Origin of the sequence: Pseudomonas sp. p50(2008), from assembly GCF_015351605.1 — a bacterium.
GTDB lineage: Bacteria > Pseudomonadota > Gammaproteobacteria > Pseudomonadales > Pseudomonadaceae > Aquipseudomonas.
In genome coordinates this window covers 288,358-400,348 of the sequence record NZ_JACMYF010000001.1, presented here as the reverse complement: position 1 = coordinate 400,348, position 111,991 = coordinate 288,358, and the positions used below count along the sequence as shown (strand labels likewise).

General features: G+C 58.2%; 111 protein-coding genes, 9 tRNA genes and 3 pseudogenes (2 of these 123 running past the window's edge). 72 read left to right on the top strand and 51 right to left on the bottom strand.

Going from position 1 to position 111,991, the window contains the following annotated elements; genetic code table 11:
• Nucleotides 1–878, bottom strand: the 5' portion of a protein-coding gene (locus H7698_RS01855) for an HlyD family secretion protein (protein ID WP_162439738.1). Its footprint begins 172 nt before the window's first position; the window shows 878 of its 1,050 coding nt (coding positions 1–878); the start codon lies at nucleotides 876–878; its stop codon lies off the left edge, out of view.
• Nucleotides 879–1,098: 220 nt separating this feature from the next.
• On the opposite strand from H7698_RS01855, the gene gltX reads away from it, so the two are divergent.
• The 10 genes from gltX to H7698_RS01805 all read left to right on the top strand — a co-directional run bounded on the left by gltX (nucleotide 1,099) and on the right by H7698_RS01805 (nucleotide 7,183).
• A complete protein-coding gene (gene gltX / locus H7698_RS01850) occupies nucleotides 1,099–2,580 on the top strand; it encodes a glutamate--tRNA ligase (RefSeq protein WP_162439737.1) in 1,482 nt (493 codons plus the stop codon).
• Nucleotides 2,581–2,895: 315 nt separating this feature from the next.
• A tRNA-Ala gene (locus H7698_RS01845) sits at nucleotides 2,896–2,971 on the top strand.
• Between the two features lie 79 nt (nucleotides 2,972–3,050).
• Nucleotides 3,051–3,126: transfer RNA gene (locus H7698_RS01840), tRNA-Glu, on the top strand.
• 53 nt (nucleotides 3,127–3,179) lie between these two features.
• A tRNA-Ala gene (locus tag H7698_RS01835) sits at nucleotides 3,180–3,255 on the top strand.
• A gap of 80 nt (nucleotides 3,256–3,335) precedes the next feature.
• Nucleotides 3,336–3,411, top strand: a tRNA-Glu gene (locus tag H7698_RS01830).
• A 183-nt stretch (nucleotides 3,412–3,594) separates the two neighbouring features.
• Nucleotides 3,595–4,134 carry a TetR/AcrR family transcriptional regulator gene (locus H7698_RS01825; RefSeq protein ID WP_162439736.1) on the top strand — a complete coding sequence of 180 codons (540 nt, stop codon included), beginning with the start codon at nucleotides 3,595–3,597 and terminating at the stop codon, nucleotides 4,132–4,134.
• 31 nt (nucleotides 4,135–4,165) lie between these two features.
• Nucleotides 4,166–4,999: an alpha/beta fold hydrolase gene (locus tag H7698_RS01820; RefSeq protein WP_162439735.1), complete on the top strand. Its 834-nt coding sequence runs from the start codon at nucleotides 4,166–4,168 to the stop codon at nucleotides 4,997–4,999.
• Between the two features lie 47 nt (nucleotides 5,000–5,046).
• Nucleotides 5,047–5,502 (top strand): acyl-CoA thioesterase, encoded by a 456-nt coding sequence (locus H7698_RS01815; RefSeq protein ID WP_194690384.1) that lies wholly within the window; start codon nucleotides 5,047–5,049, stop codon nucleotides 5,500–5,502.
• A 153-nt stretch (nucleotides 5,503–5,655) separates the two neighbouring features.
• A complete protein-coding gene (locus tag H7698_RS01810; protein WP_162439733.1) occupies nucleotides 5,656–6,615 on the top strand; it encodes a tRNA dihydrouridine synthase in 960 nt (319 codons plus the stop codon).
• A 121-nt stretch (nucleotides 6,616–6,736) separates the two neighbouring features.
• Nucleotides 6,737–7,183, top strand: coding sequence for an Hsp20 family protein (locus tag H7698_RS01805; protein ID WP_162439732.1), 447 nt, complete (start codon nucleotides 6,737–6,739; stop codon nucleotides 7,181–7,183).
• A 54-nt stretch (nucleotides 7,184–7,237) separates the two neighbouring features.
• Here H7698_RS01805 and H7698_RS01800 read toward each other — a convergent pair whose 3' ends face one another.
• Nucleotides 7,238–10,516 carry a PAS domain S-box protein gene (locus tag H7698_RS01800; protein ID WP_194690383.1) on the bottom strand — a complete coding sequence of 1,093 codons (3,279 nt, stop codon included), beginning with the start codon at nucleotides 10,514–10,516 and terminating at the stop codon, nucleotides 7,238–7,240.
• Between the two features lie 65 nt (nucleotides 10,517–10,581).
• On the bottom strand, nucleotides 10,582–11,472 hold the full coding sequence (locus H7698_RS01795) for a LysR family transcriptional regulator (protein ID WP_162439724.1): 891 nt from the start codon (nucleotides 11,470–11,472) through the stop codon (nucleotides 10,582–10,584).
• A 140-nt stretch (nucleotides 11,473–11,612) separates the two neighbouring features.
• Here H7698_RS01795 and leuC point away from each other — a divergent pair, with 140 nt between their 5' ends.
• The 26 genes from leuC (at nucleotide 11,613) to H7698_RS01665 (ending at nucleotide 41,235) form a co-directional block, all read left to right on the top strand.
• Nucleotides 11,613–13,031, top strand: coding sequence for a 3-isopropylmalate dehydratase large subunit (leuC, locus tag H7698_RS01790; protein WP_194690382.1), 1,419 nt, complete (start codon nucleotides 11,613–11,615; stop codon nucleotides 13,029–13,031).
• A 10-nt stretch (nucleotides 13,032–13,041) separates the two neighbouring features.
• Nucleotides 13,042–13,686, top strand: a complete 645-nt coding sequence (gene leuD, locus H7698_RS01785) for a 3-isopropylmalate dehydratase small subunit (RefSeq protein WP_162439722.1) — start codon at nucleotides 13,042–13,044, stop codon at nucleotides 13,684–13,686.
• 145 nt (nucleotides 13,687–13,831) lie between these two features.
• On the top strand, nucleotides 13,832–14,596 hold the full coding sequence (locus tag H7698_RS01780) for a class I SAM-dependent methyltransferase (protein ID WP_162439721.1): 765 nt from the start codon (nucleotides 13,832–13,834) through the stop codon (nucleotides 14,594–14,596).
• A gap of 80 nt (nucleotides 14,597–14,676) precedes the next feature.
• A complete protein-coding gene (gene leuB, locus H7698_RS01775; RefSeq protein WP_194690381.1) occupies nucleotides 14,677–15,759 on the top strand; it encodes a 3-isopropylmalate dehydrogenase in 1,083 nt (360 codons plus the stop codon).
• A gap of 69 nt (nucleotides 15,760–15,828) precedes the next feature.
• A complete protein-coding gene (gene asd / locus H7698_RS01770) occupies nucleotides 15,829–16,941 on the top strand; it encodes an aspartate-semialdehyde dehydrogenase (RefSeq protein ID WP_162439719.1) in 1,113 nt (370 codons plus the stop codon).
• A 261-nt stretch (nucleotides 16,942–17,202) separates the two neighbouring features.
• On the top strand, nucleotides 17,203–18,213 hold the full coding sequence (locus H7698_RS01765) for an aspartate-semialdehyde dehydrogenase (protein ID WP_194690380.1): 1,011 nt from the start codon (nucleotides 17,203–17,205) through the stop codon (nucleotides 18,211–18,213).
• A gap of 208 nt (nucleotides 18,214–18,421) precedes the next feature.
• A complete protein-coding gene (locus H7698_RS01760; protein WP_194690379.1) occupies nucleotides 18,422–21,085 on the top strand; it encodes a FimV family protein in 2,664 nt (887 codons plus the stop codon).
• A gap of 305 nt (nucleotides 21,086–21,390) precedes the next feature.
• Nucleotides 21,391–22,215 carry a tRNA pseudouridine(38-40) synthase TruA gene (gene truA / locus H7698_RS01755; RefSeq protein ID WP_194690765.1) on the top strand — a complete coding sequence of 275 codons (825 nt, stop codon included), beginning with the start codon at nucleotides 21,391–21,393 and terminating at the stop codon, nucleotides 22,213–22,215.
• Nucleotides 22,216–22,278: 63 nt separating this feature from the next.
• Complete coding sequence (locus H7698_RS01750; RefSeq protein WP_162437754.1) at nucleotides 22,279–22,905, top strand: phosphoribosylanthranilate isomerase; 627 nt, start codon at nucleotides 22,279–22,281, stop codon at nucleotides 22,903–22,905.
• A 177-nt stretch (nucleotides 22,906–23,082) separates the two neighbouring features.
• Nucleotides 23,083–24,003 carry an acetyl-CoA carboxylase, carboxyltransferase subunit beta gene (gene accD / locus H7698_RS01745; protein WP_162437753.1) on the top strand — a complete coding sequence of 307 codons (921 nt, stop codon included), beginning with the start codon at nucleotides 23,083–23,085 and terminating at the stop codon, nucleotides 24,001–24,003.
• Entirely contained in the window at nucleotides 24,000–25,307 is a 1,308-nt protein-coding gene (folC, locus tag H7698_RS01740; protein WP_194690378.1) for a bifunctional tetrahydrofolate synthase/dihydrofolate synthase, read from the top strand. Before accD ends, folC begins: the two co-directional genes overlap by 4 nt.
• Complete coding sequence (locus H7698_RS01735; RefSeq protein WP_162437751.1) at nucleotides 25,291–25,956, top strand: SPOR domain-containing protein; 666 nt, start codon at nucleotides 25,291–25,293, stop codon at nucleotides 25,954–25,956. Before folC ends, H7698_RS01735 begins: the two co-directional genes overlap by 17 nt.
• Nucleotides 25,957–26,230: 274 nt before the next feature.
• Nucleotides 26,231–26,791 carry a CvpA family protein gene (locus tag H7698_RS01730; RefSeq protein ID WP_162437750.1) on the top strand — a complete coding sequence of 187 codons (561 nt, stop codon included), beginning with the start codon at nucleotides 26,231–26,233 and terminating at the stop codon, nucleotides 26,789–26,791.
• A 41-nt stretch (nucleotides 26,792–26,832) separates the two neighbouring features.
• Nucleotides 26,833–28,338 carry an amidophosphoribosyltransferase gene (gene purF / locus H7698_RS01725; protein ID WP_162437749.1) on the top strand — a complete coding sequence of 502 codons (1,506 nt, stop codon included), beginning with the start codon at nucleotides 26,833–26,835 and terminating at the stop codon, nucleotides 28,336–28,338.
• A 64-nt stretch (nucleotides 28,339–28,402) separates the two neighbouring features.
• Nucleotides 28,403–29,614 (top strand): O-succinylhomoserine sulfhydrylase, encoded by a 1,212-nt coding sequence (locus H7698_RS01720; RefSeq protein WP_194690377.1) that lies wholly within the window; start codon nucleotides 28,403–28,405, stop codon nucleotides 29,612–29,614.
• Nucleotides 29,611–30,387, top strand: a complete 777-nt coding sequence (locus H7698_RS01715; RefSeq protein ID WP_162437747.1) for an SDR family oxidoreductase — start codon at nucleotides 29,611–29,613, stop codon at nucleotides 30,385–30,387. Before H7698_RS01720 ends, H7698_RS01715 begins: the two co-directional genes overlap by 4 nt.
• Nucleotides 30,388–30,614: 227 nt before the next feature.
• A tRNA-Val gene (locus H7698_RS01710) sits at nucleotides 30,615–30,690 on the top strand.
• 55 nt (nucleotides 30,691–30,745) lie between these two features.
• A tRNA-Asp gene (locus H7698_RS01705) sits at nucleotides 30,746–30,822 on the top strand.
• A gap of 92 nt (nucleotides 30,823–30,914) precedes the next feature.
• A tRNA-Asp gene (locus tag H7698_RS01700) sits at nucleotides 30,915–30,991 on the top strand.
• A 250-nt stretch (nucleotides 30,992–31,241) separates the two neighbouring features.
• Nucleotides 31,242–31,751 carry a sigma-70 family RNA polymerase sigma factor gene (locus H7698_RS01695; protein ID WP_194690376.1) on the top strand — a complete coding sequence of 170 codons (510 nt, stop codon included), beginning with the start codon at nucleotides 31,242–31,244 and terminating at the stop codon, nucleotides 31,749–31,751.
• The gene (locus H7698_RS01690) at nucleotides 31,748–32,698 is read left to right on the top strand and encodes a FecR domain-containing protein (protein ID WP_194690375.1); all 951 of its coding nucleotides are present in this window, start codon (nucleotides 31,748–31,750) and stop codon (nucleotides 32,696–32,698) included. The genes H7698_RS01695 and H7698_RS01690 overlap by 4 nt, the downstream gene beginning before the upstream one ends.
• 67 nt (nucleotides 32,699–32,765) lie before the next feature.
• On the top strand, nucleotides 32,766–35,189 hold the full coding sequence (locus H7698_RS01685; RefSeq protein ID WP_194690374.1) for a TonB-dependent receptor: 2,424 nt from the start codon (nucleotides 32,766–32,768) through the stop codon (nucleotides 35,187–35,189).
• Nucleotides 35,190–35,660: 471 nt separating this feature from the next.
• Entirely contained in the window at nucleotides 35,661–38,492 is a 2,832-nt protein-coding gene (locus tag H7698_RS01680; RefSeq protein WP_194690373.1) for a xanthine dehydrogenase family protein molybdopterin-binding subunit, read from the top strand.
• Nucleotides 38,485–39,024: a (2Fe-2S)-binding protein gene (locus H7698_RS01675; protein ID WP_162437742.1), complete on the top strand. Its 540-nt coding sequence runs from the start codon at nucleotides 38,485–38,487 to the stop codon at nucleotides 39,022–39,024. Before H7698_RS01680 ends, H7698_RS01675 begins: the two co-directional genes overlap by 8 nt.
• A gap of 2 nt (nucleotides 39,025–39,026) precedes the next feature.
• Nucleotides 39,027–40,262, top strand: a complete 1,236-nt coding sequence (locus tag H7698_RS01670) for a c-type cytochrome (RefSeq protein WP_194690372.1) — start codon at nucleotides 39,027–39,029, stop codon at nucleotides 40,260–40,262.
• Between the two features lies 1 nt (nucleotide 40,263).
• Nucleotides 40,264–41,235, top strand: a complete 972-nt coding sequence (locus H7698_RS01665) for an XdhC family protein (RefSeq protein WP_194690371.1) — start codon at nucleotides 40,264–40,266, stop codon at nucleotides 41,233–41,235.
• A gap of 57 nt (nucleotides 41,236–41,292) precedes the next feature.
• Here H7698_RS01665 and H7698_RS01660 read toward each other — a convergent pair whose 3' ends face one another.
• The gene (locus H7698_RS01660; RefSeq protein WP_194690370.1) at nucleotides 41,293–42,576 is read right to left on the bottom strand and encodes an NAD(P)/FAD-dependent oxidoreductase; all 1,284 of its coding nucleotides are present in this window, start codon (nucleotides 42,574–42,576) and stop codon (nucleotides 41,293–41,295) included.
• A 185-nt stretch (nucleotides 42,577–42,761) separates the two neighbouring features.
• On the opposite strand from H7698_RS01660, the gene H7698_RS01655 reads away from it, so the two are divergent.
• Nucleotides 42,762–42,838 (top strand) — tRNA-Val (locus H7698_RS01655).
• A 190-nt stretch (nucleotides 42,839–43,028) separates the two neighbouring features.
• Here H7698_RS01655 and H7698_RS01650 read toward each other — a convergent pair.
• Nucleotides 43,029–43,409 (bottom strand): hypothetical protein, encoded by a 381-nt coding sequence (locus H7698_RS01650; RefSeq protein ID WP_162437738.1) that lies wholly within the window; start codon nucleotides 43,407–43,409, stop codon nucleotides 43,029–43,031.
• A 333-nt stretch (nucleotides 43,410–43,742) separates the two neighbouring features.
• On the opposite strand from H7698_RS01650, the gene H7698_RS01645 reads away from it, so the two are divergent.
• Nucleotides 43,743–44,180, top strand: coding sequence for a GNAT family N-acetyltransferase (locus H7698_RS01645; protein WP_194690369.1), 438 nt, complete (start codon nucleotides 43,743–43,745; stop codon nucleotides 44,178–44,180).
• A 58-nt stretch (nucleotides 44,181–44,238) separates the two neighbouring features.
• On the opposite strand, the gene H7698_RS01640 is transcribed toward H7698_RS01645, so the two are convergent.
• The 4 genes from H7698_RS01640 to H7698_RS01630 form a co-directional block, all read right to left on the bottom strand.
• Nucleotides 44,239–44,817 carry a hypothetical protein gene (locus H7698_RS01640; protein ID WP_194690368.1) on the bottom strand — a complete coding sequence of 193 codons (579 nt, stop codon included), beginning with the start codon at nucleotides 44,815–44,817 and terminating at the stop codon, nucleotides 44,239–44,241.
• A gap of 126 nt (nucleotides 44,818–44,943) precedes the next feature.
• Nucleotides 44,944–45,198: a hypothetical protein gene (locus H7698_RS01635; RefSeq protein WP_194690764.1), complete on the bottom strand. Its 255-nt coding sequence runs from the start codon at nucleotides 45,196–45,198 to the stop codon at nucleotides 44,944–44,946.
• Between the two features lie 52 nt (nucleotides 45,199–45,250).
• On the bottom strand, nucleotides 45,251–45,460 hold the full coding sequence (locus tag H7698_RS31285) for a hypothetical protein (RefSeq protein WP_162437735.1): 210 nt from the start codon (nucleotides 45,458–45,460) through the stop codon (nucleotides 45,251–45,253).
• Between the two features lie 50 nt (nucleotides 45,461–45,510).
• Nucleotides 45,511–46,263, bottom strand: coding sequence for a carbonic anhydrase (locus H7698_RS01630; protein WP_194690367.1), 753 nt, complete (start codon nucleotides 46,261–46,263; stop codon nucleotides 45,511–45,513).
• 241 nt (nucleotides 46,264–46,504) lie between these two features.
• On the opposite strand from H7698_RS01630, the gene H7698_RS01625 reads away from it, so the two are divergent.
• Nucleotides 46,505–46,960: a DUF2214 family protein gene (locus tag H7698_RS01625; protein WP_194690366.1), complete on the top strand. Its 456-nt coding sequence runs from the start codon at nucleotides 46,505–46,507 to the stop codon at nucleotides 46,958–46,960.
• A gap of 89 nt (nucleotides 46,961–47,049) precedes the next feature.
• Here H7698_RS01625 and csrA read toward each other — a convergent pair whose 3' ends face one another.
• Nucleotides 47,050–47,241: a carbon storage regulator CsrA gene (gene csrA / locus H7698_RS01620; protein ID WP_045057924.1), complete on the bottom strand. Its 192-nt coding sequence runs from the start codon at nucleotides 47,239–47,241 to the stop codon at nucleotides 47,050–47,052.
• Nucleotides 47,242–47,491: 250 nt separating this feature from the next.
• Between csrA and H7698_RS01615 the strand changes: the two genes are divergently transcribed.
• Complete coding sequence (locus tag H7698_RS01615; protein ID WP_162437732.1) at nucleotides 47,492–47,857, top strand: SPOR domain-containing protein; 366 nt, start codon at nucleotides 47,492–47,494, stop codon at nucleotides 47,855–47,857.
• A gap of 242 nt (nucleotides 47,858–48,099) precedes the next feature.
• Here the strand turns inward: H7698_RS01615 and H7698_RS01610 are convergent, their stop codons facing one another.
• The 3 genes from H7698_RS01610 to H7698_RS01600 all read right to left on the bottom strand — a co-directional run bounded on the left by H7698_RS01610 (nucleotide 48,100) and on the right by H7698_RS01600 (nucleotide 50,289).
• Nucleotides 48,100–48,789 carry an endonuclease gene (locus H7698_RS01610; protein ID WP_162437731.1) on the bottom strand — a complete coding sequence of 230 codons (690 nt, stop codon included), beginning with the start codon at nucleotides 48,787–48,789 and terminating at the stop codon, nucleotides 48,100–48,102.
• A 4-nt stretch (nucleotides 48,790–48,793) separates the two neighbouring features.
• On the bottom strand, nucleotides 48,794–49,063 hold the full coding sequence (locus H7698_RS01605; protein ID WP_162437730.1) for a DUF1654 domain-containing protein: 270 nt from the start codon (nucleotides 49,061–49,063) through the stop codon (nucleotides 48,794–48,796).
• Nucleotides 49,064–49,200: 137 nt separating this feature from the next.
• Nucleotides 49,201–50,289 (bottom strand): asparaginase, encoded by a 1,089-nt coding sequence (locus H7698_RS01600; RefSeq protein WP_194690365.1) that lies wholly within the window; start codon nucleotides 50,287–50,289, stop codon nucleotides 49,201–49,203.
• Between the two features lie 359 nt (nucleotides 50,290–50,648).
• Between H7698_RS01600 and H7698_RS01595 the strand changes: the two genes are divergently transcribed.
• The 8 genes from H7698_RS01595 to H7698_RS01560 all read left to right on the top strand — a co-directional run bounded on the left by H7698_RS01595 (nucleotide 50,649) and on the right by H7698_RS01560 (nucleotide 58,271).
• A complete protein-coding gene (locus tag H7698_RS01595) occupies nucleotides 50,649–51,095 on the top strand; it encodes a hypothetical protein (protein ID WP_194690364.1) in 447 nt (148 codons plus the stop codon).
• Nucleotides 51,096–51,291: 196 nt separating this feature from the next.
• Nucleotides 51,292–52,248, top strand: coding sequence for a sugar ABC transporter substrate-binding protein (locus H7698_RS01590; RefSeq protein ID WP_162437727.1), 957 nt, complete (start codon nucleotides 51,292–51,294; stop codon nucleotides 52,246–52,248).
• Between the two features lie 55 nt (nucleotides 52,249–52,303).
• The gene (locus H7698_RS01585; RefSeq protein WP_194690363.1) at nucleotides 52,304–53,857 is read left to right on the top strand and encodes a sugar ABC transporter ATP-binding protein; all 1,554 of its coding nucleotides are present in this window, start codon (nucleotides 52,304–52,306) and stop codon (nucleotides 53,855–53,857) included.
• Entirely contained in the window at nucleotides 53,854–54,831 is a 978-nt protein-coding gene (locus tag H7698_RS01580; RefSeq protein ID WP_162437725.1) for an ABC transporter permease, read from the top strand. Before H7698_RS01585 ends, H7698_RS01580 begins: the two co-directional genes overlap by 4 nt.
• Nucleotides 54,832–54,834: 3 nt before the next feature.
• On the top strand, nucleotides 54,835–55,854 hold the full coding sequence (locus H7698_RS01575; RefSeq protein WP_162437724.1) for a LacI family DNA-binding transcriptional regulator: 1,020 nt from the start codon (nucleotides 54,835–54,837) through the stop codon (nucleotides 55,852–55,854).
• A gap of 24 nt (nucleotides 55,855–55,878) precedes the next feature.
• The gene (gene rbsK, locus H7698_RS01570; protein WP_194690362.1) at nucleotides 55,879–56,796 is read left to right on the top strand and encodes a ribokinase; all 918 of its coding nucleotides are present in this window, start codon (nucleotides 55,879–55,881) and stop codon (nucleotides 56,794–56,796) included.
• A complete protein-coding gene (gene rbsD / locus H7698_RS01565; protein WP_194690361.1) occupies nucleotides 56,793–57,197 on the top strand; it encodes a D-ribose pyranase in 405 nt (134 codons plus the stop codon). Before rbsK ends, rbsD begins: the two co-directional genes overlap by 4 nt.
• Before the next feature lie 45 nt (nucleotides 57,198–57,242).
• Nucleotides 57,243–58,271 carry a nucleoside hydrolase gene (locus H7698_RS01560; RefSeq protein WP_194690360.1) on the top strand — a complete coding sequence of 343 codons (1,029 nt, stop codon included), beginning with the start codon at nucleotides 57,243–57,245 and terminating at the stop codon, nucleotides 58,269–58,271.
• 31 nt (nucleotides 58,272–58,302) lie between these two features.
• On the opposite strand, the gene H7698_RS01555 is transcribed toward H7698_RS01560, so the two are convergent.
• Entirely contained in the window at nucleotides 58,303–58,515 is a 213-nt protein-coding gene (locus tag H7698_RS01555) for a hypothetical protein (RefSeq protein WP_162437720.1), read from the bottom strand.
• Between the two features lie 132 nt (nucleotides 58,516–58,647).
• Between H7698_RS01555 and H7698_RS01550 the strand changes: the two genes are divergently transcribed.
• Together H7698_RS01550 and H7698_RS01545 are read left to right on the top strand one after the other, a co-directional pair.
• Entirely contained in the window at nucleotides 58,648–58,953 is a 306-nt protein-coding gene (locus H7698_RS01550; RefSeq protein ID WP_162437719.1) for a hypothetical protein, read from the top strand.
• 165 nt (nucleotides 58,954–59,118) lie between these two features.
• Nucleotides 59,119–59,439, top strand: a complete 321-nt coding sequence (locus H7698_RS01545; RefSeq protein WP_162437718.1) for an I78 family peptidase inhibitor — start codon at nucleotides 59,119–59,121, stop codon at nucleotides 59,437–59,439.
• A 72-nt stretch (nucleotides 59,440–59,511) separates the two neighbouring features.
• Here the strand turns inward: H7698_RS01545 and H7698_RS01540 are convergent, their stop codons facing one another.
• Nucleotides 59,512–59,724, bottom strand: a complete 213-nt coding sequence (locus H7698_RS01540) for a cold-shock protein (protein WP_003179963.1) — start codon at nucleotides 59,722–59,724, stop codon at nucleotides 59,512–59,514.
• A gap of 292 nt (nucleotides 59,725–60,016) precedes the next feature.
• Nucleotides 60,017–60,319, bottom strand: coding sequence for a hypothetical protein (locus tag H7698_RS01535; protein WP_162437717.1), 303 nt, complete (start codon nucleotides 60,317–60,319; stop codon nucleotides 60,017–60,019).
• Nucleotides 60,320–60,693: 374 nt separating this feature from the next.
• On the opposite strand from H7698_RS01535, the gene thrS reads away from it, so the two are divergent.
• The 14 genes and pseudogenes from thrS (at nucleotide 60,694) to H7698_RS01470 (ending at nucleotide 72,725) form a co-directional block, all read left to right on the top strand.
• Nucleotides 60,694–62,616: a threonine--tRNA ligase gene (gene thrS / locus H7698_RS01530; protein WP_194690359.1), complete on the top strand. Its 1,923-nt coding sequence runs from the start codon at nucleotides 60,694–60,696 to the stop codon at nucleotides 62,614–62,616.
• Nucleotides 62,616–63,167, top strand: a complete 552-nt coding sequence (infC, locus tag H7698_RS01525; protein ID WP_176469887.1) for a translation initiation factor IF-3 — start codon at nucleotides 62,616–62,618, stop codon at nucleotides 63,165–63,167. The genes thrS and infC overlap by 1 nt, the downstream gene beginning before the upstream one ends.
• Nucleotides 63,168–63,227: 60 nt before the next feature.
• Nucleotides 63,228–63,422, top strand: a complete 195-nt coding sequence (gene rpmI, locus H7698_RS01520; RefSeq protein ID WP_008145659.1) for a 50S ribosomal protein L35 — start codon at nucleotides 63,228–63,230, stop codon at nucleotides 63,420–63,422.
• Between the two features lie 27 nt (nucleotides 63,423–63,449).
• Nucleotides 63,450–63,806 carry a 50S ribosomal protein L20 gene (rplT, locus tag H7698_RS01515; RefSeq protein WP_007905879.1) on the top strand — a complete coding sequence of 119 codons (357 nt, stop codon included), beginning with the start codon at nucleotides 63,450–63,452 and terminating at the stop codon, nucleotides 63,804–63,806.
• A gap of 109 nt (nucleotides 63,807–63,915) precedes the next feature.
• Entirely contained in the window at nucleotides 63,916–64,932 is a 1,017-nt protein-coding gene (pheS, locus tag H7698_RS01510; RefSeq protein WP_007905876.1) for a phenylalanine--tRNA ligase subunit alpha, read from the top strand.
• Nucleotides 64,933–64,958: 26 nt separating this feature from the next.
• Nucleotides 64,959–67,340, top strand: coding sequence for a phenylalanine--tRNA ligase subunit beta (gene pheT, locus H7698_RS01505; protein WP_194690358.1), 2,382 nt, complete (start codon nucleotides 64,959–64,961; stop codon nucleotides 67,338–67,340).
• Nucleotides 67,341–67,343: 3 nt separating this feature from the next.
• Nucleotides 67,344–67,646, top strand: a complete 303-nt coding sequence (ihfA, locus tag H7698_RS01500) for an integration host factor subunit alpha (RefSeq protein WP_002553164.1) — start codon at nucleotides 67,344–67,346, stop codon at nucleotides 67,644–67,646.
• Entirely contained in the window at nucleotides 67,627–67,983 is a 357-nt protein-coding gene (locus H7698_RS01495; RefSeq protein ID WP_093218077.1) for a MerR family transcriptional regulator, read from the top strand. The genes ihfA and H7698_RS01495 overlap by 20 nt, the downstream gene beginning before the upstream one ends.
• A gap of 88 nt (nucleotides 67,984–68,071) precedes the next feature.
• Nucleotides 68,072–68,148, top strand: a tRNA-Pro gene (locus H7698_RS01490).
• Between the two features lie 501 nt (nucleotides 68,149–68,649).
• Entirely contained in the window at nucleotides 68,650–68,970 is a 321-nt protein-coding gene (gene tnpB, locus H7698_RS31800; protein ID WP_442966265.1) for an IS66 family insertion sequence element accessory protein TnpB, read from the top strand.
• Nucleotides 68,922–70,409: pseudogene (gene tnpC / locus H7698_RS01480) on the top strand (IS66 family transposase); the annotation flags it as partial. The gene tnpB and the pseudogene tnpC, both read left to right, overlap by 49 nt.
• A gap of 16 nt (nucleotides 70,410–70,425) precedes the next feature.
• Nucleotides 70,426–70,518, top strand: coding sequence for a hypothetical protein (locus tag H7698_RS31795; protein ID WP_412072140.1), 93 nt, complete (start codon nucleotides 70,426–70,428; stop codon nucleotides 70,516–70,518).
• Between the two features lie 16 nt (nucleotides 70,519–70,534).
• Nucleotides 70,535–70,903: pseudogene (locus tag H7698_RS01475) on the top strand (transposase); the annotation flags it as partial.
• 631 nt (nucleotides 70,904–71,534) lie between these two features.
• Nucleotides 71,535–72,725 carry an NnrS family protein gene (locus H7698_RS01470; RefSeq protein ID WP_150580283.1) on the top strand — a complete coding sequence of 397 codons (1,191 nt, stop codon included), beginning with the start codon at nucleotides 71,535–71,537 and terminating at the stop codon, nucleotides 72,723–72,725.
• Nucleotides 72,726–72,959: 234 nt separating this feature from the next.
• Here H7698_RS01470 and H7698_RS01465 read toward each other — a convergent pair whose 3' ends face one another.
• The 10 genes from H7698_RS01465 to H7698_RS01425 all read right to left on the bottom strand — a co-directional run bounded on the left by H7698_RS01465 (nucleotide 72,960) and on the right by H7698_RS01425 (nucleotide 82,114).
• Nucleotides 72,960–73,667, bottom strand: coding sequence for a succinate dehydrogenase iron-sulfur subunit (locus H7698_RS01465; protein ID WP_150580282.1), 708 nt, complete (start codon nucleotides 73,665–73,667; stop codon nucleotides 72,960–72,962).
• A 27-nt stretch (nucleotides 73,668–73,694) separates the two neighbouring features.
• Nucleotides 73,695–75,725: a nitric oxide reductase activation protein NorD gene (locus tag H7698_RS01460; protein WP_150580281.1), complete on the bottom strand. Its 2,031-nt coding sequence runs from the start codon at nucleotides 75,723–75,725 to the stop codon at nucleotides 73,695–73,697.
• Nucleotides 75,725–76,534 (bottom strand): CbbQ/NirQ/NorQ/GpvN family protein, encoded by an 810-nt coding sequence (locus tag H7698_RS01455; protein WP_150580314.1) that lies wholly within the window; start codon nucleotides 76,532–76,534, stop codon nucleotides 75,725–75,727. The genes H7698_RS01460 and H7698_RS01455 overlap by 1 nt, the downstream gene beginning before the upstream one ends.
• 11 nt (nucleotides 76,535–76,545) lie before the next feature.
• On the bottom strand, nucleotides 76,546–77,922 hold the full coding sequence (locus H7698_RS01450; RefSeq protein ID WP_150580280.1) for a cbb3-type cytochrome c oxidase subunit I: 1,377 nt from the start codon (nucleotides 77,920–77,922) through the stop codon (nucleotides 76,546–76,548).
• Nucleotides 77,923–77,980: 58 nt separating this feature from the next.
• Nucleotides 77,981–78,850 (bottom strand): c-type cytochrome, encoded by an 870-nt coding sequence (locus H7698_RS01445; RefSeq protein ID WP_150580279.1) that lies wholly within the window; start codon nucleotides 78,848–78,850, stop codon nucleotides 77,981–77,983.
• 257 nt (nucleotides 78,851–79,107) lie between these two features.
• On the bottom strand, nucleotides 79,108–79,332 hold the full coding sequence (locus H7698_RS31700) for a cupin domain-containing protein (RefSeq protein WP_323055222.1): 225 nt from the start codon (nucleotides 79,330–79,332) through the stop codon (nucleotides 79,108–79,110).
• A 1,178-nt stretch (nucleotides 79,333–80,510) separates the two neighbouring features.
• Nucleotides 80,511–80,732 carry a hypothetical protein gene (locus H7698_RS01440; RefSeq protein WP_150580277.1) on the bottom strand — a complete coding sequence of 74 codons (222 nt, stop codon included), beginning with the start codon at nucleotides 80,730–80,732 and terminating at the stop codon, nucleotides 80,511–80,513.
• Between the two features lie 98 nt (nucleotides 80,733–80,830).
• Nucleotides 80,831–81,061, bottom strand: coding sequence for a hypothetical protein (locus H7698_RS01435; protein ID WP_412072138.1), 231 nt, complete (start codon nucleotides 81,059–81,061; stop codon nucleotides 80,831–80,833).
• Nucleotides 81,062–81,063: 2 nt separating this feature from the next.
• Nucleotides 81,064–81,354 (bottom strand): hypothetical protein, encoded by a 291-nt coding sequence (locus tag H7698_RS01430; protein ID WP_150580276.1) that lies wholly within the window; start codon nucleotides 81,352–81,354, stop codon nucleotides 81,064–81,066.
• Between the two features lie 142 nt (nucleotides 81,355–81,496).
• Nucleotides 81,497–82,114, bottom strand: coding sequence for a sugar O-acetyltransferase (locus H7698_RS01425; RefSeq protein WP_224787693.1), 618 nt, complete (start codon nucleotides 82,112–82,114; stop codon nucleotides 81,497–81,499).
• Nucleotides 82,115–82,609: 495 nt separating this feature from the next.
• Here H7698_RS01425 and H7698_RS01420 point away from each other — a divergent pair.
• A pseudogene (locus H7698_RS01420) lies at nucleotides 82,610–83,101 on the top strand (transposase); the annotation flags it as partial.
• A 579-nt stretch (nucleotides 83,102–83,680) separates the two neighbouring features.
• A complete protein-coding gene (locus H7698_RS01415) occupies nucleotides 83,681–85,129 on the top strand; it encodes a phospholipase effector Tle1 domain-containing protein (RefSeq protein WP_150580275.1) in 1,449 nt (482 codons plus the stop codon).
• Nucleotides 85,130–85,196: 67 nt separating this feature from the next.
• Here the strand turns inward: H7698_RS01415 and H7698_RS01410 are convergent, their stop codons facing one another.
• Entirely contained in the window at nucleotides 85,197–86,717 is a 1,521-nt protein-coding gene (locus H7698_RS01410; RefSeq protein WP_150580274.1) for a hypothetical protein, read from the bottom strand.
• 573 nt (nucleotides 86,718–87,290) lie between these two features.
• Nucleotides 87,291–89,015 carry a MobH family relaxase gene (gene mobH, locus H7698_RS01405; protein WP_150580273.1) on the bottom strand — a complete coding sequence of 575 codons (1,725 nt, stop codon included), beginning with the start codon at nucleotides 89,013–89,015 and terminating at the stop codon, nucleotides 87,291–87,293.
• A gap of 222 nt (nucleotides 89,016–89,237) precedes the next feature.
• Between mobH and H7698_RS01400 the strand changes: the two genes are divergently transcribed.
• Nucleotides 89,238–89,435, top strand: coding sequence for a DUF7740 domain-containing protein (locus tag H7698_RS01400; protein WP_007901093.1), 198 nt, complete (start codon nucleotides 89,238–89,240; stop codon nucleotides 89,433–89,435).
• A 132-nt stretch (nucleotides 89,436–89,567) separates the two neighbouring features.
• On the opposite strand, the gene H7698_RS01395 is transcribed toward H7698_RS01400, so the two are convergent.
• Together H7698_RS01395 and H7698_RS01390 are read right to left on the bottom strand one after the other, a co-directional pair.
• Entirely contained in the window at nucleotides 89,568–90,527 is a 960-nt protein-coding gene (locus H7698_RS01395; RefSeq protein WP_150580272.1) for an ArdC family protein, read from the bottom strand.
• Between the two features lie 130 nt (nucleotides 90,528–90,657).
• The gene (locus tag H7698_RS01390; RefSeq protein ID WP_150580271.1) at nucleotides 90,658–90,987 is read right to left on the bottom strand and encodes a hypothetical protein; all 330 of its coding nucleotides are present in this window, start codon (nucleotides 90,985–90,987) and stop codon (nucleotides 90,658–90,660) included.
• Nucleotides 90,988–91,442: 455 nt separating this feature from the next.
• On the opposite strand from H7698_RS01390, the gene H7698_RS01385 reads away from it, so the two are divergent.
• Nucleotides 91,443–91,808, top strand: coding sequence for a DUF3742 family protein (locus H7698_RS01385; protein WP_150580270.1), 366 nt, complete (start codon nucleotides 91,443–91,445; stop codon nucleotides 91,806–91,808).
• 8 nt (nucleotides 91,809–91,816) lie between these two features.
• On the opposite strand, the gene H7698_RS01380 is transcribed toward H7698_RS01385, so the two are convergent.
• The 5 genes from H7698_RS01380 to H7698_RS01360 all read right to left on the bottom strand — a co-directional run bounded on the left by H7698_RS01380 (nucleotide 91,817) and on the right by H7698_RS01360 (nucleotide 96,391).
• The gene (locus H7698_RS01380) at nucleotides 91,817–93,373 is read right to left on the bottom strand and encodes a conjugal transfer protein TraG N-terminal domain-containing protein (protein ID WP_150580269.1); all 1,557 of its coding nucleotides are present in this window, start codon (nucleotides 93,371–93,373) and stop codon (nucleotides 91,817–91,819) included.
• 10 nt (nucleotides 93,374–93,383) lie between these two features.
• Complete coding sequence (locus tag H7698_RS01375) at nucleotides 93,384–93,692, bottom strand: hypothetical protein (protein ID WP_150580268.1); 309 nt, start codon at nucleotides 93,690–93,692, stop codon at nucleotides 93,384–93,386.
• Nucleotides 93,693–93,695: 3 nt separating this feature from the next.
• A complete protein-coding gene (locus H7698_RS01370) occupies nucleotides 93,696–95,078 on the bottom strand; it encodes an integrating conjugative element protein (RefSeq protein WP_150580267.1) in 1,383 nt (460 codons plus the stop codon).
• A complete protein-coding gene (locus H7698_RS01365; protein ID WP_150580266.1) occupies nucleotides 95,075–96,031 on the bottom strand; it encodes a TIGR03756 family integrating conjugative element protein in 957 nt (318 codons plus the stop codon). Before H7698_RS01365 ends, H7698_RS01370 begins: the two co-directional genes overlap by 4 nt.
• Before the next feature lie 105 nt (nucleotides 96,032–96,136).
• Nucleotides 96,137–96,391 (bottom strand): helix-turn-helix domain-containing protein, encoded by a 255-nt coding sequence (locus tag H7698_RS01360; protein WP_096116161.1) that lies wholly within the window; start codon nucleotides 96,389–96,391, stop codon nucleotides 96,137–96,139.
• Between the two features lie 169 nt (nucleotides 96,392–96,560).
• Here H7698_RS01360 and H7698_RS01355 point away from each other — a divergent pair, with 169 nt between their 5' ends.
• From H7698_RS01355 to H7698_RS01345, 3 genes are all read left to right on the top strand, one after another.
• Complete coding sequence (locus H7698_RS01355) at nucleotides 96,561–96,818, top strand: LasR-specific antiactivator QslA (RefSeq protein ID WP_096116162.1); 258 nt, start codon at nucleotides 96,561–96,563, stop codon at nucleotides 96,816–96,818.
• 365 nt (nucleotides 96,819–97,183) lie between these two features.
• Nucleotides 97,184–97,432 (top strand): hypothetical protein, encoded by a 249-nt coding sequence (locus tag H7698_RS01350; protein ID WP_020300912.1) that lies wholly within the window; start codon nucleotides 97,184–97,186, stop codon nucleotides 97,430–97,432.
• Nucleotides 97,429–98,163, top strand: coding sequence for a zeta toxin family protein (locus H7698_RS01345; protein ID WP_150580265.1), 735 nt, complete (start codon nucleotides 97,429–97,431; stop codon nucleotides 98,161–98,163). The genes H7698_RS01350 and H7698_RS01345 overlap by 4 nt, the downstream gene beginning before the upstream one ends.
• Before the next feature lie 38 nt (nucleotides 98,164–98,201).
• Here H7698_RS01345 and H7698_RS01340 read toward each other — a convergent pair whose 3' ends face one another.
• The 9 genes from H7698_RS01340 to H7698_RS01300 are packed head-to-tail and all read right to left on the bottom strand — an operon-like array spanning nucleotide 98,202 to nucleotide 105,672.
• A complete protein-coding gene (locus H7698_RS01340) occupies nucleotides 98,202–100,955 on the bottom strand; it encodes a conjugative transfer ATPase (protein WP_150580264.1) in 2,754 nt (917 codons plus the stop codon).
• A complete protein-coding gene (locus tag H7698_RS01335; RefSeq protein WP_150580263.1) occupies nucleotides 100,955–101,371 on the bottom strand; it encodes a TIGR03751 family conjugal transfer lipoprotein in 417 nt (138 codons plus the stop codon). Before H7698_RS01335 ends, H7698_RS01340 begins: the two co-directional genes overlap by 1 nt.
• Nucleotides 101,334–102,854: a TIGR03752 family integrating conjugative element protein gene (locus H7698_RS01330; protein ID WP_194690356.1), complete on the bottom strand. Its 1,521-nt coding sequence runs from the start codon at nucleotides 102,852–102,854 to the stop codon at nucleotides 101,334–101,336. The genes H7698_RS01335 and H7698_RS01330 overlap by 38 nt, the downstream gene beginning before the upstream one ends.
• The gene (locus H7698_RS01325) at nucleotides 102,844–103,656 is read right to left on the bottom strand and encodes a TIGR03749 family integrating conjugative element protein (RefSeq protein WP_150580261.1); all 813 of its coding nucleotides are present in this window, start codon (nucleotides 103,654–103,656) and stop codon (nucleotides 102,844–102,846) included. The genes H7698_RS01330 and H7698_RS01325 overlap by 11 nt, the downstream gene beginning before the upstream one ends.
• Entirely contained in the window at nucleotides 103,653–104,294 is a 642-nt protein-coding gene (locus H7698_RS01320) for a PFL_4703 family integrating conjugative element protein (protein ID WP_020300906.1), read from the bottom strand. The genes H7698_RS01325 and H7698_RS01320 overlap by 4 nt, the downstream gene beginning before the upstream one ends.
• Complete coding sequence (locus H7698_RS01315; protein ID WP_020300905.1) at nucleotides 104,291–104,704, bottom strand: TIGR03750 family conjugal transfer protein; 414 nt, start codon at nucleotides 104,702–104,704, stop codon at nucleotides 104,291–104,293. The genes H7698_RS01320 and H7698_RS01315 overlap by 4 nt, the downstream gene beginning before the upstream one ends.
• 7 nt (nucleotides 104,705–104,711) lie before the next feature.
• Nucleotides 104,712–105,083: a TIGR03745 family integrating conjugative element membrane protein gene (locus tag H7698_RS01310; protein ID WP_020300904.1), complete on the bottom strand. Its 372-nt coding sequence runs from the start codon at nucleotides 105,081–105,083 to the stop codon at nucleotides 104,712–104,714.
• A 17-nt stretch (nucleotides 105,084–105,100) separates the two neighbouring features.
• Nucleotides 105,101–105,340 (bottom strand): TIGR03758 family integrating conjugative element protein, encoded by a 240-nt coding sequence (locus H7698_RS01305; RefSeq protein ID WP_020300903.1) that lies wholly within the window; start codon nucleotides 105,338–105,340, stop codon nucleotides 105,101–105,103.
• Nucleotides 105,337–105,672 (bottom strand): integrative conjugative element protein, RAQPRD family, encoded by a 336-nt coding sequence (locus H7698_RS01300; RefSeq protein ID WP_020300902.1) that lies wholly within the window; start codon nucleotides 105,670–105,672, stop codon nucleotides 105,337–105,339. The genes H7698_RS01305 and H7698_RS01300 overlap by 4 nt, the downstream gene beginning before the upstream one ends.
• A gap of 299 nt (nucleotides 105,673–105,971) precedes the next feature.
• On the opposite strand from H7698_RS01300, the gene H7698_RS01295 reads away from it, so the two are divergent.
• Nucleotides 105,972–106,553, top strand: coding sequence for a hypothetical protein (locus H7698_RS01295; RefSeq protein ID WP_020300901.1), 582 nt, complete (start codon nucleotides 105,972–105,974; stop codon nucleotides 106,551–106,553).
• A 20-nt stretch (nucleotides 106,554–106,573) separates the two neighbouring features.
• On the opposite strand, the gene H7698_RS01290 is transcribed toward H7698_RS01295, so the two are convergent.
• The 7 genes from H7698_RS01290 to pilL2 all read right to left on the bottom strand — a co-directional run.
• On the bottom strand, nucleotides 106,574–107,305 hold the full coding sequence (locus H7698_RS01290) for a TIGR03747 family integrating conjugative element membrane protein (protein WP_032903626.1): 732 nt from the start codon (nucleotides 107,303–107,305) through the stop codon (nucleotides 106,574–106,576).
• A gap of 90 nt (nucleotides 107,306–107,395) precedes the next feature.
• Nucleotides 107,396–109,501 carry a type IV conjugative transfer system coupling protein TraD gene (traD, locus tag H7698_RS01285; RefSeq protein ID WP_020300899.1) on the bottom strand — a complete coding sequence of 702 codons (2,106 nt, stop codon included), beginning with the start codon at nucleotides 109,499–109,501 and terminating at the stop codon, nucleotides 107,396–107,398.
• An 8-nt stretch (nucleotides 109,502–109,509) separates the two neighbouring features.
• Nucleotides 109,510–110,025 carry an integrating conjugative element protein gene (locus H7698_RS01280; protein ID WP_020300898.1) on the bottom strand — a complete coding sequence of 172 codons (516 nt, stop codon included), beginning with the start codon at nucleotides 110,023–110,025 and terminating at the stop codon, nucleotides 109,510–109,512.
• Entirely contained in the window at nucleotides 110,022–110,570 is a 549-nt protein-coding gene (locus tag H7698_RS01275) for a hypothetical protein (protein WP_020300897.1), read from the bottom strand. The genes H7698_RS01280 and H7698_RS01275 overlap by 4 nt, the downstream gene beginning before the upstream one ends.
• A complete protein-coding gene (locus H7698_RS01270) occupies nucleotides 110,552–111,271 on the bottom strand; it encodes a TIGR03759 family integrating conjugative element protein (RefSeq protein WP_032903628.1) in 720 nt (239 codons plus the stop codon). The genes H7698_RS01275 and H7698_RS01270 overlap by 19 nt, the downstream gene beginning before the upstream one ends.
• 9 nt (nucleotides 111,272–111,280) lie before the next feature.
• On the bottom strand, nucleotides 111,281–111,952 hold the full coding sequence (locus tag H7698_RS01265) for a hypothetical protein (RefSeq protein ID WP_020300895.1): 672 nt from the start codon (nucleotides 111,950–111,952) through the stop codon (nucleotides 111,281–111,283).
• Nucleotides 111,949–111,991: the 3' portion of a PFGI-1 class ICE element type IV pilus protein PilL2 gene (gene pilL2 / locus H7698_RS01260; RefSeq protein WP_020300894.1), read on the bottom strand. The gene runs 500 nt beyond the window's last position; 43 of the gene's 543 nt are visible here — the last part of the coding sequence; the start codon falls outside the window, past its right edge — the gene reads right to left on this strand; it ends in the stop codon at nucleotides 111,949–111,951. The genes H7698_RS01265 and pilL2 overlap by 4 nt, the downstream gene beginning before the upstream one ends.

Genomic DNA, 111,991 nt, shown 5'->3' with positions numbered 1-111,991 from the left:
TGTGCGCCCGAGGCGGCGAACAGGCTGTCGACCCGGGCTTCGATCGGGGTGTCGCTGTAGGCGTCGAACGTCAGTTCGGCTTTCTGGCCGGGCTGCATGTGCCCGATCTGGGTTTCCTTGAAGTTGGCCTGAATCCAGATGTCTTGATCCGGCACGATCGACAGCAGATAGGCGCCAGCCTGCACGTATTGGCCATTGCGCGCAGCGCGTTGGCCGATCAGGCCGCTGATGGGCGCGTGGATTTCGCTGCGAGTGAGGTTCAGTTCGGCCTGGGCCAGGTCGGTTTTGGCGTTGGCGATCATGGCGTCCAGGCGCTTGATTTCTGCGCTCAGGGCGTTGACTTGCTGGCGCTGACTTTGCGCATCCGCCTGGGCCTTGGTCACTTGCGAGCGCGCAATGTGATTGTCGGCGGAGAGGGTGGTGACCCGTTCTTCCGATACATAGCCGGGTTTGCGCAAGGTTTCGGCGCGGGATAAATCGATCTGCGAGCGGCTGAGGCTGGCCTGGCTGGAGGCGACCTGTGCGTCGCTGGCTGCGATCTGGCTGGCTTGTTGAGTGAGTTTGCTCTGGGCTTGCAGACGTTCGGCCTGGCGAGTGGCCAGGGTGGCATTGGCCCTATCGACGGCGAGGTGGAAATCATCGCCTTCAAGCTTGATCAGCAACTGGCCTTTCTCCACGTGCTGGTTGTCATGCACCAGCACCTCATCGATACGCGCCCCCAGCTGGCTCGAGACGCGGGTGATCTCGCCCTGCACATAGGCGTTGTCGGTGCTTTCGTAAAACCGCCCCTTGAAGAACCAATGGGCAAAGAAGCCCCCGGCGATCAACAGGACGATCAACAGGAAAATAAACAGGCGACGCTTGAGTTGGGCAGGCATGGGGCAGACTGTAGTCGAGAAATTGTAAGGAAAGTTATCAGCCGGTGAATCTCGCATACAGCCGATAAACGGTAAATGCCGTTGGCTGATATTTGGCCATTCACCGGGCAATCAGCACTTTGCAGGCGCAACCTTGGCTTAAATGCCCTGCTGACTGGAGCCGGGCCGCTGTCGCCTGTTACCATTCGCCCTTTGTTTTATCTTCATTTCGAGACTTGCCATGACCACCGTCCGCACTCGCATCGCGCCATCGCCTACCGGGGATCCCCACGTAGGTACCGCTTACATCGCTTTGTTCAACTATTGCTTTGCCAAGCAGCATGGCGGTGAGTTCATCCTGCGGATTGAAGACACCGATCAATTGCGTTCGACCCGCGAGTCCGAACAACAGATTTTCGACGCCCTGCGCTGGTTGGGTATCGACTGGAGCGAAGGTCCGGACGTGGGCGGCCCGCACGGTCCTTATCGTCAAAGCGAGCGTGGCGAGATCTATCAGAAGTATTGCCAGCAGCTGGTCGAAATGGGCCACGCGTTCCCGTGTTTCTGCACCGCCGAAGAACTGGACCAGATGCGCGCCGAGCAGATGGCGCGTGGCGAAACCCCGCGCTACGACGGCCGTGCGCTGCTGCTGTCTGCTGAGGAAGTCGCGCGCCGCCTGGCCGCTGGCGAACCTCATGTGATCCGCATGAAAGTGCCGAGTGAAGGCGTTTGCGTGGTTCCGGACATGCTGCGTGGCGACGTCGAGATCCCGTGGGATCGCATGGACATGCAAGTACTGATGAAGACCGACGGCCTGCCGACGTACTTCCTGGCCAACGTGGTCGATGACCACTTGATGGGCATCACCCACGTGCTGCGCGGTGAAGAGTGGCTGCCATCGGCGCCGAAACTGATCCTGCTTTACGAGTACTTCGGCTGGGAACAACCAGAGCTGTGCTACATGCCGCTGCTGCGTAACCCGGACAAGAGCAAGCTGTCCAAGCGCAAAAACCCGACCTCGGTGACGTTCTACGAGCGCATGGGCTTCATGCCGGAAGCGATGCTGAACTACCTGGGGCGCATGGGCTGGTCGATGCCGGACGAGCGCGAGAAGTTCTCGCTGCAGGAAATGGTCGACAACTTCGACCTGAAGCGCGTTTCCCTGGGCGGGCCGATTTTCGACATCGAGAAACTGTCCTGGCTCAACGGCCAGTGGTTGCGTGATCTGCCGGTGGAAGAGTTTGCTTCGCGCCTGCAGACCTGGGCACTGAATCCTGAATACATGATGAAGATCGCACCGCACGTACAGGGCCGGGTTGAAACGTTCAGCCAGGTCGCACCGCTGGCCGGCTTCTTCTTCGCTGGCGGCGTGAACCCGGATGCGAAGCTGTTTGAATCGAAGAAGCTGTCGAGCGATCAGGTGCGTCAGCTGATGCAGTTGATCCTGTGGAAGCTTGAGAGCCTGCGGCAGTGGGAGAAGGACAGCATCACCGCGACGATTCAGGCGGTGGTCGAATCCCTGGAACTGAAGCTGCGTGACGCCATGCCGCTGATGTTCGCCTCGATCACGGGCCAGGCCAGTTCGGTCTCGGTGCTGGATGCGATGGAGATTCTTGGGCCGGACCTGACTCGTTTCCGTCTGCGCCAGGCGATCGACTTGCTCGGTGGTGTGTCGAAGAAAGAAAACAAAGAGTGGGAAAAACTCTTGGGCAACATCGCCTGACCTACCTAATCCTTGACGCTCACCCGTCATTGATGACGTTCACCTGTAGCAGCTGCCGAAGGCTGCGTTGGGCTGCGAAGCAGTCCTTGATGGCCGCCACGTAATCTGCCTGAAAGGGCAAGGCGTCCGGTGGAGCGAGTGCTACGCACTCGAACGCAGCCTGCGGCAGCTGCTACAGGAACGGATACATCCCCGGATTTACGGGGGAAGGGCGGTAAGTGATTGTTATGTCGGCAAAAAACTTTGAAATATTTTAAAAATAAGTTTGACAGCCTTTCGATGCGCCATTAAGATTCGCCCCGTCCTCAGCGATGAGGGGCTATAGCTCAGCTGGGAGAGCGCTTGCATGGCATGCAAGAGGTCGACGGTTCGATCCCGTCTAGCTCCACCAATTTACACTTCAAGGTCTGGCCACACCGGCCTTGAAGCGATCAACACTCAGCGTTGATCTGTTGTATAGAAGGGTTTGCGTCCCCTTCGTCTAGTGGCCTAGGACACCGCCCTTTCACGGCGGTAACAGGGGTTCGAGTCCCCTAGGGGACGCCAGTTTTACAGAAGCGATGTTGCAAGATGTCGCTCCGCCGCGAGGCGAAAAATCCGGGGCTTTAGCTCAGCTGGGAGAGCGCCTGCATGGCATGCAGGAGGTCAGCGGTTCGATCCCGCTAAGCTCCACCAATTTTACAGTTCAAGGTCTGGCCACACCGGCCTTGAATCGATCAGCTCTCAGCACTGATCAGTTGTATAGAAGGTTTTGCGTCCCCTTCGTCTAGTGGCCTAGGACACCGCCCTTTCACGGCGGTAACAGGGGTTCGAGTCCCCTAGGGGACGCCACGATTACCCGCTCTGCGGGATTTTATAAGGGTCATTCAATTATTGAATGGCCCTTTTGTTTGTCTGGCGTTTGGCCAAACCCCCAATTTCTCTCACACTCTTCTTCAGACCAGCGGTCACATCCACGACTTGCGGAAAATTATTATGAGAATAATATTCTAGTCGTAATATTCGGAGGCAACGATGAACGATAAAAAAGCACAAACCCGCGAACGCATCCTCAAGGCCGCCAGCGCAGCGCTGATTCAGCGCGGCCCGGCCGAACCGAGCGTGGGCGAGGTGATGGGGGCTGCTGGCCTGACGGTTGGCGGCTTCTATGCGCACTTCGAAAGCAAGGACGCCATGATGCTGGAGGCGTTCAAACAGTTGCTCGGTCATCGTCGTGAGCTGATCGCCGATATGGATGACCAGCTGACCGGTGAAGAGCGGCGGGCGTTGGTCGCTGCGTTTTATCTGTCGCGCAAACACCGTGACTCTTCTGATTCCGCTTGCCCGATCCCGGCGTCTGTCGGCGAATTGGGGCGGCTGCCAGACGCATTTCGAGTCGCGCTGAATGAGCACGTGGAGATGATGGTCGCGCAGTTGGCGGCCAGCCCGGAAGAAACCGAAAAGGCCCTGGCCGACATGGCTTTGATGGTGGGTGGTTTGGCTCTGGCGCGGGCGCTGGGGCCGGGAGAGTTGTCTGATCGATTGCTGCGCGCCGCAAAATCAGCGGTGCAATGACCTGAAGGCGAACGCCTGGGGAGTGAGAGCGATGAACGCGTTAAAGTGGGTTCGTGGCGTTAATGGCACCTTGGGCTGGTTTGCACCGCAGTTGGTCGCAAGCAAAATGCGACTCGCATTCATGACCCCGCGCACGCGGCCACCGCGTGATTGGGAGTTGCCGTTGCTGGCAAACTCCGAGCGCATCACGTTGCGCTTCGGTCTCTCCGCACTGCGCTGGGGGCAGGGCCCGGCGGTCTTGCTGATGCACGGTTGGGAAGGGCGCCCCACGCAGTTCGCCAGTCTGATCACAGCACTTGTAGAGGCCGGTTATAGCGTGGTTGCGCTGGATGGCCCGGCACATGGTCGTTCTCCGGGTAGAGAGGCAAATGTCGTGCTCTTCGCCCGCGCCATGCTCGAAGCCGCCGCTGAGTTGCCACCGCTGCGCGCTGTCATCGGCCATTCCATGGGGGGCGCCAGTGCGATGCTCGCCGTGCAGTTGGGCCTGCGCACTGAAACCCTGGTAACCATTGCCGCCCCGGCACGAATTCTTGGGGTCCTGCGTGGTTTTGCTCGCTACGTGCGGCTGCCGCCCAAGGCGCGCTCGGCATTCATTCGTCAGGTCGAGAACGACGTCGGCATGCGCGCCACCACGCTGGATGTTGCGCACTATCAGCTCGACATGCCGGGCCTGATCGTCCATGCCGACGATGATGATTTTGTCCTGGCCAAAGAATCTCAGCTGATCCATGAAGCCTGGTTTGACAGTCGCCTGTTGCGTCTGGAGGCGGGCGGTCATCAGCGAGTGCTGGCCGATCCTCGGGTCATTGATGGCGTGTTATCACTGTTGGCCGGACGTAGCCTGCAATCGCGCCAATCCGCTTGAGCATCCGTTACACTGCCCCGGTCGAAAATTCTGACTGGGAGTGGGGCATGGGCTGGGATCGGGCAACGCCATTTATCATTGACCTGGAAGTGGGCGCCGAGGACATCGACGGGCTGGGGCACGCGAACAACGCGGTCTATGTGACCTGGCTCGAACGTTGCGCCTGGCGCCACTCCCAGCGTCTGGGCCTGGATCTGGTCGAGTATCGGCGTCTTGATCGGGCGATGGCCGTGGTGCGTCACGAGATCGATTACCTTGCGGCCGCCTATGAAGGCGACGAATTACAGTTGGCAACCTGGATTGTCGATTGGGACCAGCGCCTGAAAATGACCCGGCACTTTCAACTCAAGCGCCCCAGTGACAACACCACGTTGCTGAGGGCGCAAACCACGTTCGTCTGCATCGAGCTGTCCACCGGCAAGCCCAAGCGCATGCCGGCAGAGTTTATCGAGGGCTACGGGCCGGCGTTGTTGTCGCAAGAATTGAACACCACCCAAATCTAGTGTGGGAGTGAGCCTGCTCGCGATGCGGGCGGCGCGGTTTAGCCATTACACCGCGTCATCGTTTATCGCGAGCAGGCTCACTCGTACAAGGAATCTGCGATTCCCCGCGCAATCCAGTAAACTGCGGCACGTTTTTCGTCGAGTGTGTTTTTCATGCAAATTGCTTTGGCGCCCATGGAGGGGTTGGTCGACAACATCCTGCGGGACGTGCTGACTCGGGTGGGCGGTATCGATTGGTGCGTGACCGAATTCATCCGCATCAACGACCAGCTGCTCACGCCTGCCTATTACCACAAGTTCGGCCCTGAACTGCTGCACGGCGCCAAAACCGCTGCCGGCGTGCCCCTGCGCGTGCAGTTGCTGGGTTCCGACCCGGTTTGCCTGGCGGAAAACGCCGCGCTGGCCTGCGAACTGGGCTCCCAGGTAATCGACCTTAACTTCGGTTGCCCGGCCAAAACCGTGAACAAATCCCGCGGTGGCGCCGTTCTGCTCAAAGAGCCTGAGCTGCTGAACCAGATCGTTGAACATGTGCGCCGCGCGGTTCCGGCTCACATCCCGGTCACCGCCAAAATGCGCCTGGGTTTCGACAGTCCTGACGGCTCGCTGGTCTGCGCCACGGCGCTGGCCGAAGGCGGTGCGGCTCACATCGTCGTGCACGCACGAACCAAGACCGACGGTTACAAGCCACCCGCTCATTGGGAATGGATCCCGCGAGTGCAGGACGTGGTCAAGGTGCCCGTGTTCGCCAACGGCGATATCTGGAGCGTCGAAGACTGGCGTCGCTGCCGCGAAATCAGTGGCGTGGAAGACATCATGCTCGGTCGCGGCCTGGTGTCGCGTCCCGACCTGGCGCGTCAAATCGCTGCGGCGCGAGCCGGTAAAGACGTCGTCGAGATGACCTGGGCCGAACTGTTGCCGCTCATTCAAGACTTCTGGCTGCAAGCCAAGGCACAGATGACACCCCGCCAATCACCCGGCCGCCTGAAGCAATGGCTGGCGATGCTGACCCGCAACTACCCCGAAGCAGTTGAACTTTTCACCGTGCTGAGACGTGAAACCGAACTGGATCAGGTCTCGCGTTTATTGGGTTTGCAAGTTCGCGAAGCGGCCTGAAAAAATCTTCAAAAAACCTCTTGAAATGTAATCAGTGGTCCCTATCTAAGGGTTACGCGATGCCGAATTCGGGTCGCGGAGACATAGAACCTTGCTGATTATTTTCAGGAGATTTTGAATCATGAGTACTGCATTTTCCCTGGCGCCCCTGTTCCGTTCCTCGGTGGGTTTCGACCGTTTCAACGACCTGTTTGAAACCGCCTTGCGCAACGAACCAGGCAGCACCTACCCGCCTTACAATGTTGAAAAACACGGCGACGATCAATACCGCATCGTCGTAGCGGCAGCCGGTTTCCAGGAAGAAGACCTGGACCTGCAAGTCGAGAAGGGTGTGCTGACCATCAGTGGCGGCAAACGCGATGCAACCGAAGGCGTCACCTTCCTGCATCAAGGCATCGCCCAACGTGCGTTCAAGCTGTCGTTCCGCCTGGCGGACCACATCGAGATCAAAGCCGCCGACCTGCGTAATGGTCTGCTGAGCATTGACCTTCTGCGCGTCGTGCCGGAAGAGGCGAAAGCCAAGCGCATCCCTATCAACGGGACGCAGCAACCTGCTCTGCAGCATTGATTCAGAGCAATCAAGAAGGGCGCCAATGGCGCCCTTTTTTTGTCTGCCAGTAAATCAACGAAGGAGCTCCTGAAACTCCTCCACCGGCAACGGCCGACTGTGCAAATACCCCTGATAAAAATGACAGCCCAGCCCCTGCAAAAACTCCAATTGCTCCGCTGTCTCAACCCCTTCTGCAATCACCTTCAACTCCAGGCTTCGGGCCATGGCGACAATGGCGCGGATGATTTCGGCGTCGTTGGGGTCGGTGGTTGCGTCGCGGATGAATGACTGGTCGATTTTCAGGGTGTCGACCGGCAGGCGCTTGAGGTAGGTCAAGGAGGAGTAGCCGGTGCCAAAGTCATCCATCGCGAAGCTCACGCCGAGTTTTTTCAGGCGGCGCATTTTGTTGATGGTGTCTTCCAGGTTCTGGATGACGATGCCTTCGGTGATTTCCAGTTTCAGCAGTGAGCAGGGCAGCCCATGGCTGCTGAGGCTGTGTTCGATGCGCTCGACGAAGTCATTCTGGCGAAACTGTCGTGGGCTGATGTTCACGCACAGGCTGAAATCGAGCGGATCGATCAGACCCTGGGCCATCAATTGCTTAAAGGCGTCGCAGGCCTCGTCGACGATCCAGGCGCCGACCTCGAGAATCAGTCCGCTGTCTTCGAGCACCTTGATGAACTCGGTGGGCGATTGCGCGCCGAGTTCCGGGTGATTCCAGCGCACCAGCGCTTCCGCGCCGACGATGCGGTTATCCCTGGCGTCCACCTGGGGTTGGTAGTGCACGCGAAACTCGCCCCTTGAAAGTGCCAGGCGAAGGTCCGTTTCCATGCGCAGACGTTCGCTCGCGGCCTTCTGCATGGTGTTGTGGTACATCTGCGTGGTGTTGCGGCCTGAATCCTTGGCCCGATACAGCGCGATGTCCGCGCGTTTGAGCAGGTCGGTTGGCGTCGAGCCATGATCGGGAATCAAGGCGATACCGATACTCGGCGTCACTTGCAGGCGCTGACCGTCTAGGAACATCGGTTCCGACAGCAGTTCACGCAAGGTGTCCGCCAACTCGCGCACCTGGGCACTGACTTCGTTGCGCGAGCCTTCCAGGCCGCTCAGCAGCACGACAAATTCATCGCCGCCCAGGCGCGCGACCGTGTCTTCCATGCGCACGCTGGCTTCAAGGCGCGCGGTGATGATTTTCAGCACCGTATCGCCGACCGGATGGCCGAGCGAGTCGTTGATGTGCTTGAAGTGATCGAGATCGAGAAAGAGCAGCGCGCCTCGCAGGTTGTGGCGCTTGAGCAGGGCGATCTGTTGGCTGAGGCGATCCATCAGCAGTGCGCGGTTGGGCAAATTGGTCAGTGGATCGTGATAGGCCAGGTGACGGATCTGCGCTTCGGCGTTCTTCAGCAGACTGACGTCACGCGCGGTCAACAGCAGGCACGCGGTTTCGTTAAGGGTGATCGGTTCTACCGAAACTTCGACGGTCAGCAATTCGCCCCGTTTGTTGCGCCCGAGCATTTCCTGGTGGTGAACCCGGCCTTTGAGCTGTAACTCGGCCAGCAGCGAGGACCGTTGTTTTTCTTCGGCCCAAATGCCCACCTGGTACACCGTCCGCCCGATGACTTCATCGGCGCGGTAACCGGTGAGTCGGCAGAACCCGTCATTGACCTCCAGATAGCGTCCGGTGTCGCGCTCGGTGATGGTGATGGCGTCGGGGCTGGAGTGAAACGCCTTGGCGAACTTCTCTTCGCTGGCCTTGAGTGCCGCTTCGGAGCGCTGCTGTTGCGTGATGTCGCGCAGGTTGGTGACGATGCACGGCTGGTCGCCGACGCTGATCTGGCGACTGGAAATCACGCAGGTCAACGACTGCCCGTTCTTGTGTTGAACGTGGATCGCCACGTTGCTCAATCCCTGTTCACGGATGACCTGTTCGATCCGCTGCAGGCTTTTGGACGAGGCGTCCCACAGGCCGATTTCATCGGCGCTTCGACCGATCACATCGGCGGCGCTCCAGCCGAACGTCTGGGTAAAGCTGGAGTTGATTTCGATGAATTGGCCACTGTCCTGATGAGTGACACAAATCGGATCCGGGCTGACCTGGAACAGCGTGGCGAATTTTTCTTCCGAGGCAATCAACTGCTGTTCGCGCTCCACCTGTTCGGTGATATCCAGCAGGGTGCCAGCCATGCGCAATGGTGCGCCATTTTCATCGCGATAGAGGCGGGCGCGGCTCTCCAGATACCGCGAAGTGCCGTCCGCCAATTGCACTCGATAGGTCAGCTGATAATTGCCGGCGGGACCTTCGCGCAAGCTGCGGTAGGCGTCACGCATGGTGTCGCGCTCTTCACCGGGCACACCCTCGAAAAACTCGTCGAAGGATTCATGGACGGGTTTGGCTTCCATTCCGTGCAATTGCGCAGCGCGCGCCGAGCCGTAAAGCATGCCGCTGGGAATGTGCCAGTCCCAGGTGCCGAGTTGCGCAGAATCCAGCGCCAGGTCCAGACGCTCCTGACTGTCTTTCAGGGCATGCTCGGCGGCCTTGCGTTCAGTCGTGTCGAGGAAGGTGCTCAGCAGATACGGTTGGCCTTCGAGCTCGACCTTTTGTGCGCTGAGGATGCCGTCATGGATTTGCCCGTTGCTGGCACGAAACTGCACTTCCATGCTGACCAGCTCGCCTTTGGCCTTGGTGGCTTTGACCAGGTGCTCGCGATGTTCCGGGTGCACCCACAAGCCAAGCTCGAGGGTGGTGCGGCCAATGGCATCCTGCACAGGCCAGCCGAACAGGCTCTCGAAATACTGGTTGGCCTCGGTGATCAGGCCATCTTCCTGACGAGTCAGCAGCACCATGTTCGGGCACAGGTGAAACAGCGTTGCGAAGCGCTTCTCCGAGCTGGTCAGGGCTTGTTCGCGCTGGCGCTGATGGGTGATTTCGCGGATTACGCCGATCATGCGTGGGTGCCCATCCTTGTCTGGCAGCAGGCTGCCATTGATTTCGAGCCAATGCAGGCTGCCATCGGGCCAGCGAATACGGTGGTGCATCGCCTGTGCCAGCGGTGCGCCGGCGATCACTGCGTTAAAGGCGCGGACGGTCTTCGCCCGATCTTCTGGCGGCAGCAGGTCGAGGTATTCCAGATCGGCGGGCAATGGCGCGTGCGGGTCGAAGCCGAACAGCGCTTGAGTGCCCCGTGACCAGCTGATCTGCCCGCGCTCGATATCCCAATACCAGGCGCCCAGGCGTGCACCGTTAAGGGCGGCCAGCAATTGCGGTGCGCTTTCCCAGCTCTGCTCTGACTGTTTTGGGTCAAGCGCCTGAATACGCGGCATTGGCGGAATTCGGTCAACAGATTTCGGCATTGGCAAGCCTTAAGCTGAGTGGGCGTTAGGCGCAGGGTCTCGCGGCTCTATGGGCGTAGCACACGTTAGCCATGAGTCCCTGGCCGATCGATTTGTGCATCCAGCAAGGCCATAAAGGCCCGTGCCGCATTCGACAGCGTCCGTTCGGTGTGCACGATATAGCCTAGCTGGCGAGTGAGCTGTATGCCCGGCAAAGGTATACGCGCCACCTGATCATCGAGCATGGTGCGTGGCAATACACTCCAGGCCAGGCCAATCGAGACCATCATCTTGATGGTTTCCAGGTAATTGGTGCTCATGGCGATGTTTGGCGTCAGGCCCTGCGCTTCAAACAGACGCTGGACGATATGGTGGGTAAAGGTGTTGCCGCCGGGGAACACGGCCGGATGCAGGGCAATGTCCGCCAGGCTGACGGCACCGTTGCTGATGAGTGAATGTTCCGGTGCGACCACAAAGTCCAGCGGGTCGTCCCACACCGGTGTGGCCTTGACCAGCGAGTGGGGCTCTGGTGCGAGGGTGATGACCGCCAGTTCGGCACGACCGTGGAGGATTTCTTCGTAGGCTACTTCCGAATCGAGGAACTGAATATCCAGCGCGACCTGGGGGTAGCGTCGTGTGAACTCCCTTAATAAGGGCGGCAAACGGTGCAGGCCGATGTGGTGACTGGTCGCCAGGGTCAGGCGGCCCGTCACTTCGCCGGTCAGGTTGGTCAGGGCGCGGCGGGTATCGTCGAGCACATTGAGGATCTGATAAGCCCGCGGCAGCAGGGCGCGACCAGCCTCGGTCAAACCGACTTCACGGCCCAGGCGATCGAACAGGCGTACCTTCAATTGCTGCTCCAGACCGGCGATGCGTTTACTGATCGCAGGCTGGGTCAGGTGTAACCGTTCGCCTGCGCCAGAGAAGCTGCCGGTCTCGGCAATCGCGATAAAAGCATTGAGGTTGGCGAGGTCCATTGCAGTATTCCAGTTGGTAATCCAAAGCATAAAAAATATGAATTTGAGTTATTTAATGTAACCCCCTAGGATCGACCTCACAAGCCAAGGGGTTATTGAAAAAGCCCAGGGCATAGAAACAAGCTGATGAGGACCGTCTGATGGCCGGCAAAACGCTTTACGACAAGCTTTGGGATTCCCATGAAGTGAAACGGCGCGACGATGGGTCGTCGCTGATCTATATCGACCGCCACATCATCCATGAAGTGACTTCGCCCCAAGCTTTCGAAGGCCTGCGCCTGGCCGGGCGCAAGCCTTGGCGCGTCGACTCGATCATCGCCACCCCGGACCACAACGTGCCGACTACCCCGGATCGCAAGGGCGGGATCGAAGCAATCACCGACCAGGTCTCGCGTTTGCAGGTTCAGACCCTCGACGATTATTGCGACGAATATGGCATCACTGAATTCAAAATGAATGACGTGCGTCAGGGGATTGTTCACGTGATCGGCCCGGAGCAGGGCGCGACCTTGCCGGGCATGACTGTCGTCTGCGGCGACTCGCACACCTCGACCCACGGCGCGTTTGGCGCGTTGTCACACGGCATCGGCACTTCCGAGGTCGAGCATGTGTTCGCCACGCAGTGCCTGGTCGCCAAGAAAATGAAAAACATGTTGGTGTCCGTCGAAGGCCAATTGCCGTTCGGCGTCACCGCCAAGGACATCGTGCTCGCAGTGATCGGCAAGATCGGCACCGCTGGCGGTAATGGCCATGCCATCGAGTTCGCTGGCAGCGCCATTCGCGATCTGTCGATCGAAGGCCGCATGACCATCTGCAACATGTCCATCGAGGCCGGTGCTCGGGTAGGTCTGGTCGCTGCGGACGAAAAAACCGTGGAATACGTCAAAGGCCGTCCATTCGCCCCGAAAGGCGCGGAATGGGACATGGCGGTCGAAGCCTGGAAAGACCTGGTGTCCGACGCTGATGCCAAGTTCGATACCGTGGTTGAACTCGACGCGACCCAGATCAAGCCGCAAGTCAGTTGGGGCACCTCGCCAGAGATGGTCCTGGCCGTTGATCAGAACGTGCCGGACCCGGCCAGGGAAATGGACCTGGTCAAGCGCGGTTCCATCGAACGCGCTTTGAAATACATGGGTTTGAGTGCCAATCAGGCCATCACCGATATCCAGCTGGATCGCGTGTTCATTGGTTCGTGCACCAACTCGCGAATTGAAGACCTGCGCGCCGCGGCCGTCATCGCCAAGGGCCGCAAAGTCGCTTCGACCATCAAGCAAGCCATCGTCGTGCCGGGCTCGGGCCTGGTGAAGGCGCAGGCCGAGGCAGAAGGTCTGGACAAGATTTTCCTCGAAGCCGGTTTCGAGTGGCGTGAGCCGGGGTGCTCGATGTGCCTGGCGATGAACCCGGACCGTTTGGAGTCGGGCGAGCATTGCGCCTCGACTTCCAACCGCAACTTCGAAGGGCGTCAGGGCGCCGGTGGCCGTACGCACCTGGTGAGTCCGGCCATGGCCGCGGCGGCTGCCGTCAACGGTCGTTTCATCGACGTTCGCGAACTGATCTGAGGAACCGCACATGAGAGCTTTTACCCAACACACCGGTTTGGTCGCGCCATTGGACCGGGCCAACGTCGACACCGACCAGATCATTCCGAAGCAGTTTCTGAAGTCGATCAAGCGCACCGGTTTTGGTCCGAATCTGTTTGACGAGTGGCGCTATCTGGACGTGGGCTACGCCTACCAGGACAACTCCAAGCGTCCGCTGAACAAGGATTTCGTGCTCAACGCCGAGCGTTATCAGGGCGCCAGTGTGTTGCTGGCCCGTGAGAACTTCGGTTGTGGTTCCAGCCGTGAACACGCGCCGTGGGCCCTGGAAGAATACGGTTTCCGTAGCATCATCGCGCCGAGCTATGCCGACATCTTCTACAACAACAGTTTCAAGAACGGCTTGCTGCCGATCATCTTGAGTGACGCTGAGGTTGATGAGCTGTTCCAGCAGGTTGAAGCGAATCCTGGCTACGAGTTGACGGTCGACCTGCAAGCCCAGACCGTGACCCGGCCGGATGGCAAGGTCTACAGCTTTGAGCTGGATGAATTCCGCAAGCATTGCCTGGTGAATGGTCTGGACGACATCGGCCTGACCTTGCAGGACCACGAGGCGATTGCGACGTTTGAAGGCAAGCACCGGGCGAGTCAGCCTTGGTTGTTTCGTGACGCGTAAATTTGCGTAAGGCGTGATGACGCCATCGCCAGCAGGCTGGCTCCCACATTGGATTTGCGGGGTTCACAAAACCCTGTGGGAGCTGGCTTGCCAGCGATGAGGCCCGACCAGGCAACACAAGGCTTAAACCCAAAAGGAAATCCCCATGACCAGCACCGCCCACAGTCAGGTTGTACAAAAGCAATTCGGTGAACAGGCCTCCGCCTACTTGAGCAGCGCCGTACACGCTCAAGGCACCGAATTCGCGCTGCTACAGGCCGAACTGGCAGGGCAGGGCGATGCACGGGTGCTGGACGTGGGTTGCGGCGCCGGTCACGTGAGTTTTCACGTCGCCTCGCTGGTCAAGGACGTGGTGGCTTATGACCTGTCGCAGCAGATGCTCGACGTGGTGGCCGGTGCTGCTGCTGACCGGGGCTTGAGCAACGTGTCGACGGTCCTTGGCGCTGCGGAACGCCTGCCGTTCGCCGACGGTGAATTCGACTTCGTCTTCAGTCGCTACTCCGCGCACCACTGGAGCGATCTGGGGTTGGCGTTGCGCGAAGTCCGTCGGGTACTGAAGCCGGGTGGCGTGGCAGCGTTCATCGATGTGTTGTCACCAGGTAGCCCGCTGTTCGACACTTACCTGCAAAGCGTCGAAGTACTGCGCGACACCAGCCATGTGCGCGACTATTGCGCCGGTGAGTGGTTGCGTCAGGTCAGTGAGGCGGGGTTGCATACCCGCAGCACCACCCGTCAACGTCTGCGCCTGGAATACAACTCCTGGGTCGAACGCATGCGCACGCCACAGGTGATGCGCGCGGCGATCCGCGAGTTGCAGCAGTCGATGGGCAACGAAGTGCGCGAATATTTTGAGATTGAGGCCGATGGTTCGTTCAGTACCGATGTGCTGGTTCTGTTTGCAGAACGCTAAGCACTGAACGATAGCCGCCGGACGATAGAATTTTTCCGGGTGCGCCCAAGGGGTGCACCGACTGATGACATGAGGAAAGCATGAGCAAGCAGATTCTGATTCTCCCAGGTGACGGTATTGGCCCGGAAATCATGGCCGAAGCGGTCAAGGTGCTGGAGCTGGCTAACGACAAGTACAGCCTGGGCTTTGAATTCAGCCACGACGTGATCGGCGGCGCGGCCATCGACAAACACGGCGTGCCGCTGGCCGACGAAACCCTGGAGCGTGCCCGCGCGGCTGACGCTGTGTTGCTGGGCGCCGTGGGCGGCCCGAAATGGGACGCCATCGAGCGTGACATCCGTCCAGAGCGCGGTCTGCTGAAAATCCGTGCGCAATTAGGCCTGTTCGGCAACCTGCGTCCGGCGATCCTCTACCCGCAACTGGCTGACGCCTCCAGCTTGAAGCCGGAAATCGTTTCCGGTCTGGATATCCTGATCGTTCGCGAGCTGACCGGCGGCATCTACTTCGGCGCGCCACGCGGTACACGCACCCTGGAAAACGGCGAGCGTCAGTCTTACGACACGCTGCCTTACAGCGAAAGCGAAATCCGCCGTATCGCCCGTGTCGGTTTCGACATGGCCATGGTGCGCGGCAAGAAGCTGTGCTCGGTGGACAAGGCCAACGTGCTGGCGTCCAGCCAACTGTGGCGTGAAATCGTCGAAGAAGTGGCCAAGGATTACCCGCAAGTCGAACTGAGCCACATGTACGTCGACAACGCCGCGATGCAACTGGTGCGCGCACCCAAGCAGTTCGACGTGATCGTGACCGACAACCTGTTCGGCGACATCCTGTCTGACCAGGCTTCCATGTTGACCGGGTCCATTGGCATGCTGCCGTCGGCGTCCCTGGACACCAACAACAAGGGCATGTACGAGCCGTGCCACGGTTCGGCACCGGACATCGCAGGCAAAGGCATTGCCAACCCGTTGGCGACCATTTTGTCGGTGTCGATGATGCTGCGTTACAGCTTCAACCAACAGGCTGCCGCTGATGCCATCGAGCAAGCCGTGAGCCTGGTTCTGGATCAAGGCCTGCGTACCGGTGACATCTGGTCGACGGGTTGCACTAAGGTCGGTACGCAGGAAATGGGCGACGCAGTAGTCGCCGCGCTGCGGAATCTGTAATCTCTCGGGCCCGCTGCCACTTTCAACGTCGAAAGCAGCGGCCCACTTTTTAAAGAAGGTGTAGTTGCGATGAAACGTGTAGGTCTGATCGGTTGGCGCGGTATGGTCGGTTCCGTGCTCATGCAGCGGATGCTGGAAGAGCAGGATTTCGATCTTATTGAGCCGGTGTTTTTCACCACTTCCAATGTCGGTGGCCAAGGCCCGTCCGTGGGCAAGGATATTGCGCCGCTCAAGGACGCTTACAGCATTGAAGAGCTGAAGACCCTCGACGTGATCCTGACCTGCCAGGGTGGCGACTACACCAGCGAAGTCTTCCCGAAACTGCGCGAAGCTGGCTGGCAGGGTTACTGGATCGACGCCGCTTCAAGCCTGCGCATGCAGGATGACGCGGTGATCGTGCTGGACCCGGTAAACCGCAAGGTTATCGACCAGCAGCTCGATGCGGGCACCAAGAACTACATCGGCGGCAACTGCACCGTCAGCCTGATGTTGATGGGCCTTGGCGGTCTGTTCGAAGCCGGTCTGGTGGAGTGGATGAGCGCCATGACGTATCAGGCGGCCTCCGGTGGCGGCGCGCAGCACATGCGTGAGCTGATCAAGCAAATGGGTGTGACCCACGGCGCTGTCGCCGATCAACTGGCGGATCCTGCCAGCGCGATCCTCGACATCGACCGTCGTGTGGCCGAAGCCATGCGCAGCGACGCGTACCCGACCGAAAACTTCGGTGTTCCGTTGGCCGGCAGCCTGATCCCGTGGATCGACAAGGAACTGCCGAACGGTCAGAGCCGCGAAGAGTGGAAGGCTCAGGCCGAGACCAACAAGATACTGGGTCGTTTCAAGAACCCGATTCCGGTCGACGGTATCTGCGTGCGCATCGGCGCCATGCGTTGCCACAGCCAGGCGCTGACCATCAAGCTGAACAAAGACGTGCCGATTGCCGACATCGAAGGGCTGATCAGCCAGCACAACCCATGGGTCAAGCTGGTGCCGAACAACCGTGAGATGAGCATGCAGGAGCTGAGCCCGACAAAGGTCACCGGCACCTTGAATGTACCGGTTGGCCGTCTGCGCAAGCTGAACATGGGTTCGCAATTCGTCGGTGCCTTCACCGTCGGCGACCAGCTGTTGTGGGGCGCGGCCGAACCGCTGCGTCGCATGCTGCGGATTCTGCTTGAGCGTTGATCGATTGATGTAATGAAAGAACCCGTGCCTTGAAAGAGGTGCGGGTTTTTTTATGTCTGAAGTTTCCCGGTAGTCTTGTCTGGCCTCATCGCTGGCAAGCCAGCTCCCACAGGTTTCATGGTGTACCCGGTTTTGTGCTTGAAACCGTTCACTGTGGGAGCTGGCTTGCCAGCGATGGGGCCTTTACGGGCACCGTCGAATTGCCTGCATCCCCACCACCCGGTAAAGTGCCGCTCCCCCCGTTTCGCCAGAGGTAAAACCATGAGCCAGACCCTTGATATTGCCGTGATCGGCGCGACCGGTACTGTCGGCGAAACGCTTGTGCAGATTCTCGAAGAGCGCGACTTCCCGGTGGGCAACCTGCACCTGCTTGCCAGCAGCGAATCCGCCGGGCATTCGGTACCATTTCGCGGCAAGAACGTACGTGTGCGCGAAGTCGATGAGTTCGACTTCAGCAAGGTCCAGCTGGTGTTCTTCGCCGCCGGTCCCGCGGTCACCCTCAGCTTCGCCTCGCGCGCCACGGCGGCCGGCTGCTCGCTGATCGATCTGTCCGGCGCGTTGCCCGCCGACCAGGCGCCGCAAGTCGTGCCTGAGGCCAATGGCGATATCCTCGTCGGGATGAAAAAGCCTTTCCAGGTCAGCAGCCCAAGTCCTTCGGCCACCACCCTGGCCGTGCTGCTGGCGCCGTTGCTCAGCATCATCGACCTGCAACGTATCAATTTGACGGCGAGTCTGGCGGTATCAGCCCAGGGTCGTGAAGCCGTGACTGAACTGGCCCGGCAAACCGCCGAGCTGCTCAATGTGCGTCCGCTGGAGCCGACGTTCTTTGATCGGCAGATGGCGTTCAACCTCCTGGCTCAGGTCGGTAAGCCGGATGAACAGGGCCATACCTTGCTGGAAAAACGCCTGGTTCGCGAAGTGCGTCAGGTGTTGGCGCTGCCTTCGTTAAAGATTTCCGTTACGTGCATTCAAGCGCCGGTGTTTTTTGGCGATAGCTTTAGTGTGACCCTGCAGTCTTCGCGTGAAGTCGACCTGGCGAAAGTCAACGCGGCCCTCGAAGACGCGCCAGGCATCGAACTGGTAGAAGCTGGCGATTACCCGACAGCGGTGGGCGACGCGGTAGGGCAGGATGTGGTGTACGTCGGTCGGGTCCGCCGGGGAATCGACGACCCGTCGGAACTTAATGTCTGGCTGACGTCAGATAACGTACGCAAAGGTGCCGCGCTCAATGCTGTGCAGGTGGCTGAATTGTTGATAAAAGACCTAGCGTAAAAGATACTTGGCAACAATTTGTCGACTGAATCTGGCCGGGCGCTATGCTTGGCCGAAGTGCTGATCGCGAGTCACCCTTCGGGGCTTCGCGTGGCAAGAAAGAAAAGATCGCGCGCGACGACCCTTCGCCGCCGCGCGCAATGCCTTACGGCAGCGACTATCAACACCTTCTCGCTGGCCGAGGAATGTTCAAACAAAGGATGAGGCTATGGTTCAAGTTCGCAAACTGGTGTTAGCAATAGCGGCCGCCTCGGCGCTGTCCTCCGGTGTGGCGCATGCCCTCGGGCTCGGGGAGCTGACCCTGAAGTCGACGCTGAACCAGCCGCTGGTGGCGGAAATCGAGCTTCTTGATGTCAAGGAACTCACTGCTGCTGAAGTGGTGCCGAGCCTGGCCTCACCCGAAGATTTCGCCAAGGCCGGTGTCGACCGCCAGGCGTTTCTCAACGACCTGACCTTTACGCCGGTGCTCAACCCCGGCGGTAAAAGTATCCTGCGTGTGACATCCAGCAAGCCACTGTCCGAACCGATGGTGAAATTCCTGGTTCAGGTCATGTGGCCAAGCGGTCGGTTGATGCGCGATTACAGCGTGTTGCTCGATCCCTCCAAATTCTCGCCGCAGACCGCTGACGCGGCTGCTCAGCCTGCACCGACGCAAACTGTCGCTGCACCGGTCACCGGCGCGACCAAACCCGCCCAGTACACCACCACGCCGCGCGATACTTTGTGGGAAATCGCTGCGAAGGCGCGTAATGGCGGTTCGATTCAGCAGACCATGCTGGCCATCCAGGCACTGAACCCGGATGCCTTTATCGATGGCAACATCAACCGGTTGAAAACCGGTCAGGTGCTGCGTCTGCCGGATCAGGCGCAAAGCACCAATCTGCCGCAACCTAAAGCCATCGCCGAAGTCGCCGCACAGAACACCGCCTGGCGTCAGGGCCGTCGCTATGTACCCAAGGCGGGCGCTGGCCAGCAACAACTGGATGCCACTAACCGTCCTCGCGGTGACGGCGCGACCTCGCAAGCTCCCAAGGACAACTTGAGCCTGGTCTCGGCCGAGACGGGCAAGCCCGGTGCCAAAGGCGCTGCGGGCGATGCGAAGAAATTGAGCAACAAGCTGGCGGTGACCCAGGAAAGCCTCGACACGACCCGTCGTGACAACGCCGAACTGAAAAGCCGCATGACCGATCTGCAAAGTCAGCTGGACAAGCTGCAACGCCTGATTGAACTGAAGAACAACCAATTGGCCAAGTTGCAGGCTGAGGGCGCTGCAGACGCTCCGGTGGATGAGGCTGCCGCGCCCGCCATGTCGGCGGAACTGGCGTCCAGTCCGGCGGCTGCGACGCCTGCTGAAGCCGTGCCGACTGCACCGGTGACGCCAGCGCCGGAGGCGGCGGTACCCGAGGCCGCGCCGGCACCTGCCGAGAAGCCTGTCGAGCCGACGCCGGTTAAAACCACTGACGATCAGAAATTCAATGAGCTGCTGACCAATCCATGGTTGCTGGGCATGGTCGGCGGTGGTGCAGTCATCCTGCTGCTTCTGTTGCTGTTACTGGCCCGTCGGCGCAAAGCTCAACAGGAGGCTGAAAAGCATCTGCGCATGGCTCGCGCATTGTCCGAGGAGCAGGAATTCTCGGTCGATCACGATTTGCCGGAAAGCAGTTTCGAAGGCCTGGAAGTTCCGCCTGCAAGCGTGAAGCTCGCCACGGCGCCGGCTGTAGAGCCGACTCCAGCGCCTGTGCCTGTGCCTGCACCGGCGCCAGTGATCGCTCCGGTCATCGTAACGCCACCGATCGCAGCGCCGCTGATCTCGCCAGCCGCCGAGCACAATGATGATGTGTTGGGCCGGGCGCAGTCGCACATTGCTGCCGGTCGCCTGAATCAGGCCGCCGCGATACTGGAAGATGGCATCAAGCAGGAGCCGCAACGCAGTGATTTGCGCTTGAAGCTGATGGAAGTCTACGGGCAGCAGGGCGATCGCGATGCGTTCGTCGCCCAGGAGCGCAAGCTGATTGCCAACGGCGACAACTTCGCTCAGGTCGAGCAGTTGAAAAGCCGCTTCCCGGCCATGGCGCTCGTGGCGGCGGGTGGTATCGGCGCTGCGGCTATCGCAGCGCAAATGGATGCCCAGTACGTCAAGGACCTGATGCTGGACGAGCCAGAAGCGCCTGCGCCAGTGGTGCCGGCTGATGACAACTTTGATCATGACTTCGACTTGAGCCTGGATGATCTGGAAGCCGCTTCTCCGGCCGTCGTTTCTCCCGAAGCGGAGCCCGTGGAAGAGCTGGACGCATTCCCGTCTGACGATGACCTGAGCTTTGAGTCGGTGTTGCAGCAGCAGACTGACATCAAGGAAAACCTCGACGACCTGTCTGATTTTGATCTGGACATGGACCTCGGGGGTGAAGCTTCGCCAGCCACGTTGGCCGAAGATGATTTCCTGCTGAACCTGGACGACGATGCCAAGGATCTGCCGGTTGCCGAAGCGCCGACCGTCCCGGAAGTAGCACTGGACGATCTGGAGTTGCCGGCCGACTTCGACCTGTCGCTGGCGGACGAAATGGACGCCCCCGTCGCTGCCGACGATTTGTCCGCCAAGCCGGACGACTTCAGCGCGGAGCTCGACCGCCTGTCCCAGGACATCAGCGGGCCGACCTTTTCAGCGGAAGACGCCATGGCTTCCGCCGCTGACGAGCCTGAGTTCGACTTCCTTTCCGGTACCGACGAAGTGGCGACCAAACTCGATCTGGCCCAGGCCTACATCGACATGGGCGACAACGACGGTGCGCGGGACATCCTTAACGAGGTGGTGACCGAGGGTGATGACGGGCAGAAGAGCGAAGCAAAGGAGATGTTGTCGCGTCTGGCGTGAATGCTCGGTAAGTCGTAAAGAGAACGGCAGCCCATTGGGGCTGCCGTTTTTGTTTCTGCCGGGAGTGCGAGGGTGGTGGTGGGATGGTCATCGTCGGAATGCCGCCCAGACCAAGCCCGCTCCCACAGTGATTTGCGCTGTTCACAAAACCTGTGGGAGCGGGCTTGCCCGCGATGAGGCCCTGACATTCAACATCGTGTCGACAGTTGCACTGGCTTCCACGTCCCGCCGCCTTATAATGCCCGCCTTTGCGTACATCAGCAGGCTGTCACCCCTTGGCAAATATAGATAATCCTGCCGCCGAAATGGCGGCCGACGGCTTTTTCCGGATCGCGTTGGGCGTTGAATACAAAGGCTCGCGTTATCGCGGCTGGCAGCGTCAGGCCTCCGGCGTGCTCACCGTGCAGGAAACCCTGGAAAAGGCGTTGTCGAAAGTCGCCGACTCGCCTGTCTCGCTGCTCTGCGCCGGTCGCACTGACGCCGGCGTGCACGCATGCGGACAGGTGGTGCATTTCGACACGCAGGTCGAGCGCTCGATGAAAGCCTGGGTCATGGGGGCCAACATCAACTTGCCCCACGACATCAGTGTCAGCTGGGCCAAGGCCATGCCGGCGGATTTTCATGCGCGGTTCAAAGCCATTGCCCGGCGCTATCGCTACGTGATCTACAACGATCAGATCCGTCCGGCGCACTTGAACGATGAAATCACCTGGAACCACCGGCCCCTGGACGTCGACCGTATGGCCGAGGCGGCGCAGTATCTGGTGGGTACCCATGACTTCAGCGCTTTCCGCGCGGGTCAGTGCCAGGCCAAGTCGCCGATCAAGGAACTTCATCACCTGCGAGTCACTCGCCACGGCAAGATGATCGTGCTGGACATCCGTGCCAGCGCGTTCCTGCACCACATGGTGCGCAACATTGCCGGCGTGCTGATGACCATCGGTGCCGGCGAGCGCCCGGTGGAGTGGATGAAAGAGGTGCTGGAGAGCCGGATCCGTCGTTCTGGCGGGGTGACCGCGCATCCTTTCGGCTTGTATCTGGTGCAGGTTGAATACCGCGACGAGTTCGAATTGCCGCAGCGTTACATTGGCCCGCACTTCTTGACCGGTTTCACCGAACTTGACGGCTGACGCCCTCGAACGCATTTGTTACCATCCGGGACTTTCTCGGATTTGCCTTGGGGTTCTATCGACATGTCAGCCGTTCGCAGCAAGATTTGCGGGATTACCCGCATAGAAGATGCGTTGGCAGCGGTAGAGGCCGGGGCAGATGCGATCGGATTCGTCTTCTATGCAAAAAGCCCGCGTGCCGTGACGTTTCAGCAAGCGCGGGACATTATCAAGGCGCTGCCGCCGTTCGTGACCACCGTGGGATTGTTTGTCAACGCCAGCCGTTGCGAGTTGGGCGAACTGCTCGACGCCGTGCCGCTGGATCTGTTGCAGTTTCATGGTGATGAAACGGCGGCGGATTGTGAAGGCTGGCACCGTCCGTATATCAAGGCGCTGCGGGTCAAGGCCGGTGACGACATTGCGGCCGCTTGCGATGCCTTTCCGAGTGCCAGCGGTATCCTGCTGGATGCCTACGTCGAGGGCGTGCCTGGGGGAACCGGGGAAGCGTTCGACTGGTCTCTGATACCTCAAGGGTTGAGCAAACCGATCATTTTGGCGGGTGGCCTGACACCGGACAACGTTGCCGAAGCGATTGCGCGGGTCCGGCCTTACGCGGTCGACGTCAGTGGCGGGGTAGAGGCGAGCAAGGGAATCAAGGATCACGCAAAGGTTCAGGCGTTCATCAAGGCAGTACGCGGCACGTTGATGTGACGGCTGGCACACTGCCGCCGTCCACAGGCATGGCTGAGGGTTTTTGGGTGGTACGCAGGTCACGTTTGCTGATCCGGCCACCCAGTCGATCATCGCCGCACATATGAATTTAGCTCAAGGGCATACGCGGGGCTGCGAACCAAAGTGTTCGAGCCGCCGGTACTGGAGAAAGAAAGCATGAGCAACTGGTTAGTAGACAAACTGATCCCTTCGATCATGCGTTCCGAGGTCAAGAAGAGCTCGGTGCCTGAAGGTCTGTGGCACAAATGCCCGTCTTGCGAGGCTGTGCTGTATCGTCCGGAGCTGGAAAAGACCCTGGACGTTTGCCCCAAGTGCAATCACCACATGCGTATCGGCGCCCGCGCCCGTATCGACATTTTCCTCGACGCTGAAGGCCGTGCCGAACTGGGCGCCGAGCTGGAGCCCGTCGACCGTCTGAAATTCCGTGACGGCAAGAAGTACAAGGATCGCCTGACCGCCGCACAGAAAGCGACCGGCGAAAAAGATGCCCTGATCTCCATGAGCGGTACGCTGCTGGGCATGCCGGTCGTGGTGTCGGCTTTCGAATTCTCCTTCATGGGCGGTTCGATGGGTGCCATCGTCGGTGAGCGCTTTGTACGCGCTGCCAACTACGCACTGGAAAACAAATGCCCGATGATCTGCTTCGCGGCCTCCGGCGGCGCGCGGATGCAAGAAGCCTTGATCTCCCTGATGCAAATGGCCAAGACCTCCGCGGTGCTGGCGCGTCTGCGTGAAGAAGGCATTCCGTTCATCTCGGTACTGACTGACCCTGTCTACGGCGGTGTTTCCGCCAGTCTGGCGATGCTGGGCGATGTGATCGTCGGCGAACCGAAAGCTCTGATCGGCTTTGCCGGTCCGCGCGTCATCGAACAGACCGTGCGTGAAAAATTGCCGGAAGGCTTCCAGCGCAGCGAATTCCTGCTCGAACACGGCGCGATCGACATGATCATTCACCGTCAGGAGCTGCGTCCGCGTCTGGGCAACCTGCTGGCACAGATGATGGGCCTGCCGACGCCTAAGTTCGTTGCTGCACCTATCGAGCCAATCGTGGTTCCGCCGGTGCCTGCCAACATATGACCCAACGTACCCTTGGCGAGTGGCTCGCCTACCTTGAGCAGTTGCACCCTTCGGCCATCGACATGGGCCTGGAGCGCTCGCAACAGGTAGCGTCCCGCATGGGACTGGGCAAGCCGGCGCCTCGGGTGATTACGGTCACCGGCACCAACGGCAAGGGTTCTACCTGCGCATTCGTGGCTTCGTTGCTACGGTCGCAAGGCCTGAACGTCGGTGTCTACAATTCTCCGCACCTGCTGCGTTATAACGAGCGGGTGCAGGTCAACGGCGTTGAAGCAACCGACGCCGAACTGTGCGAAGCCTTTGCTGCAGTCGAGGCGGGCCGCGGCGACACTTCCCTGACGTACTTCGAAATGGGCACCCTGGCGGCGTTCTGGCTGTTTCAACAGGCCGGGCTTGACGCGGTGGTGCTGGAAGTCGGTCTGGGCGGGCGTCTGGATACAGTCAACGTGGTGGATGCCGACATGGCACTAGTCACCAGCATCGGCGTCGATCATGCCGACTATCTGGGTGATACCCGGGAATCCGTGGCGTACGAAAAAGCCGGTATCTTCCGCCAGGGCGCGCCTGCGCTTTGCGGCGATTTGAATCCTCCACAACCTTTGCTTGATAAGGCGCGCGAGCTGGCTTGTCCGTTTTTCCTGCGCGGGCGTGATTTTGATCTGGGTGTGACCGATCATCACTGGCAATGGCGCGGTGTCGACGCTCAAGGGCAGGTGATTGAGCTGCGTGATCTGCCATTGCTTGACCTGCCGATGGAAAACGCCGCGCTGGCGCTGCAGGCTTATCTGCTGATGGACCTGCCGTGGGTGGACGCACAGATTGTCGATGCCCTGAAGGCTACGCGGGTGGTAGGGCGTCTTGATCGCCGTCAGTTCGATTGGCAAGACAAGCGCCTGAACCTGTTGCTGGACGTGGGGCATAATCCTCATGCGGCCGAGTACCTGGCTCGTCGACTGGCCAGTCGGCCACCGGCAGGCAAGCGTCTGGCCGTGTTCGGATTGCTGGCGGACAAGGATCTCGATGGTGTTGTGGGCGAGTTGAATGCTAGTGTCCAGCACTGGGCGGTTGCGCCGCTAAATTCGCCCCGGTCACGGCCAGTTGCCGATTTGAACGGGGTGTTGCAGAACCTTGGCGCATCGGTAACGTCCTATGACAGCGTGGCTGCAGCCCTCGATGGGCAGTGTGCATTGGCCACGAGCGACGACGAGATTCTGTTGTTCGGATCATTTTATTGTGTCGCCGAGGCCCTTGAATGGTTGGCCCGGCGCTCCACGGAGGAAGCGGCAAATGGCATTGCTGGATAAAGCCTACAAACAGCGGATGGTCGGTGCCCTGGTTCTAGTGGCACTGGCGGTGATTTTCCTGCCGATGCTGTTTTCGCGTCAGGATGAACAACGCCAGGTGACCGTTGAGGCGCCCGCCGCACCGCAAGCACCTTCGATGCCGCAAGTGCAGGTCGAGCCCGTGGTCGTGCCCGAGCCGCAGACGCTTGCGCAAGAGCCGGTACCGAGCGATGAGGAAATCGCCCAGCAGGAAGAGCCTTCGATGCCTATCGCTCCGACTGCCCCTGTCGCGCCTGCACCTGCTGCCAAACCCGTCGCGCCGGCGCCTGTACCAGCGATGGCGGCCAAGCCAAGCACGCCGCCTGCCCAGCCAATCACCGCGGCCCCTGGCAAACCCGATACCACGCAAAGTCGCGTCGATGCCAATGGCCTGTCGGTCAGTTGGTCGGTGCAACTGGCCAGCCTGTCGAACCGTGCCAGCGCTGAAAGCCTGCAGAAATCCTTGCGCAGCCAAGGCTACAACGCCTACATCCGCACAGCGGACGGCAAGAACCGGGTATTCGTCGGGCCGCTCATTGAGCGCGCAGAAGCCGACCGTTTGCGCGACTTGCTAAGCCGCCAGCAGAACCTCAAGGGTTTTGTAGTGCGCTTCCAGCCCGAGCGCGGTTAAAACGCGCTTATCCCTGTAGCAACTGGCGCGGCCTGCGTCCGGCTGTGAAGCAGCCGTCAATCACGCTTGTACGGTGTGCCAGATAGACCCAATTGCCTGATTTTACGGCTGCTGCGCAGCCGGACGCAGGCTTCGCCAGCTGCTACAGGGGCGAGTGCGGTTTCGATAGTAGCTAAAACTATCACCCCGATTTGAAATGCACTGACAATCGCAGCTTACCGATCAGCATGGGCTCTGCTAAAATGCGCCGCCTTATCCGTCTGTAGGCTGCACTGTGCCATTTACCTGGGTTGATTGGGCGATCGTTGCAATAGTCGCCATCTCCGCATTGATCAGTCTGAGCCGCGGCTTCGTCAAAGAAGCATTATCGCTGGTGACCTGGATCATCGCAGGAGTCGTCGCCTGGATGTTCGGTGGTTCATTGTCCGAGTACCTCGCCGGATACATAGAAACGCCATCGGCTCGTGTAATCACGGGCTGTGCCATCATGTTTGTCGCCACGTTAATCGTAGGCGCAATGATCAATTATCTTATCGGCGAGTTGGTTCGCGTCACCGGGCTATCCGGGACCGACCGATTTCTCGGCATGGCCTTCGGCGCAGCGCGTGGCGTGTTGCTGGTGGTCGTGGCGGTCGGGCTGTTGAGCCTGGGGCCGGTACAGCAGGACGGGTGGTGGAAAGAATCACAGCTCGTGCCAAAGTTTCTATTGGTCGCAGACTGGTCCAAAAACCTGATTCTCGGGTGGAGCAGTCAGTGGCTTGCCAGCGGTATCAGCGTACCCGCTGAGATACCGTTCAAGGAGCACCTCTTGCCGACGGCCAAAACGCCTCAGTGAGTGTTGTTCAGTTCAGATCCATTAAGTAGGGGTTGCGTCGCATGTGTGGCATCGTCGGTATCGTCGGTAAGTCGAACGTCAATCAGGCGCTGTATGACGCGCTAACCGTGCTCCAGCACCGCGGCCAGGACGCTGCCGGTATCGTGACCAGCCATGACGGCCGGTTATTCCTGCGCAAGGATAATGGCCTGGTACGTGACGTGTTCCATCAGCGTCACATGCAGCGCCTCGTCGGGCACATGGGCATTGGCCATGTGCGTTACCCGACCGCAGGCAGCTCGACTTCGGCTGAAGCGCAACCGTTTTACGTCAACTCGCCTTACGGCATCACCCTGGCGCACAACGGTAACCTGACCAACGTTGAACAGCTGGCCAAGGAGATTTACGAATCTGACCTGCGCCACGTCAACACCAACTCTGATTCGGAAGTACTGCTGAACGTGTTCGCGCACGAGCTGGCCCAGCGCGGCAAGCTGCAGCCTACCGAAGAAGACGTATTTGCTGCCGTCACTGACGTGCACAACCGTTGCGTGGGTGGTTACGCGGTCGTTGCGATGGTGACCGGTTACGGTATCGTCGGTTTCCGCGACCCGCATGGCATCCGCCCGATTGTCTTCGGTCAGCGTCACACCGATGAAGGCGTCGAGTACATGATTGCCTCCGAGAGCGTCTCCCTGGACGTGCTCGGTTTCACCCTGATTCGCGACCTCGCGCCGGGCGAAGCGGTCTACATCACTGAAGACGGCAAGCTGCACACTCGTCAGTGCGCAAACAACCCGTCCCTGACTCCGTGCATCTTCGAACACGTGTACCTGGCGCGTCCGGACTCGATCATCGACGGCGTGTCGGTCTACAAGGCCCGTCTGCGTATGGGCGAGAAACTTGCCGAGAAGATCCTGCGCGAGCGTCCGGAACACGACATCGACGTGGTCATCCCGATCCCTGACACCAGCCGCACCGCAGCGCTCGAGCTGGCGAACCACTTGGGCGTCAAGTTCCGCGAAGGCTTCGTGAAGAACCGCTACATCGGCCGGACTTTCATCATGCCTGGCCAGGCTGCACGGAAAAAATCCGTACGCCAGAAGCTCAATGCCATCGAGCTGGAATTTCGCGGCAAGAACGTGATGCTGGTGGACGACTCGATCGTACGCGGCACCACGTGCAAGCAGATCATCCAGATGGCTCGCGAAGCGGGCGCCAAGAACGTTTACTTCTGTTCCGCGGCACCGGCCGTTCGCTACCCGAACGTCTACGGCATCGACATGCCGAGCGCTCACGAGCTGATCGCACACAACCGTTCGACCCAGGACGTGGCGGATCTGATCGGCGCTGACTGGCTGATCTATCAGGACCTGCCTGACTTGATCGAAGCAGTCGGTGGCGGCAAGATCAAGATCGAGAAGTTCGATTGCGCAGTGTTCGACGGCCAGTACGTTACCGGCGACGTCGACGAGGCTTACCTGAACAAGATCGAGCAGGCTCGCAATGATGCCTCCAAGGTCAAGACGCAGGCAGTCAGTGCGATCATTGATCTGTATAACAACTGAGTAACTACCGGCCCTGAGGGGCCGGTTTTGTATCTACTAAAAGAGCAAGGCAAGGAGTGACAGCATGAGTCAGGATTGGGATGCCGGTCGGCTGGACAGCGACCTCGACGGCGTAGCGTTCGATACCCTGGCCGTACGCGCCGGTCAGCACCGTACGCCAGAAGGCGAACACGGTGATCCGATGTTCTTTACTTCCAGTTACGTGTTCCGCACCGCTGCCGATGCGGCGGCGCGCTTTGCCGGGGAAGTCCCGGGCAACGTTTACTCGCGCTACACCAATCCGACCGTGCGTGCGTTCGAAGAGCGTATTGCCGCGCTGGAGAGCGCCGAGCAGGCCGTCGCCACCGCAACCGGCATGGCTGCGATCATGGCAGTGGTGATGAGCTTGTGCAGCGCCGGCGACCATGTGTTGGTGTCTCGCAGCGTGTTTGGCTCGACCATCAGCCTGTTCGAAAAGTACTTCAAGCGCTTCGGCATCGAAGTCGATTACGTTCCCTTGGCAGATTTGTCCGGTTGGGATGCGGCGATCAAGGCCAACACTAAACTGCTGTTCGTCGAGTCTCCGTCCAATCCGCTGGCCGAACTGGTGGACATCGCTGCGTTATCGGAAATCGCTCACGCCAAAGGCGCGATGCTGGTGGTCGACAACTGCTTCTGCACCCCGGCATTGCAGCAGCCATTGAAACTCGGCGCAGACATCGTCGTGCACTCGGCAACCAAGTTCATCGACGGCCAGGGTCGTTGCATGGGCGGTGTCGTGGCCGGACGCAGCGAGCAGATGAAGGAAGTGGTCGGCTTCTTGCGCACTGCAGGCCCAACCCTGAGTCCGTTCAACGCCTGGATCTTCCTCAAGGGTCTTGAAACCCTGAACCTGCGGATGAAGGCTCATTGTGCCAACGCCCAGCAACTGGCCGAGTGGCTGGAGCAGCAGGAAGGCATCGAGAAAGTCCATTACGCCGGCCTTAAAAGCCATCCTCAGCACGAACTGGCCCAGCGCCAGCAGAAGGGCTTTGGCGCGGTCGTGAGTTTCGAAGTCAAGGGTGGCAAAGAGGGCGCCTGGCGCTTTATCGATGCGACCCGCCTGATATCCATCACGGCTAACCTCGGTGACACCAAGACCACCATCACTCACCCAAGCACCACCTCCCACGGTCGTCTGGCGCCGCAGGAGCGGGAAGCAGCGGGTATTCGTGACAGCCTGATCCGCATCGCGGTCGGCCTCGAAGACGTGACAGACCTGCAAGCCGATCTGGCGCGCGGTCTGGCTGCACTGTGATCGAATTGTCGACGCCGGGTACTGGCACCAATGGCCGCGTCGCGATGGTCACGGGTGCTGCGCGGGGCATCGGTCTGGGGATATCGGCCTGGCTGGTCAGCGAAGGCTGGCAAGTCGTGCTGACCGACCTGGATCGGGTCCGCGGTTCGAAAGTGGCCAAGGTGCTGGGCGAAAACGCCTGGTTCATCGCCATGGACGTGTCCAACGAAGGTCAGGTGGCATTGGGTGTAGCCGAGGTGTTGGGACAGTTCGGCCGACTTGATGCGCTGGTGTGCAATGCGGCCATTGCCGATCCGCACAACATCACGCTGGAAAGCCTCGATCTGTCTTACTGGAATCGGGTGCTGGCGGTGAACCTCAGCGGGCCGATGCTGTTGGCAAAGCATTGCGCGCCTTACCTGCGAGCTCACAGCGGGGCTATCGTCAATCTGGCCTCGACCCGTGCCGGGCAGTCGGAACCTGACACTGAGGCGTACGCGGCGAGCAAGGGAGGGCTGTTGGCCCTGACTCATGCGCTGGCAATCAGCCTTGGGCCGGAGATTCGCGTCAATGCCGTCAGCCCGGGATGGATCGATACGCGTGATCCGTCTGCCCGTCGCGCCGAACCTCTTACCGATGCCGACCATGCCCAGCACCCGGCGGGCAGGGTAGGGACGGTCGAGGACGTGGCGGCGATGGTGGCATGGCTGCTGTCGCGCAATGCAGGGTTCGTCACGGGCCAGGAGTTCGTGGTGGATGGCGGGATGACCAAGAAGATGATTTACAGCGAGTGACAGGCTGAAGCATCGATGGTGGCTGTTCTTCTGTTATCTCGAGCAGGCTCACTCCCACAGGTGCAACGCAGACTATTGTGGGAGTGAGCCTGCTCGCGATGACGGTCTGGCTGTCACCACTGTCACCAGCCACCGACACGATTTTGTCTTTTTCAGAAAAACTTCAATCCTGCTATTGACTTAGGTTCGCTACCTGCGTAAATTTCGCGGCCTCGGAGATGCAAACCGGGTGATTAGCTCAGCTGGGAGAGCGTCTGCCTTACAAGCAGAATGTCGGCGGTTCGATCCCGTCATCACCCACCACTTCCGAGAGTCTTGCGAAAGCAAGATGGAAGCTTTTAAAAGCCTCCACCGACGCGCAGCGGTAGTTCAGTCGGTTAGAATACCGGCCTGTCACGCCGGGGGTCGCGGGTTCGAGTCCCGTCCGCTGCGCCATATTTCCGAAGCAGGTTTTACCTGGTTCGAGATTGATAAGCCTCGAAGCTTTCAGTCAGACGAGTTACTTGGATGCAAGTCCAAAGCGATACGCAGCGGTAGTTCAGTCGGTTAGAATACCGGCCTGTCACGCCGGGGGTCGCGGGTTCGAGTCCCGTCCGCTGCGCCATATCTGCTACAAGGCCCACTGAACGCCTTGGAGCTACGAAGAAAAGCCTCAGGCTGTCTTCGAGTCGATAGCAAAGACCCTGGTCGAAAGACCGGGGTTTTTTGTGTCTGCGATTCAGCGATTTCTCCCTCCCGATCCTCCCCATCCAGCCTTTCTGCTCAACTGACGCATAAAGCGCTTCCTTCGCACGGCTGATATTAATTAGAATCACTCTCATTAACGATAACTCGTTGGCACAGGGCTTCTTGAGATGAGTGATGCAGTAATGCCAGAGGAGCAATCTTTCAACGACCTCTACCGCGATCATCGTGGTTGGCTGGAAGGCTGGTTGAGACGGCGCATGAGCAATGGCCATGATGCGGCGGACCTCAGCCAGGACACCTTCGTACGCTTACTCGCCAGCTCTCAGCGCATTGCTGATCTGCAAGAACCCCGTGCCTATCTGGCGACTGTCGGCAAGCGGCTCCTGACCAATTTCTACAAGCGTCGCAGCCTGGAGCAGGCCTACCTCAATGCGCTGGCCTTCTTGCCGGAAGATTGTGTCCCATCTCCTGAACAGCGCTGGATCCTCCTGGAAACCCTGCAAGCCCTCGATGAATTGCTCGATGGACTGCCAAGACCGGTGCGCAGGGCGTTTCTGTGGAGTCAATTGGAAGGTTTGACGTATCAGGACATCGCCGAGCGCCTGAGCGTCTCGGAGCGCACGATCAAGCGCTACATGGCCCAAGCCTATGAGCATTGCCTGCTGGTGACGCTGTGATCGGCCCAGCACCTTCCGCTGAAGCCCGCCAGGCCATACGGGCCGCTGCACAATGGCTGGCGCTTATGGAATCCGGTGCTGCCAATGAGCGGGATCGCGCCGAACTGCAGACCTGGCGAAACAGCCATTCCAGTCACGAGCAGGCCTGGCAGAAAGCCCAACTCCTGCGTCAGCGCTTTGCCGAACTGCCGTCAGCGCTGGCGATGGCCAGTCTCGATCGACCGCAGGAAAGCCGGCGTACCGTACTCAAGCGTGCCTTGGGGGCGGTGGCATTGGTGCCGGCTGCCTGGCTGATCAGTCGACAGTTACCACTGGATGTCTGGAGCGCGGACCTGCGAACCGCGACCGGAGAAGGCAAGACGGTCCGCTTGGCCGATGGCAGCTCGCTGCAACTGAACACCGCAAGCGCCGTCGACATCGATCTGACGAAGCGTTGGTTGAAACTCGTGGAGGGCGAGATAGCGCTGAGCGTTCCTGGTACCTCGCCGCTGACCGTGCAGACCCACTTCGGGCAAGTCATCGTCAGTCAGGGTGAAGTGTGCGTTCGTCAGGGGCAGACGGGTTGCAAGGTGTCAGTCCTGAAAGGAGCGGTGCGATTGCAGCCGTTGCGTGGACCGGACTTCTCGTTGCAAGCCGGCCGGCAGGTCAGTCTTCAAGCGGCGGGTGCGGGCGCTATTGAACCCTTTGACGTACTCGCGCCAGGCTGGCGTGAGGGTGTACTGATGGCGCAGAACCAACCCTTGGGTGATTTCTTGCGCGAGCTCAGCAGCTATCGTCCGGGCGTCTTGCGCTGGGAGCCAGCGCTGGAATCCCTGCGTGTCACCGGCAGTTTTCGTCTGCAAGATACCGATCGAATCCTGGCGCTGCTGGCGGCCAGCCTTCCACTGGAGGTGCATTCGCGTACGCGTTATTGGGTAACGCTGCTGCCGCGCAAAAATAGTGTGTAAGGCGTGTCCCCTTTTTTCGTATCGATTGTCATTCAAGGCAAGTGAACGAACCAAGAGAGCTTTTTCAATGCCTGCAGTGTTCCCGTCCAGTCCGCGTTTGGTCCCCGCCAGCCGTCGTCCGTTGTTGCACTTGAGCCTGTTGTTGAGCCTGAGTGCTTGTCCGTTGTTCATCACCGCCGGTTGGGCTGAAGACGCGTCTCGACGCAGTTATCAGGTGCCGGCAGGAAGTCTCAGTGCCGCGCTGACGCGCTTCGCCGGGTTGGCTGGCGTCAATCTGTCGGTGGACCCGGCGCTCGTTGGCGGGCGCAACAGTCCTGGTCTTGCCGGCGAGTTCGCGGTGGAGGAGGGCTTCGCTCGACTGTTGCAAGGTTCCGGTCTGCAACTGCAGCCAGTGGGCGAACAAGCGTACATCCTGACCCCGGCGCCAGAAGGCAGCAGCCTGCAACTGGCGCCGACCTCGATTCTCGGTGCCACGGGCGGGGCGGATGGCGAAGTGTACGCCGGCGGCCAGGTTGCGCGACGCGGTTCGCAAGGGTTGCTGGGCTCGAAAGACTTCATGGAAACGCCGTTCAGCATGACCACCTACACCAGTGAGGTGATCGAAAACCAGCAGGCGCGTACCTTGGGCGACTTGATCGCCAACGATCCGTCGGTTCGCGCCACCAACCCGGCGGGTGGTCGTTACGAGCAATTCACCATTCGTGGGCTCAGCCTGTTCAACAGTGATGTTGCCTACAATGGCCTCTACGGTGTCCTGCCCACTTATACGATTGATATGGAGATGGCCGACCGCGTCGACATTCTCAAAGGTCCTACCCAGCTCATCAACGGTATCTCGCCTCGGGGCAGTGTGGGTGGCGGCATCAACGTGGTACCCAAGCGTGCAACCGACAAGCCGATCACTTCGTTCACCGGCAGTTACGCGTCCAACAACCAGCTCGGCGGCGCCGTGGATGTCGGTCGGCGCTTTGGTGAGGATGACAAGTTCGGCATCCGCTTCAATGGCGTGAAGCAGTCCGGCGATACCGAATGGGATCACCAGAGCGTCGATCGCGATATGGCGGTGCTGGGCCTGGATTTCCGTGGTGAGCGCCTGCGGCTCTCAACGGATATCGGGCACACCGAACGTGACACCGACGCACCGCAGGAACGCGTGCAGGTTGGCGCCAATGCCCAGGTTCCGCGTGCCAGCGATGTCCGCCACAACTATGCGCAGGCCTGGAGCAAGGCGCGCACCAAAGATACGTTCGGAACAGTGAACGGCGAATTCGACGTCAGCGATTCCGTCATGTTGTACGGCGGCGTGGGCGCGCGTAAAAGCAATCATGACTTTCTCCGTCATGCCGTCTCGGTCACTAACGACGCTGGGGACTTCAGCGTTCAACCTCGCGACTTCACCCGTGACGAAAATGTCCGGACGGCCACGGCAGGGGTACGCAACTGGTTTCATACCGGTCCGGTGAGCCATGAGGTCAATCTGGCTGCCAGCTACTTCTACATGGACTTTGAAAACGGCGGTGCCCGGTACGCCTCGGCTCCCAGCAACCTTTACGACCCGGTCGAAACACCGAAGCCTGGAACCCCGACGCGATTCGATTCAAAGGTGTACACGGAGAACCGCTTCAGCGGTGTCGCGTTGTCCGACACGCTGGGCTTCTTCGATGATCGGCTGCTGCTGACACTCGGCGCCCGCTGGCAGCGAGTGAAGGTCGACGACTGGTCGGATAACATCAAAGGCGACACCGCTTATGACGAGGAAAAGGTGTCGCCATCGGGGGGCATCCTATTCAAGGCGACCGACAAGCTGTCGTTGTACGCCAACTACATGGAAGGCCTGAGCCAGGGCAAGATCGCACCATCGACTTCGGTGAACGAGGACGAAATCTTCCCGCCGTTCATCAGCCGCCAGGTTGAGGTCGGCGCCAAGTATGACGCGGGCCCTTTTGCCGTGACCGCCGCAGTGTTCCGGATCAAGCAACCGGCCTACGAGACCAATGCCACGACTCGCGTCTTCGGCCCGAACGGCAAGCGTCAAAACGACGGTGTTGAAGTGAGCGTGTTTGGTGAGCCGCTAACAGGTTTCCGCCTGCTCGGCGGTGTCATGTACATCGACAGCGAGTTGACCAGCACCACCAATGGCACGTTTGATGGCAACCGGGCGCCTGCCACGCCGAAATACAACGTCAACCTTGGTGCCGAGTGGGATGTGCCGACCGTGCAGGGCCTGACCTTGACCAGTCGCGGCCTCTATTCCAGCTCGCAGTACCTGGATCAGTCCAACAACAAGGAAATCGACTCCTGGGAGCGTTTCGACGTGGGCGCACGTTATGCGTTCCGGGTCGACGAAAAGACCATCACCCTGCGTGGCAATATCGAGAACGTAGCCGACAAGCGCTACTGGAGTTCGGCGGGCGCATCGGATGACAGCGAGCCCGGTTTGACGCTATCGACCCCGCGTACTTACCTGCTGTCGGCGACTGTCGATTTTTGAGGCCAGCGGCACACCCGCTGCACGTGTGCAGCACTTGCAGCATTTGTAGCAGCTGTCGAGCCTGCGAGGCTGCGTTCGGCTGCGAAGCAGTCGTCAAATCAAACACCCCGGTTTCCCAGGGTTTAGCGACTGCTGCGCAGCCGAACGCAGCCTCGCAGGCTCGACAGCTGCTACAGGGAACGCGTGTCTTCTGAAATCCCTTGTTTTCATACATCCTGCTCAAGCCGCGCGTCAGCTGGAGCAGGGCTTTCTATCGTTAATGCGGTGCAACGCCGCCTTAATTTGATCTTTCAGTCAGTTTTTTGTAACTGGTTGTTTGCCGCGAGCGCATAAACCTTTAAAGTTAACCTTTCGGTCAGCTTTGCACTGTCAACACAGCCCTTTGCTTCGTCCAAAAAGGGTTCCTGCAAGACTCGAGATTTCCAGAACATAACCAGAAGGGCGGGCCTATAACCGCCCAGAGGATGATCCATGTCCAACCGTGATATATCCCGGCGTTCGTTCCTTCAGGGCGGGCTGGTGGCAGGTGTGAGCGTGACGCTTACACCGCTCAGCACCCAGGCGCTGGCTGCCTTGATGGAAAACAGCGTGACCGTGCCGTCCGAGCAATGGCTCGGCAACAACGGCAAGGCGCGCTCGCGTAACGATGCCTTGTCCAAAGTCTGCGGCAGCAAAGTTTTTGCCCGCGACATCCGTGCCAAGGACATGCCGGGCTGGCCTGAGCAGCAAGGGCACGCCATGCTGCTGAAAATCACCAAGGCCGACCGCCTGTACGCCGGTTACGACTTGTCGTGGCTCGGTGCTGACTTGCAGCCTGACCGCATTGTCACCGCCGAAGACCTGGAAAAGGACGGCATTGTCTTTCCGGAGGAGCACGCGCCGGATCCATTGCTGCCCGTGGGCAAAGTACCGATGTTCATCGGTCACCCGGTGGCGATCCTGATCTGGAATGATTTCGAGCGCTTCCGTCAGGCCAAAGCCAAACTCAAATTCAATGACAAAGCGATTCGTTATGGCGCCCAGGTGCCTTTCTACGAAGGCGATCCCTACGGCAGCTTCCGCTACGTACGCGTCGGCGGCGCGACCTCGGCGGACGAGGATGAATTCGCCAGCCTCAAGGATTCGATCCTGTTCCCGATGCTGAAAAACCGTCGCCCGGTGTGGAATTCCCAGCCAGACCTGCACGGTAACCTGACCGAACGGGGGCTGTTTTACGCCGACCGCATGAAGCAGCAAATCGACTCGCCGCCAGACAACTGGCTGGTGTTCGACGAGCGCTACAAAACCCCGTCGATCGAACCGGCCGCAATGGAGCCGGACAACGGCAACGGCTGGTACGATCCTGCGACCAAGACCCTGCATTTCGTCGTCGCCACCCAGTGCCCGCTGGAAGCCGCCACCGAGACCGCGAAGATGATCGCTCCGTCGCGTTTCGGCCTGGCCAACCTGAACATGCACCCTGGCTACACCGTCGGCTACGGTTCCAAAGATCACAACATCTTCGTCTACTACGCAGCCCTTGCAGCGTTGTACGGCGCCGGTGTGCCGGTGCGTCTGGCGAACGACCGCTACGAGCAGTTCCAGAGCGGCATCAAGCGTCACCCGTTCGACATCCGCTACCAGCTGGCGGTCGACAAGACTGATCACAGCTTCAAGATTTTCCGCGCCGAGATGAGTGTCGATGGCGGCGGACGAATCAACTACAGCCCTTCAGTGGCAGCGGTAGGCGCAACGGCGGCGCAGTCGATCTACTACATGCCGCAGAACGATTTGCAGGTCACCGCCTACCATTCCCGCGCGGTTGAAGCGGGGTCGATGCGTGGTTACGGCACGCTGCAAAGCATGGCGTCCACCGAGATGATGGTCGACGAAATTGCCGGTCGTCTTGGCATCGACGCCATCGACCTGCGCAAGAAAAACGCCATGGTCTCGGGTATGAAAAACACCCAGGGCGCGGTGCCGGCGGGTGCGTTGCGCCTGCACGAGATTCTCGACAAGGCGGCCGTGCACGACGTCTGGAAAAACCGCGATGCGATCAAGCAGCAGCGCGAGGCCCAGGACCCGGATCACTGGTACGGCGTCGGTTTCGCCATTTGTCAGAAAGACTTCGGCACCGGCTCCGAAGCGCCGATGGCCAGCATCGAATTCACCGCCGAAGGCCACGTGACCCTGCGCCACATCGGCATCGAAATCGGCACGGGCATGTCCACCTCGCAAGCCCTGGTGGTGGCGGATTTCATCGGCATCCCGGCCACTGAAGTGAAGACTGGCGAAACCGAATGGAAGGAGTTGCAGCTGATCACCGGCGGCAACCCCTACATCATGAGTCAGGCCGAACAGGACGGTTTCCTGCGCAATCCACGCTGGGTCGGCAAGCTGGCCTCGGCCTCGTCGGCGACCAACTCCGCCTATTACTTCAGCCACGCCACCCGTGAAGCGGCGCGTGTGCTGTTTAACCACGGCTTGTGGCCGGCAGCGCTTCAGATCTGGGGCCAGGGCCCTTACGGCGGTCAGGCCAATCCTTATGTGGTGCGCCGCGAAGACGCCCATTGGGTCGACGGCAAACTCACCGCCAACGGCATGCAGCCGCTGAGCTTTGAACAGTTGGCAAAACACGCCCACGAAAAAGGTCTGGTGACCGGCGCCACGGTGCACGGGTTCAACCGCTGGAGCTGGGCCGAGGCCGAGTTCAGCATCGACGGCGTGCGCGAGCGTCTGCCCCTCGATGGTCTGGCCGTGAAGTACGGCGACGGCGCGCCGAAGGCAAAACTGGCGCAGATGACCAGCAACGGTTTCCACCTGCTGGATCGCCAGAACGTCCATTACCCGGACACCCAGTTGAACAACGCCGCGGTGACGTACTACAGCCCGGTGGCGACGCTGGTGGAATTGAAAGTGAACAAGGGCTCCGCCGAAGTGCAAGTGCTCAACCATCACTCGTGGGTCGAGTGCGGTCGGGTGCTGGTGGAAGAACTGGTCAAGGGTCAGCTCGAGGGTGGGATCGCCATGGGCATCGGCCACGCGTTGCTGGAAGAAATGCCGCTGTACGAAGGCGGGCCGGGGGAGGGCGACTGGAACTTCAACCGTTACCGTTTGCCGATGGCACGACACGTGGCTGTGTGGAATCAGACGGCCGAGATTTTGCCGCCGCTGTCGCCGAGCGACCCGTCCAAGGGCATCGCCGAGGTGGTGATGATCCCGGTGGTGGGCGCCATCGGTAACGCCGTGGCTCATGCCATCGGTAAACGTGTTCGCGACCTGCCTATCACTTCTGCACGCATCAAGGAGGCCCTCAATGGCTAACCGTCCGCTTCAACTGACCCTCAACGGTCAATCCGTCGGCCCGGTGGACATCCCTGATGACCTGCCGATGATCGACTACCTGCACGAATACAAAAACCTCACGGGCTCCCGACTGGGTTGCGGTCAGGGCATCTGTCACGCCTGCGTGGTGATTGTCGACAACCCGGACGGCACCAGCGAAGAGGTGCGCACCTGCATCACGGGTGCGCATTATTTCGAAGGCAAGAAAGTGCGGACCATCGAAGGTCACGCGACCCGCGATGAGCAGGGCAAAGTCACCGAACTGAACCCGATCCAGCAGCGCTTTGTGGATGAGTTCGCGTTCCAGTGCAGCTACTGCGCGCCAGGTTTTGTGAATGCCGCCACCGTATTGGTGGAGAAGCTTCAGCGCCAGCCAATCGTTAAGAGTCAGCTGGAACAGGTGATCGAGGACAGCCTCGGTCACCACGTCTGCCGCTGCACCGGCTACGTGCGCTATTACAGCGCCACGCGCAACGTGCTGACCGATCTCGGCCTGGTCAAGGAGGGTTAAGCATGAAGCATCTACTTTCCCGCCTGGCGTTGGCGGTCGGTCTGGCTGCACCGGTATTGCTGGTTCATGCGGATGATCAGGTCAAGCGCGGCGAATACCTCGCGCGCGCTGCCGACTGCATGGCGTGCCACACCGCACCAGGTGGTGCGCCGTATGCGGGCGGTCTGCCGATTGTTTCGCCGTTCGGCACGATCTACGGCACCAACATCACCCCGAGTAAAGAGCACGGTATCGGCCTGTACAGCGATGACGAATTCTTCGCTGCACTGACTGAAGGCAAGCGTCGCGATGGTGCCAACTTGTACCCGGCGATGCCCTATACCTCGTACCACCTGATGCCGCGTGAAGACTCTGATGCGATCCACGCGTATCTGAAAACCATCGAGCCGATCGAGCGTGCGGCACCGGTCACCAGCTTGAGCTTTCCGTTCAACGTGCGCTTGGGTCTGATGGGCTGGAACATGCTCTATGGCAAGGACGTAAAACTGTTGCCCACCGAGGGCAAAAGCGAAGCGTTCAAGCGTGGCCAGTACATGGTCGACGTCCTCGGTCACTGTGGCGAATGCCACACGCCGCGCGGGTTGCCCGGCGCGATGCAACAGGACAAGCGCATGACCGGTGGTCTGCTCAATGGTTATCTGGCGCCGAGCCTGCTGGCCAATGACCTGGCGGCGCGCGGCTGGAATCACCAGGACTTGAGCTCGTTTCTCAAGCACGGGATGAGCGCCCAGGGCACGATGTTCAACGAGATGTTCCCGGTGTTCCACAACAGCACCCAAGGCCTCACGGACCCGGATCTCGCGGCGATGGCAACTTACCTGCTCGGCGATCAACCGCCGGCGGCGAAAATGCTGACCGACGTGCCGTTGGACAAACTCAGCGCCAGCGCCCAGCGCGGTCGTCAGGAATACCTGAACGTCTGCGCCGGCTGCCATGCGGTAGAGGGCGAGGGCAAACCGCACATCGCGGTGGCCATGCGCGGCAATACCACTTTGCGCCTGGAAGATCCGCGCAACCTGTTGCGGGTGATCGAGGACGGGATTGGCGAACAGCAGTTCGTCGGCTTCGAGCGCATGCAGCCGATGCCGGGCTTTGCCGACAAACTCAGTCAGGAACAGCTGGCCGATCTGCTCAACTACCTGCGTCAGGGTTGGGGTGGGCAAGCCGGTGATCTGGCCGTCAGTGACGTGCAGAAGCTGCAAGCGGATGCCCCTTCGGCCGAGCACAAGGCGCACTGATATGCAGCATCTCGATCTGCAAGTGGTGAGGCGGGCGCTTGAATGGTCGGCGGCCGGGCAGTGCGTGTGGCTGTGCACGGTGCTCGCCACCTACGGCTCGGCGCCTCGCGCGCCGGGCTCACTGCTGGCGGTGAACGCTGACGGGCAATGGATCGGTTCGTTGTCGGGCGGCTGTGTCGAGGAAGACTTTCTCGAACGGGTCGCCGAGGGCGCATTTTTTGAGCCGGTCAATGTGGTGCGTTATGGCGAAGGCGATGACCCGCGCTCCCGGGTCAGCTTGCCCTGTGGCGGGATACTTGACGTGCTGGTGGAGAAGCTTGAGCCGGAGTGTGAGGTTCAGGCCCATCTGCGCGAGCTTGAGTCGGCGTTGTTGGGTCAGCGGCGGCTTATCCGCGAGGTCGATCTGGTCAGCGGTGCGCGCAGTCTGTTTACCGATCGCGAGCAGGGTGTGCGCATCGAGCGTGAAGTCGATCGGGTTCGTGTGCGGATCGGGGCAGCTCAGCGATTGTTGCTGGCGGGTTACTCCAGCGTCGCTCAGGCGTGCGCGGAGTTTGCCGTCGGGCTGGGTTTCGAAGTGATTCTCTGTGATCCGCGGGACGAAGTGCTGGAAGGCGTGGTGCTGGAAAACGTCGAAATACGCCGGCAACTGCCCTCGGTGTTTATTGCCGATGGCGGCTGCCACAGCGATACGGCGGTGGTGGCGCTGACCCACGACCCGCGTATCGATGATTTGGCGATGATGGAAGCGGTACGCACCGATGCGTTTTACATCGGCGTGATGGGATCGATGCAGACGTCGCAAAAGCGCTTTGAGCGGTTGCGGCGCATTGGTGGGCTGGGGGATGCCGAACTGTCGCGGATTCATGCGCCGATCGGGCTGAATCTGGGCAGTAAAACCCCCGCTGAAATCGCTTTGGCGGTGCTCGCCGACATTCTGCGCATCCGCAGCGGGATTGCACGGGATCGGCTCTGACGACCTTCGCACCGGCGCTTGTGAAAGCGCCGGTTACATCAATGAGTGACAAGCCTGTCAGAAACCGAACTTATCCCGCAGCCCGTAATACCAGGCCCCTAGCGCAGCGAACGGTGTGCGCAACAATTGGCCGCCAGGGAACGGGTAGTGCGGCAGGTCCGCAAACGCATCAAAACGCTCGGCCTGACCGCGCAACGCTTCGGCCAGCACCTTGCCCGCCAGGTGCGTATAGGTCACGCCGTGGCCGCTGCAACCCTGGGAGTAGTAGATGTTGTCACCCAACCGTCCCACCTGAGGCAGGCGCGACAGGGTGAGCAGGAAATTACCGGTCCATGCGTAATCAATCTTCACGTCCTTGAGTTGCGGGAATGCCTTGAGCATCTTCGGCCGAATGATTGCCTCGATGTTCGCCGGATCCCGCGCGCCATAGACCACGCCGCCACCGAAAATCAGGCGTTTGTCGCCCGTCAGACGGTAATAATCGAGCAGGTAATTGCAGTCTTCGACACAGTAATCCTGAGGCAGCAAGCTGCTCGCCAAAGCTTCGCCCAACGGTTCGGTCGTAATGACCTGGGTTCCGCAAGGCATCGATTTGGCCGCCAGTTCCGGCACCAGATTGCCGAGATAAGCGTTGCCCGCCACGATGATGAATTTGGCCCTAACCTTGCCTTGTGGCGTATGCACCACCGGATTTGCGCCACGCTCGATGCGTACCGCTGGCGACTGCTCATAAATCGTCCCGCCAAGTGACTCGACGGCGGCCGCTTCGCCCAGCGCCAGATTCAGCGGATGGATATGTCCACCACTCATGTCGAGCATGCCGCCGACATAATGATCGCAATCCACTGCTTCACGGATGCGTTTCTGATCCAGCAGCTCAAGTTGCGTGTGGCCGAAACGTTCCCATAAACGCTTCTGGGATTCCAGGTGACCCATCTGCTTGGCGGTGATGGCTGCAAACACGCCACCGTCTTTCAGGTCGCACTGGATATTATAGGTGGCAACCCGCTCGCGAATGATCCGCCCGCCCTCGAACGCCATCTGACCCAGCAGTTGAGCCTGCTTGGGGCCGACGCTGCGCTCGATCACATCGATGTCTCGGCTATAACTGTTAACGATCTGGCCACCGTTGCGGCCCGACGCCCCAAAACCCACCTTGGCGGCTTCCAGCACCGTGACCTTGAAACCGCTCTCGAGCAAAAACAGGGCAGAAGACAACCCGGTGTAGCCGGCGCCAATCACACAGACGTCAGTCTCTACATCGTTCTGCAATGCCGGACGCGGAGGAACCGCATTCGCCGATGCGGCGTAATAGGACTCTGGGTAGGGGGTGTTCGCCATCCTGCTGCCTCTGTGTTTAATATATTTTACGAGCGCTTCGATCCTACCCGAGTTAAAAATCGACCGCCAGCCACCGTAAAATCTTCTTCACGGCCGCGAAATTAAATATTTTGCATATTCATAGGGTTAGCTCGAAAAAAGGTGTTGACACCCTTTCGGAAGTCCGTAGAATGCCGCCTCACAGCAGGCACGTAGCTCAGTTGGTTAGAGCACCACCTTGACATGGTGGGGGTCGTTGGTTCGAGTCCAATCGCGCCTACCAAACAAAATCCGCTCTGCTGGGCGGTCTAGAAGGGCTCACCGAAAGGTGGGCCCTTTTTTGTTGCCTGCGATTCGCATAACTGTTGCAAAACCTCAGTCAAGACGCCAGTGCGGCGCCTTTCTCCACCAAAGGGCGGGCGCATTGATGGTAACTGGTACCAAAGGGCCCGCTGAATGACGTGTGAAAAGCCCTACGACGCGCTAGGTGGCTGAGCGGTATCGCTGACGTTCATCCCTGGTTCAAGTTCGCACGCTTTTACGCGGGCGGTGTCGATCAGCGAAGAGTAGTAACTGTCAGATCGTGTTGTCCTCGCCAATTCGGCCAAGGCGCCCTCAGGCGAACTGAAAAATCCAGTCTGACGAAAATCCTGGCTTGCACAGTCGAACTGAAAGGCGCGATAGGACGTGAATTCTGGACCGCTTCTTTTCACCACTACATTGCGGACAGGCGAGTCGCCCATCACTCTGTCGATGGAGTATGCGGCGTAGTAATCGTCTGCGGCAGAAAGGGTATTGGCGGAATAAGTAACGGCGGCGAGCAGAAGCGTGGCAAAGACTGCTGATGATTTCATTGCGCTCTTCCCTGACGAGGTTTTCCAAGCTGAGTCTGGTCAGCGGCTGCATTGTAGAGCTGAAATATGACGAAACGGAATCGGTAAATGAGAAGAAATATCAGCTTATGAGTGTCGGCCGCCGAACGGTCATCATGGTCGCGTCACGCCTTGCTGATCTCCTCGGTTAGCTAGTCCGGGTTAACATTTCAAGTATCAGGTAAGCCCACCACAGCCAGGCAGTCTGAGTTGGAGGCGATCCGTCAGGCTTTCCGTCAGCCTCCATCGATGAGCGGGGACATGGAGGCATCGCAATTAAATCAAATTCGGGCTCATTGACCGGGAGGCGCAATCATGAATCTGCAAATCAGACAGGCGGTTTTGAGCGATATCGAATGGTTGGTTCGTCTGGATCCTTTAGCGGCAGAAGAAAGTGGCCGCCGGTCGTACATCGAAAAGGCAGTCGCGCAGTGCGAATGCCTGGTTGCATGTGAAAGAACCGAACCTGATGTTCCGATTGGTTACGGGTGCCTGGAGAAATGCTTTTTTGGGGAATGGTTCATACCCCTGGTAGTTGTCTCCAGCGCTCATCGACATTCTGGGGTGGCCACGCAAATCATCACTCACTTGGAGCATGGCGCATCTGCTAAAAAAATCTTCACTTCTACCAACCTGTCGAATGTAGCCATGCAGCAATTGTTGGTGCGGATTGGATATGAATCCAGCGGCACGATAGAGAACCTGGACCCAGGGGACCCAGAGCTAATCTTTGTGAAGTTTTTCGACAGTTAAACTTGGTGTTCTCTTGTTGAATTGAGCCTGCGTTTTCAGATGAAGCCTATTTGCCCACCTACGTTAGCTCAAGTCGCTCTAGCGCATAATCCTTACCGGCCAAGGTCAGCATAAAGATGGTGGAGCCAAACGTGCCCCGCGTCACATCCCGCTTCACAAGGCGTTTGACTTCGAGTTGCTTAAGACCTGATTCAACTTCAAGCGTGCTGAGTGAAACGAGTTTACAAACCGAGTCAAAATTTGCAATTTTCCTGAAGTTTGCGTGATAGGCCAACGCTTCCATCAGTATCGTCTCGTTGTCTGTCAGCTGGGGAAACTGAGGGTTGTTCTTTTTGTAAACTCTTCGCTCTATTTCATGTAATTCACCGTCCGCACGTTCAGTCGTGCGGGTGTAGTAAATTGCCACGGACAGAAAAACGATCAAAGGCGCGATCATCAGCAGCAACCAGTTCGACACTGGCGTTTCCAGCGTAAGCCAATCCCAGGCAACTGACAGCCATCCCTCGGTATCCGTAAACAATTTCAAGTCGAAGTGAGTATCGAGCAGCTTTGTGACAATCCAAGCGCCAAACAAGCCTCCAGCCGAGTAGGCCGTAGCCTTAAAAGCAAAAGGGGATCGCATGCCTGCTGCTGCCATGCTGTTCGTCTCTGGTGTGGAGAGTTGGCACTATCAGCATAGCAGTGGAAGAGAGGCCCTCAAGCCATTGCACAGTCGGTGCGGATGATTTTTCGTCGAGCCTCTGCCGATGTTGCCTCCGTCTAATTACTCAGCTTTGCTTCGCACTATCCTTCCTGCCTTCACCTCATCCGCGTAGAGGCTGATGATTGCTTGCTGATCCTTCAATAATGCCGAGATCTTGCTGAGTGTTATGGCTTCCTCAGGCGATTTGCCTCGGCCTGCCATGCTGCTCAACTCTGTCGCGGACCAGCCGATGATCGCGGTCGCATCTTCAAGGTCATAAAACAGCTCTTGTTGGGCTGTTCTTGGGCCGTCTAGCCCTTGTATTAGATCTGCCAACTTTTTGTCCGTCCGTTCGCGTCGGGGCTTTTTACTGAGCCCATGGTCGTTTTCAATGAAGCGTTTTAACCCTGCGACTTTCACCAATCCTGATACGGTCCAGCGCACGGTTTAGAGCGTCCAGCGCATCCAGGAGCGCTTTCGCCTCGATTTCTCGACCCTCTCCCCAAAGGCGCTCTGCCATCTTGTTCAAGGCCTGGATAGCTCTCTCAATTTCGGCGGCAGTCACTGCCGCCGTACTTGCCACCTGTTTTGTCGGCATGCGTAACCCTTTCGTTGGGGTCTTCGTATCTGTTTGTTTGCAATGGAGCTTCAAGCGATCAATTCGACTTTACCTGTTGCCAAGCGATAAATACCTCCCACTATCTTCAGTTTGCCCCTTGCGAGCGCGTCGGTCAGCAGGGGTGTGGCTTTCTTGAGGCGCTCGACCGAGTCTTTGACATTCTGCTCGGTCGCGTTTTCCACGATATCTCCGGGTTGTTTGATCACTGTCTCAATTGAGGATTTGAGAGCGTCTGTCAGTTTCGGGATATGCCCTGGGAACACCGTTTGGTCCTTAACGGCTTTTATGCCCGCCTCGATGGCGCCGCAGCGCTCATGCCCCAGCACCAGAATGAGCGGGGTTCCCAGCACAGCAACACCGTACTCAATACTGGCCAGGCCTTCGTCAGTGACAAAGTTGCCAGCGACGCGTACAGCAAAAAGATCACCTCGCGCGGTGTCGAAGGCGTACTCGGGTGCAATGCGCGAGTCAGAGCAACTCAGCACTGCCACGAACGGGTTCTGGCCGGAAACCAGCGCTTCGCGTTCGTCCTTGAAGTCGTGTGTCACTGAGTTACCGCTGACGTACCGATCATTTCCCTCCATTAACCGCTTAAGCGCTTCATCCGGGTTGATTACGTTTTTCGGTTTGGGTGGTGCCGAAGGTATTTCGGCGGCCTGAATGATTCGGTTGGGCAATATACCTGCAAGTAGCAGGGCGCCGGCCCCTAATCCGGCAAGGCGCAGAAAGTGGCGGCGCTCATTGAGTTTTGCAGCAGGTTTCGGATCACATGGCTCACACATGATTTTGTGTACTCGGTTCAGTGCGGTGGGAACAAGTGCTGTTGGATTTAGCCTGCAGGAACTTGTCGCACTGGCGTGTTGGAGTCCAGCGAGTCGCTGTAACGCCATGTATTTCTTCGGCTTCGCAGTCAGCCAGGTAGTTTGAACCTGCCAGGCGGCGAGTTCCGGAGCGGGTGCGCTACATCGTTTGATGGGCTACTACTGACAGACCGGCTCAATTCATTCCGATAGGAGTATCTAGATGCTGACCCACTGGTTTCTGGCTGCAATTCATCTGTTAGCGTTTGGATTGGGTTTTTGGGCTGTGCTATCACGCGGTACGGCGTTCAGACGCTTGTCTGCGGGTATGGGGGAGGCTCGAAGCGTATTGCACGCGGATAACCTTTGGGGTATCTGCGCGATCGTTCTGCTGGTTACTGGCGGGATAAGAGCGTTTGGCGGGTATGAAAAGGGCACTGACTACTATCTTCATCAGCCACTGTTCCATTTGAAAATGACATTGTTCGTAGTGATTTTGCTATTGGAAGTAGCGCCGATGGTGACGCTGATCAAGTGGCGAATTGCGTTGGCGCGAGGCAGGGCTATCGATGACCGTCGTGCAAAGCTGTTTGCGCGAATCAGCCATGTCGAGGCGATGCTGGTGTTGCTGATGGTGGTAGCGGCCACCGGCATGGCGCGAGGGGTGGGATGGGGTTAGTCGGGGGGCAACAGCAGTCACGTTGCGCTTGAATCTTAGCCAGCCGTGGTTCGGAATGCGAACGGGCTGGCTACTGACTGCTGCGGAACTCAGTTTTGCGGTTTGTCCGGAGCGGTCAAACCAGCCTGAATGCGCTGGTAGATCTCTTCGCGGTGCACCGCAACGTCCTTCGGGGCGTTGATGCCAATCCTGACTTGCTGGCCGCTGACGCCGAGGATGGTGATCGTAATGTCATCGCCAATATTTATGCTTTCACCGACTTTGCGGGTGAGTATCAGCATGGTCTTCTCCTTGATTGCTTTGTAGGGCACCTGATTCGAACAGTGCAGAGGTCGGTGGTACGTATAGATTAGTGCGAAGTTTCACAGTTTGGGTGCCTCTTTCTGACGCGCAGATGCTGCATTAATTCCCAAGGCGTAACTATACAGAGGCCGCAACCATCATTCTCGTTGTTTTATGGCCATTTTGCGGCCCTAAAGAACTATTCATGAATGTTAAAATCCCGTCTTTTAGCCTTCAGAGGGAAGCGTCGTGCGCAAATTGGTCTTGGTAATCGCGGTACTGGCGTTGGCGGGATGCGGGGAAGGCAAGCGCGTTGAAGGGCAGAAGCCCCAGTCGGCGGTATCTACCGCGCCGGTGACGGCTCCTGCACAGCAGTGGGATCTGGAAGTGCGGGGCGAGATTACCCAGGCAGTCAGCGATCTGAGTGGCTGGCTGATCGAGCACAGTTTTGTTGCCAATGTCATCAAGGAAAATGGCAAGACCCGCATTCTGATGGGACCTTTCAATTCGAAAGCGGAGGCCGAGGCCAAACAGGCAGAGGTCGCCGCTGCGCTTACCCGGGCGAAAAAGCAGAACATTCAACTGCTGGTCGTGGAGCATGCGGTCGCGCAGTAACAGGCTTAATGCCGGCACCGTTAGTCTGAGTCCTAAGGAAATGGAAAGGTGACGTATTTCCAAGCACGGTTAATGAGTGCTTCTGTGGCTTCCACGAGCTCTTGCAAGCCTTTCGACGCGATCCTGCTTCAACAATCCACGCTCAGCCCGTTCCTGGTTACTGGCGCTACAACAAAGTTGGCGGCTAGAACGAAAAAAGGCCTCGAGGTCATGCTCGAGGCCTTTGTGTTCCAAGCCAGCCGTCAGCCACAGGTTTTCATGTCCACCGGCCCGACAAACTCGTTGCCACGGCCCATGACGCACGCGACGGTTTGGTTGCGCTGAAGCTCCCAGGCCTGCACTGGATAGGTTTTGTTCCAGGCTTCGTAAAGCTGGCGGTCCTGTTTGGACAAGCGCAAACCGTACTGTTTGCTCATATAGAAGTACGTCCGGGCAATCATGCCGCGTATTGAAGGGCGCGGCATCACCTTCTTCGCCTTGAAGTCGACCTGGGTCAGGCACGACCCGTATTGACCGGTTTGTACCGGCAGCCAGCCGAAACTGAAATTGCTGCGATCACCGTTCACTTCGCCGATGCTGGGAACAAGGTTATGCAGATCGGCCTCGGCCTTCTGATAGACCGGGTCATAGCGTGTGCAGTTCTTGCGTCCGCCCTCTTGCCAGCATTGACGCTGATGGCCGATCTGCCAGGCCGGCACAATGTGCTCCCATTCAATGCGAGAAGCGCGTTTGGCACTTTTACGGGGTACATAACCGCAGGCCGCGAGGTTCACCTTGTTGCCAGTGTATTTGCAGCCGCAATAGAACTCGGTCGATTGCGGGGCATAGAGTTTCCAGGCGACTTTCTTGGCTTCCTCAAAGGTTCGAGGGGCGGCAGCCTGGGCGCCCATGGCGCAGAACAAAAACAGCACAGCAAAAAAACGGACACTCATTGACTCAATCTTCCTTCGGCACAACCCAGAAAATCTGCACACCACCATCGTCGCGATAGGCGAGGGTGACGTTATCGTTTTCGTCGATTTCTTCGAGCAGTTGCTCCCACTCGTCCACCGGCTCGTCCGGCAGGCGAAAGATCAGCGCCGCTTTGGCTTTCTGGGCGGTAGGGGAATTGATGATTTTTTGAACGCGCATGCCCATGCGTGCATAGGCGTCCGGGGAGTCGGAAGTGGTGGCCACAAAATTATCCTTATTAAGCTGTACGTGCATACAGTATTAAACTGTAAGGATTATCGCAACTGCTTAAAATTCAAGAAAATCTTCTGACAGCGTTTTTCGTGGTTTGGTGTAGGACAGGAGAAATTTGTATCGAGGTGCCCGGCCGGAACCGGCCGGGCGAGGGTCAATCAGTATTCCCAGAACATCCGCTGCAGCTCTTTGCTGTCATTGGTCTTGGTCAGTGCGACCATGGCCAGGATGCGGGCTTTCTGTGGGTTCAGGTCGTGAGCCACAACCCAGTCGTACTTGTCGTCTGGCTGTTCGGCGTTACGCAGGACGAAACCACCGGCATTGACGTGAGAAGAGCGAATGATTTGTACGCCGTCCTTGCGCAGGGCCTGCAGGGTAGGGACCACTCGCGAGGACACCGAGCCATTGCCCGTGCCGGCGTGAATGATCGCTTTCGCACCCGACTGCGCCAGGGCTTTGTAGGCGGTATCGCTTACGTTGCCATACGAATAGGCAATTTCGACGTCGGGCAAGCTCTTGATGGTTTTGATGTCGAATTCCGAGTCCATGGTGTGGCGCTTGGCAGGCAAGCGGAACCAGTAGGATTTGCCTTCAACCACCATGCCTAGGGGCCCCCAGGCACTCTTGAATGCTTCGGTCTTGATGTTGATCATCTTGCTGACATCGCGACCCGACTGAATTTCGTCGTTCATGGTGACGAGCACGCCTTTGCCTCGGGCCTCTTTACTGCTGGCCACCGCCACGGCGTTGTACAGGTTCAACATGCCGTCAGCGGACATGGCGGTGCCTGGACGCATGGAGCCGACCAGAATGATCGGCTTGTCGGTTTTTTCCACCAGGTTGAGGAAATAAGCGGTTTCTTCGAGAGTGTCGGTGCCGTGGGTGATGACGATGCCATCAACGTCTTTGCTGTCGGCCAGCTCCGCCACTCGACGACCCAGTTGCAGCAAGTTGTCGTTGGTAATGCTCTCCGAGGCGATTTGCATGACTTGTTCGCCGCGAACATTGGCCAATTGACTCAGCTCCGGAACGCCGGCGATCAATTGTTCGATACCGACTTTCGCCGCTTGATAAGTCGCACTGTTGGCCGCGCTGGCGCCTGCGCCGGCAATGGTCCCGCCGGTGGCGAGGATGACCACGTTAGCGAGCTTCTGTCGGGTTTCAACTTCTTTTGCCTGGAGGGCAGTAGGCAGGAGGAGCAAAAGGGCCAAGGCGCCCGGTACAAAGGTCTTCAAAGCAGATGTCATTATTTTTCTCTCTAGTGGTGAGACGGTGCAGAGTGCAGGTTCATCTAGATATGCCTCAGGTCGATCTGAACGCTTGAGGTGTAGGGGAAGGAGCAAGAGCTGTACCAGTAATATCCAGAGTTAATTTAATGATGTAACTAAATGATATATAAAGAATTTATTGATCTATGCAGCCGCTTGGTCGCAAAGAAACGTCCGGCTTTCCGAACGTATGCGGCTTTTCCGTTCGGCCCACCGAAAAGTCCTGCGCACCCTTTCTTGTCAGAAATTTCACTCGCTCATGTTTGCCAAATTACCTTTAAAGAAACTCGCGTAGCGGTCGATGCCTCCATACGGATCTTTTTTGGGAGGGAATTCAGATGTCGCTGACAATCAGTCCATCAAATGCGGCTGTTATCAATATTGGCGGTAAGACTGCAACGACAGTCGATACCCTGAATGACGATGCGACAGAGAAGGTCCCATCAGGCTCAGGGCTGGAAAATGGCGATAAAAAATCTGTCGGCGCAGCGGGTGTGCAGGGCGATTCAAAGACCGAAAGTACCGCCAGCACTCAAAGCATTACCGTGCAGATGCTGCTCAAGCGGATGAAAGAGCTGCAACAACAAATGCGTGAACAACAGCAGCAATTGGCGGCGACGCAAGCGGCGAGGTTTGCGAATGCAGAAGCCAAAATCACTGCCATCGTGTCGATCCAGCAACGAATCACCGGTACCGCCGCGGCAATTGCAGAAGTGGCGGCAGCCTTGGCAGCGGAGTTAACCAAAGGCTCTGCTACCGGCAATTTGGTTAGCACCTCGGCTTGATTTTCAGGTCTTGTTATTTCGGGTAACAACGAAAAATCGGCATTCTCGGTCGTTGACAAATCTCGGCCGGGTTCGCATAGTTCGGTCTACGCAAACGTTTGCGACATGTTTCAGACGGGCTGATTGCCTTAAAGAGCGTTGTTAAACCAACCTGCGCAAACGTTGCTCACAATAATCATAAGATCGGAGTGAACCCATGAAGCTGCCATTCGCTGGACGCCTTCTCGCTGTCGCTGTGCTGGCTGCCGTATCTGCCGCTTTGCCTGTCTCATCGGCCTTCGCCGAAACCCCTGAGAAACCTAAAGTCGCGCTGGTCATGAAGTCGCTGGCCAACGAATTCTTCCTGACCATGGAAGACGGCGCCAAGGCTTACCAGAAAGATCATTCCGCAGATTTCGATCTGATCTCCAATGGCATCAAGGACGAGACCGACACCGCCGGACAAACGCGCATTGTCGAGCAAATGATCCTGGCCAAGGTCAACGCGCTGGTCATTGCACCCGCTGATTCCAAAGCCATGGTCCCGGTGATCAAGAAAGCGATCGATGCCGGTATCACCGTGATCAACATCGACAATCAACTCGATCCAGCCGTCGTCAAAAGCAAAAATATCACCGTGCCTTTTGTGGGGCCTGACAACCGCAAAGGCGCGCGTCTGGTCGGCGAGTATCTGGCCAAGCAGCTGAAGGCCGGCGACGAAGTCGGCATCATTGAAGGCGTGTCCACCACCACCAATGCCCAGGCGCGCACCGCTGGTTTCAAGGACGCGATGGAGGCCGCCCAGATCAAGGTCGTTTCGTTGCAGTCCGGTGACTGGGAGATCGACAAAGGCAACAAGGTCGCCGCCTCTATTCTCAGCGAGTATCCGCAAGTCAAAGCCCTGCTGGCAGGTAACGACAGCATGGCCGTCGGTGCAGTGTCTGCCGTGCGCGCAGCAGGCAAGGCCGGCAAGGTGCAAGTGGTCGGCTATGACAACATCAACGCGATTAAACCGATGCTCAAGGATGGCCGTGTCCTGGCCACTGCGGATCAGTTCGCCGCCAAGCAAGCAGTCTTCGGTATCGAAACCGCGTTGAAAATCATCAAGGGTGAGAAGGTCGACAGCGGTCCCAATGGCGTGATCGAAACTCCAGTCGAGCTGGTGACCAAGTAGTCCTTCTGGTGACACTACGGTGCTCGCCCGTCTGGGCGAGTGCATGGAGATTTCTATGTCAGTTTCCGCCCCGAACGCTGTCCTCTCGGTCAGCGGCATCGGTAAGACGTACGCCCAACCAGTCCTGACCGGCATCGACCTGACGCTCATGCGCGGGGAAGTGCTGGCGCTGACTGGTGAAAACGGCGCCGGGAAAAGCACGCTGTCGAAGATCATCGGTGGGCTGGTGACGCCGACGACCGGGCAGATGCAATTCCAGGGACAAGATTATCGTCCCGGCAGCCGGACCCAGGCTGAAGACCTGGGTATCCGCATGGTCATGCAAGAACTCAATCTGTTGCCGACCTTGTCGGTCGCGGAAAACCTGTTCCTCGATAACCTGCCCAGCAGCGGCGGCTGGATCAGTCGCAAGCAATTGCGCAAAGCGGCGATCGAAGCCATGGCCCAGGTCGGCCTGGACGCCATTGATCCGGACACGCTGGTAGGCGAACTTGGCATCGGTCACCAGCAAATGGTGGAAATCGCCCGCAACCTGATCGGCGACTGCCACGTGTTGATCCTCGATGAGCCGACCGCCATGTTGACGGCCCGCGAAGTCGAAATGCTGTTCGAGCAGATCACCCGCCTGCAAGCGCGTGGCGTCTCTATCATCTATATCTCGCATCGACTCGAAGAGCTGGCGCAAGTTGCCCAGCGTATTGCGGTACTGCGTGACGGCAACCTGGTCTGCATCGAACCGATGGCCAACTACAACAGCGAGCAACTGGTCACCTTGATGGTTGGCCGGGAACTGGGCGAGCACATGGACATGGGGCCGCGCAACATTGGCGCCCCCGCATTGACGGTCAAAGGGCTGACCCGTTCCGACAAGATTCGCGACGTTTCTTTCGAAGTCCGTGCCGGTGAGATATTCGGTATTTCCGGTTTGATCGGAGCAGGACGCACCGAGTTGCTGCGCCTGATTTTCGGCGCGGACATTGCCGATAGCGGCACGGTAGCGCTGGGTTCACCAGCGCAGGTTGTCAGTATCCGCTCGCCAGCGGATGCCGTCGGTCACGGCATTGCCCTGATTACCGAAGACCGCAAAGGCGAAGGTTTGCTGCTGACTCAGTCGATCAGCGCCAACATCGCGTTGGGCAATATGCCGGTGATTTCCAGTGGCGGCATCGTCAACAATGGTGACGAAATGTCCCTGGCCCAACGCCAGATCGATGCCATGCGCATTCGCAGTTCCAGCCCGACGCAGCTGGTGTCGGAATTGTCCGGGGGTAACCAGCAGAAAGTCGTGATAGGGCGCTGGCTTGAGCGCGATTGTTCAGTGCTGCTGTTCGACGAGCCAACTCGCGGTATCGATGTGGGTGCAAAGTTCGACATCTATGCGTTGCTCGGTGAGCTGACTCGCCAGGGCAAGGCTCTGGTGGTGGTGTCCAGTGACCTGCGCGAACTGATGCTGATCTGCGACCGCATCGGCGTGCTGTCGGCGGGGCGTCTGATCGAAACCTTCGAGCGCGATACCTGGACCCAGGATGACTTGCTTGCAGCCGCATTTGCCGGCTACCAAAAACGTGATGCGTTGCTCAACGAAGCGGCGCCAAGGGATCTTCCATGAAAACTGCAGCACCTGTCGGCAAACGTAGTGGCAACTTTTACGGCCTGGGCACCTATTTGGGGCTGGCCGGTGCCTTGCTGGCAATGATCGCGCTGTTCTCGGTCCTGAGCAGCCATTTCCTGTCCTACGACACGTTCAGCACCTTGGCCAACCAGATTCCGGACTTGATGGTGCTGGCCGTGGGCATGACCTTCGTGTTGATCATCGGCGGCATCGACCTGTCGGTGGGTTCGGTGTTGGCGCTTGCGGCGTCGGCGGTCAGCGTGGCGATTCTGGGCTGGGGATGGAGCGTGCTGCCTGCGGCGCTGCTCGGCATGGCAGTTGCGGCGCTGGCCGGCACCATTACCGGTTCGATCACCGTGGCATGGCGCATTCCGTCGTTCATTGTTTCCCTGGGTGTGCTGGAAATGGCCCGCGGCGTGGCCTACCAGATGACCGGTTCGCGCACCGCGTACATCGGTGATTCCTTTGCGTGGTTGTCCAATCCGATCGCGTTTGGCATCTCGCCATCGTTCATTATTGCCTTGTTGATCATCATCATTGCTCAGGCGGTGTTGACCCGTACCGTGTTCGGTCGCTATCTGATCGGTATCGGCACCAATGAAGAAGCGGTGCGCCTGGCAGGGATCAATCCGAAGCCCTACAAGATTCTGGTGTTCAGTCTGATGGGGCTGCTGGCCGGTATTGCCGCACTGTTCCAGATTTCCCGGCTGGAAGCGGCGGATCCGAATGCCGGCTCAGGCCTGGAGTTGCAGGTGATCGCGGCGGTGGTGATCGGCGGCACCAGTTTGATGGGCGGCCGGGGTTCGGTGATCAGTACCTTCTTCGGCGTTCTGATCATCTCCGTCCTGGCGGCCGGGCTCGCACAGATCGGCGCAACGGAACCGACCAAACGGATCATCACCGGTGCAGTCATCGTGATCGCCGTGGTGCTGGATACTTATCGCAGTCAGCGCGCAAGCCGGCGGACCTGATTCATGGCAACTATCAAGGATGTCGCAGCGCTTGCAGGAATTTCCTACACCACGGTGTCTCACGTGGTGAACAAGACACGGCCGGTCAGCGAAGAAGTGCGGATCAAAGTCGAGGCGGCGATCAAAAGCCTCGACTACGTGCCTAGCGCGGTCGCCCGGTCGTTGAAGGCGAAAACCACGGCGACCATCGGGTTGCTGGTGCCTAACAGCCTCAACCCATACTTCGCCGAACTCGCGCGCGGCATCGAGGATTATTGTGAGCGCAATGGCTACTGCGTGATTCTTTGCAACTCCGACGATAATCCGGACAAACAGCGCAGCTACCTGCGGGTATTGCTGGAAAAGCGCATTGACGGACTGATCGTGGCATCGGCCGGTGGGGATGCCGGGCTGGCGGAAGGTCTCGCCGGTGTGCGCACCCCCATGGTGATTGTCGACCGTAATCTGGAAGGCGTGAATGCCGACCTGGTACGCATCGATCACGAATATGGCGCGTACCTGGCGACGCGTCATTTGCTGGAACTCGGGCATCGGGACATCGCGACGATCGGCGGGCCGGCGAGTACCAGTGTGGCCCAGATGCGTCTGGCCGGTTTTAGCCGGGCCTTGAAAGAGGCGGGCGTCGACGTAGCACCGGAGCGCAGGCTTGAAAGCGACTTCACCAGCACGGGAGGTTACAGCGCGGCTGCGATCCTGCTGGAAAACAATCCGCCCACCGCTATTTTCGCCGGTAACGACATGATCGGTATCGGTGTGTTGCGAGCCGCGGCTGAACGCAATATTCGCGTGCCAAGCGAGTTGTCGGTCATCGGCTTCGACGACATCCAGATGAGCCGTTATGTCTACCCGGCCTTGACGACCGTGGGGCAGTCGATCCTGCAGCTCGGGGAGATGGCCGCTGAAGTGCTTTTGCGAAGGATCGCCACACCGGACATGGCCACCGATCAACGGATCGTGACGCCCAGCATTGTTCTGCGAGAATCGACTGCGCCATTGGCCGGGGTGTTCTCGGAATATCGCTAAACCAGAATTGACGAGTAGTGACGAATGTCAGCAAAAGTAGTGGTAATAGGCAGCCTGAACATGGACCTGGTCACCCGGGCGCCAAGGCTGCCCCAAGGCGGCGAAACGCTGATCGGTAACTCCTTTGCCACGGTGTCCGGCGGCAAGGGCGCCAATCAGGCCGTTGCTGCGGCAAGGCTCGGTGCGCAGGTGTCGATGGTCGGCTGCGTTGGCAGCGATGCCTACGGCGAGGAGTTGCGCGGCGCGTTGCTCGCCGAGCAGATCGACTGCCAGGCGGTCACTTGCGTAGAAGGGTCAAGCGGAGTGGCGTTGATCGTGGTCGACGACAACAGCCAGAACGCAATCGTGATCGTCGCAGGTGCCAACGGTGCGCTGACGCCTGCGGTCATCGGTTGCTTCGATCCCGTCCTGCAGGCTGCCGACGTGATCATCTGTCAGCTTGAGATCCCTGATGCCACCGTTGGACATGCGCTCAAGCGCGGGCGAGAGCTGGGTAAAACCGTGATCCTCAACCCGGCGCCTGCCAGTCATCCGCTGCCAGCGGATTGGTATGCGGCCATCGACTACCTCATCCCCAATGAAAGCGAAGCCGCAGCCTTGAGCGGTTTGCCTGTGAACTCTCTGGAAACCGCCAAAGCTGCTGCCACTCGGCTGATTGCCCTGGGCGCCGGCAAAGTGATCATCACGCTCGGCGCTCAAGGCTCGCTGTTTGCCTGTGGCAGCCACTTCGAACACTTTCCAGCGCCCCAGGTGAAGGCTGTCGACACCACGGCAGCTGGCGACACCTTTGTCGGTGGATTCGCCGCTGCACTGGCGACCGGCCAAAACGAAGTCGACGCGATCCGTTTCGGCCAGATTGCCGCTGCACTATCGGTGACCCGAGCTGGCGCGCAACCTTCGATTCCCACGTTACTCGACGTACAGGCCTTTAAAACACAATGAAGAAGACACCTTTGCTCAACGTCGCGCTTTCGCGGCTGATCGCGTCACTGGGGCATGGCGACATGATCGTGATCGGCGATGCCGGCCTACCGGTGCCTGCAGGAGTGGAACTGATCGATCTGGCGTTGACCCACGGCATCCCGGACTTCATCAGTACCCTGAAGGTCGTGCTCAGTGAAATGCAGGTCGAAAGCCATGTGTTGGCCCAGGAGATTCTCGACAAAAAGCCGACGGCACTGGCGGCTTTGGACGAGCTGAATGCCGCGGGCGATCTCGGACGGCGTGAGCTGCTCAGCCACGACCAATTCAAGGTGCTTAGCCGGCAAGCGCGAGCGGTGATTCGTACCGGCGAATGCCAGCCTTACTGCAACATCGTCCTGATATCGGGCGTTACGTTTTAACAGTCCTTTGACTCATTTTGTTTCCCCACGCACAAGGAGTGCGCTATGCACCGCTATGCTCAGAAACTGCACCAAATGCTTCGGAGTCTTCTGCTTTTGTCCCTGATTACTGCAACAAGCGCCCAGGCGGCGGAAAAAATCGATTTGATCATCGACACCGACCCCGGTGCGGATGACGTGGTTGCCTTGTTGTTCGCCCTGGCCTCGCCGGAAGAGCTGAGTATTCGAGCGCTGACCACCGTGGCCGGCAATGTGCGGCTGGACAAGACTTCCCGTAATGCGCGGCTGGCTCGTGAGTGGGCGGGGCGCGAAGAGGTGCCGGTCTATGCCGGTGCCCCGAGGCCGCTGATGCGCACGCCTATCTATGCCGAGAACATTCATGGCAAGGAAGGTCTGTCGGGTGTCACGGTGCACGAACCCAAGAAAGGCCTGGCCGAGGGTAACGCGGTTAATTATCTGATCGATACCTTGAAAGCAGCCAAACCCCACAGCATCACGATCGCCATGCTTGGCCCGCAGACCAACCTCGCGCTGGCGCTGATCCAGGAGCCTGAAATCGTTCAGGGCATCAAGGAAGTGGTGATTATGGGCGGCGCCCATTTCAATGGCGGCAATATCACCCCGGTGGCCGAGTTCAACCTGTTCGCCGACCCGCAGGCTGCGGAAGTCGTGCTTAAAAGCGGTGTGAAGCTGACTTATCTGCCGCTGGATGTGACTCATAAAATCCTCACCAGCGAGGCGCGGCTGAAACAGATCGCGGCACTCAACAACAACGCCAGCAAGCTGGTGGGCGATATTCTCAATGAATACGTCAAGGGCGATATGGAGCACTACGGCATTCCCGGCGGCCCGGTGCATGACGCCACGGTCGTCGCTTACCTGCTCAAGCCAGAGTTGTTCACGGGGCGATCGGTCAACGTAGTGGTTGATAGCCGTGAAGGTCCGACCTTCGGCCAGACTATCGTCGACTGGTATGACGGCCTGAAAGCGCCGAAGAACGCTTTCTGGGTTGAGAGCGGGGATGCTCAGGGTTTCTTCGACCTGCTGACCCAGCGTCTGGCCCGTTTGAAATAAAATTCGCCCGCAGGCGCCAGCCTGCGGGGTTTTACCCTCGCCCTGACTGCGTCACACCCATATAGTCTGGGGGGTACTTCTCGAAGATCTGCGCGATAAATGACTGCGCTGCTTCGGTACCAAGTTCCTTGACCAAAAGATCTATGCCGATAATTGCCAACTCTTCCGGGCTGCCGGGGCTGTAGGAGCTGTGACCCTGTGGCCACTTGGCTTTGATGTCGGCGTCGATACTTACGGTGGTCATGAAGGCGCTCGTGAAGTCGGGGATGTCTGGCTGTGGAGTTAACCATTTTGCGCGGCATTTGGCACTCCGACTTAGGCATGAGAAGAGGGCTATGCGACACTTGGCCTTTGTAGACTCTCCAAGGACCTCGTTGTGCAGATCGATTTGAACACGCCTGGCGGCTTGACCCTCGAGTCCGTCCGTCAACTTCTGGCCTCTGCCAGTGATGATGAACACACTCAGCTGCGGGTGACCAAAGGCGGTATCGCCTACCTGTCTTCCGGCATTGTTGGCGGCACCGATATTGGCGGGCTGCTGTTTCGTCTGGAGACCTGGGCGAAAGGCTCCGGCTATGTCGGACGAGTCGCTGCCAGCGATGAGGTTTGGGTCATGCAAATCTTCAACGCGCTCAAGGAGAACTGGCCGAACCCGCCGTTCGACTACATCGACGTGTATTAAGGACTGTTCATATCCGGTCACGATTGAGGGATGAACAACTCTCGAGCGCTCGGGCAAACTCTGCGTTTAATTCGTTGAGGGCAAGGTGCTACCACGTTGGGTGAAACCAAACGTCGGAACGGTGGTCGCACAATCTCAGCATAACTATTGAAAAGAGGAGGCTGCATGCCTTGGAAGTTCGCGTCATTGGGTATTTTGTTGGGCGCCACGTTGCTGGCTGGTTGCAGCAGTACGTCTACCGAGTCGGCAACTGACCCTGTCACGACGACTGACGCAGGTCATAGCCGTTGCGAAGCAAAGGCAGCCGAATTCACCATCGGCAAAAAGGCTTCCGCTGAATTGCTGGAACAGGCGCGTACCCGCGCAGGCGCACAAAATGCCCGGTTTCTTATGCCCGACGACATGGTCACTCTGGAATACCGCTCCGACCGCTTGAACCTGAACACCGATGCCAATCGGGTGGTCACGCGCGTCAACTGCGGCTGATTGCTCCGGATTTTTGTTTGACCCATAAAAAACCCCGTCACATGGACGGGGTTTTTTTAGTGCGCCTGGAAATTACTCTGGGCGAACTTGAGCAGCTTGCATACCCTTTTGGCCTTTCTCAGCCACGAAGGAAACAGTCTGGCCTTCTTTCAGGCTTTTGAAACCGTCGCTTTCGATAGCTTTGAAGTGTACGAACAGGTCGTCACCGCCACCTTGAGGAGTGATGAAGCCGAAGCCTTTTTCATCGTTGAACCATTTAACGGTGCCGGTTTGGCGATTAGACATGGTGTATCTCCAAGAAACATATATTTTCAGTAGTACTGTGCTGCTCAGGCCAACTGGGCACACCGGGGTATCATAGTCGAAATGTTCGCTTTGGGAGCCCCCCGGAGGAGCTGTTTGCCCTGCTGTCACGCTTTTCTTGTTGCTTGAATCGGCTGAAAGCCCCGGTTTAAAGGGCTTTCAGTCGAAAGTAAAGACGATAAAAAAAGCTGTAAAACCTGCATAAATTGTACGAAAAAACGATTTTCAGGGGTTTTTCATGGGTCGCTGAGCCCCTCAAAGCGCGTCTTTGCGCTTATTTTTTTGCCTTGTTATCGGCCTTGCAGGAAGAAATCTGGGTCAGTGCTTTTTGTTTCAGGGCATCACTGGCCTTGTTGTCCATTAATGCCTGAATGTCGCTGGCCGGGTACGACTTGATTGCATCAGCACCGCAAGCGCAGTGCGCTTTTGCCGCGGCCGCGCCAATCTGCGGGGTGGCCGCCTGGGTGCACTGAGCCATGTATTTCTCGCGCTCGCCCTTGGGCCAGTCGGCATGGGCAGTCAGCGGCAGCAGCAGGACTACGGGGGCGATGACGGCGAATAAACGATTCAGACGCATGCTGGGATGCTCCTTGTGGGTCAATGTCTTGTTATCTGAGGGGTAAAGCCGGGTTCAAGTTCAGCACTCTGGCACAAAATTGCCCGATCTGCCCTTGTCTAAAGGCTCGTTGCATCGACGACCGTTCATCTGTGCTAGCATGCCCCGCTCGGGCGTTTGCAGGCTCCGGATGACCTTCAGTCCCGGCAGCGGCAGATGACCGAATAACCCTGATTTGAATCCCAGTCACTCTGGTTCGGTTTTCCGGTTGGCCGCAAGGCTCCTGCCGCTGTAAGGCAGGCGTTCGTTATTGAATGGCCTGGACCGGATCTTGTACTGGCTCATCCCAACCCACGTGACCTTTGGTAGGGGTCACCACTAGGAGAGGAGGCGCCATGCCAACTATTACTCTTCCCGACGGCAGTCAACGTTCATTCGATCACCCGGTTTCCGTAGCCGAGGTCGCCGCATCCATTGGTGCAGGTCTGGCCAAAGCCACCGTGGCCGGCAAGGTCAATGGCAAGCTGGTTGACGCCAGCGACATCATCGACAGCGATTCCACGCTGCAAATCATTACGCCAAAGGATGAAGAGGGGCTGGAGATCATTCGCCACTCTTGCGCCCACCTGGTTGGCCATGCGGTCAAGCAGTTGTACCCGACGGCCAAAATGGTCATCGGGCCGGTCATTGACGAAGGCTTCTATTACGACATCGCCTTCGAGCGTCCTTTCACCCCGGACGACCTGGCCGCCATCGAACAGCGCATGCAGCAGCTGATCGAGAAAGATTACGATGTGATCAAGAAAGTCACTCCGCGCGCCGAAGTGATCGAAGTGTTCAAGGCCCGCGGCGAAGAATACAAGCTGCGCCTGGTCGAGGACATGCCGAACGAACAGGCCATGGGCCTGTACTATCACGAAGAATACGTCGACATGTGCCGCGGTCCGCACGTGCCGAACACGCGTTTCTTGAAATCCTTCAAGCTGACCAAGTTGTCGGGCGCCTACTGGCGTGGCGATGCCAAGAACGAGCAATTGCAGCGCGTCTACGGCACTGCATGGGCCGACAAGAAGCAGCTGGCGGCTTACATCCAGCGCATCGAAGAAGCTGAAAAGCGCGATCACCGCAAGATCGGCAAGCGTCTGGGCCTGTTCCACACCCAGGAAGAGTCGCCGGGCATGGTGTTCTGGCACCCGAACGGCTGGACGCTGTACCAGGTGCTCGAGCAGTACATGCGCAAGGTTCAGCGCGACAACGGTTACCTGGAGATCAAGACTCCTCAGGTCGTTGACCGTAGCCTGTGGGAGAAATCCGGGCACTGGGCCAACTACGCCGACAACATGTTCACCACCCAGTCGGAAAACCGCGATTACGCGATCAAGCCGATGAACTGCCCTTGCCACGTGCAGGTGTTCAATCAAGGCCTGAAAAGCTACCGCGAACTGCCGATGCGTCTGGCCGAGTTCGGTGCCTGTCACCGTAACGAGCCATCGGGGGCGTTGCACGGCATCATGCGCGTGCGTGCGTTCACTCAGGACGACGCCCACATCTTCTGCACAGAAGAGCAGATGCAGGCCGAATCCGCTGCGTTCATCAAGCTGACCATGGACGTCTACGCCGATTTCGGCTTTAAAGACGTCGAAATGAAGCTGTCCACTCGTCCGGAAAAACGCGTGGGTTCCGACGAGCTGTGGGATCGCGCCGAAGCCGCATTGGCTGCAGCCCTTGATAGTGCTGGCCTGCCGTACGATCTGCAGCCTGGCGAAGGGGCGTTCTACGGTCCGAAGATCGAGTTCTCGCTGAAAGATTGCCTTGGCCGTGTCTGGCAGTGTGGTACCCTTCAGCTCGATTTTAACCTGCCTGTCCGTCTGGGAGCCGAATACGTCTCCGAAGACAACAGTCGCAAGCACCCGGTTATGTTGCACCGGGCGATCCTCGGTTCCTTCGAACGTTTTGTCGGAATCCTGATCGAGCACTACGAGGGCGCGTTCCCTGCGTGGCTGGCTCCGACCCAGGCAGTGATTATGAATATCACTGATAAACAAGCGGATTTCGCTGCTGAAGTTGAAAAAACTCTCAACGAAAGCGGATTTCGTGCCAAGTCTGACTTGAGAAATGAAAAGATCGGCTTTAAAATCCGCGAGCATACTTTGCTCAAGGTTCCCTATCTCTTGGTTATCGGAGATCGGGAAGTCGAGATGCAGACTGTCGCTGTGCGTACTCGTGAAGGTGCTGACCTGGGCTCGATGCCCGTCGCCCAGTTCGCTGAGTTTCTCGCGCAAGCGGTTTCCCGGCGTGGTCGCCCAGATTCGGAGTAATTACTATTAAGCGTGAAATGAGACAAGATAAACGAGCTGCACCGAAAGCCCCGATCAACGAGAATATCTCGGCACGCGAGGTTCGGTTAATTGGGGCTGAAGGCGAGCAGCTTGGGATTGTGTCAATTGAAGACGCGCTTCTTAAGGCTGAAGAAGCCAAGCTCGATTTGGTGGAAATTTCCGCCGATGCAGTACCTCCTGTCTGCAAGCTGATGGACTACGGCAAATCGATCTTCGAGAAGAAGAAGCAGGTTGCCGCAGCCAAGAAGAACCAGAAGCAGATTCAGGTTAAAGAAATCAAGTTTCGTCCAGGGACGGAGGAAGGGGATTACCAGGTAAAACTGCGCAACCTGGTACGTTTCCTGAGTGATGGGGACAGGGCCAAGGTATCCTTGCGATTCCGCGGCCGTGAGATGGCCCACCAGGAGCTGGGGATGGAACTCCTCAAGCGAGTTGAAGGTGACTTGCTCGAGTACGGTTCGGTCGAACAGCATCCTAAGATGGAAGGACGCCAGCTGATCATGGTCATCGCCCCGAAAAAGAAGAAGTAATCAATAGGGCACGGCAGGCCTTCTGATTATGTTTATCAACTGAATGCGGAGTATCCGAACATGCCAAAAATGAAAACTAAAAGTGGTGCTGCTAAGCGGTTTCTGAAAACTGCTAACGGTATCAAGCACAAGCACGCTTTCAAGAGCCACATCCTGACTAAAATGTCGACTAAGCGTAAGCGTCAACTGCGCGGTAGCAGCTTGCTGGCACCGTGTGACGTGGCAAAAGTCGAGCGCATGCTGCGCCTTCGTTAATTTAGTCAAGAATAGAGGAAGTAACTCATGGCTCGTGTAAAGCGTGGCGTCATTGCCCGTAAACGTCACAAAAAAATTCTGAAACTTGCTAAAGGCTACTACGGCGCTCGCTCGCGCGTATTCCGTGTTGCCAAGCAAGCGGTAATCAAGGCAGGCCAATACGCCTACCGTGACCGTCGTCAGAAAAAACGTCAGTTCCGCGCTCTGTGGATCGCTCGTATCAACGCTGGTGCACGTATCAACGGCCTGTCCTACAGCCGTTTCATCGCCGGCCTGAAAAAAGCGTCCATCGAGATCGACCGTAAGGTTCTGGCTGATCTGGCAGTGAACGAAAAAGCGGCGTTTGCTGCGATTGTCGAGAAAGCTAAAGCCACCTTGGCTTAAGTACCCCCGACAGTCACCCGGCCCCATCTCTGTGGGGCCAGGTGTTAAACGTCATAAATAGGGGAAGAGCCTTCAAGCTCTTCCCCTATTTTGTATCTGGAGTCTGTACATGGAAAACCTGGACGCGCTCGTCTCTCAAGCTCTAGAGGCTGTGCAAAGCGCTGAAGATATCAATGCCCTGGAGCAAATCCGGGTTCACTACCTTGGCAAAAAGGGTGAATTGACTCAGGTGATGAAGACCCTGGGGAATTTGCCGGCAGAAGAGCGTCCGCAAGTCGGCGCCCTGATCAACGTTGCCAAGGAGCGTGTCACAGAGGTTCTCAATGCCCGCAAGGCACTGTTTGAAGAGGCCGACCTGGCTGCCAAACTGTCTGCCGAGTCCATTGACGTGACCCTGCCTGGCCGTGGCCAGACCTCGGGTGGTCTGCATCCGGTCACTCGCACTCTGGAACGTATCGAACAGTTCTTCACCCACATTGGCTACGGCATCGCCGAAGGCCCTGAGGTCGAAGACGATTATCACAACTTTGAAGCGCTCAACATCCCAGGCCATCACCCGGCCCGGTCGATGCATGACACCTTCTATTTCAATGCCAACATGTTGCTGCGCACCCACACCTCGCCGGTCCAGGTCCGCACCATGGAATCGAAACAGCCGCCAATCCGCATCGTCTGTCCAGGCCGTGTGTACCGTAGCGACTCGGATATCACTCACTCCCCGATGTTTCACCAGGTCGAAGGCCTGCTGGTCGACCGCGATATCAACTTCGCCGACCTGAAGGGCACCATCGAAGAGTTCCTGCGCGTGTTCTTCGAGAAAGAACTGGCAGTGCGTTTCCGTCCTTCGTATTTCCCGTTCACCGAGCCATCCGCCGAAGTCGACATGGAATGCGTGATGTGCAGCGGCAAAGGTTGCCGCGTCTGCAAGCAGACTGGCTGGCTGGAAGTGATGGGCTGCGGCATGGTTCACCCGAACGTGCTGCGCATGTCCGGGATCGACCCGGAAGAGTTTTCGGGCTTTGCCTTCGGCATGGGCGTTGAGCGTCTGGCCATGCTGCGTTACGGCGTGAACGACTTGCGTCTGTTCTTCGACAACGACTTGCGGTTCCTCGCGCAATTTCGCTAGTCGTAACGAATTCTTAGGAGAGCAGGATGAAATTCAGTGAACAATGGCTGCGTGGCTGGGTAAGCCCGCAGGTAAGTCGCGACGAGCTGGTTGCTCGTCTGTCGATGGCCGGTCTTGAGGTCGATAGCGTTACGCTGGCCGCCGGCGAATTCACCGGTGTGATCGTGGGCGAGGTGCTGAGCACCGAACAGCACCCGGACGCCGACAAGCTGCGTGTTTGCCAGGTCAGCAATGGCTCGGAGACTTTCCAGGTGGTATGCGGCGCGCCAAACGTGCGCCCGGGCCTGAAGATCCCGTTCGCCATGATCGGTGCCGAACTGCCGGGCGACTTCAAAATCAAGAAAGCCAAGCTGCGGGGCGTTGAATCCAACGGCATGCTGTGCTCGCAAGCCGAGCTGCAGGTCGGTGAAGGAAACGATGGCCTGATGGAATTGCCGGCTGATGCGCCGGTCGGTCAGGATATTCGTGAATACCTGAAACTCGACGACGCCAGCATCGAAGTCGACCTGACGCCGAACCGCGGCGACTGCCTGTCCCTGGCCGGCCTGGCTCGTGAAGTGGGCGCGCTGTATGACGCCGAAGTCACTCGCCCAGTGGTTGCCAGCGTTCCTGCCGTGCACGACGAAGTGCGCTCGGTTGAGGTGCTGGCCCCGGCAGCTTGCCCACGTTACCTGGGTCGTGTGATCCGTAACGTCGACTTGTCCAAGCCCACCCCGCTGTGGATGGTCGAGCGCCTGCGTCGTTCCGACGTGCGCAGCATCGATGCTGCCGTCGACATTACCAACTACGTAATGATTGAACTGGGTCAGCCGCTGCACGCCTTCGATCTCGCTGAAATCAATGGCGGCATCCGTGTGCGTATGGCCGAAGAAGGCGAGAAGCTGGTGCTGCTCGACGGTCAGGAAGTCAGCCTGCGTAGCGATACGCTGGTGATCGCCGACCACACCCGTGCCCTGGCAATCGCTGGCGTCATGGGCGGTGAGCATAGCGGCGTCAACACCGCGACGACTCGCGATATCTTCCTGGAAAGCGCGTTCTTCGATCAGATCGCTGTGGCTGGCAAGGCTCGTTCCTATGGCCTGCACACCGATGCCTCGCACCGCTACGAGCGTGGCGTGGATTGGCAGTTGGCCCGTGAAGCCATGGAGCGCGCCACTGGCCTGCTGCTGGAAATCACCGGTGGTGAAGCTGGCCCGGTCATCGAAACCGTCAGCGAACAGCACTTGCCGTCGATCGCACCGGTAACCTTGCGCTCCCAGCGCATCAGCCAGATGCTCGGCATGGAAATGGAATCGGCTGAAGTCGAGCGCTTGCTCAACGGCTTGGGCCTGAAAATTTCCGCCGATGGGGCAGGGCAGTGGCGCGTCGAAGTACCAAGCCACCGCTTCGACATCAGCCTGGAAGTCGACCTGATCGAAGAGCTGGCCCGTCTTTACGGCTACAACCGCCTGCCGGTTCGTTACCCGCAAGCGCGCCTGGCTCCGCAAGCCAAGGCAGAAGCCCGCAGCGATCTGCCGGAACTGCGTCGTCTGCTGGTCGCCCGTGGTTACCAGGAAGCGATCACCTACAGCTTCATCGATCCGAAACAATTCGAGTTGTTTAATCCAGGTGTAGAGCCGCTGCTGCTGGCCAACCCGATTTCCAACGACATGGCCGCCATGCGTTCATCCCTGTGGCCAGGTCTGGTCAAGGCGCTTCAGCACAACCTGAACCGTCAACAGGACCGCGTCCGTCTGTTCGAAAGCGGTCTGCGCTTCGTCGGTCAGCTGGAAGGCTTGAAGCAAGAACCGATGTTGGCCGGTGTCGTGTGCGGCAGCCGCCTGCCGGAAGGTTGGGCACAGGGTCGCGATGTCGTGGACTTCTTCGACGTCAAGGCTGACGTGGAAGCGGTGCTGGGTTTCGCCGGCGCACTCGATTCGTTCACCTTCGTGCCGGGCAAACACCCTGCGCTGCACCCGGGTCAAACCGCGCGCATCGAACGAGAAGGTCGCCTGGTAGGCTTCGTTGGTGCTATCCACCCTGAATTATCGAAAACCCTCGGTCTCGACCGTCCGGTCTTCGTCTTCGAGCTGGTTTTAGCTGAAGTGGCGTTGGGCAAAATGCCTAAATTCCAGGAGTTATCGCGTTTTCCTGAAGTGCGTCGTGACCTCGCGCTGCTGGCCGACAAAGACGTCGCAGCCAGTGCCGTATTGGACGTAATCCGTGAAAATGCAGGCGAATGGCTGACAGACCTCAGGCTATTTGACGTGTATCAGGGTAAAGGCATTGATCCTGATAGAAAAAGCCTCGCCGTCGGCTTGACCTGGCAGCATCCATCGCGCACTCTTAATGACGATGAGGTGAATACCACGACACAAAACATCCTCACCTCGCTCGAACAAAGGTTGAACGCCACGTTAAGGAAGTGACGTATGGGGGCTCTGACGAAAGCTGAAATGGCGGAACGTCTGTATGAAGAGCTGGGCCTGAATAAACGGGAGGCCAAGGAATTGGTCGAACTGTTTTTTGAGGAAATCAGGCACGCTCTTGAAGACAACGAACAAGTCAAATTGTCCGGTTTCGGCAATTTCGACCTTCGGGACAAACGCCAGCGGCCTGGCCGCAATCCGAAAACGGGAGAAGAAATCCCGATCACGGCTCGCCGTGTGGTCACCTTTCGTCCAGGGCAGAAGTTGAAGGCCCGAGTTGAGGCTTATGCTGGAACCAAGTCATAACGACGAGCTACCCGTCATCCCAGGCAAACGCTACTTCACCATTGGTGAAGTTAGCGAGCTGTGCGCAGTAAAGCCACACGTGCTGCGCTACTGGGAGCAGGAGTTTCCTCAACTCAACCCTGTCAAACGCCGCGGAAACCGCCGGTATTATCAGCGACAAGACGTGCTGATGATCCGGCAGATCCGCGCGCTCCTTTACGATCAGGGGTTCACCATCGGCGGCGCACGCTTGCGTTTGTCCGGCGATGAAGCCAAAGACGACACCACTCAGTACAAGCAGATGATTCGGCAGATGATTGCTGAATTGGAAGATGTGCTGATTGTTCTCAAGAAATAATTTCTGCTTTTAAATACTTCCAGTTTTCAAAAGCTTGCGATATATTCTTGAGCGTCCTTCGAGAAGAGGGGCGAGTTTCACGCCTAGTCGGGGCGTAGCGCAGTCCGGTAGCGCACTAGCATGGGGTGCTAGGGGTCGAGTGTTCGAATCACTCCGTCCCGACCATATATTTCAATGATTTAGCCCAATCTGAAAAGATTGGGCTTTTTCATGTCTAAACAAATACTCCCACATTTACTCCCACGGATATTTTGGATCTGGGTAGCGTTGCCATCCGGAAGGCGCAATTGTGTTCTGATCTCGTGTCCGGAGGCTCCCCGTGCCAAGGCAATGCTCTGAATTGACAAGTGCGTTCGTCAACTGTATTGCCCATATCGAAGGTCCGCGAGGCGAGCACCGGAGGATGGGTATTGGCGGGGTGATAGTCTCGGTTGCTGCTGAGGTGATTCAGACAATCGCTCAGGTTCCGGCAGAGGCATTAGGTATCACGCGGTTTCAGCGGCGTGACGGGGAGAGGGCTGATCAAGCGTGATCCCACTCAGCGAGCCGCAACCATCAGCAGCAACCACGGGTGGACGTGGGTATAGCATTTTGCTAGCTTCGATTCATTTCCCGTTACTCCCTAGGTGACCTTTTCGGCGTCGACTGACCCGTTTTACAGCTCTGTTGGGTACAAGCAAGTACCGCCCAGGATTGAGGTCGCGCGCAAGGACAGTCTTCCAGTCCCTTTCACATCAGTTGCGTGAGGCAAACAAGGAGTTCAGTTTGGGTATCTGGCTGGCGGCTCGCCGACTGCATCAAGGAAAATTCATCTGGCCAGGTTCTCGTCATGGTCTTCAGGTGGCGCTGAGCGACGAACAGTTACTCGCTCTGGTGCTGGGCTTGCCTTGGCAAAGAATTGGGCCAGACAACGCGATTTCCATCATGAAACGTCTGCCATGGCCAGCGTCGCCGTGCAATTGTCCGATGAGCCATCGTCGGTGTTGACCTGCTCTGGCAAAATCGGTGGCATTACTTCGCTTCCTAATCTCGACCAACTAAACCCTGAACAACTGCGCACTATCGCGGCGCAGTTGATGCAGCGCGTCGAGTCCATGGACAAGCAGATCCACCACTACAAAACGGTCAACGACAAGCTGAACCATGAGATCGCACAGCACAAGCGTTTCAAATTTGCCAAGCGCAGCGAGCAACTAAACCCGGATCAAGCCAGCCTGCTCGATGACCTGATCGACGCCGACATCGCGGCCATCGAAGCCGAGCTTGAGGCGTTGCAACCCGCTCTGGCCCCGACCGTGGCTCGGCAAAGACCTAAACGCACAGCCTTGCCGCCCGAGTTTCCACGCATGCAGATCCATCACGAACCGGACAACACGCAGTGCACCTGCGGCTGCGCCCTCAAGCGTATCGGCGAGGATGTCAGCGAGAAACTCGACTACACGCCCGGCGTGTTCACCGTCGAACAACACATCCGTGGCAAGTGGGTGTGCGATCAATGCGAGACACTGATCCAGGCACCGGTTCCCGCGCAGATCATCGACAAGGGCATCCCCACGGCAGGTCTGCTGGCCCAAGTGATGATCGCCAAATACGCTGATCATTTGCCGCTGTACCGTCAGGAAAAGATCTTTGGCCGGGCCGGCCTCGCCATCCCGCGCTCGACCTTGGCGCAGTGGGTCGGCACCTGCGGTGTGCAACTGCAACCGCTGGTCGATGCCCTGCGCGAGTGGTGCTTGAACACAGCATGGTGCACGCCGGTACAGGTGCTCATGCCCGGCGTGAAGAAAACCCATCGGGCCTACGTCTGGGCCTATGCGCCCACCGCGTCTGCCGATATCCGCGCGGTGGTGTACGACTTCAGCCCAAGCCGCTCGGGTGAACACGCTCGCGCCTTCCTGCAAGACTGGAAAGGCAAACTGGTGTGCGGCGATTTTGGTGGCTACAAGGCCAGTTTTTGCAATGGGTGTGACAGAGATCGGTTGCATGGCTCATGCTCGGCGCAAATTCTTTGACCTGCACGCCACGAACAAAAGCCAGCTGGCCGAACAGGCCTTGCGCTATATCCAGGTGCTGTACGAAATAGAACAGCAAATCCGCGACCTTGAGCCTGACGCTCGACGACGAATACGCCAGGAAAAAGCCGCACCGGCAATGGACGCCTTGCATGCCTGGATGATCGCCCAGCGCGAGCTTGTGCACGATGGCGTGGCCATCGCCAGAGCCCTGGATTACAGCCTCGAGCGCGGGACGGCGTTGTCACGTTATCTGGATGACGGCGTCGTGCCTATCGATAACAACCACATCGAGCAGCAGATCCGGCCATGGGCTCTTGGACGCAAAAATTGGCTCTTTGCAGGATCGTTGCGCAGCGGCAAACGTGCGGCGGCGCTGATGAGTCTGATCCAGTCGGCCAAGCTCAATGGGCATGACCCGTATGCTTATCTGAAGGACGTTCCGGCGCGGCTACCGACGCAGCGAGCGAGTGAGATCGCCGGGTTGTTGCCGCATAACTGGATACCGTTACGCAACCTGTAATGCCCGTTTGCTTACACTGATCTGGCGCTATACCAACGATGAAAAAGGCCTGATGCTGCACCGTTACTGGAGTTCGAAATGCTGGGGCTGCGCAATGAAACCGCAGTGCACATCGAGCACGGAACGGCAGGTTCGACGCTGGGAGCATGAAGCCATACTGGAGGAAATGCATAACAGACTGAGCAACGCGCCGGACATGATGCGATTCCGCAAGCGTACTGTGGAGCATCCCTTCGGGACACTCAAAAAATGGATGGGCGCCACGCATTCCTGACACGAAAGCTGTGCGGAGTAAGTGCGGAGATGAGTTTGAACGTCCTACAACTTGAAGTGCGTCATGAAAATTCTCGGTACCAGAGGTTTAATGAAAGCGCTGTCGGCCTGAGGAGACCCATATTTTGGCCACGCAGCAAGGTAAAAGCGGCGCTGGGGCCCCCAAGACCTAGTGATGATCCGCAGGACATGTGTGAGCTACTCAGCTAACAACCGTCGGCTCTGCGCGCCGGCAGTGCATCCGTGCGTTTTTACACACTCTGGGCCGATTGCGGCCATTCACATACAAGTACCTGGGGCTTAAATCTCAACTCCTGCATCCGTTGTACGGCGAGTTAACGGTGGCAGATGGTAGCTAGTTGCCCAGTGCGAAAAGGCAAAAAAATACCGGCGTGTGATATAAAAGCTAAGGCCCAAGCTTGCATGCCTCGCGTCAATCAACAAAGTCTCGCTGGACGAACCGTGAGTTGATGGCCAGACTGAACGATCCCAAGTTGATCGACCTACCGGCCCGGTAAATGACTGTGTTGGGGCAATCGCCCTAACGCGTGTTGCGTTAGCCCACTAAGACCTGCGGGTAGTCGGCACCGATGTCTGTCGATGAATGATAATTGCAATTAAGTCTGTCGGAACCCGCTAACCTGTAGAAAGTAATCCTGGCTCCGCGATATTGGGAGCCATTACCGTTCTGCCCGGCTAGTTCCTCATCCTGCCGGTAGACACTTAGTAGTTCAGGAGGCCTTGTGCGAGTTATCGATCGGCGAAAGGCCATGAGTATTCCGCCCATGTGGCGCCTTGCCTTTCGCCCGTTTTTTCTCGCTGGCAGCTTCTTCGCGATGCTCGCGATTCCGCTCTGGGTCGCCACCTGGACGGGCATCTGGCCCGGTTTTCAGCCAACCGGAGGCTGGCTATCCTGGCATCGCCACGAAATGCTGTTCGGCTTCGCCATGGCGATCGTCGCAGGTTTCCTGCTCACAGCTGGGCAGACCTGGACAGGGCAGCCCGGGGTTTCAGGCAAGAAGCTGATGGTGCTGGCCGGCGTCTGGCTGCTGGCACGTCTGGGCTGGCTGTTCGGATTGCCCCTGGCTCTGATGATTCCGCTGGACCTGATGTTCCTGTTCGGCTTAACCGGACTGATGGTGCGCATGCTCTGGGTCGTCAGGCAGAAACGCAACTACCCGATTATCGCCGTTCTCACCCTGATGATCTCCGCCAATGTAATGGTGCTCTGCGGAATTGCTCTAAGCGACGACGGCCTGCAGCGCCAAGGCACACTAGCCGGGCTTTGGCTGGTGGCGACGTTGATGTCAATTATTGGCGGACGCGTTATTCCCTTCTTCACTCAGCGCGGTTTGGGCCATACCACGGCTGTGAAGCCCTTGGGCTGGCTGGACGTGGCGCTGCTGGTCGGTTCCGGCCTGATCGCGGTGTTCTACGCCGCAGGTGTCGCGTTGCAGCAAAACCTGCTGCTCGGTGTACTGTTCCTCGCCATTGCCGCCGGCCACCTGCTGCGGTTGGTGCGCTGGCACGACGCCGCTATCTGGCGTGTGCCGCTGCTTTGGTCATTGCACTTGGCGATGCTCTGGCTGGTGGTTGCGGCGGCAGGTCTGGCGCTGTGGAATTTCGGTCTGTTGGACAGTTCCAGCCCGTCGTTGCATGCGCTATCGGTTGGCTCCATGAGCGGCCTGATCCTCGCGATGATCGCCCGAGTCACCCTCGGCCATACCGGGCGTTCTTTGGCGTTACCCAGTGGCATCATTGGCGCCTTCGTGCTGCTCAATCTCGGAGCCGCGTCGCGGGTGTTCCTCTCTGGCCAGTGGCCAATAATGGGCCTCTGGTTAGCGGCGATCTGCTGGGCGGTGGCCTTCGCGCTTTACATCTGGCGGTATGCGCCGATGCTGGTCAGCGCGCGGGTCGATGGCAACCCAGGCTGACCCTTGCGCAACGGCATTCCAAACACCTCTGTACCACTTGCGCCCCTAGAAAACGCTGCCCACAGACCCGGAGCGGGCAGCCTGTGGCCTGGCTGCGCATGATGGAAATGACGATGCAAAATCATCTTCAAGACCTCTTGACGACCTTCACCGAGGCTGCTGTGGACTCGGTCAGACACTTGCGCGGCGCTCGCTCTTCCGTGAGAAGCCTCTGGGTGTAGGCCAGCCACTCGTTCAAGTGCCCTGTCTGGTGAGTTCTCTACGAATGTGGCCGATCGCGCCCATGGGGTTGAGACCCTTCGGGCAAACCCAACTGCAATTGCCAATGCTTCTGCAGCGAAACACGCTAAATGGATCGTCGAGATTCGACAACCGCTCGGTCGCCGCGGTGTCGCGGCTATCCACGATGAAGCGCCAAGCCTGCAGCAGCCCCGCCGGGCCAATAAATTTCTCCGGGTTCCACCACCAAGAAGGGCACTGCGAGGAGCAGCAGCCGCAGAGGATACATTCGTAAAGGCCATCCAGCAGGGCACGCTCTGCTGGAGATTGCAGGCGCTCAGTACTTGGCGCGGGTTCTTCGTTGATTAGCCAAGGTTTGACCCGTTCGTACTGTTTGAAGAACAGACTCTGATCCACGACCAGATCGCGAATCACCGGCATTCCAGGCAACGGTCGGATGATCAGCTTGTCTGAACCGCCCAGTGCCTCCGAAACCGGGGTGATGCATGCCAGACGATTCTTACCGTTGATGTTCATGCCGTCCGAGCCGCAAACACCCTCGCGGCAGGAGCGACGGTAAGCAAGTGACTGATCGGTTTCGCGCAAATGCTCCAATACATCCAGCACCATCCGCCCGCGGAATTCATCGGCCACCGACATTGATTGCATGTAGGGCGTGGAGTCCTGTTCTTCGTTATAGCGATACACCTGTATTTCGAGCATAAATATTTCCTCGCGTTACGGTGTCGATTAGGCCGATATCAGTCGTTTGAGCCACTCTAGGAGTACGCCCGGCAGCAGTTCCGGTTTGGGCAGCAAGGCGTATTGCTGGGCCCCGAAGACTCTAGGCAGGTAGTTGGCGGCCTGGCGGTCGATGGTCAGGCAAAAGGGGTAGATGCCCTGCAACTTGGCTTCATTGACGGCCTGGCGCATGTCCTCGACGCCGTAACGGCCTTCGTAGTCGTCAACATCATTAGGTTTGCCATCGGAGAGCAGCAACAGCAGCCGGTGCGTGGCCGGCTCCTTCATCAGCAGGCCGCTGGCGTGACGAATCGCGGCGCCGGCGCGGGTGTAGCGTTCCGGTTCGAGCCCAGCGATGCGCTGGCCGATTTCCTCGCTGTAGTGCTCGTCGAATGCCTTGATGCTGCGCAGCGTCACCATGCCCGGCCCTTCGCCGGAAAAGGTCTGCACGCTGTAGCGTTCGTCCAAGCCTTCGAGCGCCATGCACATCAGCAACAGGGCTTCGCGCTCGACGTCGATGATGCGCCGGTTACTTGATAGCCAACCGTCGGTGGAGCCGCTGGCGTCGATTAGCAGCATGATGGCCATGTCACGACGTGCGCTGCGCTGCGATTGGTAGACGGCCTGGGGCATGTCCAAGCCGGCACGCGCTTCACCCAAGGCGTCGATATAGGCGTCCAGATCCAACTCGTCGCCATCCAGTTGGCGGCGCAGACGTAGCCGGCGGGCGCGCAGCATCTCGAATTGGCGGCGAATGGCGTCGAGCATCGATCGATGGGTTTCCAGTGTTTGCGTGACCCACTGCGATGTTCCCAACGGGGCCGGCAAGAGATGAACTGTGGTGCCGGGGTTGCGATAGCTGCCGCGTTTGTAGTCCCATTCGGGATAACTGAGCTGTTCGGCATGGCTTTCCGACTTGTTGCCGGCTTGCAGGCTGCAGGCATCCGGCGGATCGTCGGAAACAAGAACTTCCTTCGGACTGCCCGGGGTACGCACCAGGCGCGCTTCGTTGAGCTCGGATAGAGAGTCGGCGTATTCCTCGGCCGGGGTGGCCTCGTCGCGGTCGGTGGGGCGTTGCATGCCCATCGGATCTTCCGCCTGCTCCAGCGGAGGAGAGGGTTGCACCATCCAGATGCCATCCGGCTGTTCCTCGTCTTCGCCTTCCACCGCTTCGCGCACCTCGGGGCGGCGTGACAGGCGGGCGCCGTGCGGGTTGGTTGGCGCGGGGTCGGGTTCGCTGCGGTTGTCATTGTCGTGTGAGCGACTGTCGGGAGCCGAACGCAGGTCTCCCGTCCAGTGATCAAGCAGCAGGGGTTGCTTGCCCGGCTGCGCCGATGGCTGTCCGTCATCCAACGTGATTGCCAGGTGGCGCGCCTGAATCAGTGCGTCGTCGGGTGTGACGGGTGGATGCAATCCAGCGATGGGCTCGCCACAGCGCTGCTGCAATACTTGCCGAAGCAAGCGCTCCAACGGCTGACGGGATGGAGAGAACTGACTCAGCGCCGGCCTTTCGCTCAAGGCTTGCCGGCGCAATCCGTTCAGGGCATCGGCGATACCCGGCAGACGTTCAAGCAGCTGAAAGTCTGCGGCCCAGGCTTCGAGCAGCAGATAAAGACTGCGTTGCAGCGGTGTATCCAAGGCGTCGTGGAGCGTGGCGCTGCCACGCCAGGCACGCATCGCCTGTTGCAGAGCGAGGGTGCGATACCGCGGGAGCGCTTGTTGAAAATCCGCGATGCCCAAATGAGCAGGCAGCCAGATACGCACCCCGTCGGTGGCGGGCACGGCGGTTTGTCGATAGGGGCGTTCGACACGCTGAAAGAGTTTGGCCAGCAGTGTCGGCGGCGCCGGTGGCTGAGCGATGCGCAGCGGATAGCTGCAACCGAAGACCGCGTGAGTTAACAGGTCGAGTCGCTCGGCCACATCCTCCAGAGCGATGGGTCTCGCCGTATTGAGCGCGTTGCGTCGGCGTTGCCAGAGCCGTTGTACGTACACGGTGGCATGGCGGGCGACGTCGCTGATGACGTCTTCGGCTTCGGCCATCAGACGAAGGTCATGTCGACCAGATCATGCATGGCGCCCACCAGTGTGGCATCGTCGGACAGCGGCGAAATTAGCGCGGCGTTGCAGGCTGCGCGCGCCGGGATGCCGCTGGCGATCAGACGGGCGGTGGCGATCAGCAAGCGAGTGCTCGGTACTTCGGCGAGGCCACGATCATGCAATGCGCGCAACCGCTGGCACAGCGAGACGAGGGCGGTGGCGATGGCGTGGTCGGCGCCGCTCTCGCGCATTACGATGCGTGTCTCTCGCTCAGGGGAGGGAAAGTCGAAATCCAACGCGACGAAGCGTTGCCGGGTGCTGGGTTTGAGATCCTTGAGCATGCGCTGATAACCAGGATTGTAAGAGACCACCAGCTGGAAGCCGGCCGCAGCCTCGAGGGTTTCGCCGGTTTTGTCCAGCGGCAGAATGCGTCGGTGGTCAGTGAGCGGGTGGAGCACGACTATGGTGTCCTGGCGCGCCTCGACCACTTCGTCCAGGTAGCAGATAGCGCCTTCGCGCACCGCTCGGGTCAGCGGCCCGTCGACCCAGCGGGTACCTTGGTTACCGATCAGAAAACGTCCGATCAGGTCACTGGCAGTCATGTCGTCGTGGCAGGAAATGGTCACCAGCGGACGGCCCAGGCGCCAAGCCATATGCTCTACGAAACGGGTCTTGCCGCAGCCGGTCGGGCCTTTGAGCATGACGGCCAACTGCCGTGCGTGGCATTGCTCGAAAATCATCACTTCGTCGCCGCTGGCTTCGTACCAGGGCGCTTCATCGGCGTGTTTGGCGACCGGTCCGGAGCCGGCCATTCGCAGATCGGTCACAAGCCTGGCCTTGCGGCGCTAGTGGTGGTTATCGGCAGCGGTTCACTGTCGCCCACACTCAGGCGCGGCGGGAAGCGGAAGAAGTCGTAGATGAACATGCCAACGCCAAGGGCGAAGAGCGATCCAGTCGCTACCAGCATCAGGAAATGCACCTGGATCTTCAGCTGGGTATCGAGATAACCCATGCCGAGGATGCGCTCCAAGTAGACCTGGCCGATTCCCGCCGTACCGAACGACAGGGTCATGCCAAACATCCCGGCCAGCTGCAACCAGAACGCCCAGTAGCCGAGGTTAGTGCCGTCCACATTCTCGCGGCGGGTGATCGAGGGCATAGCGTAGGTGATCATCGCCAGTACGATCATCACGTATGCGCCGTAGAAGGCCGCATGTCCGTGCATGGCGGTGATCAGGGTGCCGTGAGTCCACTTGTTGACGCTGGGAAAGGTATGCGCAAGGCCTAGCAGGCCGGCGCCGAACATCGTGAACAGCGCGCTCCCAATGGTCCAGTGCAGAGCCAGTTTGTTCGGGTGTGCAAGCCCGGAGCGGCGCATAGCGTAGTAGGCGTACATCGCCATGCCCACCAGTGCGACTGGCTCCAGCGCGCTGAATAAGCCGCCGATCGGCAGCCAGTAAGTGGGTACGCCGATCCAATAATAGTGGTGCGCGGTACCGATAATTCCGGCGATGAAAACCAGGCCGACGATCACATACAGCCACTTTTCCATCACCTCGCGATCGGCGCCGGAGAGACGGATCAGCAAGTAGGCAAGGAAGCCGCCCTGGATCATTTCCCACACGCCCTCGACCCAGAGATGGATGGTCCACCAACGGTAGTAGATCGACACCACATAATTCTCGTAATGCAGCAGGGCCGGCAGATAGAGCACTGCCGCGCTACCCAAGCCGAGCAGTAACACGCCCTCGGTGGTGGTGAAGCGGCCGGATTTCTTGATCGTCATGCCGATGTTGTAGAGGAAGATCAGCATGCAGATAACAATAACGATCTTGTGCGGTAACGGCTGCTCGAGCAGTTTGTTCCCGGTGCCATAACCGAACAGATAACCGATGACGGCAGTGACACCCATTACTGTCCACAAACCGAGCTGGATGTAGGCGAGTTTGGTGCTGTACAGCTCAGTGCGTGATTCGTCCGGCACCATCCAGTAGGTTGCACCCATGAAGCCGGTCAGTACCCAGACGATCAGCAAGTTGGTATGAATCGTCTTGGTGACGTCAAATGGCAAGATGTTTAGCAACGGATCCGGACCCAGGTACTTGGCTGCCGAGAGCAGTCCGAACACCAGTTGCAATCCAAAAAGTACCATTGCGATGGCAAAGTACCAGTAAGCGACCGACTGTGATTTATAACGCATTGCCCACCCCTGAAAAATAATGTCCGGTCAAATCGTCGACAGCTCTAACACGACCTTGTTATTTGAACGTGGCCAGGTAGGCGGCCAGTTGGTCGATCTGCTCGTCGGTCAAAGACTCGGCGTAGTTGTTCGGCATGAATGAAGTACCGCCTGCTGAGTACATCTCGCCAGGGTGCAGATAGGCACTGGGCTTGGTGATCGACTCGCGGATATAGGCTTCCACGCTGTCGGCGCTCCCCGCATATTCCGGCGAGGCTATGGTTTCTAGCGCGCGGGTAGCAATCCCGGCCAGTGTCGGGCCGGCGAGGTTCACGCCGGGGGCGATCGAATGACAGGCGTTGCAGACTGGTGTGGCGGTGCCGAACAGCGCTTCGCCAAGAGCTATCGGGTCATCGCTACCACTGACCGGACGGGCGCCGGGTGGCATGGGGTCGGTGGTTCTGCCGGGACCTGAAGCATCCTGCTGCGCGACTGTGAGAGTAGTGCCTGGAATAGAGGACCCGGTTACCAAGATTGGGCGCGGTGGCCAGCCCTGGTTGTCGACATTGGCGACCCAGTCGAAAAAGGCGATCAGGTCCGAGATTTCCTGGTCGTTCAGATTTGGCTGGGGCATCAGCCGGCGATGCCGTTTCTCATCATAGAATTTTGACGGGTCTTTCAGGAACGCGGTCAGGTACGGCGCGCCGCGATGTTGAGAGATCTTTGTCAGATCCGGCGCGTAATAGGCGCCTTCGCCAAAGATGGTGTGGCAGTTGATGCAGTTATTCTCATGCCAGACATCCTTGCCGCGAGTAACGGCCGGCGTGATGTTCTCGGAATGTGTCAGTGCCGGGAATTGCCGGTGGGTGTCCAAGGTCATGCCCAGGAAAGCCACAGCAGCGATGGCTGTGGAGATCACAGCGAACAGGCGAGTTTGGCGTTTGTTCATGGGATGCTCTCAGAGACGTGTTACACGCCGATACCGGTCCAGTAATAGATGCCGATGGCGCCGGCATAGACAGAGGCCACAAGCATGAGCGCGATGACCGCGAAACTGAGAATTCTGAAAGTCTTTTCCAACGCAGATCTCCTATTTCAGTGCGGTTAGCGGTGAATGGACGAAGCGTCGCTTTTCATTAGGCACAAGTGAGTGCAGTGGCCGTATCGGTGCCGTGCCGCGCTGATCGTTCGCGTGTTGGAGATAGACTATCGGTCCGGCAGTCGAAAGATAGTCACCAGAACGATCGCGTCGGTAAGAGCGTGCAAGGCATGCTCCGCCCCACCTTCGACGTACATCAGATCGCTTTCGCTCATCGTCTGCCAGACCCCACCTGCCCGGACTTCGACCGAACCCTGATGACAGTAAAGCGTGATAGGACCAGCGACAGCGTGAGGCGGAAGCTCTTTGCCAGCTTTCAGAATCAAACGCATTAGCTCGATCTCTGGGCTGCTGACGAGCGCTTGGGAGATCGGGGCCTGCGATGAGTCGACTGAGCTGAGCAGACTGACCACCTCAGCCGATTTGGCATGTTTTAAAGCCACGTTTATATCCCATTGTTATAGGAGGGTAGTCGCTGATCAGGCCTATGGCCACAACCGAAACGATTCAGGCTACTTTCTACGATCAATGTCAAAGCCCTACGGCCGATAGTAGGACGACTTCACCAGGGTGTATACCTAATACCGTCTAATCGCTCGGGTAATCGTCGTCCATATATGGGTGCCTTTTTGCATGATCGAATGATGGCCGAGCAAATGCTCCAGTTCTGGTAGTATCGATGTAGAAGGAACAGAAAATAATGACCGTGAAACATGCCGATTCTTTTGGTTGCAAAATCATCTCGATAACGAGTCAGACACAGAAGGTGTGGGTGCGGATATCTTTAGACCGAGCTTTAGACCTTCCCCGTCAGTAAAAGGTAGCTTCGCGAACGGTCGATCATAATCGGTCATGGTCGCATATACCCGGCGTAGGAACCCCGTGGATGATCTAGACATCAGCGTAGGGTGAGACCTCCACACCCCCGCATGAGAGTGTGCAAAAATATTTCATGCTTAAAATCAAGGGCTACTGTCACCAGTAGCCCTTTTTCTTTGCCTTTCACAAAATCGTGTAACGCTAAAAAAGCAATTCGCCATGACGGTGCTTATTGAGCGATTTGGCGTCGGTGTGCATGGATTTCCTGAGCATCTGACCATCGATGAGGGCAACACTCACTAACATGTCGCTTGGATTCATATACCCCGATAAAGGCCGAGTCTGCGCAATACCCCAGCCATGCAAGATGAGTTGGCGGAACGCTTACGTTTGTAATGCAGACGCGCTTGCCAAGACTCTTGTTGTCTTTGTCGGTCCCGACAGGGGATGTCGTGTGGAGCTCAAGCATCGAATGCCCACCGCCTCGACTGGGGCCAGCGCGTCACAGTGCGGCCACGACTGTCAGCTTTTGGCCGGCAGACTGTTGCGGATGAGTAAGATCTTGATGAAGTTTTAAAGCGAATGCCTCGCAGACGTAGCTACCCGCCGGGACGTTGACCTGCAACAGAAACGGATCCTGTCAGTGCAGTGATTCAGTGGGTAACGGCTGGAAGCTGGCTCAACAGACGGGCTAGATCGTGCCAGGGTGCAGACCGTACCCGGCAGCCGCACAAGCGGGCAAATGATCAAAGGGTTCATGCGCCAGGCTGATCGACTGTGTCGCCTGGCACTGGGTGCAGATCACGAAATCTCCCATAAGGCTCCATCGCCCCGCCCAGCCAATTTGCCGCTCACAGAGCAGTTTACTGCGATCAAGCGCCACGCAATGCGTGAATACCGCGTCCTTCGTCATGCAAGAGCTCCTTGCAGGGGATGAGGCGAACTTACCGGTTCATTCCCTTGAGCCCAGCAGGCGGATGACAGTCGGCTGTAAATCTGCCGACTAAACTTCTACCTGGAACACCCGGATGCCTGCCGCCTCGGCAAAGCGCCCACCGCCGTCAGGCTCGCCCGGGTGCGCAGCGCTTCGCGGCGTGAGCGCACGGGCAGCCAGCGACTTCCGGCCCCGCCCAGACGGACGGCCAACATCCACTTCTCGTCATGACGATTGACCAGTACATCGCGCACCGCACCGCCCTCGAGCATGGCGCGCAGCGCGTCTTCGTGGATACCTTGGCGCATGATTACGCATGCTTCCTGATCCGGTCTGTAAAGTCACTGACCTGCTCAGGTGACAGACAGTCCAAGTCACCGAAGCGCTCCAGATGCTGGATCATCGCTTCATGACTCCCCGGTTGACCGGCGACAATCCGTCGACAAGTTTTTTCAAGGATTAGCCGCGCCATTTGTGGGTTCTCGATGCTCGACGGATCGAACGCCAGCGCAATCGTGGTGGCCAGTTCACCCAAATCGGGGTCGATGCGTTGCAGTGCTCGCAAGGCGTTCAGTTGCCGGGCGGTGATCGGTAACGACACTAGCTTTCCTCCAGTCCATCGACCTGCCAACACCATGAGCACCGGTAAGGGTAGACCAGACTGCCGGGCTCTGGTTTTAAGCGAGCACAAAAAGCCCGCCGCAGCGAGCTCGTCTGTAGGGGGTGGTTTGACGAATGTCCCGTTATGCGCCCTTTGGCAGGCCTTCATTTTGGCTGAAGGCCTGAGCATCAGCCGCTGTGATCTCGCGGAGCACCTTACATGGGTTTCCGACTGCCACCACGTTCGCGGGCAGAGAGCGTGTAACAACACTTCCTGATCCGATCACTACGTTGTCACCAATGCTCACGCCGGGAAGGATGGAAACACCGGCGCCGATCCATACGTTGTGACCAATGTGAATCGGGAGTGCGTACTCTAGGCCTTCGTTTCTGCGGGCAGCATCAAGCGGGTGCCCCGCTGTATAAAGACCCACATTAGGGGCTATAAAAACATTGTCGCCAATCGTGACCTTGGCGCCGTCGAGGATCACCAGATTGGTGTTAGCGTAAAAGTTTTTCCCAATTTCAATGTTGTAGCCGTAGTCACAGTAAAATGGACCTTCGATGGTGAAGCCATCATCAATTCGGGCGACGATGGCCTTTATGAGTTGGGTACGGGCTTCCGTGTCGCTGGGTCGGGTACTGTTCAATTCGAAAAGTTTGTCTTTGACCTCAGCTCGCTGCTTCAGCAATTCCATGTCGTGATTGGCGTTGTAAAGAAGCCCCGCCGCCGCTTTTTGCATCTCATTTATATTTTTCACCCGTGTAGTTCGATCAGGCTTGCCAGGTACCAGTTAAACATATGGATCCGTTGGTCGAACCGCTACCTGCTCACTTCGAGCAGATGAGTTGATCTCCCTCAGACTAAAAACAAATCGGTCACGGCGCCCCCCTTGCTCATGCAGCTGGATGGGCATAGGCCCCGTCGGCATGGATTGCGTCATCCCGACTGCACCCGATGAAACCACGTAATAAGGACCGGTAGCCCTATACAAATCGCGGTTTCCATAGTGTTTCGACGTAATAAGAAAATCTGTAACACATTGATTCATATGTATAAAGCATCCTTCCTGTAATCAGTTGCTCTGCCTCGGTGCAGAACAATCTTCACCACTTGGAAGTCGTCGAAAGTGAGCGAAACTTGGTCGACTCCGCCAGATGCGAACGGCAGCAATCGACCGATTCTGTTGAAAAAGTAGCTCCTCTGGCTGACCTCCGGCAAAATCTCTGCATTGGTCGGAGGGGGATCACGCAGCATGATGGGACAGTTATCGAGTGGGCAGGATCGGCTGTTTTACTCGTTCAACCTTGAAGATCACATTCCAGCCAATCACCTTCTGCGCAGCATTGATCGGTGTCTCGATCTGAGCGACCTGCGCCATTACCTCGCCGATTTCTATAGCCCGATTGGGCGTCCGTCGATTGATCCCGAACTAATGATTCGCATGCTGATCGTGGGCTATTGCTACGGCATTCGCTCAGAGCGGCGGTTGTGCGAAGAGGCCCATCTGAACCTGGCGTATCGCTGGTTCTGCCGGTTGAGCCTTGAAGATGAAGTCCCCAACCACTCGACCTTTTCCAAGAATCGACACGGCCGTTTTCGGGACAGCGATTTGTTTCGCTGGTTGTTCAATGAGGTGCTGCGTCGCTGCATGGACGCAGGTTTGGTCAAGGGCGAAGGGTTTGCCGTGGACGCTAGCATCATCAAGGCGGATGCGAGTCGGCAGCGCGGCGTACCGGGTGACGAACCGGTTAACCGTTCCGTTGTCCGGGTTTGTCACAGGCATTGTTCTGCCACAAAAATCCACGAAGGACTTGTCTCCAGGGAGGTGGATCTGTCGCATGCTCAGCTTTTGCTTGTTGACCCATTCGCGGTATGCGGTAGTTCCGCACATACGGATCTGTGCGGGGGGTAGCAGGTAACTGCCATCCCTACCGCGACCAGTTCTGCGCCCAGTTCCACAGTTACTCCTTTCGTTTTTGGCAGTCCTGAGATGTCGGCTATTAGCAACAACAAACGTTCCTGAGACTGAGGCGGCGTTGATCAATGGCTCAGGGTTCCAGTTAGCCTGGCTCAATGGACACAGCATGCCTCGCGATGGTCGTAGCGGGTGAATTGTTCGCGGTCACAAGCATCCTGCAACTGAGTCATGTATCCCGGAACGACTCCCCGATTGGGTCTTTGGTTGGGCACAGGCGTGACATCGCTCCATATCAGGGCGGCATCTCGAGGCTGGCAATCAATCAAGGAGCGACTGGTACTGCCGATATAGAGCTATCAAGACTTCGGCGCAGGTGATCGATGTCCGCTAGCGGGAAACGTTTGAGTGAGTAAGCTGCCAAGAAATTACGCGGTTCTTCTGTTTTGTCTGGTGTTATCAGGTTGCTCCAGTCTATTTTCCGGCAGTCGTGAAGTGCCGATTTCCGAAGAGCAGAAAACCAGGCTTCATGACTTGGGGGGAATGTCCTCTTTCATATTGCCGAGGGTCAACGATGGCGAGTCGGGTGTATATACCCTGGTCGTGGCGTTTGATGGCACCAACAACGACCTCTTCAATACTCCTGACTCGGAAAACGCCACGGTGGTTGGCAGGCTTTATCAGGATGTTGTCGATGAAATTCGCAAGGGGAGTGAAAAGGCATCTATCCCTGTGGATGCTTTGTCGGCGATTTACTATCGGGGTCCGGGTTGTCCTTCCTGGGTGGCATGCCCCTTTGATTCGGCGATTGGCTGGAGTACCTGGTTGTCGGCCCGTCGCGCCGTGGCCGACGTACAGTCCAAAATTGCGAATCTGGATTCCGGGGTCAGGGAGATTCGTGTCGTTGTCATCGGCTTCAGTCGGGGGGCGGCGACGTCTCGATATTTCCTTAATCTGTTGGCCAGTAAGCCGTTGGTTAACGTGTGGGGTGAAGCGCTGACAGTGCGGTCCTACGCGTTGTTGTTCGATACGGTAGCGACCGGGATGGCGAACTATCTGGATCTGGCGTTACCAGCGAATCTGGAGTTCGCGTACCACTTTGTGGCTCAGAACGAAACTCGCAAGTTTTTCGGGCTGGTGGTCGATGCCGATGAGGGCTACGAAAGTAATCCTCTGGCGAAACTGTTTTACTTTCCGCAGCGGATTGTGACGATTGAAGTACCGGGAGCGCACTCGGACTTGGGCGACTCGTACAAAAAAGGTGCCGGCATGGCGGTCACGCAGTATGCCCGAATGACGATGGCAAGGATGGGATTGAGGCCAAACTTGAAAAACTACAATTGCGCCTTGCCTGAAAACAGTGAGCAGCCAGGCTGTCGCGTGCTGGATGAAGGGCTCCATGACTCACGGGGTACGATTGATCTTCTGCTGAGAGTGCCATCGCCTTATGGTTGTTTCAAATACCGTGAGAAAACCGTGAGGCCTAGTCAGATGAATCTCGACGATGCGATGAATCTGACGTTGCGGCGCTATGACGGCATTGGGAATTTCCCGTTGGATAATGGAAATCTCTTACGTTTTCAATGGCTGGAAAACTATCGCTTCATCAGTCTGGGTGGCCCTCATCCAGTTCTATATCCACGAATCAGTGACATCGGCTTTAATGCTGTAGTCGTGCCGGTGGGTGAGCGATTGAAAGTGGTGCTTAGAGGCGCGAATAACGATCAGGTGTACACCGTGCCCGAGCGAATTTTGCAGCGGGTGCGTGAAACATCGGGGCGTTCCGAGCTTGAACTGAATCTGATCAAGGGGGAGCCGCGCTGGATCGTCAATGGCTGCATGCCGGACGAGGACTGAGCGGCTGCCTGAGTGGACAGGCACTAACAGTGGCCCTACGTTTATCAGGATCTGTTCTGCCCCAGATCTAGACGTTAAGTGGATGGTTTCGAAAGTGTTGCCGGTACGTATTGATCAAAGATTTGTTCCCGCTCTGCTCAGTGATCGAAAGCAGTTCCAAGCCTTCCCGATACCCTAGTTCATATTTGTCTGTGAGCACCTGTTTGGAAGTGATCAGATCTTTCGATGCATCGGTCAGTGATGCGTTTGTCCACAATTCGAATGACAGCTTGCAATCCTTGTAATCAGTGTGTGCTTTGACAAAGTCGCGGAGCACGGGCAGCCGTTTATTCAGCCACTTTTCGACTTCAGCTTCGTCGACGGCACCGTTTGGCCGGTGCCCTTTGCACTCAATGAACACCAGGCTTTTCCTATCTACCTTGACCAGCACATCTATCTCAGCCCTTGCGCCTGTGGTCTGGCTTACTACCTTGTGGTTGAGAATGATGTCGATGGGCTTGTAGAACTCCCGTGCGATTTCGGCGCCTACGTATTCAAACAGGCAACCTCTGAGAGTACTCGCAGAGCCTTCGATTTTGAGAAGGGTCTGGAAGAGCTTGTCGAGTTTGTCTGGATCGCGCGCTGATTGCGCCGTTGAAGTTAACGTTTGGGTCAGTTGCTTCAGCGCCTGGGCAACCTCCGTACCCAGGAGGGTATCAATGGTGGCGGCGATCGCACCGTTGCCCTTGATACGCTTCATAGCTTCGCTTGAGTAGGAGTCCGCCACAAACATCTGCAGCATGGGGGACACCTTCGGGAAGCCTCGGACGTTCAGGCATTTCTTCATGAACGTCTCGATGCAAGCCTCAGAGACCTTGCCACCAAGGTAGATGTCGCAAACAAATGAGCCTGGCTTGATCTTGTTCTGCTCCGAGGACTTGCCGAGGAGAGGGTATAGATAGCAAGGGGCTGTCAGATCCCAGTAGTTCGGGCCAGCGCTGGGAGGATCTACATCATTTCCTCTGATGGTTACCTGGTTGTAGCCCCCAACGCCTAGCCTGCGCGCCCATTCCTTCACAGCGCTCAGCGCGAGGGTCTCTGTCACCAGCCGGGCTTTGAGGCCAGGGACATCGATGTCTTCTTCGCGAAGTGTTCCAAGGGCAACGCATTCCCCTATCCCATCGATATCAACCAACTTGGCAAGATTCGAGGCCAGAAGGTTTTCCAGGAGGCGGTCAGCATTAACCTGTTTCTTCTGCATCTTCGGAGCGCCGCATGCGGTCTTGAAATGCCCCAATGGTAAGACGCCATCTCTCTCTGTAAGGGCCAGGAGCCCGGAGTAGCAGTGGTGGTTGGATGCTTTCAGAGCTTCCAGAAGCCTGTTGGAGAACATCAACATGCCGTAGTGCATGTCGAGATACAGGAAGCGGGCACGGTGAGGAAAGACGATGCCTTTCAGCCTGCGTACCGTTGAAAAGGAGCGCCTGATTGTTTGTCTGGCGGCGTCGCTGTACATCCCATGAACGCTCATGAGCTTTTTCGTAACGTCTGTGCTGAGCTGGGGGCCATCCTTGGCGAGAATCAGCTCTACCTTGTCGGCTGTGGCCATTCTGGGACTCCTAGGAATACGGTGTCGGGGACTGCAAGAAAAGCGGGGATGTCACACTGCGCTATTTATAAGCCCGATTTACGGGCTCGGTATAGATGTTTTTCGATTGCTCCAACCGTAGCCAGTGTGGCTTGGGTTACAGAGCGGCCATGAGGAGCGTTTCTGAATTTTTGTCACCATGTTGGTAATGTCCACCAAGTATCGCGAAGTTCTCATTGGAAATGTCAGCGCTAATTTGCGGCATGGGATAAGCGCTTCGTTGGCGCATGGAAATCCTGACGTTAAGGGTTATCGCGTCCGCTTAAATATGATCTGACCCCGAAATGTTGGAGTTCGGAAGGTGTGTTCCCGGTACGCTTACGGTGGTGTGTAGGGCTCAAAAACCCATCGCATCAGATTAAAAGTTACCCACAAACCGCGTGGATATTTCTGTGGGTAACTGTCTATTTACTACGACGTATACAGGATGCAATGAATTGATCAAAAACTGAGCATCTCTGTTTTCACCAGCAGGAGTGTGGGCTTGATATTCTTCTGTATCTAGAGACGCTAGACCTTGCGATATGTGCATGTTCATTCTGGTTCAAGCAAGAGAAAAGGATTGTCGGCAGGCATCGTTTCGAACAACAGTTCCGGCCTTTCTAGCAAATAACCTTTGAGTCTTGCTTTCTTCCGAGGACCTTGGACCTGACAGATCCAGATGTTCAAGCCATCTTCCCGTTTCCTGTGGACCTTCATTTTTTCGAACTGCTTCTGCACCCAACGCCATTCTTCAATCTCTTGATCGGAATCCTGTGAGATACCAGGAAACTCCTGCGCGTAGCGTTGGAAGAGACCTGGTGTGACCAATAGCACAGTGCCGCTCACTGTGTGGATTTTAGCCTTGCTGTCGTTGATGATCAGCTTGTGGCTCTGGATGCCTGCCTTGACCCAATTCAGGAATGCCTGGCCAGGGTTGTCCGAAGTGGAATTTGATATTTCGAGAGCTTTTTGTGACGGCGTATCACGCACCTCGGTTTCACCCATTCCGAACATATCCAGCAATGTTCCGAGGTAGTCGGCATCCTCCATCGCCATAGGATCTTCCAGCGATTGGTTTTGATGCGATCCTGTTCCGCCTGCCTTGGGGGCTAGTGCAGGTGCCGGAGCGTCAGTCGGGTGGTCATCGACTGCAATGCTCACCGTTCCGCTGAAAGCTTTTGGGCGGTCTTCGTTCCCCCAGATCAATGCCGGTTGAATGCGCAAAAACGTAAAGGTCTGCTGCCAGTCCCCCTGAGCGACAAGAGCGGTCCAGATGGCTTTGCCTTCTGGAGTCGACTCGGCCAGCCCATGCGATTGCAGTTCGTCGAACACAGCAAGGTTGGAGGAGGGAATGCCCTCAATCGCTTGCGACAGTAGATAGGCTCGCAGCTTGTCCGTGACCGTCTTGCTGACCAGCCAGAGTGCGTCCTGGGTCAGCCATCCCGCGGCACCCGGCTGGTTGAGTTTCAACTCGTGCTGAACCAGATGACGTAGTCCGCTGATCAAGTGATGTTGCAGCGAATGAATCGGCGCTTGCAGCGCCTTGCTCGGGTTACCACCGATGTTCTGTGCGGTGGAAACACGGTCGGCCTGCATCACCAACTCACCGAGCACGCCGGCACGTTCGTACTGGCCCGCCAGGACATACAGCAGACTGGCCCACAGTGGCGGAAATCCACTGAGCCAATCGAGGATTGGGCGGTCGAGAATTTGGGTGTAGAGCAAGCCTGCGGCGGCGCCGTGCAGGTGGTAGTCACGCCCCTTGATGTAACGAAAACGGTAGGGCTGATCCAGGAAGCCCTGCCAAGGATGCCAAACACGGCCATCCTGGCGTTCGATCAGCAGGTCCACGGCGATCTTGCCGATGTCATGCAACAGGGCGCCATAGGCAATACCTGCCGACCAGGCGTCAGTCTGGGCAGATTGGTCTTCGGGCGCGGCGCCGGTGGGTAGCAGATACGACTGACGCAGTTTCAAACTGCAAGCGACCAGCTCTAGGCCATGGTCGAGCATGCCGCCGAGATACGCATGGTGGTGTGTCTCGCTGGCTGGAAGTTGCTGGACCTGTTCGGCGTAGCGATGGATCGGGTTTAAATAGAGCTGGGTGAATTGCGCTTGGGAGAGGGCGGTGTACTGCCAAATCCGATCGAGCAACTGACGGCGGTGCTCCGCCGCTAACAAACTGAGGGCCGACTCGACGGGCAGGTAACCTTCGGCGACGCTCACGGTCGGTGGTGGAGTGGGCTTCTGCCTTTTGTGGCGAAACAGATTGAGCATCGTGACCTCCGGGAAGTGGCTGGGTCAGTAGCCTTTTAGCCTTTTCGGATAGGGCTCTTACCCTTGACTCCCCATTCCTTTCCAACCGTTACCCGTCCTTTTGGCTCGTGTCCCTTTGTGCGGCAATCGGATTATCGATACTGCTACACGTCAGTTTGTTGAGGGCTGGTATGGAAAAGACAAGAGTCGGTACACTGCGGTGCCTATTTTTTGGGTCTTGCCATGAACCTCACTGACGCCACGCTCGTGCTGCTGCTCGCGGCACGTATCCATGGGACCGACGAAGCCGTCAGGGCCTCGGCGAAGAGCGTGGTCAAGAAGTTGCCGCGCAGTAAACGCGATCTGATCTACAAGGTGATCGACAGCCGGAGTCCGCTTGAACTGGTGGATTTTCTGGCGCAGAACCTGGATGCGGAATGACAGTCTGCGGGTGTGTGCCCATCTCTGATTCTTTGCATCAGAGCCCCGCGGCATGGGGATTTTTCTGGGCGCAGAAAAAAGGGCCCAACTCGCGTTGGGCCCTGTGATGCGATTGCAGCGGTGAGGTAACAATCAAACTCCATCGTTCATGCATCGTGAGTCATCCATTACCATCTGCTTCAGTTTCTGCTCCAGGTTGAGTACATACTCCGAGGCGCTTCGGGCGTGACCACTGGCGCGAAAGATCGCGCGTTTGTCAGCCTTGAGCAGGCCGAGCCAGGAATCGATATAGCCCTCGTGCCTCAGCTCTCCCTGAATGTCGGCGTAAGCACATAAAAACGCAGCGCCCATCTCGGCGATCAACTCCTCAAGCGCGTAGCCTGGCGAGCCGAACGGATAGGCTGACGTCACCCCCTCACGTTGCAACCGAGCGTGATGCCCGGTCCAGTGCGTCAGCTCGTGCAGTGCGGTGGCGTAGTACCCGCCTTCATCGTGAAATTGTGCTTTTGTCGGCAGTTGGATGAGATCCCTGATCGGGTGGTAAAAGGCTTCGTCGGCAGGCCGATGAACGATGTGTGCACCTGAACTTAACAGCAGATTTTCCGCAACGCTATTGGCCTGGAATGGATCGGTCGGTTCCGTTTCGAGCAGGGTTTGATTGAACATCTCGAGCCCCTCCGTTTGCTCGATGTTGAACAGAAAATGCGTCCTGAGAATGCCGAAGTGAGCAACCTTGGGCTGACCGTTTTCATCGAGTACGGGTTGGCCTGACTCGGTCTGTTCCTCGCGCTCCATCGGCTTGTAGAGCACAGCCAGAGTGCTGTGCTCACCCTTACGGATGTGCCCACCGGCCTTTTTAGCTTGGTTGAAGGTCAGCCAACGATCTTGAGTGAACCCCTGCAACCTGGCCTCGGCCCAGAGCAGCGGTAAATTGATGCCCGAATACGGACGTCGCGTGATGGCATTGATGGGGTAGGGTTGATGGCCGATGTAAGCGGAGCCACTTGAGGACCAGGGTTTGATCCAGGGAGCAACGCCTTGGTCTAACGCGGTAACGATCTTGTCAGTTACGTCTTGGTAGATATCGCGCATGGCAATTTCCTCGAGAGAAAAATGGAGGAACGCCTTGCCCGCCGGGGGAGAGTTCCCCGGTGGGTGATGGGCTGGATTGATGCAGGCCTGCATGCCGTCCGAATGTGGAGGTGGGCGCCGCCAATTGCGCTTAGCGCTGGTGTTCTCCTGTAAGCGCTATCAGTAAGGCGCCAGGCTGACCCGGTTCTTGGAGTAGGCTGAGACTCAATTGCAGCAACGGGTCGTGGTCGAAGTGATCGGTTGGTTCAATGTGGACTACCTCGAACAGCACATAGGGCTTTTGTGGATAGGCCAGGTGGGCTTCGAAGGCTGCGCGCAATACGTGGCTCAACCGATCGATCTGCAGCTTCCCAGCGTGATCGGAACGCTCGAGCTGTACTGCGCGTTGCCACGCGCCAGGTGTGAACACGATGGGCAACCGAAGGGTGTTCAGTGTTTCCGGTGTAAGTGAGTCGGGCATGGTATGTCTCCGTTGAAAACGCGAAGAAACCTGTCCCGTGCGGGAAAAATTTCCCCGCAGTGGGTTGAAGAAAATCAAGAAGGTTTTCCTGACGAGCAGAGCTCGAAAGGCGCTCAGGAGAGCAGTAGGCGTTCATCACCGTAGAAACGGTCACCGTGCGAGCTACCGAACGCTAATCGCACTTGGGGAGAGCCATCATCGAAGTGACGTAGCCTTGAAGGTTCTGACTACCTGGGAAAGTGCTGTCGATAACAGCGATCCGTACCTTGTATTTAACTGGACGATTTGTATGGGTCAATGACTGTAGAGACGCTGTTTCACGGAGCTTGTCTTCTGTCTTCCAGTGAAGATTTTTCGGCTGGGGCAAACTGATAAACGGTCAGGCACGGGCCGATTTCAGTAGTACGCTATTGCTCTTGTCTCAACCATGAAAACGCTCAGAAGAGGGCGAGACCATGCCGATTCAGCAACCTGTTCAGAGTTCACGTGTCCACCGCTGGGCGTACGTCTGTGGTATGTCGGTGAAGCGTGGTTACCGCAGGTTGAAAACGTTTGAATCCCGCGTGGTTGAGCGTGCGGAGACGGTAGGTATGCCCGCAGATAAAATTCTTGTTCGCGGGAGTTTTCTGGCTGCCAAGTTGGCTCTGCTCGGAGCATTTATTTTTGTTAGCTTCTGGTTGTTTGTGCTGATGTGCACAATCGTCGTATTAGCAGCTATCCCAATTCAAGATTCAGACACTCCAGGTATTGACGATATCGATGATCCAGTGCATAGAACGTCTTGGCCTGAGCGGTACGATAAATGGGGTTCTCTGAAGTAGCCTCTTGGTTATTTTGAGCTCGATTTACCCGAAACAATTCTTGCACCGCTCATCAACTGAGAGGTTCCGTTAGAGCTCGCTGTCTGTGCTGCGTGGGTTCCCCTGCTGAGCATTCCTTCTACGCCTGAACCTACGCTATATCCGGCCCAACTCATGGTGGCTAGAAAAACCATCGGCAGCACGATGAACATCGCCCCCATCACGTACTCGATCACCTGCGCGGTGACAGTCCCATCCATAAACCCGGATGTGGGCAGCGACAACAGCACCTGATTGGAAGCCGAAACCTGGTTGTACAGGGTATCGAGCATGCTGGAGTCGACCCAACGCGCTAGTTCCCACCAGAAGGTCAGCATGTGTAAGGTGAACAGCGCGAACGTCACGGTCATGACGGTCTTCAACTGATAGGTACTGACCAGCAAGATCAGCGGCAAGCTGATGATGATGCCCATGATCAGGAAAGCCTGCACCATCGGCAGGGCGGCGCGTAGCGCATTCATCGCCGGGAAGTTGCTGAAGGAGCCGAGGGCCAAGCCGGTATTGGTGGCCAGGTTATTAAGCCCCTGATTGATCGAGCCGCCACGAGCGCTGGAACCATAGTCCTGGTACACCTGTCCGGGCGACATGGACATCGATTGCTGGCGCGGACTGACCAGTTCGCGCAGGGTGGCATCCTCGATCTCGTTGCTCGAGCGGCCAGTCAGCCAACCTTTCAGCTGAGTCAGCAGAGAGGGATCAACCTGCTGGATCAACCGCTCGAGCAAGCCAACACCGCTGTCGCTCCACCACTGCTTGCAAGTGGGGTAGCCCGCGCCATTCTCCAGCCGCGGCAAGGAAACATCGCGGCTTTCGTCATACGGCCAACTGATTCGCGGTGTGCGTGAACGATCCGTGTCGTAGTAGCCGGGCGTGTCGAGAAGATAGCTTGAGCCGATCCAGGACGCGTCGTGACTTTGTGCCTTGTCCAGTTGCGGGCGATTGGTAAACAACCGAGAACGGGAATAGCCATAACAGTCGCGGGTGAAGTCGGCGACTTCCTGCAGCAGTACCTGGCTGTTGATACGCGAGCTGTCGATCTCCATGCGCATCTGCCGAATATCCGGTGCGCAGGGAATGGAGGCGGTGGCTGCGGCGGTTACCCCTTTGCTCAAGGCATGCACTAGAAACCACCAGATCGGTACGTTGGCGGAGCGTTCGCCGATGGTATTGAAGGTCGTCCCCCAGGCGGTTTCCGCTGGCTTGGCCACACTTACGCCGCAGCGCTGACTTGCCGCATCATCGAACGTCATTGACGAGAGGCTCAACGGAAAGACCGGCGCGCAGCCGAACAATACGACGATGTAGGCCAGCCACAACCGGTTCTCGATCCGCGGCACCGAGAGCAATCCCTTGTTTCCCTCATCCGCGCCTTGCTGACGGGCTGACAGCCATTCCTGGAGGATGATCGCGCCGAAGGGCGCGGCAAACAGCCCGGTGTCGGACAGGACGCTCCAGAGTCCGTTGTTAATGATCCAGGCCAGCAGGGAGAGGTAAAATTCCAGGTAGCTGTTGGTGCTCAGGAGCATGGTGGTGACCTCACAGTCGGGTGAGTTCGACGCAGGTAAAGAGCACGAGCCCTAATGTCCCGATGCGTTTCACGCGCAGTCGATCCTGGGGTCGATGTCGGTAGCGCTGAAGCAGATCCCACCAGAGCGCAAAGAGGGCGCCGTAGAGCAGGGCACGCCACCCCCGCAGATAGGGTCGTACGGATTCGAATGCCTGCTGCCAGGCCTCGAAACTACCTAGCGCAGTGCGGCCGATCCATGCGACCAGTGCAGCGGTCAGGATCATCACTGCGGCAATCCCCAGACTTGAAAGCAAAGTGAATAGCGGTGAGCGTTTCATGGCTCACTTGCGCCTGGCGTCAGCATCATTGAGTCGACCGGGCTCGGGGTCGCCTTGCTCGACGGTACGCGATGCGTCGGCACCACCGGCATGCCGGTCGAGCACCAGGCTGGCGGTGTTGGTGGCCAGCATCTGCCGGACCTGCAGTTCGGTCTGCAGCAGGCGTATTTCGCGCTCCAGGGTGTCGATGTTTTTCGTCAAGGCGCTCTGTGCCGGCTCGGCTGAGGCGATGTTCGGTTCGTGACTGCCCGCCAGCAGGGTGCGCAGTAGCAGCAACGCTTTGTCGAGCACACTGGACAAGGCCGTCTCACTGGCCAGGCGCCGCGCCAACAGGTCCTGATCGGGGTCGTCACGCAGGGCTTCGACCACACCACGGGTCACCGGCAGCATCGGGCTGGAGGCTTTCGCCAGGTTGTCAGGGGTAGGCGGCAGAGAGCCAGACAATAGCCCTTGCAGGGCCTTGAGGCGCTCGTTATAGGCCTCCTGGATCAGCGGCGTCAGTCCGCTGCCAGCGGTCGCACGCAGAGTTTCGCAGCTGTCGCAGGTCGCGACTTCGCTCTCGCCCAACACCCGAACGGCCCAGTCGGACTCCTCTTGGGGCAAAGCCCATGTCTGGCAAATAGCCCCTCCCAGGCAATCACTGCTACTGATCGAGGCACTGTCATCCACCGTACGGTTATGCAGCAGGTTATAGCCTGCGCGGACCACGTCGGCGGTCACCCGAATGGGCGTCTGTCCGTTACCTCCGGCCTTCGAACCGCCGACCCAGGACACCCCATTGTTGCCGTTATGGGCCTCGGTGTTTTTCACCGCTGCCACCGCATCACCTCCGGTTTGCTCCAGATTGCCCTGCATCTCCTGGTTTTTGGCCAGCGCACCCCAGCCGGCTTGACCGACCTTATCCGCCATCTTTTCGGCCATGGCCTGGCAGGTTAGCTTGGAGCGGTCGAAGTCGATCCGACCTTGCATCACCCCGTTACTGAGCAACTCATACAGACCGGGGTTGGCGCGCTGGATGATCAACGCCGGCAGCGACATCACCGCTTGGGTCGCGTTCTGCACGATGCTGCCCATGATCTGCTGGAAACCTTCGGTGACGCCGTTCAGCTGGTTTTGCAGGGTGTTGGTGAGGCTCATGTTTCCGCACATCATGTTCGCTCGCCAGGAGCCGCCGACGCCGAGACCGCTGGGTCGATAGAGCGAGCTCGGTGAGCCCACTGCCGAGCCGCCACCAATGGTGTACATCACTCGGTCGTCGAGTACTTCACCTTGAGTACCCAGACGGTAATCGCCCTCGGCGGCGTAGGCATGTGTGGCAATGGCGAGCAGTCCACAGAGCAACAGACTCATCGTGCCCAACCAGGGCCGCGCGAGAAGCCGACTCATGAAGCACCTCCTTCGAAGTCGATGCTGAACAGGAAGGTCTGTCCCTCACGTTTGCAGCAGCTATAGGGACGCCACAGCGACCAGGCGTAGCCGCCATCCGCGCTCTGTACCGGATCGCTGGGGAAGATGGCGCACGTGGGCTGCACCTGGGGGTAGAGCAATTGCCATTTGTGGGTCGAAGCGTCGTTTTCAACGATCGGGCCAGGCGGCCAGTAGCCGTCGCGTTTGGCGGGCGTGAGTGGTAAGTACACATGCGGCTGCCAGTTGTGGGTAATCACATCGCCGGCGCGTTGCGCCATGACTGCGGCCGCCTTGAAATCGTCGGGCTGTACCAGAAAGCCCTGCCGGGGATAAACGTTGCCCCACATGTTTCCCGAGACCTGACGACCAATTTCACGGATCCCCGGCATGAGCGATTCGGGGTAGAAACTTTCTGGGATGCCATGGCGCCAGGCCAGTGAGTCCAGGGTACTCAGGTAGTAAGGCATTAATGCAGTTGCACCGCTGGCGCAGGCATAGCCGGATTGCGAAGCCAGTTGCGTTGCGACCCAGCCACCGGGGTGGCCGATGCCATCAACGTTCTTGAATCGAGGCAGGTTGTCGCGGCGGGCGTTCGGCGTGATCAGGTTGCCGCCACCTTCTGCACCGCTGATGGGAGCGGAGAGGGTGGTCATCTCGGTCCAGGGGTTATTGCCGGTGGTGGCGTAGCTCGAGACGACCAGTTCAGGAATGAAATGACGAACCTTGGTCGAGGTTTTGACTGTGCAGCCGAAGGGCGTGCAGAGGAGCCAGAAACAAATACCGACGACCCTGTATTCGAGACAGTTTGGCGAAAGCACGGAGGAGGTGATGCTGACGGTGTCCAGCGCCATGCTTAGGCCGCACGCCAGCAGAATGCTTAGCGCCAAGGGCCGTAGTTTTGTGGGCGGAAGTGACGAGCAGGCAACAGGCATTATCCAGGCTCTCGGTGTATGGCCTGGGCAGGTTCGGTTAGGGACTGAAGACTGTCAGTGGGAATTATGAAGGCGGATCTATCGGATTTGTGAGGCGTGGGACTATTATTTGACGTGAAGGGAGCTGCGCAGGGTATCGGGGTCTACAAGTAGTTGATCTGTGGTGATTTCGAAAATATTGGCGAGTTTGCACAGGACCAACAGCGAGGGGTTGCCCGCGCATCGTTCGATTTGGCTGACGTAGGTGCGATCCACCTCGGCCATGAGCGCCAGCTGCTCCTGGGTAAGGTTCTTTACGCGCCGCATCCAGCGGATGTTCTCCGCCAGTTGCAGACGAAGTTGTTCGTAGTCTTGAGTCATGCGCGCAAATTGCGCCTTGAGGGACTCTCAATCCACGGGATATAGTCTACATTGGCATTGAATTAGGACATTTGGTGCCCATGCCTGTTATCGAGCGTTCATTTGGTGTCGTTAAGATTTCGAGGCTGGGTCCAGTGTCTAACAATAAAATCAGAAATCTAGGGTGCGTATGGACGAAAACTACATTTCAATTCCCGCGGCGGATGATTGCCCAAGTCTTCTGACACCTTGGGGCAGCGAATTTTCGCCGATGATCGAGCGTGGTGTGCAATGTGCCCAGGCTTGGCTTGAGGCAACGACCGATATTCCTTTGTGGTGGGAACTGGCGCAAACGCGCAAGACCTTTCCTGTCGGTGACTGCCAAGATGCCTTCGAAGCCGGTTTTCTGTTGAGAATTCAGCAACGGCTTCGGAGCGTGTCACAGTAACCCTGTTGCTTATGGGCGATTGCATCGTCTTGATCGCCCGTTTGCACTCAACCTGGCTGCATCGACACAGACCATGCAGTTTAAGAACGATTGCCGCTTCGCTGGCGCGTTTTTTCCACCGGCTGAACAACTCGGTGGGGGATTGTGCTTCCCTTATTTGGGCGCTGCACCAAGGGCGGCACTTGCTTCAAATGCCACCGGTCATGCATCGAACGTGAAAATCTCTTGAAAGGTATGGTTCCAGACGCCATTCCTCTAGAATGGAGGCTGACAGAAGTAGCTTTCGCCCTGTTACAAACAGGTTTACGTAGCTAAGATTCTGATTAAGTGCAGATTCTGCACGCTCTGAGAACGTGGAGCGCGATATGAAAGCCAAACGAGTGTTGAGTGACGATCTGGTGAGCCGACTGGAGGATAAGATCCCGGTCATGGCTGAAGGCGCCATCAATACCGCCTATATCAACGCCCTGGCTGCCGGCCGCAGTGTGATGGAAGTCATGAACGGCATGCTTGTTGAAACGACTGCTGACGGTAAGCACAAAGTCATTCGGGTGGCCAAGCCCAAGCACAAAGTGACTCTGGGTGGCGTCATTAAGGTGCGCCGTTGCTCATGACTGTCCCTCGGTTGAGGGTCTTTGCTGGACCCAACGGCTCCGGCAAGAGCACGATGAAAAGTGCCATCCCTTCCCACCTGATCGGTATCTACATTAACCCGGATGAAATCGAGAAGGCTGCCAAAGACAGCGGTCGTCTGGAGTTCAGTGATTTTCAACTGGAAGTTGAGGGTGATGAGGTCCTCGGTTTCATTAGGGAGCATCGGCTGGTCAGGTCTGCCCGGCTCGATGAGGAGGCGACCAACATAGGCTTTAGCAGCAACGGCCTGAATTTCCAGACGGTCGCGATGAACTCCTATTTTGCCTCCGTGCTCTCTGACTTCATCCGGAACAAGCTCCTCGAAGACCAGCTGTCTTTCACCTTCGAAACGGTGATGTCTAGCGACGACAAAATCGCTTTTATGCTCAAGGCAAGAGAGTCTGGATACCGAACCTACCTGTACTTTGTGGCAACTGAAGACCCTGACATCAATATCAACAGGGTCAGGAACCGTGTCGCGGCAGGTGGGCACCCAGTTCCCACAGAAAAAATTGTACAGCGCTACGGCCGTTGCCTGAGCCTGCTGCCTGTGGCTATTGCTGCTTCGGACCGGGCCTACATCTTCGATAACTCCGGTGCCGATCTGGTGCTGCTGGCCGAAGTTACGGATGGGACGGACCTTGAGTTCAGGGTTGATGAGGTCCCTGACTGGTTCATGGATGCCTACGTTGAAAAGGTGTCCAACGGCTAGCTGCCGGATTGGCCAAAGCTGGGAGCGCCACACCTCCCTTATATGGGCTCTATTCCTCGTGCGCTATCGATCCGTTCAGCTACCCGGTAAGCCGCTTCCAACTCTGAGCAACTGTTCTCCTGCATCAGTGTCCAGCGCTCGGCTTTTTCCTCGGGCTCCGTCATAGCCAGGGCGAGATAGAGGCTGGGTGGCACGGCCCGAAACAGCGTCTCGAGCTTCTTCGACAGTACGACCCCTTCGGTGTATTTGCCTGGTTCTTTGCTGGCGGACAGCAACAGGTTTTTTTGCGCTGGTGTGAGCTTCTTGAAGCGGGCGATCTCTTCGATTTCCGCCGGCGGCATGTTCAAACAAATCCACCATTCGATCATGTTGAGCATGGTCTGCGCAGCAGTGGGAAAGTCGGCAAGGTTTTGCGTCGCCAGCCAGAACCACGCGCCAAGTTTGCGCCACATCTTCGTACCCTTGACCACGAACGGTGCCAATAATGGGTTCTTGGTGACGATATGGCCTTCGTCGGTGACCATGATGATCGGCCGCCCGAGGTACTGGTCGCGCTCGGCAAGGTTGTTCACGGTGTTCATCAGGCTGATGTAGCTGATGGACATCTGTGCCTCATAGCCTTCGCGAGCGTAAGTGGCCAGGTCGACAATGGTCACATCGCTCTCGGGCCAAGGCGTGCCCTCGCGATCGAACAGTTCGCCCTCGAAACCCTGGCAAAACAAGTCGATGGACTCGCCCATTTCCTGGGCACGCTCACGACGCTTCTCCGGCAAATGCGGGTCAGCGGCGACGCGCAGCAAGGCGTCGCGCACGTTGCGGGTCAGTACCTGGCGGTCCGCTGCGACACAGGTATGTGCTGCATCGAGGATACACTCGCGGATCAAGCTGCGATCGGCCCGGCTTAGGCGGGCTTCTTCCTCGGCCTCGCCGCCGGTGATCATCAGGCGGGCGGTGATCTCCAATTCGCCGAGAACATCGCGCCGGTCTTCGTGACTGGCTACCGCCTCATCGTCCAGCTCATCGATCGACAGACTCGCGACCTGATCCGGCTGCTCGACCAGGCGCCAAGCATCGACAAAGGGCGCGAGACTGACCGAGGCACCAGGTTTCAATTGGAGCTTGTTTACCGACAGGCCCTGTGTCGCGAAGTAGTCACCCTGCAAACCAAACGAATTGCCGGCCTCGACGATAAATAAGCGAGGACGGTACACGGCCATGACCTGCATCAGCAGGGTGACCAGGGTGGCCGACTTGCCGGCACCGGTGGGACCGAATAACAGCAAATGACCATTCATGGCCCGGTCCAGGCGTGACAACGGATCGAAGCTCAGTGGCGACCCCCCGCGGTTGAACAGGGTGATGCCTGGGTGGCCAGTGCCGGTGCTGCGGCCCCAGACTGGAACGAGGTTCGCCAGGTGCTGGGCGAACATCAGGCGTGTGTACCAGTTGCGCGTGTCGCGGGCTGGGTTGTAAACCATCGGTAACCAACGCAGGTAACTGTTGCAGGCGGCGACTTCATCGCCTTCGCGTACCGGTTGCAGCCCCGCACCCAACAGCGCGTTGGCCAGGCTGACCGAGCGCTGGTGCAATTGCTGCTCATCGTGACCGCGCACGTAGAACGCCAGGGTGCCGCGATACAGCTTGTGCTGGCGACCGATGATCGTACGAGCCTCTTCAACATCTTGGCGGGTCTGGGTCGAGGCTAGGTTTTCACCGATGGCTTTGCGGGCAAGGCGGTTCAACTGATCCTCAAGTACATCCTGCGGTTTGACCACCAAGGTCAGACTCATCACCGTGCCTTCGGGTAACTGGTCGAACAGGGCATTCACCGCGTCGCCCTTGCGAGTTTCTCCGGTGAGTTGACCAATCAAGGGCGCCCGGCGAAGCTTGTCCACCACCATGACCCGGTGGGGCTGATCGTCAAAAAACCAGAGTCCGTGCTGCACATCCGAACGCGGTTCGTTGAAGAACAGCCGCTCGGCAAAGTCATGATCGAAGGGCAGTTCCAGCGACTCGCCCTCGGCAGACTCCGGATAGGCAACGCGTTGGTAGAACTCCTCGGGCGCTTCATTGGTTAGCGTGGGCGCAGGATTGAACCAGGGCACTAACCAGGCATAAAGACCTCGGCCATCGACTCGTGTCGATTGCACCCCGCACGCCTGCAACGAAGCCGCGATACGTTCGCAAGCTTGTTGCAGGGATTGCACTGGAGTGAGTCCCGTCTCCTCAGCGTCAGACTCAAGCCAGCGATAGATCACCAGGCGCACCCGTCGGTTATTGCCACGCCAGGATAGGCGCGTAACCACCTTATCCTCAAACAGACCACCGGGCTTGGTGATGGCCTTCAGATGACGACGGCTGAGCTCCAAATATGCTTGGGTGAAGACCGTGCCTCGCGCGCTGTCCCGGATATAGTCGGTGAGTCGGGTCAGATAGGGGGTGAAATCGTTGTCGTCCTGGCAGAAAAACTGCGCCACCCAAGGCGCTTGATCCAACTCGTCAAAGCTATCCTGCAGGGCATCCTCGAGGGCATCGCGGGCCGCCATCAGCCAATCGGGTTCGCGCCCTTCGGTGCCGATGGGCAGCAACTCGAACACCGCACCCACCGAACGATTGTCATCGAGCAGAAAACACTGCTCAGTGTCGAGGTACTCGACCCAAGGCAGGTGATCGGTGAAGCTGGGGTTGTGCGCATACAGTGCGGTTTCATCGGCTAAGGTCACGCGCGGGCGCGACGGGTTGCGCCAAGCTTTCCACGCGTGAGTGCGGTTGCCCGAATCGCCGGTACGCACTACAAGTCTTCCTGACGTTCACCAGGTAATGCGTACTGCACCCGTTGGTAGAACGGAAAGACGGTTGAGTAACCCGGGACCGGTGCTTGCTCGGTACCGCTCAGGTGCGGATACACGTACAGCACTAGATCGGGATTGGGCAGGCGAGGGAACAGGTTGCGGATCTCATTCGCCGCTGTGCGAGTGTACGGTTCCTGGAGAGAAGAGGAGAAATCTGCCTGAGCCAGCGGGCAGCGTAACTGTTGCCGAGCCTCCAACAGTTGCTGCTGAGTTCCTTGTGAACCGGCGCCGTTCCAGATGTCCAGCATGGTTTGCTCGCCATGGGGCAAAAGCGTTTCCTTATCGGTGGAACACCCCGTCAGGACCCAGCAGAGCAAGCTAATCCAGGTCAGGCAGAGAAGCATGGTCTTTTTCATGGCGAACGCTCCGGCCCTTGGGCTCGTAGTCGATGGTGATCTCATGGTCAAGGTGCAGTGCGACCTGTGCTGCAGGTGGTACGTACACGGCAGCAAAGGCTTCGCCATACAGTTTGTTCACCCACTCGCGGATGTCGCTGACCCCACCACTGAGGATTGAATTCAGCGCGCTGTTGCCCGTGCTGTTGGTGACCCCGAAGGCACTGCCGCCCGAACTGATCACGCTGCTGTTGTTCCGCTCATCCCCGAGCAGGGCAGCGACCCCGGCGCCGGCTGCGGTGATCAAGCTCTGGCTGCCGAGGTACTGTTGGGCGTTCGAGCGGCGCTCGCCGGCAATGCAAGGAATGCCATACGGATCGGACAAGTAACCGAGTCCACCGCGGATCTTGTCAGTGTTCGAGCTCTGGGTGGTGGAGGCATTGCGGCTGGCTACCGCCTTTGGCTGAGGCACCGTGCGGATGGTGCCATCGGTAAACACAAAGGTGATTGACTCGACCTGTCCGCGTACGCAAGACAGGGTCCAATCACCGGACGCCGTGCCGCTCATCACGGCACCCGCGACGTCTGGCAGGTCGATGCCGTTGGCGGTCAGGTTCTCAGGGCCAACCAGCACTTTGAAGGGATAGGGATCATTCACAGTGCCGTCCACCGGGACGCGGCCGATCAGCGCGGTCATGGCGACTGAGCCCATCAATGTCGCGTTTTCGGGGATGGTGTAGACCGGCTTCGCCCCTTCGGTTCGGTCAACGGATCGCGTCAGGTCACGCTCACCCTTGGTGACTGCACGTAGCTGTTTCTGGCTGCGATCAATAGGATTGTCTTTCAAGCCTTCCAGTGAGTTGAAGGCGGTAGGCAGACTCAATGCGGGGGAGGAGGTCTTGGTTTTGCCTCGGGTGTCGGTGCCCGAAGCATCCGAGGGTTCAATCCACTGCAGCGCATCATTGGCAGGATGCTGTCCGTCAAACTGAGCACCGTCGCCAGGCTCGATCCCCAATCCGATTGGCATATCCTTGCCTTTGCCGGTCAGCCCCGACAACTGATCCTGCAATTGCGTGAGCAGGCCGCGAGCCTGACGACTGTCTTGTTCCGCTTTGAGTCGGGCCTCGTTGGCTTGGCGGCGGCCTTCGTCGACCTGCTGGGTCACACTGCCAAGCGCGGTCTGGATACGCGAATCGACACTGTTTTCCCGCTCGCGTAGGCGGTTGTTTTCCGTCTGCAATGAGTCATTGTGTTTCTTCAAACCGAGCATGTCGCTGCGCATGGCCTTCACCTGGCCGACCAGGGTGGCGACCGTGTCGCGTGGGGTATCGCCTGCAATGCCGAGCGACTTGGCTTGCTCGGCGGATAATTGAATATTGCCCTGATCAACTGGGTGCTCTGGAGAAGGTGTGCTGCCACCCGGGACCCAGGTTTTCAGGATGATCAGCACCACGCCCAACAGCGCAGCCGGTACCAGCCATTTGAGCAAGGCGTTAGCTTTCATCGTCAGCACCTCGCGCAACGGGCGGGAGCAGCACGGCTTGCTCGAGGCCGGCACCGCGGGTGACCAGGTAGGCGATCGTGGTGTCTTCAGCGCTGCCGACAGGCCCGAGGAAAGCATGCTGGAAGGCCGCGGCGAACAGCTTGGCCTGAAGTCGACGTGGATCGAGTTGCACCGTCTCTGAACCACGATTGCGCAATTTCACCGCCGTCACCCAGTAATCACCGAGTCGCCAGACGGCGATGGGTGTGCTGGACACGTTTTCGGTCGGCAGCAGGGTCGGCAGTTCGGTACGCAGCTTGAGCGGGACGCGGCGTACACCGGGCAGGGACTCCACGGTGCGCAGCGGCGCGTACAGGCTTTGCGCGGCGTAGCGCGTCAAAGCGACCGGGATCGGTGTGTGTTCTGGAACAGGGACGGTGCTAGATTCAGCCTCGGTAGCTTGCCCCTGAGCATTCTTGAGAATACGTACGGGCTCCAGCGGTTGATCGCCGGGAGTGGCCGCGATATCCAGGAGGATAATCTCGCCCGTCGTGACCGATTGCAGTTGCAGTCGTGTCGGTGCAATGGCTTCTGACGCGCGCAGGTACAGCGTGCCGCCAGTTGATTGCACACGCAGTTTGCCTGTCAGGGTTGAGGGCACACCGACGCGAACAGCCTCATCGATAAAGACCACTCGTTCCTGATTGATCACCAGCGGGACCGCGAGGGGGAGGCGTTCCCAGTGCATCAGCTCGACGGCCTGCGCTACAGCTCCCCATAGCATCAGTGCAACGGTGAGTCCCAGGGTAGAAATCCGCTTCATGGCTCACCTCCAGGCAGGGAGATTTTTTGCGGAGTGCCCTGATAACAATCCAGTGCCAGCCCCCACTTATTGCGTTCGGGGTCCAGATCAAAACGCACCACGCGCAATGGATACCGCACCACCACCCGTTTCACCGGTTCGGCGGCGTAATATTCATCGGCATTGAGATCGAGCTTGACCAGCCAGCTGTCGCGGTCGAGTTGCTTGACCCTGAGTTCCGGATCTTCGCTGTAGCCTCGGCCCAGAATTTCGTAGACGCCACGCACCCGCTGGCGCAGCTCGCCGGCGGCCTTGCGGTACTCATAATCACCGTCGAGGAAGGCCTTGCAGGCGGGTGTCAGGTAGGACTGCAAGCCATAGATGGCGCGGCGATAATCCTGCTCGCCATCCGAAGGCCAGCGGTTGAGTTGGCCAAAGATGTACAGGGCAAAGGCATAGACATTCTCTGGGGGGACATCCCACCACTTGCGAGTGCTGCCCGAGCGCAGATCCGGGGGGACATGCACCGTCAGATCGGTCGGTGCCGAGCGCCAGCCATACCAAAGTCCGGCACAGACCAGGGCCAGAATCACTACCGCCAGACGCAGGCTGAAGATGTGGGCGTGTTGGGCATCCACCTTGTTCCGAAAACGATTCATGGTTGCCACCGGAACAGGGCAGGGCGCAGTCGACGCGAACGGCGAATCGTCCAGGCGCCGGAGTGGAGAATCAAACTTCCGCGCCCCAGGCGCCAACGGCTGGCGAGTATCCATTCGAGCTTGCGGTACAACCAGGTCTCGGGGCGAGCCCGTTTGGCCCGACGCAAAAGCGTACCACCGGCAAATAACACCAGCGCCATGCTTGCGATCATGCTGGTCGGCGCAACGGCAATAGACGAGGTGACGATCCCTAGAGGAACGCCCAGCAGCAGGCCAATGGCGGCGCCAGTGCCGAGAGCTACCCACATCTCATCATTGGTCAAACCGCGCAGTACGGCAGGATCGCGGTTGAGTCGCTCCGGCAGAAAGACCAAGGTGCCGTCGGCAAGGCGTTCGATAGTGTCGTTCATGTCGACCTCACAGAATCGCGGCGGCCTTGGTCAGGAACCAGATGATGATCACCACCAACAGGGCGCCGATGCCGACCACCGCGCCGAGGTCCTTCCAGGTCTTGCGCTGGTTCTGCACGTCGGCATAGACAGTTAGGGAATGCCAAGCCACCCCGAGAAAAGCGAGCAGGGCGATCAACAAACCGAGCAGGATGCCGCCGTCATAGGCGTAGTTTTTGATCGTCTCGATCAACCCGGAACCTTCACCACGCGAAGGAGCCTCCATGGTGGGAAGCTCGGCAAAAGCCAGGCTTGGGCCGAGCACCAACAGCAGGCCGATCAAGCGCTGGCTGGCACGATCACGCAGGTTGTTTTTTAGAGGGGTAAAGCACTTGAGCATGGCAGTGATCTCCTGGATTAGGACAGCGTGAAGAACATCAGGACTAGTAGGGCGAGCAAAACACGTGCGGCGCTGCCGCCAAACGCGCCGAAGCGCACACTGCCGGTGGCCCAGCCCCGGTAAGCCGTCCACATCACCCAGGTGCACCAGAGCAAAGCCAGGACGAGAACCAGGGACAACCAGAGTGTCGAACTGCTCTGTGCCGAGAAACCGGAGGCGTTTTGGAACGCTGCGGTCTGAGCGTCGGTCATGCTCATGGCGACGGTTCCACGGACGGGATGTCGAGGCGGTAATCGCCGACCAGCTCACCAGCGTCGTGAGGTTGAGCACGGGAGGGCGACAGATAGTTCTGCATTCCTTGGCGAATGCGTTGGATGTCCTGAGACAGGCGGGGATAGTCGAAGCGATAGCGTTCGTTTGGTTCGGAGGTCCTGGCTACCTTAGCTTGCGCCGCAAGGCGCTCAATAGTGTCGACCTGCTGCTGAACTAGGCTGAGCTGCTCGCGCTCATGAGCAGATGCGGCATAGCCGCCGCTATGGAACGTCATCAATATGAGCAGTAGGCAGATTCGGAAAAATGTAGTCGGCATGTGGATAGCCCATTTGGAGATGGGGCCAGCATTCAACTAACGTCCAGGACTCAGCAGTAAGAAACACGAAACACGCTGCGTCATTTTATTTCGATACAGTCTCTGATCGTGGAGCGAGTTCGAACACCGTATCGAGAGCTACGAAACGCGGAAAAATGACACGATTGGACCGCAAGTACAGCATTGGTTACTCATGAAAAACGATTAGTAGCCGTTAACTTTTGATTCCGCTAACAGCATTGTTAGCGGGGCGCAGATAAGCGCGGACGAAATCAGTTAACGAAGAGTGATAGCAGAGAGTGAACATCCAACAAGCAATTCGGCGGTACCGTATTCGACAGGCCGTGGGCTTCTCCTTGATGGTCTTCGGGGGGCTATTTTATTTGGTTTCATCGTTGATTTTTCTGCACCATCAAGCAGAGACTCTCGCGAGCACAAAATTTTTTGGGCATTTGGGAGGGGTTGTGCAAAATTTAGTAGCCGATGTTTACCAGGTCACATCACCCTACATCGGTTTTGTATGGGAGCACGCGCCTACCCTCAGCCAGGAAAACCCGCTCAGCTATGGAAATTTGCTGTTTTTCGGTTTGCTGGGTGTGATGATTATTGGAAAGCAAATTCTCCTTTCCGCTAGCCAACTCAAGAGGCGTGTTCAGGTTCAATTCGAACGTCTTGAGGAAGCTCAGTGGCGCAACTCGATGCAAAATGGAGCAGCCACCCAAGTCAACGCAAATCAGATCGGGCAGATCAATTTTTATCAGCAGTCTATGCCGCCGTCCCCTAGCGGTGATTGGTGGCAGCGGCCGTTGGGTATTGTTGGTTTGTCTATTATTGGCGGTTATGTCGTCGCGATTTTGGCTAAATTCACCGGAATGGTTTAACACGTCAGCGTTACATTTTATTAAATGTATTTTTTAAACGTCGCCGCGGTGATGGCTGTCGTTATTCCGAGCATCATCGCGCAAGGCAAAAAGACGGCCATAGGATTGAGCGAAAAGGGCAGGGACAGATACATGATCCAGGGTACGAGCAGCAGGGGTATCACTGCTCGTTTAGCTCGGTGATAGACAAAACTGCTTTCTCGCCCGGCTCCAAACTTGCGCAGGTCGCGGCGCATCAAACCATCGACAAAACCGGTGAACGAGGCCAACAAAAATAGCGGTGTGGCCAGAGCCAAGATGGTTAGGCGCACTACGAAGGTAAAGGTCACATACACCGCCGCCAGTACGAAATCCTCAATGCTCACGTAGAGCTGATTCGCCCAGCTCCAGAAGCCATTGCCCTGGCCCGAAACCCGCGCCTGCCGGGCAAAATCCTCAAAGCCAGTCTTGACCAGCAGCCACTGATTGAGGAGCTCCAGCCACTGGACAATTGTTTTCCCAGGCTGTTGGATGAGAAGTGAAGCTTTGAAGTGCTCGCTGAGCCAGCCCAACTCACTGGTTAGCATAGCCTGACTATGCCGCCAGCCCTGATCACCCCAGAACAGTAGCAGCCCGGCGAACTCGATGAGGATCGAGAACAGCAACGAGGCAATCAGCAAACCGATGATGCGCAGGACTAGGCTGATCGTCGAGATGATCAATCCCGGACGCTGGATCGGTTGTGGCGGCGTGTTCTGGGTGGAAGTCGCCATAGTTCACCCCATTGCGCGCTGCAGAGTTGATGTGGGCAATACGTCTCCTGGATCGTTTTCTGCTGAATCGAAACCTGTTGTGGGGTAGGGCTACCCCACCTGATCCAGATCGAAGTTGGTAGTTGGGCCGCCACCGCTTGCGCTCCACCATTGCCCCGCCTGCGCGTTATAGGCCGCCCGCATCCGTTGAGTGAGTTCCTGTAGGTCCTTGGGCATGGCGTCGACGTTGGAGGGTTTTGGCAACGGCATGCGGACTTTCCAGAGCTGCCCACCGGCCTGGAAGGAGAACATTTGCCCCTTGGGCAAACTGACGATATGAGCAGGCTCGATCAGCGGCACACTGGTGCTGCTGACACGGTCCTGGGAGGACGAGGTGAAGTCCGTGTTGGCGTCCGGATCGGATGTGTCCGTCGCACCCGACATCAGGGTCTTGGTCAGCACGTTAACCTTGGGTAACTGCTGGGTGAGCAGTTCAGCGGTGGCGGTTTCGCGCACGCGGAGCATCTGCAGGGTGTTGAAGTTGCCAATCACCTGGCCAGCTTTGGCGCGGTTGCCGATACGTGCTTCGATATCGCTGAGGGTCTGGGTGTAGGCGGTTACCTGGATACCGGCGCCGCCACCCTTGTTGATCAGGGGGATGAACTCATCGCCCATCAATTCGTTGAACTCATCAGCGTGCAGGTTTATCGGCAGCTTGTCACTGCTGCTGCCTGATGGGGGCAGGCCGTGGTCAATGCCATGTTTGTAGATGTGGCCCGCGACCGAGACCAAATCAGCGAACATGGAGTTGCCCACAGCGGCTGCGACTTCGGCGTCGGTCAGCGCATCCAGGCCGACGTAAACGATGCCGCGTTTGCGAATGATCTGCATCCAGTCGAAGATTGGTCGCGGGTCATCTAGGTCGGTGTAGTTGGGGGCCAGCAGTTGGGCGGTCTTGCCGGTGGTGAGTTTCTCCAGCAGCGGCAGCAGCGAAGCAACGATTTTGTCGAAGTAGGTGCGGTCGTAACGTACTGCCGAGCGCAGTCCATCCAGCACCGGATCGAATACCCGTTTCACCGCCAGGTACTGTTCGATGGCCACCACACGCTTTTCGCGTCCCACCATATGCCGGGGAATGTTCTTCTCAGTGAGTTTGCCTTCCAGTTGGACGATCACTTCCCAGGCTTTCGGATCGGTCTTGGCGAAAAACTGCTGAGCGTATTCGATGAACAGCGCGTCTATATTGACCACATGTCGCTGGATCTGCAGGTAGTCTGGGCGCCGGCCCAACTCGATCAAAGCCCGGGCAATGATGTTGACAAAGCGCCAGGCGAACTCGCGAAAGGCTGCGGAGTTGCCTTCGCCACTGAGTTGCCCAGCGATGCGCGATGCTACCTCCGAGATGCGCCCGAAACGTCCCACCGCGTTGTAACGCGCGGAGATCTCTGGCCAGCCTAGATGGAAAACATAGAATTCCTTTTCCCGACCGGCCCGTTTGGCTTCGACGTACATGCGTTTGAGCAGGTCGGCATCGCCCTTCGGATCGAAGACGATGACCACCTCATGTTCGACGCGGTGAATGTCCTGGGTGATGTACACCTCGGCGAGTCGCGTCTTGCCGACACGGGTAGTGCCCAGCACCAGGGTGTGTCCGACCCGTTCGCCCAGCGGCAGACTGACTTCCGTTTCGTTGGGCTCGACCCCATGCAACAGAGGCGAGCCACCGACTGGGGGTAAAGGGCGCAACGGATTGAAGGCACTGTCCCAGGCGGTGACACGGGCCAGTATCGAGAGCGGAAACGGTGCATGCTCCAGGCGCCGTTCGAGTTCACGGGCCAGCCGGTAGTGGGTCGGTTGGTCGACATAATGGGCGACCGCCGGATCCTGGGCCTCGACCAAGCGCTGGGTGTGCAGGCGGGTCCAGCGAAAGCCGCGACCCATGAACAAACGCTTACGACTGACCGGAATCTGCCGGCTGGTCAGCTCGTAGCGGGGCAGCCGGCGGATATTGCGCCGATAGCGCAACACCTCCCAGGCTTGTCGCAGGCGGATCAGGCCGAACAGGGTATAGGCCAGCGCCGCAACCTGCCCGATCTCGGGTGACAGGGCCACGGCCCAGGGCGAGTACACGCACAACACCGCGGCGGCGATGCAGATTGTTACGGTGTACAACTCGACCGCTGGCCGGAGCTTGGACTCCATCGCATGCTCGGCCATGACCTGACTCACTGTCCCAATGAGGTGGCGGTGATCAAGACGGGGTAGTGCAAAATCTGCAGGCGGGTGGCGATGTCGTTGCCGTTGACCGGCAGGATGGTGATGTCTGGAGCGGCTGCGCGAATTCGGGCCAGGGCTTCAGTGTCGGCTACTTCGACGGCGAGGCCAGCCGCGCCCATTTCCTGCAGTTCAGCAGCGCGCTGACGCAGCCAAGTCAGCGACAGGGGATCGTCACCGACCAGAAAAAATGGCCGCAAGCCCGGCATGTTCAGGGCGCGATACGTGATCTGGCCGGGGCTCAAGTGGGGGCTACGGATGGGCAGTATCCAGGCTTCATCGGCAAACGTGGACAGGTCCGCATGCATGGCCCGATCAGGCTGGATCTTGTTGTTTATTAGCGGCCTGGCAACTTGAAAATGGTGTCGGGTGAAGTCGCTAGGCTGATCCCCGGCTACGGTCAGTTCCGGCTGGGCGAAAGATACCAAAAGCAGGATGAAATAACAGGCGATGGGGATTCGCTTCATGGTGGTGTGCCCTGTTTGAAAGAAACCAGCAACCGTTCGAGTTGCCGGGAAAAGCCGGCGCGGTAACGCGCGGCCGGCGTTCCTCCTGCCGGGCGGTGATATCGGCCGGCAGCTGATACCCAATCACCGGTGGTGGCGTGATGCTCCTGCAACAGCGCGGCGGTCACGGCGAGATTTCGGTAAGGGTCAAGGGCTTCGCAGGGGCTGGAATAACGTTGCCCGTGGTAACCCAGGTTGGTTTGTCCAAGACCGACATCGACCCGCTTGGCGTCATGTCGCGCGAGCGCCTGAAGTAAGGCGTGACAGGCGGCCTGGCGAGTGGCGAAGCGGTAGGGTATTCCGGCGATGTTCAGGGTCCAGGGCCAGGGCAGCAATCGACCACGGACGTGGATACCACTCTCCTGCAGGGCAATTGCGAATAGCACCATAGAAGGGATGTCGGCGTCATGCGCCGCCAATTGATAGGCCGGAGGCGGAAGTTGGTCGGCCTGGACGGCGAGCACCGTCAGCACCAGCGCAAGACCACTCAGTCGAGGCGTTGCCATTGTCCATTCACCTGTTGAAATGTGGCAGGCATTGGCCCCGGGGCACCCAGGCTGAACCAGCGACCACGGTCATGGTTCAGGGTGATCTGCCGGCGTTGAACCTTGACGGGATCGATGCCCGCTTGCCGAGCCCAGCTACGGACGCGTTCATCCTCGCCTTGGCTGCCCACCAGGTAGATATCGAACGCCGTGTCGCTGCTTTGCAGACGCTGGGCTTCGGCGGTACACGCTGAGCAGTGGTCCTCCACAAATAGAGCCTGGCGCGGCGCGGCCGCTGAGCTGATAGGGGGCGGGGATGCCATGCCCTGGATCGGTAGCAGCCCGGGAAACAGCTTGGTCCAGGCCGCGGCGTAAGCGTTTTGGTAGGCCAACTCGCGCTCGGCGCGTTTGGCTTCCAGCGCTACCTGTAATTCGGCATAGCGCTGGCGCTCTTGGTCGGTCTGGGCCTCAACCCCGAGCGCGGTCAACGGATCGAGGTTCGGGCTCCAGAAACCGCGTGGGCCGGATTGGATCTGTTCGAAGCGCGTCCACTCCTGCCCCGTCAGGCCCCAGCTCGCTGCCTGTTCAGAGTCAGAGCGCCCCAGCGGAGCAGACTGCGTGTCCTGGGTCTGTGACTGTGTCGTGACGGGGTTGCCCATCGCAGCGTCCATGGCCAGTAGCGAAGCGAGACAGACGACGGTGGGCAGTAGCGCTCTGTTCATGATCGCTTCTCAAGGGAGGTGCACGGTCTGGTCTGGCTGAGCGGCCACCGCGAAGATGGCTGAGTTCGGCTCCAGCACTTTCAGGTACCAGGCTCCGAGCTGCTCGCCGCTATGCAGCAGCCGAACATCTATGAGAGAGCGACTGTCATGAGGTGCGACTGCCAAAAAGCGCTCACCACCACGGGATTCGACCCCCAACACCGAGAACGGTGGCGAGAGCGGGACGGGCTTGGGGCGAGCGGTCTTTTTCGGTTTAGTCGCGGAAGGCGACGGCGGTGGGGGTGATGGCTGGGTCTTGTGCTCCTGGAACTGCTGCTCGACCTGTTCAAGGTGTGCGCGCAGCGCTGTCAGTTCTGCCACGGTGGCGCGGGCTGCCAGACCATCGCGCAGCTCCTGTATTTCTTGCGCCCACTGATCCAGCATCGGATCGAGGGTATTGGCCTGTTGCTCACTAGTATCGACCATCTGCTTCAGGTCTTTCAGCGCGTACTGCAGCTTCTCTTGTGCATCCTTGAGGGCGCTTGAATCATGTTGCAGGGTGTCCAAAGTTTGTCGGTATTGCGTGTCCGTGCTCTGCAGTTTTGCCATGCGTTGATACTGGTTATACAAACCACCGCTCAGCCCGGCGACCGCCAGGCAAAGGAGCCCGATGATGAGGGTTTGAAACGTTGAGGCTTTCATGACCGCGCCTCCGATTGATGGGGCAAGACGGGTGTAATC

Bases quoted from the DNA above. Each gene is read 5' to 3' on its own strand.
- H7698_RS01560 (WP_194690360.1), top strand. From the start codon at position 57,243: ATGCACCGCTATGCTCAGAAACTGCACCAAATGCTTCGGAGTCTTCTG.
- H7698_RS01800 (WP_194690383.1), bottom strand. From the start codon at position 10,516: ATGCCGAAATCTGTTGACCGAATTCCGCCAATGCCGCGTATTCAGGCG.
- H7698_RS01460 (WP_150580281.1), bottom strand. From the start codon at position 75,725: ATGGCCGAAGCCGAAGACGTCATCAGCGACGTCGCCCGCCATGCCACC.
- asd (WP_162439719.1), top strand. From the start codon at position 15,829: ATGAAACGTGTAGGTCTGATCGGTTGGCGCGGTATGGTCGGTTCCGTG.
- H7698_RS01535 (WP_162437717.1), bottom strand. From the start codon at position 60,319: ATGCGTCTGAATCGTTTATTCGCCGTCATCGCCCCCGTAGTCCTGCTG.
- H7698_RS01540 (WP_003179963.1), bottom strand. From the start codon at position 59,724: ATGTCTAATCGCCAAACCGGCACCGTTAAATGGTTCAACGATGAAAAA.
- H7698_RS01410 (WP_150580274.1), bottom strand. From the start codon at position 86,717: ATGGCCACAGCCGACAAGGTAGAGCTGATTCTCGCCAAGGATGGCCCC.
- H7698_RS01645 (WP_194690369.1), top strand. From the start codon at position 43,743: ATGAATCTGCAAATCAGACAGGCGGTTTTGAGCGATATCGAATGGTTG.
- H7698_RS01600 (WP_194690365.1), bottom strand. From the start codon at position 50,289: ATGACATCTGCTTTGAAGACCTTTGTACCGGGCGCCTTGGCCCTTTTG.
- H7698_RS01320 (WP_020300906.1), bottom strand. From the start codon at position 104,294: ATGAATCGTTTTCGGAACAAGGTGGATGCCCAACACGCCCACATCTTC.
- H7698_RS01660 (WP_194690370.1), bottom strand. From the start codon at position 42,576: ATGGCGAACACCCCCTACCCAGAGTCCTATTACGCCGCATCGGCGAAT.
- H7698_RS01650 (WP_162437738.1), bottom strand. From the start codon at position 43,409: ATGAAATCATCAGCAGTCTTTGCCACGCTTCTGCTCGCCGCCGTTACT.
- H7698_RS01495 (WP_093218077.1), top strand. From the start codon at position 67,627: ATGCTGGAACCAAGTCATAACGACGAGCTACCCGTCATCCCAGGCAAA.
- H7698_RS01330 (WP_194690356.1), bottom strand. From the start codon at position 102,854: ATGAAAGCTAACGCCTTGCTCAAATGGCTGGTACCGGCTGCGCTGTTG.
- H7698_RS01750 (WP_162437754.1), top strand. From the start codon at position 22,279: ATGTCAGCCGTTCGCAGCAAGATTTGCGGGATTACCCGCATAGAAGAT.
- H7698_RS01380 (WP_150580269.1), bottom strand. From the start codon at position 93,373: ATGCTCCTGAGCACCAACAGCTACCTGGAATTTTACCTCTCCCTGCTG.
- H7698_RS01670 (WP_194690372.1), top strand. From the start codon at position 39,027: ATGAAGCATCTACTTTCCCGCCTGGCGTTGGCGGTCGGTCTGGCTGCA.
- H7698_RS01630 (WP_194690367.1), bottom strand. From the start codon at position 46,263: ATGTGTGAGCCATGTGATCCGAAACCTGCTGCAAAACTCAATGAGCGC.
- leuB (WP_194690381.1), top strand. From the start codon at position 14,677: ATGAGCAAGCAGATTCTGATTCTCCCAGGTGACGGTATTGGCCCGGAA.
- thrS (WP_194690359.1), top strand. From the start codon at position 60,694: ATGCCAACTATTACTCTTCCCGACGGCAGTCAACGTTCATTCGATCAC.
- H7698_RS01370 (WP_150580267.1), bottom strand. From the start codon at position 95,078: ATGAGTCGGCTTCTCGCGCGGCCCTGGTTGGGCACGATGAGTCTGTTG.
- H7698_RS01685 (WP_194690374.1), top strand. From the start codon at position 32,766: ATGCCTGCAGTGTTCCCGTCCAGTCCGCGTTTGGTCCCCGCCAGCCGT.
- H7698_RS01325 (WP_150580261.1), bottom strand. From the start codon at position 103,656: ATGAAGCGGATTTCTACCCTGGGACTCACCGTTGCACTGATGCTATGG.
- rplT (WP_007905879.1), top strand. From the start codon at position 63,450: ATGGCTCGTGTAAAGCGTGGCGTCATTGCCCGTAAACGTCACAAAAAA.
- H7698_RS01290 (WP_032903626.1), bottom strand. From the start codon at position 107,305: ATGGCGACTTCCACCCAGAACACGCCGCCACAACCGATCCAGCGTCCG.
- H7698_RS01310 (WP_020300904.1), bottom strand. From the start codon at position 105,083: ATGCTCAAGTGCTTTACCCCTCTAAAAAACAACCTGCGTGATCGTGCC.
- H7698_RS01315 (WP_020300905.1), bottom strand. From the start codon at position 104,704: ATGAACGACACTATCGAACGCCTTGCCGACGGCACCTTGGTCTTTCTG.
- H7698_RS31285 (WP_162437735.1), bottom strand. From the start codon at position 45,460: ATGCCGACAAAACAGGTGGCAAGTACGGCGGCAGTGACTGCCGCCGAA.
- H7698_RS01335 (WP_150580263.1), bottom strand. From the start codon at position 101,371: ATGAAAAAGACCATGCTTCTCTGCCTGACCTGGATTAGCTTGCTCTGC.
- H7698_RS01450 (WP_150580280.1), bottom strand. From the start codon at position 77,922: ATGCGTTATAAATCACAGTCGGTCGCTTACTGGTACTTTGCCATCGCA.
- H7698_RS01720 (WP_194690377.1), top strand. From the start codon at position 28,403: ATGAGTCAGGATTGGGATGCCGGTCGGCTGGACAGCGACCTCGACGGC.
- H7698_RS01735 (WP_162437751.1), top strand. From the start codon at position 25,291: ATGGCATTGCTGGATAAAGCCTACAAACAGCGGATGGTCGGTGCCCTG.
- H7698_RS01625 (WP_194690366.1), top strand. From the start codon at position 46,505: ATGCTGACCCACTGGTTTCTGGCTGCAATTCATCTGTTAGCGTTTGGA.
- H7698_RS01395 (WP_150580272.1), bottom strand. From the start codon at position 90,527: ATGCGCGATATCTACCAAGACGTAACTGACAAGATCGTTACCGCGTTA.
- ihfA (WP_002553164.1), top strand. From the start codon at position 67,344: ATGGGGGCTCTGACGAAAGCTGAAATGGCGGAACGTCTGTATGAAGAG.
- H7698_RS01305 (WP_020300903.1), bottom strand. From the start codon at position 105,340: ATGAGCATGACCGACGCTCAGACCGCAGCGTTCCAAAACGCCTCCGGT.
- H7698_RS01300 (WP_020300902.1), bottom strand. From the start codon at position 105,672: ATGCCGACTACATTTTTCCGAATCTGCCTACTGCTCATATTGATGACG.
- leuC (WP_194690382.1), top strand. From the start codon at position 11,613: ATGGCCGGCAAAACGCTTTACGACAAGCTTTGGGATTCCCATGAAGTG.
- H7698_RS01440 (WP_150580277.1), bottom strand. From the start codon at position 80,732: ATGACGAAGGACGCGGTATTCACGCATTGCGTGGCGCTTGATCGCAGT.
- H7698_RS01610 (WP_162437731.1), bottom strand. From the start codon at position 48,789: ATGAGTGTCCGTTTTTTTGCTGTGCTGTTTTTGTTCTGCGCCATGGGC.
- H7698_RS01345 (WP_150580265.1), top strand. From the start codon at position 97,429: ATGACTGTCCCTCGGTTGAGGGTCTTTGCTGGACCCAACGGCTCCGGC.
- H7698_RS01275 (WP_020300897.1), bottom strand. From the start codon at position 110,570: ATGGCAACGCCTCGACTGAGTGGTCTTGCGCTGGTGCTGACGGTGCTC.
- H7698_RS01555 (WP_162437720.1), bottom strand. From the start codon at position 58,515: ATGACCACCGTAAGTATCGACGCCGACATCAAAGCCAAGTGGCCACAG.
- H7698_RS01695 (WP_194690376.1), top strand. From the start codon at position 31,242: ATGAGTGATGCAGTAATGCCAGAGGAGCAATCTTTCAACGACCTCTAC.
- H7698_RS01360 (WP_096116161.1), bottom strand. From the start codon at position 96,391: ATGACTCAAGACTACGAACAACTTCGTCTGCAACTGGCGGAGAACATC.
- H7698_RS01590 (WP_162437727.1), top strand. From the start codon at position 51,292: ATGAAGCTGCCATTCGCTGGACGCCTTCTCGCTGTCGCTGTGCTGGCT.
- H7698_RS01760 (WP_194690379.1), top strand. From the start codon at position 18,422: ATGGTTCAAGTTCGCAAACTGGTGTTAGCAATAGCGGCCGCCTCGGCG.
- H7698_RS01595 (WP_194690364.1), top strand. From the start codon at position 50,649: ATGTCGCTGACAATCAGTCCATCAAATGCGGCTGTTATCAATATTGGC.
- H7698_RS01820 (WP_162439735.1), top strand. From the start codon at position 4,166: ATGAACGCGTTAAAGTGGGTTCGTGGCGTTAATGGCACCTTGGGCTGG.
- accD (WP_162437753.1), top strand. From the start codon at position 23,083: ATGAGCAACTGGTTAGTAGACAAACTGATCCCTTCGATCATGCGTTCC.
- truA (WP_194690765.1), top strand. From the start codon at position 21,391: ATGGCGGCCGACGGCTTTTTCCGGATCGCGTTGGGCGTTGAATACAAA.
- H7698_RS01765 (WP_194690380.1), top strand. From the start codon at position 17,203: ATGAGCCAGACCCTTGATATTGCCGTGATCGGCGCGACCGGTACTGTC.
- H7698_RS01400 (WP_007901093.1), top strand. From the start codon at position 89,238: ATGAACCTCACTGACGCCACGCTCGTGCTGCTGCTCGCGGCACGTATC.
- H7698_RS01575 (WP_162437724.1), top strand. From the start codon at position 54,835: ATGGCAACTATCAAGGATGTCGCAGCGCTTGCAGGAATTTCCTACACC.
- H7698_RS01265 (WP_020300895.1), bottom strand. From the start codon at position 111,952: ATGAAAGCCTCAACGTTTCAAACCCTCATCATCGGGCTCCTTTGCCTG.
- H7698_RS01365 (WP_150580266.1), bottom strand. From the start codon at position 96,031: ATGCCTGTTGCCTGCTCGTCACTTCCGCCCACAAAACTACGGCCCTTG.
- rbsK (WP_194690362.1), top strand. From the start codon at position 55,879: ATGTCAGCAAAAGTAGTGGTAATAGGCAGCCTGAACATGGACCTGGTC.
- H7698_RS01675 (WP_162437742.1), top strand. From the start codon at position 38,485: ATGGCTAACCGTCCGCTTCAACTGACCCTCAACGGTCAATCCGTCGGC.
- H7698_RS01445 (WP_150580279.1), bottom strand. From the start codon at position 78,850: ATGAACAAACGCCAAACTCGCCTGTTCGCTGTGATCTCCACAGCCATC.
- H7698_RS01780 (WP_162439721.1), top strand. From the start codon at position 13,832: ATGACCAGCACCGCCCACAGTCAGGTTGTACAAAAGCAATTCGGTGAA.
- H7698_RS01605 (WP_162437730.1), bottom strand. From the start codon at position 49,063: ATGCACGTACAGCTTAATAAGGATAATTTTGTGGCCACCACTTCCGAC.
- H7698_RS01350 (WP_020300912.1), top strand. From the start codon at position 97,184: ATGAAAGCCAAACGAGTGTTGAGTGACGATCTGGTGAGCCGACTGGAG.
- H7698_RS01815 (WP_194690384.1), top strand. From the start codon at position 5,047: ATGGGCTGGGATCGGGCAACGCCATTTATCATTGACCTGGAAGTGGGC.
- H7698_RS01465 (WP_150580282.1), bottom strand. From the start codon at position 73,667: ATGCTCGAAATACAGGTGTATCGCTATAACGAAGAACAGGACTCCACG.
- traD (WP_020300899.1), bottom strand. From the start codon at position 109,501: ATGGCCGAGCATGCGATGGAGTCCAAGCTCCGGCCAGCGGTCGAGTTG.
- rbsD (WP_194690361.1), top strand. From the start codon at position 56,793: ATGAAGAAGACACCTTTGCTCAACGTCGCGCTTTCGCGGCTGATCGCG.
- H7698_RS01375 (WP_150580268.1), bottom strand. From the start codon at position 93,692: ATGAAACGCTCACCGCTATTCACTTTGCTTTCAAGTCTGGGGATTGCC.
- H7698_RS01355 (WP_096116162.1), top strand. From the start codon at position 96,561: ATGGACGAAAACTACATTTCAATTCCCGCGGCGGATGATTGCCCAAGT.
- H7698_RS01435 (WP_412072138.1), bottom strand. From the start codon at position 81,061: ATGCGCCAAGGTATCCACGAAGACGCGCTGCGCGCCATGCTCGAGGGC.
- gltX (WP_162439737.1), top strand. From the start codon at position 1,099: ATGACCACCGTCCGCACTCGCATCGCGCCATCGCCTACCGGGGATCCC.
- pheS (WP_007905876.1), top strand. From the start codon at position 63,916: ATGGAAAACCTGGACGCGCTCGTCTCTCAAGCTCTAGAGGCTGTGCAA.
- H7698_RS01280 (WP_020300898.1), bottom strand. From the start codon at position 110,025: ATGAAGCGAATCCCCATCGCCTGTTATTTCATCCTGCTTTTGGTATCT.
- H7698_RS01385 (WP_150580270.1), top strand. From the start codon at position 91,443: ATGCCGATTCAGCAACCTGTTCAGAGTTCACGTGTCCACCGCTGGGCG.
- H7698_RS01680 (WP_194690373.1), top strand. From the start codon at position 35,661: ATGTCCAACCGTGATATATCCCGGCGTTCGTTCCTTCAGGGCGGGCTG.
- H7698_RS01825 (WP_162439736.1), top strand. From the start codon at position 3,595: ATGAACGATAAAAAAGCACAAACCCGCGAACGCATCCTCAAGGCCGCC.
- H7698_RS01455 (WP_150580314.1), bottom strand. From the start codon at position 76,534: ATGGCCGGCTCCGGACCGGTCGCCAAACACGCCGATGAAGCGCCCTGG.
- H7698_RS01795 (WP_162439724.1), bottom strand. From the start codon at position 11,472: ATGGACCTCGCCAACCTCAATGCTTTTATCGCGATTGCCGAGACCGGC.
- H7698_RS01585 (WP_194690363.1), top strand. From the start codon at position 52,304: ATGTCAGTTTCCGCCCCGAACGCTGTCCTCTCGGTCAGCGGCATCGGT.
- H7698_RS31700 (WP_323055222.1), bottom strand. From the start codon at position 79,332: ATGCGTTTGATTCTGAAAGCTGGCAAAGAGCTTCCGCCTCACGCTGTC.
- pheT (WP_194690358.1), top strand. From the start codon at position 64,959: ATGAAATTCAGTGAACAATGGCTGCGTGGCTGGGTAAGCCCGCAGGTA.
- rpmI (WP_008145659.1), top strand. From the start codon at position 63,228: ATGCCAAAAATGAAAACTAAAAGTGGTGCTGCTAAGCGGTTTCTGAAA.
- H7698_RS01805 (WP_162439732.1), top strand. From the start codon at position 6,737: ATGAGTACTGCATTTTCCCTGGCGCCCCTGTTCCGTTCCTCGGTGGGT.
- H7698_RS01580 (WP_162437725.1), top strand. From the start codon at position 53,854: ATGAAAACTGCAGCACCTGTCGGCAAACGTAGTGGCAACTTTTACGGC.
- H7698_RS01665 (WP_194690371.1), top strand. From the start codon at position 40,264: ATGCAGCATCTCGATCTGCAAGTGGTGAGGCGGGCGCTTGAATGGTCG.
- purF (WP_162437749.1), top strand. From the start codon at position 26,833: ATGTGTGGCATCGTCGGTATCGTCGGTAAGTCGAACGTCAATCAGGCG.
- folC (WP_194690378.1), top strand. From the start codon at position 24,000: ATGACCCAACGTACCCTTGGCGAGTGGCTCGCCTACCTTGAGCAGTTG.
- leuD (WP_162439722.1), top strand. From the start codon at position 13,042: ATGAGAGCTTTTACCCAACACACCGGTTTGGTCGCGCCATTGGACCGG.
- H7698_RS01640 (WP_194690368.1), bottom strand. From the start codon at position 44,817: ATGGCAGCAGCAGGCATGCGATCCCCTTTTGCTTTTAAGGCTACGGCC.
- H7698_RS01390 (WP_150580271.1), bottom strand. From the start codon at position 90,987: ATGCCCGACTCACTTACACCGGAAACACTGAACACCCTTCGGTTGCCC.
- mobH (WP_150580273.1), bottom strand. From the start codon at position 89,015: ATGCTCAATCTGTTTCGCCACAAAAGGCAGAAGCCCACTCCACCACCG.
- H7698_RS01810 (WP_162439733.1), top strand. From the start codon at position 5,656: ATGCAAATTGCTTTGGCGCCCATGGAGGGGTTGGTCGACAACATCCTG.
- csrA (WP_045057924.1), bottom strand. From the start codon at position 47,241: ATGCTGATACTCACCCGCAAAGTCGGTGAAAGCATAAATATTGGCGAT.
- H7698_RS01545 (WP_162437718.1), top strand. From the start codon at position 59,119: ATGCCTTGGAAGTTCGCGTCATTGGGTATTTTGTTGGGCGCCACGTTG.
- H7698_RS01270 (WP_032903628.1), bottom strand. From the start codon at position 111,271: ATGAACAGAGCGCTACTGCCCACCGTCGTCTGTCTCGCTTCGCTACTG.